Raw genomic sequence first — 113,545 nt, 5'->3', positions numbered from 1 at the left:
GATCTGCTCGCCGTTCGCCCCGATCAACTCCCACACTTGTGCGCCCTCATGCTCGCGCATCGACAGTGCCGGCAGTTTGGCCAGTTCCTCCGGCGTGGTCGGACGGCCCTGGGCTTTCAGCAACTTGGGACTGGCCACCAGCTTGGTACGCGCCTGGCCGAAACTGCGCATCACCAGGTTCGCATCGCTGTCCAGCTTGTTGCGCACCCGGATCGCCAGATCGTAGCCTTCACCGATCACGTCGACGCGGCGGTTGCTGGCCAGCAGCCGCACCTGCATCTTCGGGTATTGCGTGAGGAAATCCGGCAGCAAGTAAGCCAGCACCGTCTGCGCCAGCGATTCCGGACAGCTCAGGCGGACCACGCCGCGTGGTTCGGCGCGCAGCTCATCCACCGCATCCTGTGCCGCCTGCGCCTCCTCCAGCACGGCACGGCAGTGTGCATAGAATCGATCGCCGACCTCGGTCACCACGAATCGTCGCGTAGTCCGTTGCAGCAGGCGCACGCCGAGACGCTCCTCCAACTGCGCCACGCGCTTGCTCAGGCGCGATTTCGGCACGCCCAGCGCGCGTCCGGCTGCGGAAAAGCCGCCATGCTCGACCACGGCGGCAAAGAAATACAGATCGTTGAGATCCTGCAGGGCTCCGCTCAATACCGTCATGATTGTTTCCTTGAACGGACGATACGTCCGATAACTGCCATCTTATCGCTTTATTGTTCCAAATATATCCTGATCACATCGCCGATCCGTCGGCCCGACCAGGTATCTCACCATGAAACTGTTGCATATCGACTCCAGCGCCCTGGGTGCCCATTCCGTGTCGCGCCAGCTGACCGCCGACATCGTAGCCGAGCTGAAGCGCCAGGCTACCGGCATCCAGACCCAATACCACGACCTGACCGCCGAGCCGTTGCCGCACTGGTCGCCGGTGGCCGACGCCAGCGATCCCGCCGTGGCGATGGGCAACCGGATGCTGGAAGACTTTCTCGGCGCCGATATCGTGGTGATCGGTGCTCCGATGTACAACTTCGGCATCCCCAGCCAGCTCAAGGCGTGGATCGACCGCATCGCGGTCGCCGGCAAGACCTTCCGCTATGGCGCCAACGGCCCCGAGGGGCTGGTCGGCGGCAAGCGGGTGATCATCGCCTCCAGCCGCGGCGGCATGTATGCCAGCGGCCCGGCCGCCGCGATGGATTTCCAGGAGTCCTATCTGCGCACCGTATTTGGATTCATCGGGATCACCCACCTGGAATTCGTGCGCGCCGAGGGGCTCAACATGGGCGATGAGCCGAAAGCCCAGGCACTGCAGTCGGCCCGGAGCGCCATCGGCGCACTGGGTGCACCGGCCGCCAAGGTCGCCTGATTTTCGGCGCGCGAGCATCCGGTGTCGCAGACCTGACGCAGCGGCAAACTGAGTGCAACGCGCACGGTTGATCACGTCGCGCCTCCATTTACCCGGAAAGGCCAGCCACCGCGCTGGCCTTTCCGTTGGTGCGCACGGGTTTTCCTTATAGGCCATCAGTCATGTTGCGAAAACGCATCCTGGTTGTTGACAGCTCAAAACATGGTGTTATAGTTCACTACAACACCAGCCAACGAGCTCACTAAGGAGGCCCGTCATGAAAGCACAGAAACTGATCGCCAGCGCCGCCGCCGTCCTGTTCACCGCCGCCACCCTGAACATCCTGAATTACAACGTCGCCAGCCAGCCGGCGGCGAGCGCCGACATCAACGGCAGCAAGGTCACCAACCTGGCGCCGGTCAACGTCTATCCCAGCGCCGAAGAGCGTCGCGCCGCCACGCTGCTGACGGATGTCGAAGTTGCCGGCCTGGCCGTGATCCCAGCCATCGGCCGCCTGGGTGCAACCGCCGGCGGCGAGCAGTTCAGCCTGATCGGGTCGCAACTGGCCATGCCCTACTATTCGTTTGGCAACAAGTTTGGCCGTATCAGCAAGGAATAAAACATGACCATCACCTGGAACGACAGCGTCCCGATCTATCGCCAACTGCACCAGCGTGTGGTGGCCATGATCCTGGACGGCGCCTTGAACGAGGGCGACCCGCTGCCGTCGGTACGCCAGGTAGCAGCGGACTTTCAGATCAATCCGCTCACCGTGTCCAAGGCGTACCAGGAACTGGTCGACGAACAACTGGTTGAAAAAAGGAGGGGGTTAGGCATGTTCGTCATCGAGGGCGCCCGCGAGGCGCTGCTGAAATCCGAACGCGAGCGGTTCCTGCGCGAAGAGTGGCCGACGCTGTTTGCCCGGCTGCAGCGACTGGGTCTGGATCTCAAGACGCTGCTGCGCGAAGCGGGCACGGACCAGCGCGAAGGCGGCACCGACAAGGAGGAAAAGTCATGAGCGCGGTGATCACAGCCAACGGCCTGAGCAAGCGTTACAAGTCGTCGCTGGCACTGGACAAGGTCAGCTTCCAGATCGCCCCCGGGCGCATCGTCGGGCTGATCGGTCCGAATGGTGCCGGCAAGACCACCGCCCTGAAGGCGATCCTCGGCCTCACCGACTTCACCGGCGAGCTCAACGTGCTCGGCTTCGACCCGCGCAAGCAGCGCGACAGGCTGATGGGCGAAGTCTGCTTCATCGCCGATGTCGCCGTGCTGCCACGCTGGATCCGCGTGCGCGAAGCGGTCGATTTCGTCGCCAACGTGCATCCGCGCTTCGATCGCAAGAAATGCGAGGCCTTCCTGGCACGCACCAAGCTCACTCCCAACCAGCGCGTGCGACAGATGTCCAAGGGCATGATCGTGCAGTTGCACCTGGCACTGGTGATGGCGATCGACGCCAAGCTGCTGATCCTCGACGAGCCGACGCTGGGCCTGGACATCCTCTATCGCAAGCAGTTCTACCAGAACCTGCTGGAAGACTACTTCGACGAGAACAAGACCATCATCGTGACGACGCACCAGGTGGAGGAAGTCGAGCACATCCTGACCGACCTGATGTTCATCCGCGACGGCAAGATCGTGCTGGATGCCGACATGGACGCGGTCGGCGAGCGCTTCATCGAGGTGATGGTGAATGCCGACAAGGCCGACGCCGCCCGCCAGCTGAAACCGCTGGACGAGCGCCAGGTCTTCGGCAAGAGCATTTTTCTGTTTGACGGCGCGAACCGCGCGGTGCTGGAACAGCTGGGCGAAACCCGCCGGCCGTCCATCAGCGACCTGTTCGTCGCCACCATGAAGGGAACCTACGCATGAAAACCTTCTATTGGCTCGTGAAGCGCGAATTCTGGGAACACCGGGGCGGCTTCTTCTGGGCACCCGTCATCACCGGCGGTGTGTTCTTGCTGCTGAACATCATGGGCATCATCGCCGCCGAGGTGCTGGGTGCGCGCCATGGCATCAATTTCGGGGCCAGTGGCGGCCTGCACAGTGTCATGACCGACATGGACGCAGGCGACATGAGCAAGGTCGGGTTCGCCCTGGACCTCGCGATGTACTCGGCGATGGGACTGCTCGCCGTGGTACTCGGCTTCGTGGTGTTCTTCTATTGCCTCGGCGCGCTGTATGACGACCGCCGGGATCGCAGCATCCTGTTCTGGAAATCGCTGCCGATCTCCGACACCAACACCGTATTGTCCAAGATCATCAGCGCCACCGTGCTTGCTCCCGTCATCGCCGTGATCGTGGGCATCGTCGTCGGCATGCTGCAGTTGTTGATACTGGCGATAACACTGTCGTTCCACGGCGTGAATGTGTGGCAGCTGCTGCTGCTGGCCCATCCTTTCCGCATCATGTTCAACCTGATCGGCTATATCCCGCTGTACGTGCTGTGGGCCCTCCCCTCAGTGGGCTGGTTGCTGCTTTGCTCGGCCTGGGCCCGCAACAAGCCGTTCCTCTGGGCCGTGGCATTGCCGGTGGCCAGCGGCCTGGTGATCAGCTGGTTCGGCCTGATGGGTCTGTTCAACCTGCCGGCCACCTGGTTCTGGAAGAACGTCGTGCAACGCGGTTTGTTCAGCACGTTCCCCGGCACGGGCAGCCTGTTCGGCACGAGCGGTCAATCCATCGCCCACGACGTCGCCGGCAACCCGAACATGAACTTCATGGATCTGAGCAATACCTACCAGCTGTTGGCTTCGCCGAACCTGTGGATTGGCGTGGTGATCGGAGGCGGGCTGCTGGCCGGCGCCATCTGGTTCCGTCGCTGGCGCGACGACAGCTGACATACGACCGCATTCGAACAGGGAGAATATCGATGAAAAAGAACGCAATCGCCATCGGCATCCTTGCATCGGCGCTACTGCTGCCGCTGACCGCCTGCAGCCAATCAGGACAGCTCAACAACCCATCAGGTGCCGCCAGCGATACGGCGCAGGCGGCGAAGGAGGTCCAGGAGCAGACTTCCTCGTCGATGATCGCCGCCGAGGTCCGCAAGGGCATCGAGCAGGCCAAGCGGGAGCTGGTCACCAAGGACATCGACGTGGGCAGCGTGCACATCCACGGAAAGGACTGGCACGACAAGGACGACGACAGCAAACCGCCCAAGGCGGTCATCACTCCGCAAGGCGAGCTGGTGATCGCCGGCAAGCCGATGCAGGCTACGCCCGAGCAGCACACGATGCTGGTGGATTACCGCCAGCACATCATCGGCATCGCCGAAGCTGGCATGGACATCGGTGCCAGTGGTGCGGACATCGGCGTCGCCGCGGCCAAACAGGCGCTCTGGGGTGCGCTCAGCGGCAAGAGCGACAAGGAGATCGAAGCGAGCATCAAGCCGCAGACCGACAAGATCGAGGCCGCCGCCGCAAGATTGTGCCAACGGCTGCCCGGCCTGCTGTCCGCGCAGCAGAAACTGGCTGCGGCGATGCCCGAGTTCAGGCCTTACGCCACCATGCAGCAGAAGGACGTCGATGATTGCGGCAAGGACATGGCCGACAAGAACGGCGTTGCGGTGTCCTCCGATTGAGCCCTGAGCCCAAAGATCTCGCGGACGGCGCATCCCGTCCTGCGGAGCCTTGGTCTCAAACAGAAGTTTCAGGTCAACCGCAGTGCCGCCGCTGATGCGACGGCAGCTGCCGCCAACCTGCCCACGTTATCCCACTGGAGCATGTCCTGATGTCTTACCAACGCGTGATCGGGTTGCTTGCGATGACCGCTTTGATAGCTGGTTGCGGCAAAGAATCGGGCAATACCAATGTCCTCAGCTTTCGCAGCGGCAGCCTGGTCAACGGTGGCATCACCTTGCGCAATGATGAAGTCACCCTGCACGTCCAAAGCACACCGGATGCCGTCATCAATGCCGCAGGCGACCTGAGCATCGATCAGCGCTCGACTGCCGTCAACGCAGCCCAACGTGCACTGCTGCAGGATTACTACCGCAATGTGGTGGCGGTCAATGAAGACGGCATCGTCACCGGCAAGGCCGGCGCGGCGATTGCCGGCCAGGCGATCAAGAGCGTCGTCAAAGGCATTGCCAGCGGAAATACCGACAGCATCGACAAGGACATCAATGCCAAGTCACAGAAGGTGACGCAGGAAGCCCTGAAGATCTGCCAGGACCTGACCAACATCAAGACGACGCAAGACAGCCTTGCCGTGCAGCTCGCCGCATTCAAACCCTATGCCGGCATTATCAAAGCCGACAACCTCACCGATTGCACAAGCGGCTCCAAGAACTGATCGTTGGAGGAAGCAGTGAAACGGCAACGGGTGCCGCGGCACCCGTTGCCGTTTCTGCACTTGGCGATCTGTTATTCGCCGTGAATGCCACCCTTGGTCAGCGCCATGGGATCAAGCAGCCGCTTCAGTTCGTCCTTCGACAGACCGGTGGTTTCCAGCGCCACATCCATGATCGGCCGATGCTCCTTGTAGGCCTGCTTGGCCGTGGCGGCACCCTTCTCGTAGCCGATCACGGGATTCAGCGCGGTGACCAGGATCGGGTTCATCGCCAGCGCCTGATTGACCCGGGCGGTGTTGACCTTGAAGCCGGCGATGGATCGGTCGGCCAGCAGACGTGAGACATTGGCCAGTATCCCGATCGACTGCAGCAGGTTGTGCGCGACCAGCGGCAGCATCACGTTGAGCTGGAAATTGCCGGACTGGCCGGCGATGGTGATCGAGGCGTCGTTGCCGATCACCTGCGCAGCGACCATCGCGGTGGCCTCGGGAATCACCGGATTGACCTTGCCCGGCATGATCGACGAGCCCGGCTGCAGCGCCGGCAGCTCGATCTCGCCCAAGCCCGCCAACGGGCCCGAGTTCATCCAGCGCAGGTCGTTGGCGATCTTCATCAGCGCCACCGCCAGCGTCTTCAGCTGGCCGGACAGTTCCACCGCGGCGTCCTGCGAGGCCATGCCCTCGAAATAGTTTTCGGCCGACTCGAACTTCACGCCAGTGAGCTTTTTCAGCTGCACCGCCATCGCCGGACCGAACTTCGGGTCGGCATTGATGCCGGTGCCGACGGCGGTACCGCCTTGCGGCAAGCGGCGCATGCGCTTCAAGGCATCGTCGATGCGCTCAATCGCGGAGCCGATCTGCGCCGACCAGCCGGACAACTCCTGGCCGAAGGTGATCGGCATCGCGTCCATCAGATGCGTGCGGCCGGTCTTTGGTGTATTCCTCAACTCGCGGGCGCGCTTGTCGATGGTCTTCTGCAGATGCTTCAGCGCCGGCAGCAGCTGTTCGCTGGCGGCGAGCGTGGCGCTGAGGTGGATCGCGGTGGGGATCACGTCGTTCGAGCTCTGCCCGTAATTGACGTGGTCGTTCGGATGCACCTTGGCGCCACCCTTCACCGCCAGGTGCGCGATCACCTCGTTCGCGTTCATGTTGGTGCTGGTGCCCGAACCGGTCTGGAAGATGTCGATCGGGAACTGCGCGTCGTACTGGCCATCCGCCACCGCCAGCGCCGCCTTGCGGATCGCGGCGGCCTGGTTCTTCTTCAGATGGCCCATCGACAGGTTGACCTCGGCCGCCGCGGCCTTGATCAGCCCCAGCGCACGAATGAACGGGCGCGGCAGGTGCAGGCCGGAAATCGGGAAATTGTCGATCGCGCGCTGGGTCTGGGCGCCATACAGCGCGTCTGCGGGCACCTTCAGCTCGCCCATGCTGTCGTGTTCGATGCGAAAACCGCTCATGGCCGGATCCTGGCTGGGAAATACCGGCCGACTATAAGCCGCCGGGCATGAAGCCGCTGGCAATGTAAAATGGGCGTTTCCCCATACCGGAATGCCCGCGATGTCCACCCACGCCCTGACCGCCCTGTCGCCACTGGACGGCCGCTACGCCAGCAAGGTCGAAGCGCTGCGCCCGATCTTCAGCGAGTTCGGCCTGATGCACCGCCGCGTGCAGGTGGAGATCGAGTGGCTGCTGGCGCTGGCCGCCGATCCGCGCATCGTCGAACTGCCGGCGTTCGACGCCGGGCAGATCGACACGCTGAAGGCGATCGCCAGCCGCTTCAGCGTGGAAGACGGCGCCCGGATCAAGGCGATCGAGGCGACCACCAACCACGACGTGAAAGCGGTCGAGTACTTCATCAAGGAACGCATCGGCGCCGATGCCGGCCTGGCGCAGGCCAAGGAATTCGTGCACTTCGCCTGCACCAGCGAGGACATCAACAACCTGTCCTACGCCCTGATGCTGCGCGATGCGCGTGAGCAAGTGCTGCTGCCGATGTTCGACTCGGTGATCGCCCAGCTGCGCGCGCTGGCGCATGCAAACGCCGCACTGCCGATGCTCTCGCGCACGCACGGCCAGACCGCCTCGCCCAGCACGCTTGGCAAGGAAATCGCCAACGTGGTGGCGCGTCTGGAGCGCCAGCGCAAGCAGCTCGCCGCCGTGGAGATCTCCGGCAAGATCAACGGCGCGGTCGGCAACTACAACGCGCATGCCATCACCTATCCGGAAGTCGACTGGCAGGGCTTCTCGCAGCGTTTCGTGGAAAGCCTCGGCCTCGGCTACAACGCCTACACCACCCAGATCGAGCCGCATGACGGCGTCGCCGAATACTGCGACGCGGTGCGCCGCGCCAACATCATCCTGATCGACCTGGCCCGCGACATCTGGGGCTATATCTCGCTCGGCTACTTCAAGCAGTCGTTGAAGGCCGGCGAAGTCGGCTCCTCGACCATGCCGCACAAGGTCAACCCGATCGACTTCGAGAATGCCGAAGGCAACTTCGGCCTGGCCAATGCCCTGCTCGGTCATTTCGCGGAAAAGCTGCCGATCAGCCGCTGGCAGCGCGACCTGACTGATTCCACCGTATTGCGTGCGCTGGGTACCGCGTTCGGCCACACCCTGGTGGCGCTGGAATCGCTGAAGAAGGGCCTCGGCAAGCTCAACGTCAATGCCGAGCGTCTTTCAGCCGACCTCGACGCCAGCTGGGAAGTGCTGGCCGAAGCCGTGCAGACCGTGATGCGCCGCTACGGCCTGCCAGAGCCGTACGAGCAGCTCAAGGCGCTGACCCGTGGCCAGGGCATCACCCGCGACTCGATGCGCACTTTCATCACCGGCCTTGAGCTGCCAGCCGAAGCAAAACAGCGCCTGCTTGAGCTGACGCCGGGCAGCTATATCGGACTCGCCGAGACGCTGGCGAAAGATATCTGAGTCACGCAGTAGAGGCCCGCAGCTGCGGGCCTCTACTGTCATTCGATCTCGTCCGAACCTTCGTTGACGCCTTCGAACAAAAAGGTCGACAGGTAGCGCTCGCCGGTATCCGGCAGCATCGCCAGCAGCACCGATCCTTGCGGTGCATCGGCCGCCACCTGCAGTGCCGCGGCCAGCGTGGCGCCGGACGATATCCCGACGAAGATGCCCTCCTGCTGCGCCAGCGCGCGTGATGTGTCGCGGGCCAGCACATCATCCACCGGCACAATGCTGTCGGCGATGCCGCGGTTGAGCACGGCCGGCACGAAGTCCGGCGTCCAGCCCTGGATCTTGTGCGGCTGCCATTCCTTGCCTGAGAGGAGTGCGGCACCCACCGGCTCGGAGGCGATGATCTTCACCTCCGGCCTGGCCACTTTCAGCACCTCGCCGACACCGGTGAGCGTGCCGCCGGTGCCCCAGCCGGTGACGAAGTAGTCCAGCCGCCTGCCGGCGAAATCGCGCAGGATCTCCGGCGCGGTAGTCTGGCGGTGGTACGCCGGGTTGGCGGGATTCTCGAACTGGCTGGCGAGGAACCAGCCATGCTTCGCGGCCAGTTCCGCCGCCTTCGCCACCATGCCGGTGCCACGCGCGGCGGCAGGCGTGAGCACCACTTTGCCACCATAGGCGCGGATCAGCTTGCGCCGCTCGATCGAGAAAGTCTCGGTCATCACCGCCACGAACGGGTAGCCACGCGCCGCGCATACGGCCGCCAGCGCCACGCCGGTATTGCCCGAGGTCGCCTCGACCACGGTCTGGCCGGGCCTGAGCGTGCCGCGCTGCTCGGCATCGAGGATGATCGCCAGCGCCAGGCGGTCCTTCACCGAGCCGGCCGGGTTGAACGCCTCCACCTTCACGTACAGCTCGACGTGCTTGGGCGCCAGCCGATGGAGTTTGACGATCGGGGTATTGCCGATGGTGTCGAGGATACTGTCGTAGATCATGGGTCACTCCATGGAAACCGGCAGGGAAACGGCGTCGGCGATGATGCGCCCACACAAGTAAAACTATCGTCAGCCAAGGTGGATCGCAGGCAGCAGACCGGCATGCTCTTGCAGTGGCTGGATGCTGCTGCGCCTACCCGTGGCGGCCACGCGAATATCGTGCACCGTCGCACCCAGCGGCGGCTGCCCGAACCATGCCAGGGATTGCGCCAGCGCTGCGACTTCGCCCAGGATCAGCAATGCCGGCGAGCCCACGGCGTGCGCAGACGCACGCTCGGCCAGATTCGCCAAGGTGCCGACAACCACCCGCTGTTCAGCGCGCGAGCCGTTTTCGATCAACGCAAACGGGGTCGTGGCCGCGCGACCGTGCTCGATCAACTGCGCCTGCAGCGATGCCAGTTCGCCCACACCCATGTATACCGCCAGTGTCTGCCGTTCCTGCGCCAGCGCGACCCAGTCCAGGGTGTCGAGCGAACTGCGGCAGTGCGCGGTGACAAAACGTACCGACTGGGCATGCTGGCGATGCGTCAACGGTATGCCTGAATAGGCTGCGCAAGCCACCGCGGCAGTGATGCCTGGCACCACTTCGTAGGGAATCTCGTGGCTGCGCAGGAACTCCAGCTCCTCGCCGCCACGGCCGAACACGAACGGATCGCCGCCCTTCAGCCGCACCACCCGCCGACCCGCGCGCGCATGCTCCAGCAACAAGTCATGGATGCCATCCTGGGTCGTGTGATGATTGCCCGCCTGCTTGCCGACCTCGATGCGCGCGGCATCGCGCCGCGCCAGCTCCAGCACCTCGGCACTGACCAGCCGGTCGTGCAGGATCACGTCCGCCTCGTTCAGCGCACGCAAGGCGCGCAAGGTCAGCAGACCGGGATCGCCGGGGCCGGCGCCGACCAGCACGACTGACCCTGGATGCACCGGCGAGGCCGATGCCAATGCCTGCTCCGCCGCCTGCAACGCCTCTTTTGGCTGTCCCCGACGCAGGAGTGCCGCGACCGGGCCGGCAAACAGGGCTTCGTAGAACTGCCTTCGAGCCGCCATGTCCGGCAGCCGGGCCCGAATGCGCCCACGCAGCTGGGCAGCCAACTTCGCTAGCGCGCCCAGCGAAGAGTCCAGCAGCGCCTCCAGCCGCTCGCGCAGCAACCGCGCCAGCATGGGCGCCTCGCCGCCACTGGAGATCGCGATCATCAGCGGTGCACGATCCACCACCGCCGGCACGTGGAAACTCGATAACACCGCATCGTCGACCACGTTGACGAAGACACGCCGCAACCCGGCCAGTGTGGCCACCAGCGCATTCGTCTCACGATCGGAAGTGGCCGCCACTACCAGCCATAGCCTTTCGAGCCAGCCTTCCTGGAAGGCATCCGCGCGATGCGCGATGCGACCTTCGCTGACCCAGCGTCGCAACTGCGGCGTCAGCGCTGGCGCATTCACCGTCACCTGCGCCTGCGCGCCAAGCAACGCGGCAACCTTGCGTTCGGCTACCGCACCACCGCCCACGACCAGCACGGCGCGATGCGACAGATCGGCGAACAGCGGGTAGAGCTTCATGATGCGGTGAACCTGCCTGGCGTGCATGGATGCGGGGCCACGCTACGGAGACCGCACCGCCCCTGCAAATGATTTGTGCCAATGCTCATATGCCGTCGCGTTATGGCGTAGTCGGCTAACAAATTGTTGACATATTGTTTAAATGGCCGTATAGACGTCCAACCATGAAAGGAAAAATCAATCATCCAGCACGTATTCACAGCGGCCCTGGCGTCACTGCCATTGCCATGCCATGCACGATGCCAGCTCGCCTCATGCGATGTATCCGTACTCTGCTCGCGCCTCGATCCATCGACCACGATCGCCTACGGAAACACCGCCATGACGCTTACCCAGCTGCGCTATCTCATTGCCATCGCCGACTCCGGCCTCAACATCACGCTCGCTGCCGAACGCGTGCATGCCACCCAGCCCGGGCTGAGCAAGCAGCTGAGGCAGCTTGAGGACGAACTCGGCTTCCAGCTGTTCCTGCGCAAGGGCAAGAGCCTCGACTCGGTAACACCGGCCGGCGCCCAGGTGCTGGAACGCGCGCGCACAATCCTCGCCGAGGCCGGCAATATCCGTTCGATCGCCGCGAACCTGCGCAACGAGGCGCACGGCGAACTGCGCATCGCCACCACCCACACCCAGGCACGCTTTGCCCTGCCCACCGCGATCGGCGCACTCAATGCCGACTATCCACAGGTCAGCGTGCACCTGCAGCCGGTGCGCGATGCCGAGGTGCTGGCGCAACTGGAAGCTGGCCGGGTCGACCTTGCCGTGGTCAGCAGCACTGGAACGCCCCCGGCGAACGGCGTCGCCTTGCCGGCCTACCACTGGCAGCGGGTCATCGTGGTGCCGCGAAACCATGCGCTGACCACGCACAGGCAGCCGGTTTCGCTGGAGCAATTGGCGCAGCTGCCGCTGATCAGCTACGACTCTTCGCAGAAGGCGGAGTCATCGCTGCGCCGCGCATTCGATGCCGTCGACCTGTCGCCACAGATCGCGATGACCGCCAGTGACGCCGACCTGATCAAGACCTATGTACGTGCCGGACTGGGCGTCGGCGTGCTGGCCGAAATGGCGATGCTGCCCGCGGATACCGACTTGCAGGTGTTGCCCGCCGATCACCTGTTTCCTTCATGCACGACCTGGATCGTGCTGCGCCGCGAACGTGTGCTGCGCGCCTATGTGCTGGAGTTCATCAGCCTGTTCGCGCCGCATCTGCACCGCCGCGAAGTGGCACGCGCACTGGCCGCCGATGCGGCGGGCGACTGGCCAGCCGTACCGCATTGGCGGGAACGCTCGCAGGCAGCGCTGACCGATGCCGCCTGATCTGTTGGAGCCTGCCCGGGGTCAACCCGGGCCGTGCAACCCGCATTCACGCTTCAGCCCGAAGAAACGGGTGTCCTCCGCCTCCATGCCGGGTTCCCAGCGACGGGTGGTATGGGTATCGCCGATCGAGACATAGCCCTGCTCCCATAACGGGTGATAAGGCAAGGCGTGACGCTGCAGATACATGCCCACGTCGCGGTCGTTCCAGTCGGCGATCGGATGGAATTTCCAACGGTCACGATTCCACTCGACAAAGGGAATGTCCTGCCGGCTCCTCGACTGGCTGCGCCGCAGCCCGGCAAACCAGCTCTGCACGCCAAGGTCCGTCAGGGCACGCTGCATCGGCTCCACCTTGCGGATGCTGTTGTAGCGCTCGATGCCCTCGATGCCCTGCTCCCACAACCGCCCATAACGGGCCTCGGCCCAGGCCCGCCCGATCACCGGCCGGTAGACCTTAAGATTCAATTGAAGGCGCTCAGCCAGCGTATCGACGAATTGATAGGTTTCGGCAAACAGGTAGCCGGTATCGATCAGGATCACCGGTATGTCCGGCTGCTGGCGCGTCAGCAGATGCAGCGAGACTGCGGCCTGCGCACCGAAGCTCGACGACAGCGCGTGCCTGCCAGGGGTGTGTTGCAGCGCCCATGCCACGCGTTGCTCGGCCGTCTGGCCAGCCAGCCAGTCGTTCAACCTGGCCAAGGCGTGCGGATCGCGCGGGTTGCGCGGTAATTCGATCGCGCTCATGCGTTGACCTTGAGCGGAATCAGCCGCGGCTGACCAAGGACTGCGGCACGCAGCAGGAAATCGCCGAAGTGTTCTCCCGCTGCGCGCTCACCGGCAAAGCGGGCAAACAGCTGATCGAGGACTTCGAGCAGGGCCGCCTCGTCGACATTTTCCCGATACAGCCGATTCAGCCGCTGGCCACGGAAATCCGCGCCAAGGCGCAGGTCGTAACGACCAGGAGCGCGTCCGACCAGGGCGACCTCGCCCAGGTACGGGCGTGAGCAGCCATTCGGGCAGCCGGACAGGCGCAGCAGGATCGGCTCCTCGATCAGCCCATGGCGACCCAGCAATGACTCCAGCTTCGGCAACAGCAGCGGCAGATAGCGCTCGCTTTCGGCCATCGCCAGCCCGCAAGTGGGCAACGCCACGCAGGCGACCGCGTGCTGCCGGATGGCGCTGTGCTTGCGGTAGCCGTCCATGCCGTGACGGGCGACCAGTGCGTCGATGGCCGCACGATCCGCCGCCGCCACGTTGGCGATGATCAGGTTCTGGTTGCAGGTCAGGCGGATGTCGCCCGTATGTATCGCAGCCAGCTCGCGCATGCCGCTTAGCCAGGTGTGCGCCGCCGTATCCAGCAGACGGCCAGACTCGACCTGCAGGGTCAGATGCCAGCGGCCGGCATGGCCTTCGATCCAGCCGTAACGATCGCCGTTGTGGTCGAAACGAAACACGCGCTCCGGCTGCAGCGCAAAACCGAGGCGCCGTTCCAGCTCGCCCTTGAATGCAGCCAGCCCATGCCGGTCGATGGTGTATTTCAGGCGTGCATGCTTGCGTTCCTCGCGATCGCCCCAGTCGCGCTGCACTGCGATCACGGTCTCGGCGAATGCCAACAATTGCTCCGGCGGCACGAAGCCGATCACATCGGCCAGCCGCGGATAGGTCGACGGGTCGCCATGGCTGGCGCCCATGCCGCCGCCGATCGCCACGTTGAAGCCGACCAGCCGGCCATCCTCGACGATCGCGATCAGGCCCAGGTCCTGGGCGAACACGTCGATGTCGTTGAGCGGCGGGATCGCCAACCCGATCTTGAACTTGCGCGGCAGGTAGGTCGGGCCATACAGGGGCTCGACTTCTTCTTCGCCGACCAGTTTTTCGCCGTCGAGCCAGAGCTCGTGATAGGCGCGGGTCTTCGGCTTGAGATGCTCGGACAGGCGCACCGCCCACGCATACGCCTCCTCGTGCGCCTGCGATTCGACCGGATTGGCATTGCACACCACGTTGCGGTTGACGTCGCCGCAGGCGGCGATGGTGCTGGCCATGGCCGCATCGATCGCCGCGATGGTCGGCTTCAGGTCGCGCTTGATGATGCCGTGCCACTGGAAGGTCTGCCGCGTGGTGATGCGCAGGCCGCTGCTGGCATAGTCCGCGGCGATCTTGTCGAACGCCAGCCATTGCGCCGTCGTCATCACCCCGCCGGGCAGGCGCGCGCGCACCATGAAGGCATACGCCGGCTCCAGCTTCTGGCGCCGACGTTCGTCGCGGATGTCGCGGTCATCCTGCTGGTAGCTGCCATGGAACTTGAGCAGCTTGTTGTCGTCCTCGCTGATCGCACCGGTGACCGGGTCGGCCAGCCCTTCGGCGATGCTGCCGCGCAGGAAGCGGCTTGCCTGCTTGATTGTTTCGAGGTGGGAAGACATGGACTGGCTCGTATCAGTAGACATCGCGGGCGTAACGGCCCTGTTGCAGCAACTCGGCAAGCCAGGCTCTGGCCTCCTCGGCGGACAGGCCACCGTGTATGGCGACCACGTCCTGCAGCGCCGTGTGCACATCTTTCGCCATGTGCGCGGAGTCCCCGCAGACGTACACATAGGCACCTTCGCGCAGCCATGCGTACAACTCGCGGCCGTTTTCGCGGATGCGCTGCTGGACATAGGTTTTCGCAGCGGAATCGCGGGAAAACGCCAGATCCAGGCGCTGCAATGCTCCGCTGCGCAGCGCCTCCTGCCATTCCACCTGGTAGAGGAAATCCTGCGTGAAATGGCGGTTGCCGAAGAACAGCCAGTTGCGGCCACTGGCTGCCGTCGCCTGGCGCTCCTGCACGAAGGCGCGGAATGGCGCGATGCCGGTGCCGGGGCCGATCATGATCACGTCGCGGCTGCTGTCGGCAGGCAGCCGGAAGCGCTCGTTCGACTCGACGAATAGCGGTACCCGCGCGTCATCTCCCGCGCCCGCGAGGAAAGCCGAAGCGGCCCCATAGTGGGCGCTCCCATGTGCCGCGTACTCCACCACGCCAACCGTCAGATGAACTTCGTCGTGACCGACCAGTTTGGCGCTGGAGGCGATCGAATACAGCCGCGGCGTCAGCGGACGCAGTGTGGCCACCAGCTGTGCGGCATCCCAGTTCGCCGGAAATTCGCGCAACAAGTCGATCGGCTGATGGCTTTCCAGCAAGGCCGCGAAGGCAGTCTGCTGCCCTGGCTCAAGCACGCGCTGCAGGCCGGCATGCCGGGTCGCGGCGGCTTGCGCCGCCACCAGCGGCCGGGTCAAGCGGGTAAGTTCACGTTCATGGCTGAGCCAGCGCGCCAGCGGCAGGCGGCGTCCCTCGTGCTCGATTTCGCGCAAGCCATCGAGCTTCAACGCCGATAGCCACTGCTCGACCAGCACCGGTGAGTTCTGCGGCCACACGCCGATGGCATCGCCGGGTTCGTAGCGCAGGCCGGAACCTTCGAGCGACAGCTCGATGTGCCGCACCTCGCGCTCACTGTCGCGCGACACGATGCGCTGGTTTTCCAGGACCGCGGCCGGAAACGGGTTGTCGCGAGCATGCAGCAACGGCGCACTGACCGCATGCAGCGGGCTGGCATGCCGCGCCGGTGCGAGCGGCACACTCAAGGCCTCGCGCGCGGCCTCCAGCACGCCCGCCGACCACTCGGCGGCGGCCGAATCAAAATCCACGTCGGCCTCGCCGAGCACGGCGAAGCGACTGGCGCCAAGCTCGACCAGGCGCGCATCCAGCTCACGGCTGACCGCGCAGAACTTCGGATAGCTCGAATCGCCCAGCCCCAGCACGGCGAACTTCAGCTGCGGCAGCCTGGGCGCACGCTTGCCGGAGACGAACTCGATGAAGCCGATCGCATCGTCCGGCGGATCGCCATCGCCCTGGCTGCTGATCACCACGACCAGGTGGCGCTCCTGCGCCAGCTCCCGCGACGGATAGGCGCCGGCACGCAACAGGCGCACCGTCAACCCTGCCGCTTCGGCCCGGCTCGCCAACTGCTCGGCCACACGCCGCGAATTGCCGGTCTGGCTGCCGTAGACGATGCTCAGGCGCTCGCCGGCCCGAGCGACCGATGCCACGAGCGGCTCGGCGACCACGGCCCGTCCCGCATGCACCGGGGACCCGGCTGCCAGGGCGGCGCTGTATGCTGCAACCCAGTAAAGCTCCGCTGTCGACAGGCCGCCCGTCAGGCTGACGAGCTGGGCAAGCTTTCCCGCATCAAGCGCCGGGACCGGCAACGACGATTTGAGTGCGACGCTCACATGCATTCCTTTTGGACGTCTTTACGTCTTTATGTCCATATTATTAACTATCGACAATTACCGGAAAGCATATGTTGACATGTCGTTATGCCCGTCACTCATTTCTATGCACTGCGCGGCAGGGCTGATACTCTCTCGCGACGCCCCGAAGACCCGCCCGCCTTGATCGAACTGCTCACCTTCATTGCCGTCGGCGCCTTCGCCCAGCTGATCGACGGCGCCCTCGGCATGGCCTACGGCGTAACCTCGGCCGGATTGCTGATGGGCCTGGGCATGCCGCCGGTCGCCGCCAGCGCCAGCGTGCACTACGCGGAGACCTTTACCTGCGGCGCCTCCGGCATCAGCCACCTGATGGCCGGCAATGTGCGGCGACCGCTGTTTCTTGCGCTGGTGATACCGGGTGTACTGGGCTCGCTGCTCGGCGTACTGGTCGCCGTCAATGTGCCGCCGCAATGGATGCGCATCGCGTTGACACCGTATCTCCTCGGCATGGGCCTGTTCCTGCTGTTTCGCCGCAGCCACCAGCCTGGGCAGCGTACGGATGTACCGCGCGGTACGGCGCCCATGGGGCTCGCCGCCGGCTTTGTCGACGCGATCGGCGGTGGCGGCTGGAGCGCGCTGACCGTGACCATCCTGCTTGCGCGCGGCCTGCCGCCGCGCGTGGTGATCGGCAGCGTGCACCTGGCCAAATGCGTGGTGAGCATCGCCGCCAGCATGAGCTTCCTGCTCACCATCGGCACCAGCCATGGGCTGGCCGTCATCGGCCTGATCGTCGGCGGCGTGCTCGCCGCTCCGTTCGGCGCGTTGTTCATCCGCCGCATCCCGCCTCGCGCAGCCACCCTGCTGGCCGGCCTCGCCGTACTCGCGCTGGGCATCAACAACGCGGTACGCATGTTCGGCTGAGGCCGATCCAAACCCGACGGCCGCCACTACAATGCGCGGATGAACCTCGCCCACCCACTCCCGATTGAAGTCCGCGGCAGCGCCGCGCATCCGCTGGGCATGAGCCCGGCCCGATTCCTGCGCGACTACTGGCAGAAACGGCCCCTGCTGATCCGTCGCGCATTCGCCGATTTCCAGCCGCCATTGCAGCCGGACGACCTGGCGGGCCTGGCCTGCGAGGATGGCGCGCTGGCCAGGCTGATCATCCACGACGAGAAGCGCGACCGCTGGCACGTCAACCCGGGCCCGCTGAACGAAGCCGACTTCGCCAGCACACCCGACAGCAACTGGACCCTGCTGGTGCAGGATGTCGACAAGTGGGATGCGGACGTCGCGAGCCTGCTGGATCACTTCGGCTTCCTGCCGAGCTGGCGCGTCGACGACATCATGGTCTCCTACGCCGAACCCGGCGGTGGCGTCGGTGCGCACGTCGACCAGTACGACGTATTCCTGCTGCAGGGGCTTGGCCAGCGCCACTGGGCGATCAGCGACGATCCGATGGCGCCGAAGGAGTTCCGCCACGACGTGGAGCTGAAGCAGCTCGCCCACTTCGAGCCAACCCACGAATGGCTGCTGGAGCCGGGCGACATGCTGTACCTGCCGCCGGGCGTGCCGCACGACGGCGTGGCCTTCGGCGGTCCGTGCATGACGTTCTCGATCGGCATGCGTGCACCCTCGCAGGCGGAACTGACCGGCGACCTCGCCGACCACATCGCCGAGCACCTGCCGGAAGAATTGCGCTACGCCGACCCGGACCTGAAACCGGCCAAGGCCACCGGCGAGATCGACCGCGCCGCGATCGAACGCCTGAAGACGGCGCTGCCGTTTGCTGCCGTACTGCATGACGACATGCTGCGCGACTGGTTCGGCCGCTTCATCACGCGCTACCGCAACGCACAGACGCCGGCGCCGCTCGACAAGCCCCTGAGCGAGGATGCGCTGGCCAGACAACTCGCCGCCGGTGCAAAGTTGCTGCGCCACCCGTGGTCGCGACTGGCCTGGAGCCAGGGCAAGTCCGGTTGCACGCTGTTTGCCAGCGGCCACGCCTACCCGGCCACGCCGGCACTGGCACAGCAGCTGTGCGAGCAGCGCGCGCTCAGCCTCACTGGCAAACAAGGCGCTGCCGAACGCGGCTTGCTGCTGGCACTGGTCAATGACGGTCATCTCCTGCCGAGAAAATCGCGCCGCCGATGAAGCTGCAGAACTTCCACGTCGAAATCGCCGAATGGTCGCGCGAGGAACAGCGCGCGGCCTTGCTCGACTTGCGCCACACAGTATTCGTGCAGGAACAAGGCGTACCCGAGGCACGCGAGCGGGACGGCCTCGATGTGGACTGCTGGCACGTACTGGCCCGTGACGAAAGTGGCCAGCCGATCGGCTGTGGCCGGCTCACGCCGGCGCACAAGATCGGCCGCATGGCCGTGCTGCAGGCCTGGCGCGGCCAAGGCGTCGGCGTGGCCTTGCTGCGCGAACTGATTGGACGCGCCCGTGCCCAGGGCTGGCCGGATGTGGCGCTGGATGCCCAGGTCAGCGCACTCGGCTTCTACGAGCGCGAAGGCTTCGTTGCCTATGGCGATGAATTCGAGGACGCCGGGCTGCAGCACCGGAGCATGCGCCTGTCCCTGCCAGCCGGCAGCCTCGATATCACACCGGCGCGCGACATAGGCGCATTGCCTGCCGCCACACGCAGCGAAACCGCCGCCGCGCGATTACGGTTGCTTGGCGAGGCACGACATCGACTGGCCATCTACCTGCCGCAGCTCGGCAACGACAGCTACGCCAGCACGGAAGAGCTGGCCGAACTGCGGCGCATCGCGATCTCCGGCCGCAGCGCGCAGATCCGCATCCTGCTGCACGACCCCGAGGCCGCCCTGCGCAACGATCACCGGATGATCGCGCTGGCGCAGCGCCTGCCCAGCATGATCCAGATCCGCATGCCGGTGGAGGAAGCCGACCTGGCCTACGCCTCGGCGTACCTGCTCAACGACATCGGCGGCTATCTGTTTCTGCCCGAGGCGGGTCGTGCCCAGGGCCGCGCAGCCCTTCACGACCGCGCCACCCAGGCCGCGCTGCAACAGCACTTCGATGAAGTATGGGAACGTGCCGAGCGCGCAGGCATGTTGCAGGCGCTGGATATCTAGCAACCGCCTTTCGCGACTGAACCCCAGCTGGCCGCCAGCCATGTATCCCGGGTCGGCAGCCGCGGCGACAAAGCGCATGAAACCGGAGCCTGCGATGCATCACGGCGGCCTGGCACCTGTCCACAGCTCATTTCCTGCCGCTTTCGGGGTGTCGCGCCGCAGCAAGCCAAGGCTATAATTGACCGGATTCTCCCCAGTCGTCCGTGTGAGCGGTTGGTCGGGCTTGAAAACCGACATAACATCGCGACTTCCCAGCTCACACGGATGGCTGCAAGCATCCCTTCCCTGCCGGTGGTGACGTGAGTACAAACCTGATCCGCGAGTTCTTCGAGTCCTCCCAACTCGCTGGCGGCAACGCCGATTACGTCGAATCGCTTTATGACGCCTGGCTGGCGGACACCTCCTCGGTGTCTGCCGATTGGGCCAAGTACTTTGAGACCTTCAAGGGCCGCGAGTCGGGAGATGTCTCCCACACCGCGGCCATTGCACGTATCGAGGCCGCCCAGAAGCAGCGCCATCTCAACGGCGCAGCCGCCCCGATGAGCGACGAGCACGCGCGCAAGCAGGCCGGCGTGCTGCGCCTGCTCACCGCCTACCGTTCGCGCGGCCACCTGGCCGCCAACCTCGATCCGCTCGGCCTCACCGAGAAGATGCCGGCGCCGGATCTCGGCCTGGCCTTTCACGGGCTGACCGATGCCGACCTGAACACCGAATTCGATACCGGCAACTATGCCGGCAACGGCCAGCGCCTGAAGCTGGGCGACCTGCTGAGCCGTTTGCAGAAGACCTACGCCAGCACGATCGGCGCCGAGTTCATGCACATCAGCAACCATGAGCAGCGCCACTGGATCTACAGCCGGCTTGAACAGGCTGCCGGCAAGAGCACGCTGGACAAGGCCGGCAAGCAGCGCGTGCTGGACGGCCTGACCGCGGCCGAAGGCCTGGAGCGCTACCTGCATACCAAGTACGTCGGTCAGAAGCGCTTCTCGCTGGAAGGTGGCGACAGCCTGATCCCGATGATCGACGACGTCGTGCGCGCCGCCGGCGACAACGGCATCAAGGAGCTGGTGATCGGCATGGCCCATCGCGGCCGCCTCAACGTGCTGGTCAACATCCTCGGCAAGCCGCCGAAGACCCTGTTCGACGAATTCGAGGGCCGCTTCGAGCATCCCGACGACCCGGCGCATTCGGGCGACGTGAAGTACCACATGGGCTTCTCCGCCGACGTCAAGACGCCCAAGGGCGGCGTGCACGTGGCGCTGGCGTTCAACCCGTCGCACCTGGAAATCGTCAACCCGGTGGTGACCGGTTCGGTGCATGCGCGCCAGACCCGCCGCCGCGACACCTTGCACACGCAGTCGATGGCCGTGGTGATCCACGGCGATGCCGCGCTGGCCGGCCAGGGCGTGAACATGGAACTGTTCAACATGTCGCAGGCCCGCGGCTTCAAGATCGGCGGCAGCCTGCACATCGTGGTGAACAACCAGGTCGGCTTCACCACCTCGAATCCGCAGGACGCGCGCTCCACCATGTACTGCACCGACCTGGCCAAGATGGTCAACGCGCCGGTGTTCCATGTGAACGGCGACGACCCGGAAGCGGTGATCGCGGTCACCCGCCTCGCCTACGATTTCCGCAAGCAGTTCCGCAAGGACGTGGTGATCGACCTGGTCTGCTACCGCCGCCACGGCCACAACGAGGCCGACGAGCCGGCCGCCACCCAGCCGGTGATGTACCAGATCATCCGTGCCCGCCCGACCACGCGCGACCTCTACCAGCAGCAGCTGGTGAAGGATGGCGTGCTGGCCGAGGGCGACGCCCAGAAGCAGTTCGAGGCGTATCGCGACCGCCTGGAAACCGGCGACACGATGACCGAGCTGGATCCCGCGCCGGCACGCGACATCCATATCGACTGGGCCCGCTACAACGGCAAGCTGTCGACCAAGGTCGACACCGGCGTGCCGAAGCAGAAGCTGGTCGAGCTGGCCAACACGATTCTCGACCTGCCGAAGGATCTGGTGCTGCAGGCGCGCGTGGCGAAGATCTACGACGACCGCCGCAAGATGGCCGCCGGCGAGCTGCCCGGCGACTGGGGCTTCGCCGAGAACCTGGCCTACGCCACCTTGATCGATCAGCAGCACAACCTGCGCCTGGTCGGCCAGGATTCCGGCCGCGGCACGTTCTTCCACCGTCATGCCGTGCTGCACGACCAGAAGGACGGCCACACTTATATGCCGCTGGCGATGGTGCGCGAAGGCGCCGACGTCGAAGTGATCGATTCCCTGCTCAGCGAGGAAGCGGTCATGGCGTTCGAGTACGGCCACGCCACCACCGATCCCGATACGCTGCACATCTGGGAAGCCCAGTTCGGCGATTTCGCCAACGGCGCCCAGGTGGTGATCGACCAGTTCATCAGCTCCGGCGAATCGAAGTGGAACCGCCTGTGCGGTCTGGCGCTGTTCCTGCCGCACGGCTACGAAGGCCAGGGCCCGGAGCATTCCTCCGCGCGTCTGGAGCGCTTCCTGCAGCTGTGCGCGTTCGACAACATGCAGGTCTGCGTGCCGACCACGCCGGCGCAGGATTTCCACATGATCCGCCGGCAGATGCTGCGCCCGGTGCGCAAGCCGCTGATCGTGATGACGCCGAAATCGCTGCTGCGCCACAAGCTGGCCGTATCCACGCTGGACGAGCTGGCCAACGGCAGCTTCCAGCTGGTGATCGGCGAGCATCGCGAATTGCCGGCGAAGAAGGTCAAGCGCGTCGTGCTGTGCTCGGGCAAGGTCTATTACGACCTGCTGGAGGAGTCCGACAAGCGCGGCCTGACCGACGTCGCCATCGTGCGCGTCGAGCAGCTCTATCCGTTCCCGCGTGCCGAGGTCACCGCCGAACTGGACAAGTATCCTTCCGCCAGGGAAGTGATCTGGTGCCAGGAAGAGCCGATGAACCAGGGCGCCTGGTTCCAGATCCGTCATCACCTGCAGGCCTGCATCGGCAGCAAGCACAGCCTTACCTACGCGGGGCGCGCGCGCTCGCCGGCACCGGCTGCCGGTCATCTCAACACCCATGTTGCCGAACAGGCAGCTCTCGTCGAGCAGGCGCTGGTCGCGCCGGTCGGCACCGACCACGCGGCAGAATAAAGAAACCAAGGATCATTTATGTCCATTGAAGTCAAAGTCCCCGTTCTGCCCGAATCCGTTTCCGATGCCACCATCGCCACCTGGCACAAGAAGGCCGGTGATGCGGTGAAGCGCGACGAGAACCTGGTGGATCTCGAAACCGACAAGGTGGTCCTGGAAGTTCCGGCGCCGGTCGACGGCGTGCTGAAGGAAATCCGCCAGCAGGTCGGGGACACGGTGAACAGCCAGCAGGTCATCGCGATCATCGAGGAAGGCGCGGTTGCCGCTGCTCCGGCTCCGGCTCCGGCTCCGGCGGAGGCATCGAAAGCCGCCGCGGCTGCGCCGGCCGCTGCCGCACCGAACCTCGCGGCCAAGGGTGCCGAGGACCTGTCCCCGGCCGGCCTGCGCGTGGCCACCGAACAGCATATCGACCCGTCCAAGGTCGCCGGCACCGGCCGCGACGGCCGCGTGACCAAGGAAGACCTGGTCAACTACGGCAAGGGTGCACCGGCCGCCGCGACACCGGCCGCCGCACCGACGCCGGGCTCGCGCCCGGAAGAGCGCGTGCCGATGACCCGTATGCGCGCGAAGATCGCCGAGCGCCTGATGCAGTCGAAGAACTCGATCGCCATGCTGACCTCGTTCAACGAGGTGAACCTGGCCGAGGTGGTGAAGATGCGCAAGACGCTGGGCGAGTCGTTCGAGAAGTCGAACGGCGTCAAGCTCGGCTTCATGAGCTTCTTCGTCAAGGCCACCGCCGAGGCGCTGAAGCGTCACCCGATCGTCAACGCGTCGGTCGACGGCAACGACATCATCTATCACGGCTACCAGGACATCTCGATCGCGGTGTCCACCGAGAAGGGCCTGGTCACCCCGGTGCTGCGCGACGTGCAGGACATGAGCTTCGCCGACATCGAGAAGGGCATCATGGCGTACGCCAAGAAGGCCCGCGACGGCAAGCTCGGCCTGGACGACCTGCAGGGCGGCACCTTCACGATCACCAACGGCGGCACCTTCGGCTCGCTGCTGTCCACGCCGATCGTCAATCCGCCGCAGAGCGCGATCCTCGGCATGCACACGATCAAGGAGCGCGCGATCGTCGAGAACGGCCAGGTCATCGCCGCACCGATGATGTACATCGCGATCTCCTACGACCACCGCATCATCGACGGCAAGGACGCGGTGCTGTTCCTGGTCGACATCAAGAACCAGCTCGAAAATCCGCAACGGATGTTGCTGGGTCTCTAATGACGCGGGAACGGGGAACAGGGAACGGGGAACGGCAAACGCCGCCCCTGCTCCCTGTTCCCCGTTCCCTGCTCCCGCTTTCAAGGACACCAAAACCATGAGCGACAAATTCGACGTCATCGTCATCGGCGCCGGCCCGGCCGGTTATGTGGCCGCGATCCGCGCCGCACAGCTGGGCCTGAAGACCGCCTGCGTGGATGCCTTCGCCGGCAAGGACGGCAAGCAGGCACTCGGCGGCACCTGCCTCAACGTGGGCTGCATCCCGTCCAAGGCGCTGCTCGACTCCTCGCGCCAGTTCCACAACCTCACGCACAACTTCGGCGTGCACGGTATCACGGCCGACAACGCGAAGATCGACGTGCCGACCTTCATCGGCCGCAAGGACAAGATCGTCAAGCAGTTCACCGGCGGCGTGGCGCAGCTGTTCAAGGCGAACAAGATCACGCCGTACTTCGGCACCGGCAAGCTGCTCAAAGGGAACAACGTCGAGATCACGGGCGCAGATGGCAGCAAGCAGACGATCAGCGCGACCAACGTGATCCTCGCCTCCGGCTCGGTGCCGATCGAGCTGCCGTTCGCGAAGTTCGACAACAAGATGATCCTCGACAACGCCGGCGCGCTGGACCTCGCCGAAGTGCCGAAGCGCCTGGGCGTGATCGGCGCCGGCGTGATCGGCCTGGAGCTGGGCAGCGTGTGGAAGCGTCTCGGCGCCGACGTCACCATCCTCGAAGCGCTGCCGGATTTCCTCTCCGTCGCCGACGCCGACGTGGCCAAGATCGCTGCCCGCGAGTTCGCCAAGCAGGGGCTGACCATCAAGCTTGGCGCCAAGCTGACCAAGGCCGAGATCAAGAAGAATGAAGTCGCCCTCACCTACGAGGACAAGGACGGCGCGCACGAGCTCGTGGTCGACAAGCTGCTGGTCGCCGTGGGCCGCCGCGCCTACACCGCCGGCCTGCTGGCCGACGACACCGGCGTGAAGCTGGACGAGCGCGGCCGCATCGTGGTCGACGAGCACAACCACACCGGCGTCGATGGCGTGTGGGCGATCGGTGATGCCGTGCGCGGCCCGATGCTGGCGCACAAGGGTTCCGAGGAAGGCGTGGCGGTGGCCGAATGGATCGCCGGCAAGGCCGGCCACGTCAACTTCGACACGATTCCGTGGGTGATCTACACCGAACCGGAGATCGCCTGGGCCGGCAAGACCGAGAAGGAATTGAAGGACGCCGGCATCCCGTACAAGGTCGGCAGCTTCCCGTTCGCCGCGATCGGCCGCGCCGTCGCGATGAACGAGGCCGTCGGCCAGGTGAAGATGCTCGCCCATGCCGAAACCGATCGCATTCTCGGCGTGCACATGGTCGGTCCGGGCGTCTCCGAGCTGATCGCCGAGTGCGTGGTGGCGATGGAGTTCAAGGGCTCGTCCGAGGATCTGGCGCGCATCGTCCACGCGCATCCGACGCTGTCCGAGGCCGTGCACGAAGCGGCGCTGTCGGTCGACAAGCGCGCGATCCACAAGGGCAACTGAGCCACCGCGTCAAACGTACATCGGCCCGCTCGTGGCGACATGGGCGGGCCGTTACTTTTCAGAAGTGAGTGAAGAGGAGTGAGAAGTGAGAGAAGACCAGAGCAAAACCTCGCTTCGGCCTCTTCGCCCCGTCACCACTTAGCACCTCGGCCACTCAATCCGCCTCGCACCGCCCTCTCTCACTTCTCACTCCTCTGCGCTCACTCCTCGCCTTATGCCACAACCCACCTCACTCTGCGTCTACTGCGGCTCCAGCCCAGGCAATCATCCCGGCTACACCGAACAAGCCCGCGCGTTCGGCGCCGAAATGGCCCGGCGCGGCATCGCCCTGGTCTACGGTGGCGGCAAGGTCGGCCTGATGGGCACGGTGGCCGACGCCGTGCTGGCTGGCGGTGGCAAGGTGATCGGCGTGATCCCGCGCCAGCTGGTGGAGCTCGAAGTGGCGCACCCAGGCCTGAGCGAGCTGCAGGTGGTCGAAACCATGCATCAGCGCAAGACGCGCATGTACGAGCTGTCGGACGCGTTCGTGGCCCTGCCTGGCGGTTTCGGCACCATGGACGAGATGTTCGAGATGCTGACCTGGGCGCAACTGGGGCTGCATCGCTACCCATGCGCGTTCCTCGATGTGCGCGGCTATTACGGCGGCCTGCGCACGATGATGGATCACATGGTCGGCGAAGGCTTCGTACGCGCCGGACAGCGCGACAGCGTCTGGTTCGGCGACTCGATGGCCGCACTGTTCGACTGGATGGACAGCTACGACGGTGGCGGCGCGTCGCGCGTGATCGGTCCGTCCAGCATCAAGGCCTGAAACCGGAGATCCCAGATGAGCACGTTCCGCGCCTTTCGCATCCACAACGATGGCGCCGGCTACCGCGCCGGCATCGAGAGCATGCCGGCCGATGCGCTGTCGCCGGGCGAGGTGCTGGTCAAGGCCATGTATTCGTCGGTGAACTACAAGGACGCACTGGCCGGCACCGGCAAGGGCAAGATCCTTCGCCAGTTCCCACTCAACGGCGGCATCGACGTCGCCGGCCATGTGGTCGCCTCCACCGCCCCTTCCTTCAAGGAAGGCGACGCCGTGTTGTGCACCGGCAGCGGCCTGTCCGAAACACGCGACGGCGGCTATGGCGAATACGCGCGGCTCGACGCGCGCTGGACGATCCCGCTGCCATCGGGTCTGAGCCTGCGCGAGAGCATGATCCTCGGCACCGCCGGCTTCACCGCCGCACTGGCGCTGCTGCGCATGCAGGACAACCGGCAGACACCAGCCCTCGGCCCGATTGCCGTGACCGGCGCCAGCGGCGGTGTCGGCCAGCTGGCGATCGATATCTTCAGCCGCGCCGGTTACGACGTGCATGCGATCAGCGGCAAGGCCGCTCACTTCGACTTCCTGCGCAGTCTCGGCGCCAGCGCATGCACCGACCGCCACGGACTCGCCTTCAGCGGCAAGCCGATGGATTCGGTGCGTTTCGGCGGTGCGCTGGACAACGTCGGCGGCGCGATGCTGGCTGGCCTGCTGCCGCTGGTCGCGCCCTGCGGCAACGTGGCGATCTGCGGCAACGCAGGTGGCATCGCCTTTGACAGCACGGTGATGCCGTTCATCATCCGCGGCGTGTCCCTGCTCGGCATCGCCTCGGCCGGCACCACCCGCGACATCCGCGACGAGGTCTGGCAGCATCTGGCCAGCGACTGGAAACCGCAACACCTGGAGCGCATCGCCACGCGCGAAATCGGCCTCGATGAACTGCCCGAGGTGTTTGCGCAGATGCTCGCTGGCGCCTCGTTCGGCCGCACCCTGGTACGCATCGGCAGCACGGTTTGACGAAACCATGCTTGGAAGTCGCTTCGCCACGGCTTAGAATCAACGAAACTCGCTGGGGACCACCACCTTATGGCACGTATCCTGATCGTCGACGATTCACCGTCCCAGTTGCTGGGCATCAAGCGGATCGTCGAAAAACTCGGGCATGAGACTCTTTCCGCCGAAGACGGTGCTGCAGGCGTGGAAGTCGCCAAGCAGGAAAAGCCCGACTTGATCCTGATGGACGTGGTGATGCCCAATCTCAACGGATTCCAGGCCACCCGCACGATCAGCAAGAATGCCGATACCGCGCATATCCCGATCATCCTGGTCACCACCAAGGATCAGGAAACCGATCGGGTCTGGGGCATGCGCCAGGGCGCCAAGGCCTATGTGACCAAACCGATCAAGGAAGAGGAGCTGGTCAAGGCGCTGAACGAGTTTCTGCCGCACTGATCTGATCCGACGAGTCCTGTGGCCCATGAAAAACGGCGCCTTTCGGCGCCGTTTTTCATGGGCGAGCCGCGACGGCTCAACGGCGCGGGTCGTAATCCTTGAACTGCTGCTGCAACGCCTCGTAGGCCGCACGTTGGCCGTCGTTGTCCGCCGGCGGCGTCCGGATCGACAACTCCACCAGTTGGTCACCCGGATGCGCTCCCGGCATGCCACGACCCTTCAGGCGCAGCTTGCGCCCCGACTGCGAGCCTGCCGGGATGCGCAGATCGACGGCACCCGCCAGGGTCGGCACCGGCACCGTGGTACCGAGCGCCGCCTCCCACGGCGTGATCGGCAGCACGTGCACCACGTTGCGACCGTCCAGCCGGAAGCGCGCATCGTCGTGAATGCCCACTTCCAGGAGCAGGTCGCCATTCGGCCCACCCGCCATGCCCGGCTGGCCCTGCCCGGAAAGGCGGATCACCTGCCCGGGATGGATACCGGCCGGAATCTTCACTTCCAGCACGCGCTCGCCACCGGCAGGGTCATGCATGGCCAATCGCGTGCGACCGCCATCGAATGCGGTCTGCAGATCAATCCGTACCGACGCCTGCACGTCCTGGCCGCGGCGCGGGCGCGGCTGGCCACGCTGGCCTCCGGCGCCCCCCCGGCCGAACAGGCTTTCGAAGAAATCGCTGAAATCGCCGTCGCCACCATCGCCGAAACCCTGGCCTTGTCCCTGCCAGCCCGGCGGCGGCCGGAATTGCTCGCCGCCGCGATAGCCGCCGGCGCGCAGCTGATCGTAGGAGCGCCGCTTCTCGGCGTCCTTGAGCACTTCGTTGGCCTCGTTGACCGACTTGAATTTCTCCTCGGCGCCGGCTTCCTTGTTCTTGTCCGGATGGTACTTGCGCGCCAGCTTGCGATACGCCGCCTTGATCTCGGCCTCGCTGGCATCGGGCTTCACGCCCAGAATCTCGTAATAGTCTTTGAATTCCACGCAAGCTCCTGATCACCGTTGCCGCACAGCACAAAGCCGCGACCCGCCGTGAATCATTATCCATGGCGGATCGGACTTTGATACAGCGCTGTGCTTATCCGGCGGTATTGATCGTAATGCGTCGCGGGGTGGTCTCCGGTTTCTTGGGGATCGAGATCTCGAGCACTCCGTGCCTGCCATGCGCGCTGATTCCGTCGGCATCTGCGCTTTCCGGCAGCGCGAAGCGACGATGGAATGTTCCGTACACCCGCTCCTGCCGAGTCAACTTGCCGCCATTTTCCCGGCTGTCGATCTTGCGCTCGCCCTTGATGGTGAGAATGCTCTTGTCCATGCTCACCTCGATCGCGGCCGGATCGACGCCTGGCACATCGGCGAGGATCATGAAACGCTTGTCCTCTTCCCGAATATCAACCCGCGGCGCCCATTGGCTGGTTTCCACGGTGGACTGGTCATTGTCATCGGTGTTGAAAAGACGTCCCAATGCCCGACGGAAATCCTCGGAGGGTCCCAGATCATGACCCCAGATGGATTGACGACTTGAATTCATATCACTGCCTCCTCGGTGGTTTCGCGGCACCATTGCCGGCTGCACCGGAAAATAGGTGCGGCTGTGGCGGTTTCAAGGCGACAGCCCACCACCAGGGGATTTAGCATGGCCAAGCCCCCTATCCCGAGACGAGCATGAAGATCCAGCCTGGCGACACGATTCCAGACACCACCATCCGGGTCGTCGACGGCGAGGCAACGCCCAAGCAAACCGGGGAACTGTTCGCCGGACGGAAAGTCCTGCTGTTCGGGGTACCTGGCGCGTTCACCCCGACCTGCTCCAACAAGCACCTGCCCGGCTACATCAGTCGTTACACCGAATTCCAGCAACGCGGCATCAGCGTGATGTGCCTCGCCGTCAACGACGCCTACGTGATGCGGGCCTGGGCCACCTCACAACAGGTTCCCGCCGGCCTGCTGATGCTGGCCGACGGCAACGCCAGCTTCACCCGCGCACTGGGACTCGAACTGGATGGCACGCCCTTCGGCATGGGTCTGCGCACGCGCCGCTTTGCGCTGTACGCGGAAGATGGCGTAGTGCGCCTGTTGCATGTCGAGGCGCCGGGTGAGCTGCGAGTTTCCAGTGCGGAAGCGATGTTGTCAGCGATCGGAGGATTGAGCCAGGTGCGCGAGTAGGTTGACCGCGCGTACGACCCGATTGTTTGCGTCTGCCTTCGACCGCAAAACAGACATTAGTGAAGCACACTCACACAGCCTGAAAGAAAAACCCCGGCGGCACCGGGGTTTTTCTTTCAGGACAGCATCAGGCTCACTCTTCCGTAGCGATCGCTTCAATCTCACCAGGGCTTCCACCCTCGGTCGGTGCCGGAACATCGACAACCACGCCTTCCTCGCCGTTGTCCTCATCCGCATCCAGCCGCATCACGCTGACAAGTTTTTCATCAGCCGGCAGCTTGATCAGGGTGACGCCTTGGGTGTTGCGGCCGAGCTGCGAGACTTCCGCCACGCGGGTACGCACCAGCGTGCCCTGGTTGGAGATCAGCATCAGCTCGTGCGCCTCGGTGACCTGCACGGCGCCGACCAGCGCGCCATTGCGTTCGGAGCACTGGATGCCGATCACGCCCTGGGTGCCACGGCCCTTCTTGGTGAACTCGACCAATTGGGTGCGCTTGCCGTAGCCGCGTTCGGTGGCGGTGAGGATGTCGCCCTCGGCCGCCACGATCAGCGAAACGACCTGCGCGCCTTCGGCCAGCCGCATGCCGCGTACGCCGGTGGCGGTACGGCCCATCGAACGCACGGTATTCTCGTCGAAGCGGTTGACCTTGCCGTTCGAGGCGAACAGCAGGATGTCGCTGTTGCCGTCGGTGAGTTCGACATTGACCAGTGCATCGCCCTCGTCCAGCTTGATCGCGATCTTGCCCTTCTGCAGCTGGAACGCGAACTCGGTCAACGGGGTTTTCTTGACCGTGCCGAACCTGGTCGCGAAGAACACGAAACGATCCTCGGTGTACTCACGCACCGGCAGCACGGCCTGCACCTTCTCGCCAGCGCCCAGCGGCAGCAGGTTGATGATCGGTTTGCCGCGCGCACCGGGGCCGGCGTCCGGCATCTGGTAGACCTTCAGCCAGTAGACGCGGCCGGTGCTGGTGAAGGTGAGCAGCGTGTCGTGCGTGTTGACCACCCACAGCTGCTCGACGAAATCCTCGTCCTTCAGTGCCGAGGCCGAACGGCCCTTGCCGCCACGCTTCTGCGCACGATAGGTGCTGGCCGGCTGACGCTTGATGTAGCCGGTGTGCGACAGCGTGACCACCACGTCTTCCGGCGCGATCAGGTCGAGGACGTTGAGGTCTTCCTGCGAATGCTGGATCTCGGTGCGACGGGCATCGCCGAACTCGGCCTTGACCGCTTCCAGTTCGCCACGGATCACCTCGAGCAGACGCTCCGGATTTTCCAGGATCTCGATCAGGCCGCGGATGGTTTCCAGGATCTGCCGGTATTCGTCGGACAGCTTTTCCTGCTCCAGCCCGGTCAGGCGATGCAGGCGCATCGCCAGGATTTCCAGTGCCTGCGCTTCGGACAGCTGGTAGCCGTCATCCTTCAGGCCATCGCGCGGGTCCATTTCTTCCGGCCGCGACGCATGGGCGCCGGTGGCCGAGAGCAGCGCGCGCACCATGCCTGCTTCCCAGTGCCGCGCGACCATGCGCTCGCGCGCTTCGGCCGGCGAGGCCGAGGTCTTGATCAGCTCGATCATCTCGTCGATGTTGGCCAGCGCGACGGTCAGGCCTTCGAGGATGTGCGCGCGGGCACGCGCCTTGCGCAGTTCGAAGATCGTGCGACGGGTGACCACTTCGCGACGGTGGCGGATGAATGCCTCGAGGATGTCCTTGAGGTTCATCAGCTTTGGCTGGCCGTCGAGCAGGGCCACCATGTTGATGCCGAACGTGACCTGCAGCTGGGTCTGCTGGAACAGGTTGTTCAGCACCACGTCGCCCATCGCGTCCTTGCGGATCTCGATGACGACGCGCATGCCGTCCTTGTCGGATTCGTCGCGCAGCTCGCTGATGCCTTCGAGCTTCTTTTCCTTGACCAGCTCGGCGATCTTCTCGATCAGCCGCGCCTTGTTCACCTGGTACGGCAGCTCGTGGACGATGATTGTCTCGCGGCCGTTCGGCTCGGTCTCGATCTCCGCCTTCGCACGCACCAGGATGCGGCCGCGACCGGTGCGGTACGCCTCGATGATGCCGGAGGAGCCGTTGATGATGCCGTAGGTCGGGAAATCCGGCCCCGGAATGTAGTGCATCAGGTCGTCGATCGAGAGCGTCGGCTCGTCGATCAGCGCCATCGTCGCCGCGATCACCTCGTTGAGGTTGTGCGGCGGGATATTGGTGGCCATGCCGACCGCGATGCCGGCCGAGCCGTTCACCAGCAGGTTCGGCACGCGCGCCGGCAGCACCAGCGGCTCGTGTTCGCTCTCGTCGTAGTTCGGGCCGAAGTCGACGGTTTCCTTGTCGATGTCGGCCAACAGCTCATGCGTGAGCCGCGACATGCGCACCTCGGTGTATCGCATCGCGGCGGCGTTGTCGCCGTCGACCGAACCGAAGTTGCCCTGGCCGTCGACCAGCAGATAGCGCAGCGAAAACGGCTGCGCCATGCGCACGATCGCGTCGTAGACCGATGCATCGCCGTGCGGGTGGTACTTACCGATCACGTCACCGACCACGCGGGCGGATTTCTTGTACGGCTTGTTCCAGGCGTTGCCCAGTTCATTCATCGCGAACAACACGCGGCGGTGTACCGGTTTCAGGCCGTCGCGTACGTCCGGGAGGGCGCGTCCCACGATCACGCTCATGGCGTAATCGAGATAGCTCTGGCGCATTTCGTCTTCGATGTTGACGCGAATGATTTCTTTGGCGAGTTCTGCCATGAATCTTCTTTCCTGATGACGTAGAAGGGCGCTGGCACCGCGCCTCAAGCGCATGCGCAAGCGACCCGAAATCAACCTGAGGAGTGTAGCACGAATGTCATCAAAACGACAGGATTTAGTCGTTATGAATCAGCAACTTACGATGATGTCTTGGTGGCCTTGAAAAGCACTCCGCGCGCTGTCGAAAAATTGACCAGCGCAGCCACTGCCGAACCCGCTGCTGCCGCCACGGCGGGCCAGCGATGCAGCATGGGAAAGTTCATCAGCAACAGGACGTAAATCCCGTAATTGATCACCGCACCGAAGCTCATCAGCCCCACCCAGTGCAACCATTCGGCGTGTGCGGCGCGGTTGCTGCGACGGGCAGCGAAGGTATGGCGACGGTTCCACCACCAGGTGAACGTGGCCGCCAGCAGGAACGACAGCACCCGGGCCAGATAGGGATTCCAGTCCTCGATGCCTACCAGCAGCTGCACGATCCCGGCATCGACCACCAGGCCGCCGACACCACCTATCGCAAACAGCGTGATTTCGCGCGACAGCCTCATCAGCCGAACATCGCCTGCATCGCGATGCTGTTCGGCCGCTCGATCACGCCGCGCTCGGTCACGATGGCGTCGATCAGCTCGGCCGGCACCACGTCGAACACCGGGTTCCAGGCCTGCGCACCATCGATCACGGTACGCGTGCCGCTGGTGCTGAGCAGCTCGGCAGGATCGCGCAGCTCGATCTCGATTTCCTCACCGCTGCCGGTGCGCATGTCGACCGTGGACGACGGTGCCACCACCATGAACTTCACGCCGTGGTATTTCGCCGCAATCGCCAGCTGATAGGTACCGATCTTGTTGGCGGTATCGCCGTTGGCGGCGATCCGGTCCGCACCAACGATCACCCATTGCACGGCACCGGATTTCATCAGGTGCGCTGCCGCGGAATCGGCAATAAGCTGCGCCGGAATGCCATCGCGCACCAGCTCCCACATGGTCAGGCGTGCGCCCTGCTGCCACGGCCGGGTTTCGCCGGCATAGACCCGGCTGATCCGCCCCGTCGCCACGCCGGCACGGATCACGCCCAGCGCGGTACCGAAGCCGGCGGTGGCCAGCGAGCCGGTATTGCAGTGGGTCAGCACGCCCGAGCCGAAGGTGATCAGCGAGGCGCCCAGTTCACCCATATGCCGGTTCGCTGCCAGATCCTCGTCCTGGATCGCCTGCGCCTCGCGCACCAGTGCCCCGGCATCGGCGCCGGCAGCAATGCGCCTCTTCATGCGGTCCAGCGCCCACATCAGGTTCACCGCGGTGGGCCGTGCCGCGCGCAGCATCGCCAGCACGTCATCCAGCGCAGCATGCTGCTGCGCGGACATCGCCACACCCCAGGCGGCCGCAATGCCGATCGCCGGGGCACCGCGCACGGCCAGATCCCGGATCGCCTGCGTCACTTCGGCAGCGTCACGGCAATCGATCCATATCTCCTCATGCGGCAATCGGCGCTGGTCCAGCAGGCGCAGATAATCGTCGCGCCATTGCACGGCACGGATGCGGTCGTATCGGTCGTAATCCATCGGAATGATCTTTTGCTCGAACAGGAACGGTGCCAGCGGATGGCCCGAAGCCCTCGTGCATCAGGGCGCTTCGGGCATCACCAGCCACATGATCAGATACAGCAGGATGCCGGATCCGCCCATTAGTGTAAGGATGATCCAGCCGACGCGCACCAGGGTCGGATCCCAGCCGAAATATTCGGCGATGCCGCCGCACACGCCGGCAAGCGAGCGGTAGCGGCGAGAACGATACAAACGCTTTTCCATGAATCACAATCCTTGGTTGATGGCATCAATCGCGCGCCCGCAGCCACTGGTGGATCGCCGGCGGCACTTCGCGCTGCGCGCGGCCGGATACGTAGATGCCGATGTGGCCGCCCTTGAACGCAAGCTGGGTATAGTCGGTGGTGCCGACATGCTTGCCCATCGCACGCGAGGCATCGGGTGGCACCAGGTGGTCCTGTTCGGCGAAGATGTTCAGCACCGGCTGCGTGACCATGCCCAGGTCCACCGGCTTGCCACCGATTTCCAAGGTGCCCTTGACCAGCTTGTTGCCCTGGTAGAAGTCCTTTATGAACTGACGGAACGCCTCACCGGCCTGATCCGGTGAATCGAAGATCCAGCGTTCCATCCGCAGGAAATTTTCCAATTCGGCCGGATTGTCGAGGATGTCGACCATGCCGATGTATTTCTGCTGGTTCAGGCGCACCGGCTTCAGCGTGAGGTAGACGTAGTTCATCAGCCCGGCGGGGATATTGCCCATGGTGTCGACGAACAGGTCCACGTCCATGCTGCGGCACCAGTGCGACAGCATGTTGTCCGACGTATGGAAATCCACCGGCGTGACCATGGTGATCAGGTTCTTCACCTTGTCCGCATGCAGCGCGGTGTAGCACAGCGAAAACGCGCCGCCCTGGCAGATGCCGAGCAGGTTGATCGCATCGAGATCGTGACGTTGCCGCACCGCATCGACGCAACGGTCGAGATAACCGTTGATGTAATCGTCCAGGGTCAGCCAGCGATCGGCGCCGTCGGGATAGCCCCAATCGATCAGGTAGACGTCCTCGCCCTGCTCCAGCAGGTTGCGCACCATCGAGCGGTCGGCCTGCAGGTCGGTCATCCATACCGTATTGACCAGCGCGTAGACGATCAGCAACGGCGTCTTCGCGGTCGGCCTGCTGTGACCTTCGAAATGCCATACCTTCAGCTTGTCCTCGCTGTAAACCAGCTTGCGCGGAGTATTCGCGTATTCGGGCTCGCGCATGCTGCGCAGGTTACCCATCCCGGCCGCAAGCTTGCGCTGGAACGTGGCGATGTCGCCCAGGGCCTTGCTCGGATCGATGCGCAATGGCGTATGCATGACGAAGTCTCCTTACTTGCGCTTGGACGGGCTGTTGCGGGGCTTGGAAGCGATCGCGCTCTTGCGCGGCGCCGCAGCTGGAACCTTGTTGGCGACCTTTGCTGCCGCCGATGCGCGTGTCTTTGCAGGAGCGACCGGCTTGGCAGTGCGCGCAGCCGCGGCTGGCGCAGCACTGGCGAGCTGACGCTTGAGCGCCGCCAGTTCGCGGCGCATGGCCATGATCTCGTCGGCATGATCTTCCGGCGCAGGCGTCCGGCTCGCACGAAACTCGCGACGCAATGCCTGCAGCCTCTCACCGAGACTGGACACTTCGCTTCGCGTCGGCACGCCAAGCTGCTGGCACATCTGCTCGGTCTGTTGCTGTTGCAGCTGACGCACGTGCATCTGCGTGTTGACCATCTCGCCATAGGCTTCGCGGAATTCGTCCGAGAGCGCGATCTCGGCGTAAGCCTCCTCCGCCGCATCCACCCAAAGGTCGTACAACGCCTTCAGCGAATCGATCTGACGCCCCGGCTCGGCATGTTGAGCCAGCTTGCCCTGCAACCGCTCCATGCCTTGCGTGTTGGCGCGTTGGATCAGCGCCTGATAACGCGCCGATGCCTGCAGCGAAGCCAGCACGGCGGCACTCATCGCCTGCTGCTGCATTTGCTGTTCGCGGTTCAGTCCGAATGCCGGCGTCGGGCCTTGCGTGCCGGGCAGATCGCCGAAGCCACTGCGCTGCGCCGCCTGCATCCAGGACTGCCACTGCCGTGCAAAACCCTCCGCACCGGTACTGTCGATGCCGCTGAACGCCTGGGTAAACGGCTGGCTGGCACCGCCGAACAGCTGTTGCATTTGTTGGCGCCAATCAGTCGGCTGCGCCGCGGCACCGCCGGCGGCTGCACCTTGCATCCAGTCGAAATATCCCTTCAGGCCGGCCAGGGTGCGTTCCAGCGTGTCGTTGCCGGAAGCTGGCGTTGTTGGCGGCGTGAAAAACGGATTGCCGGCGGGCTGAGCTTGCTGCTGTTGCAACTGGCGTGTCCAGGCATCCCACGATTGTTGTGCCAGCGCCTGGTAGTCCCTGATGAAATCGTTTGTCGGGTCAGCCATCGGTGCATCCTCGTACAAGGTTCCCTGCATCCTAGCAAAAGCCTGTTGCACAAAATCATCGTTCTCGAAACGCACAAGGCCCGGCATGGGCCGGGCCTTGCGTATTCACACTACCGCTTGACTCAGGCGTTGGCGCTTTCGTCTTCCAGCACGGCCTTCATCGACAGGCGGATGCGGCCCTGCTTGTCCACTTCCAGCACCTTGACCTTGACGATGTCGCCTTCCTTGAGCTTGTCGGAAACCTTCTCGACGCGCTCGCTGGAGATCTGCGACACGTGCACCAGACCATCCTTGCCCGGCATGATCGTGACGAACGCCCCGAAGTCCATCAGCTTGGCGACCTTGCCCTCGTAGATGCGGCCCGGCTCGACGTCGGAGACGATCTGCTCGATGCGCTTGCGCGCCGCTTCACCGGCTTCGCGATTGACCGAGCCGACGACGATGGTGCCGTCGTCGCTGATGTCGATCGTGGTGCCGGTCTCTTCGGTGATCGAACGGATCGTGGCGCCACCCTTGCCGATCACTTCGCGGATCTTGTCCGGGTGGATCTTGATGGTGATCAGACGCGGGGCGTACTCGCTCATCTCCGCACGAGCGGTGGTGATGACCTTGGCCATCTCGCCGAGGATGTGCAGGCGACCGCGCTTGGCCTGGGCCAGCGCCACCTTCATGATCTCTTCGGTGATGCCGTCGATCTTGATGTCCATCTGCAGCGCGGAGATGCCATCGGCGCTACCGGCCACCTTGAAGTCCATGTCGCCGAGGTGATCCTCGTCGCCCAGGATGTCGGACAGCACGACGAAGTCGTCGCCTTCCTTGACCAGGCCCATCGCGATACCGGCCACCGGCGCCTTCAACGGCACGCCCGCGTCCATCATCGCCAGCGAGGAACCGCACACCGAAGCCATCGACGAGGAACCGTTGGACTCGGTGATTTCCGAGACCACGCGCACCACGTACGGGAATTCCTCGATCGTCGGCTTGACGGCCTGCACGCCGCGCTTGGCAAGGCGGCCGTGGCCGATCTCGCGACGCTTCGGCGCACCGAAACGGCCGGCCTCACCCACCGAGAACGGCGGGAAGTTGTAATGGAACAGGAACGGATCCTTAGACTCGCCTTCCGGCGCGTCGATGATCTGCGCGTCGCGCGTGGTGCCCAGCGTGGCCACGACCAGCGCCTGCGTCTCGCCGCGGGTGAACAGCGCCGAACCGTGCGTGCGCGGCAGCACGCCGACACGCACGGTGATCGCACGCACGTCGTCGAGCTGACGGCCGTCGATGCGCACCTTGGTCTTCAGCACGCTGTCGCGCATGGTGTGGTATTCAAGCTCGCCGAATTCCTTCGACAGCTCGCCGGCTGCCCAGCCATTGGCTTCGGCCTGCGCCTTGAGCTCGCCCAGCACGTCGGCCTTGATCGCGGCGATCGCATCGCGGCGCTGCAGCTTGTCGCGCACCTGGAAGGCTTCTTCCAGCTTGCTGCCGACCGCGCCCTTGAGGGCCGCGACCAGCGACTCGTTGCGGGCCGGTGCCTGCCAGTCCCATGAAGGCTTGGCCGCTTCGGCAGCCAGTTCGGCGATCGCACGGATCGCGACCTGCATCTGCTGGTGACCGAACATCACCGCGCCGAGCATCACGTCCTCGGACAGCAGCTTGGCTTCGGACTCCACCATCAGCACCGCACCGGCAGTACCGGCGACGACCAGGTCCAGCTCGGAAGTCTTCAGTTCGGTGGCCGACGGGTTCAGCAGGTACTGGCCATTCGCATAGCCGACGCGTGCAGCGCCGATCGGGCCCTTGAACGGGATGCCGGCCAGCGACAGCGCGGCGGAGGCGCCGAGCAGCGCGACGATGTCGCCGTCAACCTCGGGGTTGAGCGAGACGACCTGCGCGATGACCTGCACTTCGTTCTTGAAGTCTTCCGGGAACAGCGGACGCACCGGACGATCGATCAGACGCGAGGTCAGCGTCTCCTTCTCGGTCGGACGGCCCTCGCGCTTGAAGAAACCGCCCGGGATGCGGCCGGCGGAGTAGAACTTTTCCACGTAGTCGACGGTGAGCGGGAAGAAATCCTGCCCTTCCTTCTGCTTGGTGGCCGCCACGGCGGTGACCAGCACCACGGTGCCGCCCATGCTGGCCATCACCGCGCCGGACGCCTGGCGGGCAATTTCGCCCGTCTCCAGCGTGACTTCGTGACTACCGTACTGGAATGACTTGGTTACTTTTGCCACGTTGTTCTACTCCTCGTCCGGTGGATTAACGGCGCAGGCCGAGGCGTTCGATCAGGGTCTGGTAGCGCGCAAGATCGCGATCCTTCAGATAGCTGAGCAGGCGCTTGCGCTGGTTGACCAGCTTCAGCAGGCCACGGCGGGAATGGTGATCCTGCTTGTGCTCCTTGAAGTGGCCGGTGAGATGGTCGATGCGGGCGGACAGCAGGGCCACCTGGACTTCGGTCGAACCGGTGTCGTTCGGCACGCGGCCGAAATCAGCAATGATCTTGCCGGTCTGTTCTGCGGTAAGGGACATGGGTATACGTTTCCTTGGAAAGGCGATGCGAAGCTTGTGCTTGCATCATCGCGATGACGCAAGCACAAGCTTCGCCTAGATGAATGAAAGCGTTGAAATAACCTGTCTATTCTACTGATGGGAGCGGTGTTACAACAAGTGCGCAGCGGCGTATCGGCGCAATTTCTTCAGTCCGGCGGCAGGTTGAAGCCGCGCAGGATGCGCGCACGACCTTCGTCGTCCAGTTCCAGCAGCGCCAGCAGCGCGCCATCGCTGGCATAGGCCGCAAAGCGCCCGGTTGGGGGCGCCGTCGGCAACACGATCTGCTGGCCACGCGAGATCGCCATGCTTTGCACTTCATCGAGCTGCAAAGCCGGCAAATCGGACAATCCGGCCGATACCGGCAGAAGCTGCGCCAGCAACGCCTGGTCGCTCTGCTCCGAGGCCTGCTGCAACTCTTCCAGCGTCACCATGCGCGGCTCGCGGAACGGCTCCACCCACAGCCGGCGCAACGCGGTCAAATGGGCGCCACAGCCCAGATCCTCGCCCAGATCCACGGCCAGCGAGCGCACATAGGTGCCGGAACCGCATTCCACCAGCAGGGTCAGGGTGTCGCCTGCACGCGCCAACAGTTCGAGCCGGTGGACCTCCACTTCGCGCGGCGGCACGTCGACGGTCTCGCCACGACGCGCCTTCGCGTACAGCCGCTCGCCATCCTGCTTGAGCGCCGAATACATCGGCGGCACCTGCTGGATGCGGCCGCGCAGCTTGGCCAGCGCAGCCTCGACGGCCGCATCGTCCAACGGCGGCACCGGGCGCTGCTGCAGCATTTCGCCTTCGCAATCGGCCGTATCGGTGGTGATGCCAAGCCGGCACTCGGCCACATACGCCTTGCGTGCGCCGAGCAGGCTGCCGGCCAGCTTGGTCGCCTCACCGAAGCACAGCGGCAACAGGCCGGTGGCCAGCGGATCGAGCGCGCCGGTATGGCCGCCCTTGGCTGCGCGCAACAAACGGCGCACGCATTGCAGCGCCTGGTTGGAGCTCAGGCCCAGCGGTTTGTCGAGCAGGACGATGCCGTGCAGGTCACGGTGCTGGATACGCGGCAGGCGACTCATCGGTTCAACAATACCCAATGCTTCCGGTTCAATCCTGCTTGTCGCCGCTGGGCGGCGCCAGGTCACGCGCCTGTTCACGCAGCAGCGATTCAATGCGTTCGCCCTTGTCGACCGAATCGTCGTACTTGAATTTCAGCTCCGGCACCCGGCGCATGCGCATGCCGCTATGCGCCAGCGAATGACGGATCTCGTGGCTCATGGCGTTGAGCGCCTTCACGGTCGGCAAGCCCTGTTCAGGCATCAGGGCAGTGACCCACACCGTGGCCCAGTCCAGGTCGCGGGTAATCTCCACGTCCGACACGCTGACCGACGGCAGTCCGTGATCGCGCACGGCCGCATGCACCAGCAGGCCCAGTTCACGGCGCAGCTCGGCACCGATGCGATCGGTGCGTTTGAAATCACGGGATGGCATGAGTATCTCCAAATCAGATCGAGGCCAGTCACCGCATCACGGCGACTGGCCTCGTCCTCTCGCCCTTGCGGGGAAAGGCCATAGTTCAATTACAAGGTACGCGCGACTTCCGTGCGCTCGAAGCACTCGATCTGATCGCCCGGCTTCACGTCGTTGTACTGCTTGACCGCGATGCCGCACTCCATGCCGTTGCGCACTTCGTCGACCAGATCCTTGAAACGGCGCAGCGATTCCAGCTCGCCCTCGAAGATCACCACGTTGTCGCGCAGCACGCGGATCGGCTTGCTGCGCTTGACCGAGCCTTCGGTGACCATGCAACCGGCCACGGCGCCGAACTTGGAGCTGCGGAACACGTCGCGGACCTCGGCGGTGCCGATGATGTCCTCGCGCACTTCCATGCCGAGCAGGCCGGTCGCCGCCTGGGTCACCTGGTCGATCACGTCGTAGATGATCGAGAAGTAGCGCACGTCCAGGCCGGCCGTCTCGATCACCTTGCGCGCCGACGCGTCGGCGCGCACGTTGAAGCCGATGACCAGCGCCTTCGAAGCCGCCGCCAGGGTGGCGTCGGATTCGTTGATGCCGCCCACGCCGGACGAGACCACGTTGACCCTGACCCGGTCGTTGCCGATCTGGGTCAGCGACTCGCGCAGTGCCTCGACCGAACCCTGCACATCGCCCTTGACCAGGATGTTGAGCGTCTGTTGCTCCACGCCCTGGCCCATCTTGGCGATGATGTCCTCGAGCCGGTTGCTCTTGCTGACCATGCGCGTTTCGCGGCGCTTGAGCTCGCGCTCCTGCGCCACTTCGCGGGCGAGGCGCTCGTCCTCGACGCAGACGAAGTCGTCGCCGGTTTCCGGCACGCCGGACAGACCCAGCACCTGCACCGGAATCGACGGACCGGCTTCCAGCACCTGCTGGCCGGTTTCGTCGATCAGCGCGCGCATGCGGCCGTATTCGATGCCGCAGACGACGAAGTCGCCCTTGCGCAGCGTGCCCTGCTGCACCAGCACCGTCGCGACCGGACCGCGGCCACGATCCAGACGGGACTCGATCACCACACCGGAGGCGCGGCCATCGGCCACGGCCTTGAGTTCCATCATCTCGGCCTGCACCGAGATCGCATCGAGCAGATCCTCGACGCCTGCACCGGTCTTTGCCGACACCGGCACGAACTGCACGTCGCCACCCCAGTCTTCCGGCACCACTTCGTATTGCACCAGGCCCTGCTTGACGTTGTCGGGGTTGGCGCCGTCCTTGTCCATCTTGTTGACCGCGACGATCAGCGGCACCTTGGCGGCGCGCGCATGCTTCACCGCTTCCACCGTCTGCGGCATCACGCCGTCATCGGCAGCGACGACCAGGATCACGATGTCGGTCGACTGCGCGCCACGGGCACGCATCGAGGTGAACGCGGCGTGGCCCGGGGTATCCAGGAACGTGATCACGCCCTTGGACGTTTCCACATGGTACGCGCCGATATGCTGGGTGATGCCACCGGCTTCGCCGGCAGCCACCTTGGTGCGACGGATGTAGTCGAGCAGCGAGGTCTTGCCGTGATCGACATGGCCCATGATGGTCACCACCGGCGGGCGCGTGGTCTTCTCGCCTTCCAGTTCGACGTTCTGGGTATGTGCCGCCAGCGCTTCCTCGGCGTTGTTCTGGTTGTCGGCCACCGGTGTATGGCCAAGCTCCTCGACCACCAGCACGGCGGTATCGTGGTCGATGGTCTGGTTGATGGTCGCCATCACGCCCATCTTGAACAGCGCCTTGACCACCTCGGAGCCCTTGACCGCCATCTTCTGCGCCAGCTCGGCGACGATGTTGGCGTCACCGACGACAACTTCGCGCACTACCGGTGCGGTCGGGCGCGAGAAACCGTGCGGACCGGACGGTGCATTGTTGCTGCCGCGCGACAGTTCGCGGACATTGCCGCGACCGGGTTTGCCACGCTTGTTGCTGGAGGAACGGCGTGCACGGTCTGCGTCGCTCAGGTGCATCTGGCCGCCAGCGAAACGCTTGCTGCCATCGCGCTCTTCCTTGCTGCCGACCTCATCGCGTTCGCGGCCGTGCTTGAGCTTGCCGCGAGCATCGCTGGCCGGCGCCGGCGCGGCCGCGTTGCCGGCCATACCCGGACGAACTGCCGGCTTCGCTGCTGCCACGGGCGCTGCGGGTGCCGGCGCTGGCACCACCACCGGCTTGACCAGTTTTTCGCGTTTGCGCGGCTCATGGATGCGCGGCAGGATCATGCCCAGCTCGCGCTGGTCCATGCGCTGCACGGCCGTTGGTTCGTCCTCGAACTTGTCCGCAGGGGCGGCCGCTTCAGCCACTGGAGCCGGCTCCGGCGTGACCGCAACCACGTCGGCCTCGTCGGCAACCTTGGCCTCGGCCTGGCGCCGCTCCTGTTCTTGCTGCTCGTCCAGGGCGCGCTGCTGCGCCTCTTCCTGGCGGCGCTGCTCGGCCTCGATGCGCTCGCGTTCTTCCTGCTCACGCTGCTGCTGCGATTCCTGCAACTTGCGCACGGCATCCTCGCGCTCGCCGTCGACACCGGCTTCCTCGGCGATCACGCTGCGCTTGACGTAGGTCCGCTTGGCGCGCACTTCGACGTTGACCGTCTTGGCGGCACCGGCTGCGCCGCGACCGCCCGGGGTGGCCACTTTCAGTTCGCCGACCGTGCGGCGCTTGAGCGTGATCTGGCGCGGCGCGCTGTCCTCGGCTTCGGCGGCGGCTTCGTTCTTGCCGTGTGTGCGGCGCAGGAACCCGAGCAGCTTCACCTTTTCGGTGCTGCTGATGACCTGCTCCTGATCGGAGAATTTCATGCCCGCCTCACCAAGCTGCGACAGCAGCTTGTCGACCGGCATGCCCAGTACCTGGGCTAGTTGTTTGATCGTGACGTCCGACATCGTGTTCTCTGCTCCGCCATTCCCGCGCTTGGGCCCTGTTCGGCCCTTATCGTCTGTGCGGCCCTACCGGCACCGCCATCTCCGTCCATGGTGAAAGGCTTCGCAAAGCCTTTCTCGGCACACCCATCCAGGGTGTTGCCGTCCGCGGTTAGCCGCCTTTCTCCAGCCGCTCGATCATCGGTGCGCGCGCGGCCATGATCAGTGCCGCAGCGCGCTCTTCGTCCATGCCTTCGATATCAATCAGGTCATCTACCGCCAGATCGGCCAGATCATCGACCGTACTCACTTCGCGGGCAGCCAGCGCATAGGCCGTCGACTCGTCCATGCCAGGCAGCGCAAGCAGTTCGGCGGAAGGCTGATGTTCGTCTACGCCCTCCTCCGCCGCCAGTGCCTCGGTCAGCAGGGCGTCGCGTGCGCGGGCGCGCAGTTCCTCGACGATATCCTCGTCGAAACCTTCCACGGCCAGCAGTTCGGCGCTGGGCACGTAGGCGATTTCCTCGATGCTGGAGAAACCTTCCTGCACCAGGATGACGGCAATCTCCTGATCCACTTCGAGCTTGTCCATGAACAGCTGGCGCGCGGCCTCCTGTTCGGATTCGCTCTTGGCGGTGACCTGATCCTGGGTCATCACGTTGAGCTGCCAGCCGGTGAGCTTGCTGGCCAGACGCACGTTCTGGCCACCGCGACCGATCGCCTGGGACAGCTTGTCCTCGGCCACCGCGATGTCCATCGAGTGCTTTTCCTCGTCCATGATGATGGACTGCACTTCGGCCGGCGCCATCGCATTGATGACGAACTGCGCCTGGTTCTCGTGCCACAGGATGATGTCGACGCGCTCGCCGTTGAGGTCGTTGGAGACCGCCTGCACGCGCGAGCCGCGCATGCCGATGCAGGCGCCGATCGGATCGGTACGGCTGTCATGCGCCAGCACGGCGATCTTGGCGCGGTCGCCCGGATCGCGGGCACAGCCCTTGATCTCGACCAGGCCCTGGCCGACTTCCGGCACTTCCAGCTTGAACAGCTCGATCATGAATTCCGGCGCCGCACGCGACACGAACAGCTGCGGACCACGCGCTTCGGACTTCACTTCGTAAAGGTAGCCGCGCACGCGGTCGCCGACGCGGGCCGATTCGCGCGGAATCGTCTTGTCGCGCGGAATGAACGCCTCGGCGTTGCTGCCCAGGTCGAGGTAGATGTTGCCGCGCTCGACGCGCTTGACGATGCCGGTCACCAGTTCGCCGACGCGGTCGGCAAAGGCATCGACCACCTGCTGTCGCTCGGCCTCGCGCACGCGCTGCACGATCACCTGCTTGGCGGCCTGCGCGGCAATGCGGCCGAATTCGGCATTCTCGACCTGCTGCTCGATGTACTCGCCCACTTCGGCGTCGGCGCGCTCGTCCAGCGCATCCATCAGGCGCAGCTGATAGGACGGCGATTCCATCTCGCCATCGTCGGCAATGATTTCCCAGCGGCGGAAGGTCTCATAATCACCGGTATCGTGATTGATCGCCACGCGGATATCCGGCTCCTCCTCCGGGTAGCGCTTCTTCGCGGCCGAGGCCAGCGCGGCCTCCATCGCCTCGAAAATCACATCCAGCGGCACACCCTTTTCATTGGCAACCGCCTCGACGACCAGCAAAAGCTCTTTGCTCATTGCAGCAACTCCATAGGCGCCCAGCGGCGTCCAACTCGTTAGCTTTTGCGCTCATCCCTGAGCGCGGGGATCAAAAAGCGGCCATCCATGGCCGCACTATTCATTTTTCAATCAGCCTGCTTCTTGCCAGGCGTCTTGCCACCGGGCTTGGGTTGCGGCGCATAACCCAGCGCCACCCAGTCCGGCACCACCCGCGCACTTTCCACCAGCGCGTGTTCGAATTCGAATGTCTTGCCTTCGGCTTCCAGCGTAATCTGCCCGCCTTCCACCGACACCAGCTTGCCACGCAGGCGACGACGACCTTCCAGCGGCGCCTTCAGCAACAGTTTCACTTCCTGCCCGCTGACTCGCGCAAACTGCTCCGCGGTGAACAACGGCCGATCAATTCCGGGCGAGGAAACTTCCAGCACGTAATGGCCCGGAATCGGATCCTCCACATCGAGCAGGGCGGACAGCTCGCGGCTGGCGCTCTCGCAGTCCTCGATACCGACCTCGCGACGCTCGCCCTCGCCTGCACCGCCCTTGTCGAGCAGGTCCAGGTAAACGCGCAGCGTACTCTGTCCATGCGACGGGGTGAACTCCACGCCTAGGCATTCCAGGCCCAGATCGGCCAGTACCTCGGTGAAGCGTTGTGCCAGTGCCTGTGTATCCATGGATTCGCCTTCCCAGCTCACTCTTTCAGAACAGCAGAAACAAAAAATGGGCTCCAACGGCCCATTTCCTTATCTCGCCGATGTCCCTCCCTGCTCAGCTCCTTCCGGCACCCGACCTGCATATGATCCGGCGCGACGCATCCATGCGCCCAACAAAAAAGCCTCACGAGGAGGCTTTCTTGCATCAAGAAAGATCTGGTAGCGGGGGTAGGATTCGAACCTACGACCTTCGGGTTATGAGCCCGACGAGCTGCCAGACTGCTCCACCCCGCATCAGAGTCCGAAGAGTTTATCGGGATGGCCAGCTTCTTGCAAGCCTCAACTCAACAAATCTATCGCATTGCCAACATGCAGTGAACCATCGTGTCATGACACGACGGTGTCCGCGCCTGCGCCAATCAAAGGCCGAACGCTGACCGGCACCAGCCCAGCAACGGCCCCCAGTAGAGGCCCAGTACCAACAAGGACAGCGCGTTCAACGACAACACCACGCGCAGGGACGCGTCCGGCTTGGCCTGCAGCTCGCTGCCTTCAGCCGGCTTGTCGAAGTACATCACCTTGATCACGTGCAGGTAGTAGTACAGGCCGATGATGGCGAACACGATGCCGACGATCGCCAGCCACAGCATGTTCGCGTGGATTGCCGCTTCCAGCACCAGGACCTTGGCCCAGAAACCGAACAGCGGCGGCACACCGGCCAGCGAAAACATCGCCAGCAGCATCAGGAACGCCATCCACGGCGACTTCTGGTTCAGCCCCTTCAGGTCGGCAATTTCCTCGCACTCGAAACCCGCGCGGGTCAGCGCCAGCATCACGCCGAAGGCAGCCGCGCCCATCAACGCATAAGAGATCGCATAGAACATCGCCGCGGCATAACCTTCCGGCCCGGCAGCCGCCAGACCCAGCAGCAGGTAGCCCATGTGCGAGATCGTCGAATAGGCCAGCATGCGCTTGAGATTGGTCTGCACGATCGCAACCAGGTTGCCGATCGCCAGTGACGCCACCGCCAGCACGGCCAGCATCAGCTGCCAGTGCTGCGACAGGTCGCCCATGCCGGAACTGAGCAGCCGGTACGCCATGCCGAACGCGGCAAGCTTCGAGCCCGAGGCAATTAAGGTGGTGACCGGCGTCGGTGCGCCCTGGTAAACGTCAGGGATCCACATGTGGAACGGCGCGGCACCGAGCTTGAAGCCAATGCCGACGATCATGAAGATCAGTCCGAACAGCAGCAGCTTAGGTGTCGTGGTGTACGTCGCCACGTTGTGAAGCTGGGCCAGGTCCAGGCTCGGCGTGCCGCCCATGCCGGAAGCGCCGTAGACCATCGACATGCCATACAGCAGCATGCCCGAGGCCAGCGCGCCCAGCACGAAGTACTTGATCGCCGCCTCGGACGGCAGCCGCGCATCGCGATTCAGCGCCACCAGCGCATACGACGACAGCGACAGCAACTCCAGTCCCAGGTACACGGTGACCAGGTTGCCGGCCGACACCAGCAGCATGATGCCGATCACCGCGAAGATCATCAGCGTGTAGAACTCGCCGATCAGCAGCTTGCGATCGATCAGGTATGGCCGCGCGTAGACCATCACCAGCACGGTGGTCAGCAACGCAAAGATCTTGAGGATATCCGCCACCCGGTCGCGCACGAACATGTCGCCGAAAGCCGTTACCGTCTGCTCCGACTGGCCGGCAATCAGCATGTAGATGGCGACCAGCAGCACGACGATCGAAATCCAGTGCAGCATGGGCCGCTGCTCGGGTTTCATGAAGGCGTCCAACAGCAACAGCAAGCACGCCGCCGCCACCAGATAGAACTCTGGAGCCATGATCAGGATGTCAATAAAAGTCGGCATGTTCGGTCCCGATCAAATCTTGTGAATGGCAATCTGGTGCACCAGCTGCGACACCGAACTGTCCATCAGATGGACCAGCGGCTGCGGCCAGATGCCCAGCGCCAGTACGGCGGCTGCGAAGGCCACCAGCACAAACGTTTCGCGGCCGTTGATTTCCTTCATCTCGGCCACGTGCGGATTGGTGATGTCGCCCCACAGCACACGCTTGACCAGCCATAGCGTGTAGGCCGCGCCGATGATCAGGGTGAACGCCGCAAAGAGCGCGATCCACGGATTCGCCGCAAAGCTGGCCAGGATCACCATGAACTCGCCGACGAAACCGCTGGTGCCCGGCAGGCCGCAGTTCGCCATCGCGAACAGCACGTAGAAGAAGCCGAACCACGGCATCACGTTGATGACGCCGCCGTAATCCTTGATCGAGCGCGTGTGCATGCGGTCGTACAGCACGCCGATGCAGGTGAACATCGCGCCTGAGACGAAGCCGTGCGAAATCATCTGCACCATCGCGCCCTGCATGCCCAGCTGCGCCATGTCGATGTTGGCCGAGCCACGCACCAGCATGAACGCAATGAAGATGCCCAGGGTGACGAAGCCCATGTGGGCCACCGATGAATACGCCACCAGCTTCTTCATGTCCTCCTGCACCAGCGCCACGTAGCCGATGTAGACCACCGCGATCAGGCTAAGCGCGATCACCACCCAGGCGAAGTGCTCGGAGGCGTCCGGCACGATCGGCAGCGAGAAGCGCAGGAAGCCGTATCCGCCGATCTTCAGCATCACCGCCGCCAGCACCACCGAGCCGCCGGTCGGCGCCTCCACGTGGGCGTCCGGCAACCATGTATGCACCGGCACCATCGGCACCTTGATCGCGAACGCGATCAGGAACGCGAAGAAGATCCAGCTCTGCTCCTTCATCGTCAGCGGCAATGCCGCCAGCGTGGCGAGGTCGAAGGTATGCGCCTTCTGGTACAGGTACAACAGCGCGATCAGCATGAAGACCGAGCCGAAGAACGTGTAGATGAAGAACTTCAGCGTCGCGTATACCCGTCGCGGACCACCCCAGATGCCGATCAGGATGAACATCGGGATCAGGATCGCCTCGAACAGCGCATAGAACAGCAGCGCGTCGGTGGCGCAGAACACGCCGATCAGCAGGCCTTCGAGGATCAGCATCGCGGCCATGTACTGGTGCGGCTTGTCCTGGATCACTTCCCAGGCACCGGCGATCACCAGGATGCCGACGAAGGTGGTCATCAGGATCAGCGCCACCGAGATGCCGTCGACCGCCAGCCCGTAATGGACGCCCCACGAGGCGATCCACAGATAGCTTTCGGTCAGCTGCATGCCGCCGGTATCGGGGTTGTACTGCACCAGCAGGAACAGGCTGACCGCGAAGGTCAGCACGGCCACCAGCAGCGACAACCAGCGCGCCAGATTGGGCCGGGCGGAGCCGGCAAGCAGTACCGGGATGGCGCCGGCGACGGGGAGCCAGATCAGCAGGCTGAGCAAGTGATTGAACATGTGTGCTTGCTTCCCTTATTGCCCGACCAGGCCGGAACCGATCGGCCCAGAACCAAAGAACCAGTACCCACCCAGCAGCAGGATCAGGCCAAGAATCATCGCGAAGGCGTAGTGATAGAGATAACCCGACTGCAGACGGCGTGTCATGGCAGCGATCCGGTGAACGAGGCTCACCGAGCCGTTGACCATGGTGTCGTCGATCACTGCCGTGTCACCTGCCTTCCAGAACAGGCGGCCAAGCTTGAGGCCGCCGCGCGCGAAGACCGCGAAGTAGACGTCGTCGACCCAGTACTTGCGGTCGAGCACGGTCCACAACGGCTTCAACGCCGACTTGATCTTGCCGGCCATGGCCGGGTTGAACAGGTAGATGTAGGTCTGGATCACGAAAGCGAGCAGCACCAGTCCGAACGGACCGACCGGGTTGAACCCGTGCAGCGCCATCGATACCGCGCCATGGAATTCGCCTGCGAGCTCGCCAAGCACATTGTTGGCTTCATCGACGTGGATCGCCTGACCAAACCAACCTCCGAACAGCATCGGCCCGACCGTGAAGAAACCGACCAGCAGCGACGGGATCGCCAGCAGCACCAGCGGCAGCGTCACCACCCACGGCGATTCCTTCGGCGCATGCTCCAGCACGCCCGGCTCGTGGTGGCCATGGTCGTCATGATGATCTTCATGCGCATCGTGATGCGCATGACCATGGTGCGCGACCACGGTGAAGCGCTCCTTGCCATGGAACGTCAGGTACATCTGGCGGAAGGTGTAAAGCGACGTCACCAGCGCACCGGCCATCACGCAGAAATAAGCGTAGCCCGAACCCCAGCGATGCGATTCGCCGACCGCCTCGATGATCGCGTCCTTCGAATAGAAGCCCGAGAAGAACGGCACGCCGCAGAGCGCCAGCGAACCGATCCACATGGTGATCCAGGTGATCGGCATGTACTTGCGCAGACCGCCCATGTAACGCATGTCCTGCTCGTGGTGCATCGCGATGATCACCGAGCCGGCGCCGAGGAACAGCAGCGCCTTGAAGAACGCATGGGTCATCAGGTGGTACACCGCGCCGCTGTAGGCCGATACGCCGAGCGCCACCGTCATGTAGCCGAGCTGCGACAGCGTGGAATACGCCACCACGCGCTTGATGTCGTTCTGCACGATGCCAATCAGGCCGGTGAACAGCGCCGTGGTGGCGCCGATCACCATCACGAAGCTGAGCGCGCTCTGCGACAGCTCGAACAGCGGCGACATGCGCGCCACCATAAAGATGCCGGCGGTCACCATCGTGGCCGCATGGATCAGCGCGGAGATCGGGGTCGGGCCTTCCATCGAGTCGGGCAGCCACACGTGCAGCGGCACCTGCGCCGACTTGCCCATCGCACCGATGAACAGGCAGATGCAGATCACCGTCGCGGCATCCCACTGCGTGCCCGCGGTGATCTGCAGGGTCTTGCCGACCAGCGACGGCGCCGAGCCGAACACCGTGGCGTAATCCAGCGTGCCGAGGAAATACAGCACCGCCGCGATGCCGAGCAGGAAGCCGAAATCGCCCACGCGGTTGACCAGGAACGCCTTCAGGTTCGCGAAGATCGCGGTCGGCCGCTTGTACCAGAAGCCGATCAGCAGGTACGACACCAGGCCCACCGCTTCCCAGCCGAAGAACAGCTGCATGAAGTTGTTGCTCATGACCAGCATGAACATCGAGAAGGTGAACAGCGAGATGTAGCTGAAGAAGCGCTTGTAGCCGTCGTCGTCGGCCATGTAGCCGATGGTGTACACGTGCACCAGCAGCGACACGAAGCTCACCACCACCAGCATCATCGCGGTCAGGCGGTCGACCAGGAAGCCGACGCTGGCGTTGAAGTGGCCGATCTGGAACCAGGTGTAGATGTTCTGGTTGTACGTCTCGGCGCCGCCCAGGGTGAGCTGGTACAGCACGTAGAACGACAATGCGCAGGAGATCGCTACGCCGAGGATGGTGACCGTATGCGATCCGGCGCGGCCGAGGAACTTGCCCAGGAAGCCGGCCAGCACGCAACCGACCAGCGGCGCCAGCGCGATCGTCAGCAGAATGGATGTCGAAAGACCCATGTGATCAGCCCTTCATGCTGTCGATGTCGGCGATATTGATCGTGCTGCGGTTGCGGAACAGCAGCACCAGGATCGCCAGGCCGATGGCAGCTTCTGCCGCGGCCACGGTGAGGATGAAGAACACGAACACCTGCCCTGACACGTCGCCGAGGAAGCGCGAGAACGCCACGAAGTTCATGTTCACCGCAAGCAGCATCAGCTCGATCGACATCAGCAGCACGATCACGTTCTTGCGGTTGATGAACAGGCCGGCGACGGCGATGCAGAACAGCACCGCGCCGAGCACGATGTAGTGCGAGAGCGTGATCATGACTTGGACTCCTGCGGCGGGGCCGGCGTTTCGTCGACGGGACGCTCGGCCGCCATCTTCACGATGCGGACGCGGTCACGCGGGTTGACCTTGACCTGCTGGCTGGCCGACTCGTAACGCGCATCGCCGCGCTGGCGCAGGGTCAGCGCCACCGCCGCCACCACGCCCACGGTGAGGATCAGTGCGGCGACCTCGAACGGCAGCAGGTATTGCGTGTACAACGCACGACCAAGCCATGCCGTATTGGAGGTTCCCGCCACGGCGGCCGGGTCCGCGCCCATGACCTGCAGGTGCATCGCGCGCACGCCGATCAGGCCGAGCATCTCCGCCAGCATCGCCGCTGCCACGATCAGGCCGACCGGCAGGAACTTCACGAAGCCCTCGCGCAACTTCTCCTGGTCGAGGTCAAGCATCATCACCACGAACAGGAACAGCACCATCACCGCGCCGACATAGACCACGATCAGCGCCAGCGCCAGGAACTCGGCATCCAGCAGCATCCACAGGCAGGCGGCACTGAAGAACGTCAGCACCAGCGCCAGCACCGCATGCACGGTGTTCTTCAGCGTGATCACCGACAACGCGGCGGCCACGGTGACGAAGCCGAAGGCGTAGAAACAGATGAGTTGCAACAGTTGGGGATTCATCGTTGGCCTCAGCGGTACGCCGCGTCTTGCGCACGGTCGGCGGCAATCTGCTGCTCGAAGCGGTCGCCGATGGCCAGCAGCTGCTGCTTGGTCACCACGTTCTCGCCGCGATGCTCGAAGTGATACTCGTGGATGCTGGTCTCGACGATCGAATCGACCGGGCAGCTCTCTTCGCAGAAGCCGCAGAAGATGCACTTGAACAGGTCGATGTCGTAGCGCGTGGTACGGCGCTGGCCGTCGCTCTCGCGCGGTGCCGAGTCGATCGTGATCGCCAGCGCCGGGCACACCGCCTCGCACAGCTTGCACGCGATGCAGCGTTCCTCGCCGTTCGCATAGCGGCGCAGCGCATGCAGGCCGCGGAAGCGGTTCGACTTCGGGATGTGCTCCATCGGATAGCGCACGGTGTACTTCGGCTTGAACATGTAACGCAGGGTCAGGCCCATGCCCTGGAACAGCTCGACCAGCAGCAGGCTCTTGAAATAATGGGTAATGCGGGACATGGCTTTCTTCAGACCCCCGTGCCGATGCTGACCAGGCCGTAGTACTTCATGCAGCCGGCCACGAGAACCCACACGATGGCGATGGGGATGAACACCTTCCAGCCCAGCCGCATGATCTGGTCATAGCGGTAGCGCGGAAAGGTGGCGCGGAACCACAGGAACAGGAAGGCGAACAGGAACGCCTTGATGAACAGCCAGATGAAGCCGCCCTGGCCGATGAAGCCCCACGTATCGGGGAATGGCGACAGCCAGCCGCCCATGAACAGGATCGCGGCCAGGAAGCTGACCAGGATCATGTTGGCGTATTCGGCCAGGAAGAAGATCGCGAAGGCCGAACCGGAGTACTCCACGTGGAAACCGGCGACGATTTCCGACTCGCCCTCGGCCACGTCGAACGGCGCGCGGTTGGTCTCGGCCACGCCGGAGATGAAATAGATCACGAACACCGGCAGCAGCGGCAGCCAGAACCAGCCGAACAGGCCCTTGTGGCCCGCCTGTGCGTTGACGATGTCGGTGAGGTTCAACGAACCGGCCAGCACCAGCACGCAGACCAGGCACAGACCCATCGCCAGTTCATACGAGATCACCTGCGCGGCCGAACGCATCGCACCGAGCAGTGCGTAGCGCGAGTTGGAGGCCCAGCCGGCCAGGATGATGCCGTACACGCCCATCGAGGTCATCGCCAGCAGGTACAGCACGCCGGCATTCGCGTTGGACAGCACCATCTTGCTGCTGAACGGCACCACCGCCCATGCCGCCAGCGCCGGGATCAGCGCCAGCAACGGCGCCAGGTAATACAGCGCCCGGTTCGCCTTGGTCGGCAGGATCACTTCCTTGATCAGCAGCTTGACCACGTCGGCGAACGCCTGCAGCAGGCCGAACGGACCGATCTTGTTCGGCCCCATGCGCACGTGCATCCAGCCGATGACCTTGCGCTCCCAGTACACGAACATCGCCACCGCGATGATCAGCGGCAACACGATGGCCACGATGTACAGCACCGGGATCAGGAGCTGATGGATAAGTTGATCAGCCATGATGCTTATGCCTTGCTCAAGGTGATGGCCGCGCCATACGGCGGCAGCGTGGCGGTGAGATCCTGGGCAGCCTCGATCCATGCCGCGCCATCCGGTACGGCCACATCGACGACCAGCGGCAACTGCACGTCGCCGATGCGCACCTGCGCACCATCGGCCAGACCGAGCCGCTGTGCCTCAGCCGCATTCAGGCGCACCGCCGGGGCGCGATTGAGCGGATGTGCATTCAACGCGGTGGCACGACGCAACACCGCATCGCCACGATAGATCGGCCAGGTGGCGAGACGGGTCAGGCCGGCGGCGACTGCACGTGCGGCCAGACCGCTGCGCGGCACCACGGCACGTTCGTTGATGCCATCACGCAGGCCGGCCAGGTCGTCGAACTCGAAACCGGCCAACTTCAGCACACCACCCAGCGCACGCAACACCTTCCAGCCCGGACGGGCCTGACCGGGTGCCGTGGCACCGGCGCTGACGCCCTGCGCCAGACCATCGACATTGACCAGGGTCGCGTCGATTTCCGGCAGCAGCGCGATCGGCAGGATCACGTCGGCCACTTCGCGCAACACGGCGCTGGCGTAGGCGCTGAACGCCACCACCTGCTCCGCACTGCGCAATGCCTTCAGGGCTGCCGCGCCATCGGCGAAATCGTGCGGCGGCTCGACGCCATACAGCACGTAGCTCTTGCGCGGCTGCGCCAGCATCGCCTGCGCGTCGAGTCCGCCATTACCCGGCAGCACGCCGAGTTTGGCCAGACCGATGGCATTCGCACCGACCGGCAGTTCGTTGTAGCCGGCGCCGGTAGCGTCGGCGATGAAGCGGGCCAGCGCACGCAGCCACGAAGCCTGCGGGTGGGTGACCGCGGCTTCGCCGAGAATCACTACCGCACTGCCCGACTTCAGCGCAGCGATGGCATCGCTGTCGCCCTGATCGCCAGTCGCGGCGTCGATCGCATCGACCAGCGGCGCCGGTGCCGTCGCGCCGGCGGCCACGGCCGCCTTGGCCAGCGCCAATAGCGCATCGACCAACACCTGTGGCGCGACGATCGACTCACCGGCCACGCTGTAATTGAAATCGAAGCTGGCCGGGTTGACCGTGTAGACCTTGGCGCCCTTCTTCACCGCCTGATGCAGGCGATGGTTGAGCAGCGGCATTTCGTGACGCAGATCGGAGCCGACCAGCAACGCAGCCTTGACCTGCGCGACGTCGTTAACCGGCAACGCGAAACTGCTGGCCACGGCATTGTCGGCAAAGTCGAGCTGACGCAGACGGTGATCGACGTGTGCGCTGCCCAGACCACGAGCCAGACGCATCAGCAGATCGCCCTCCTCGTTCGAGCTGGCCGGATGCACCAGGATGCCCAGCTCGCTGCCAGGCGCCTTCTTCAGCGCCTCACCGGCAAACTGCAGCGCATCTTCCCAGGTGGTCGTCTGCCACTGGCCATTGCGCTTCACTTCCGGTGCATGGAGTCGGTCGGCTGCGTACAGGCCCTGGTGACTGTAGCGGTCGCGATCGGACAGCCAGCATTCGTTGATCGTCTCGTTGTCGCGCGGGACCGTGCGCAGCACGTCGCCGCGGCGCGTATGCAGCCACAGGTTGGAGCCGAGCGCGTCGTGATAGGCGATCGACGGCTTGGCGATCAGCTCCCAGGCACGCGCCTGGAACTGGAACGGTTTGTTGGTCAGCGCGCCGACCGGGCAGACGTCGACGATATTGCCCGACAGCTCCGTCTCGAGCGTCTTGCCGATATAGGTGCCGATCTGCAGGTTCTCGCCGCGGCTCATTCCGCCCAGTTCGTAGGTGCCGGCAATCTCGCTGGTGAAGCGCACGCAGCGCGTGCACTGGATGCAGCGGGTCATCTCGGTGGCGACCAGCGGCCCGAGGTTCTCGTCGGCGATGGTGCGCTTGCGCTCGGTGTAGCGCGACACGCTGCGGCCGTAGCCGAGCGCCACGTCCTGCAGCTCGCACTCGCCGCCCTGATCGCAGATCGGGCAGTCGAGCGGATGGTTGATCAGCAGGAACTCCATCACGTCTTTCTGGAACTTCAGCGCCTTGTCCGAGCGCGTCGTCACCTTCATGCCTTCCGCTACTGGAGTAGCACACGCCGGCTGCGGCTTGGGCATCAGCTTGCCGCCCATCTCCACGTCGACCAGGCACATGCGGCAGTTCGCGGCGATCGGCAGCTTGCGGTGATAGCAGAAACGCGGGATCGCGACGCCGATCGCGTCGGCCGCCTCGATGATCATCGCGCCCTTGCGGATCTGCGTGGGCTTGCCGTCGACCTCGATGTTGATCAGGTCGGGCGCGGTGTTATTGCTGGGCTGCGCACTCATGCGGCAACTCCCTGGTTGGCTTCGGCCAGCTGGTCATCAACCATCGAGCGCCCGTGCTGCACGAAATATTCGAATTCATTCCAGAAACGCGCGAGGAAACCCTGCACCGGCCACGCCGCGGCTTCGCCGAATGCGCAGATGGTGTGGCCCTCGATCTGCCCGGCAATCGCCTTCAGGCGATGCAGGTCGTCCTGGGTGCCCTTGCCTTCCACGATGCGCGTCAGCACGCGATACATCCAGCCGGTGCCTTCGCGGCACGGCGTGCACTGACCACAGGACTCGGCCATGTAGAAGCGCGAGATGCGATGGCAGACCTTGACCATGCAAGTGGTGTCGTCCATCACGATCACGGCGCCGGAACCAAGACCCGAACCCGCCTTCTGCAGGCAGTCGTAGTCCATCGTGCTCTCGAGCATGATGTCGGCCGGCAGCACCTTCATCGAGGAACCACCGGGAATCACTGCCTTCAGCTTGTGGCCGTTGCGCACGCCGCCGGCCATTTCCAGCAAGTCCTTGAACGACGTGCCGAGACGGATCTCGAAGTTGCCCGGGTTATTGACATGACCGGACACCGAGAAGATCTTCGGGCCGCCATTGTTCGGCTTACCCAAGTTGAGGAACCAGTCGGCGCCGTTGCGCAGGATCGCCGGTACCGAGGCATAGGTCTCGGTGTTGTTGATCGTCGTCGGCTTGCCGTACAGGCCGAAGTTGGCCGGGAACGGCGGCTTGAAGCGCGGCTGGCCCTTCTTGCCTTCCAGCGACTCCATCAACGCGGTTTCCTCACCGCAGATGTAAGCACCCGCGCCGAGCGCGTTGTGGATGTCCACGTCCAACCCGGTGCCCTGGATGTTCTTGCCGAGCAAGCCGGCGGCGTAAGCCTCCTTCAGTGCCGCTTCGAGATGCTCGAACGGCTCGTGATGGAATTCGCCACGCAGGTAGTTGTAGGCCACGGTCGAACCGGTGCAGTAGCACGCGATCGCCAGACCTTCGATCACCGCATGCGGGTTGTAGCGCAGGATGTCGCGATCCTTCGCCGTGCCCGGCTCGGATTCGTCCGAGTTGCACAGGATGTACTTCTGCATCGTGCCCTTCGGCATGAACGACCACTTCAGCCCGGTCGGGAAACCCGCGCCGCCGCGACCGCGCAGGCTGCTTTTCTTGATTTCCTCGATCAGCGCGGCTGGGTCGGGCTTCTCGGCGAGGATCTTCTTCCACGCCTTGTAGCCATCGACCTGCAGATAGCTGTCCATCGACCACGGCGTGTCGAAATGCAGCGTCGTGTAGACGACCTGGTGTTCCTGCGGGGCGGGTCCGACGGCCATTATTTCAACCCATCCAGAATTTCGTCGAGCTTCTCGGTGGTGAGACGCTCGTGGTAATGCCCATTCACCGTCATCGCCGGCGCGTACACGCAAGCGGCGATGCATTCCTCTTCCTGCTTCAGATAGATGCGGCCGTCCGGCGTGCTCTCGCCGGTCTTGATGCCGAGCTTCTTCTCGCAGTGACGCACCAGCCCTTCGGCGCCGTTGAGCCAGCACGAGATGTTGGTGCAGATCGCCACGTTGTTGCGGCCGACCGGCTTGGTCTCCAGCATCGAGTAGAAGCTGGAAACCTCATACGCCCACACCGCCGGCAGGTCGAGGTACTTGGCGACCGCAGTGATCAGTTCGTCGGTGAGGAAGCCCTGGTTCTGCTCCTGCGCGGCAAACAAAGCCTGGATCAGCGCCGAGCGCTTGCGATCCGGCGGGAACTTGGCCACCCACTCGTCGATGTGATGGCGGGTATGGTCGGTGAGTACGACGAGCGGATCGACGTTCCTGACCTGCTCGAAATGTCCGGTGGCTTTCATGCGTTTCTCCGTCGTGCCGGCTCAGCGATCCACTTCGCCGAACACGAGGTCATAGGTACCGATCATGGCCACCACGTCGGCGAGCATGTGGCCGCGCACGATGGTGTCCATGGATGACAGGTGGGCAAAACCCGGTGCGCGCAGGTGCACGCGGAACGGCTTGTTGGCGCCATCGGAAACCAGATAGCAGCCGAACTCGCCCTTCGGCGCCTCGACCGCGGCATAGGTCTCGCCGGCCGGCACGCAATAGCCCTCGGTGAACAGTTTGAAGTGATGGATCATGGCTTCCATGTCCTCCTTCATCTCGACCCGCGACGGGGGCGCAACCTTGAAGTTCTCGACCATCACCGGGCCGGGATTCGCCTTCAGCCACTTCACGCACTGCTGGATGATCCGGTTCGACTGGCGCATCTCTTCGACGCGGCACAGGTAACGGTCGTAGCAGTCGCCGCCGACGCCGACCGGGATGTCGAAATCCATCTCGGCATACTTCGCGTACGGCTGCTTCTTGCGCAGGTCCCAGGCGACGCCCGAACCGCGCAGCATCACGCCGGTCATGCCCCACTGCTGGGCCAGCTCCGGGCTGATCACGCCGATACCGACGGTGCGCTGCTTCCAGATGCGGTTGTTCGTCAGCAGGTCTTCGTACTCGTCCACCTTCGACGGGAAGTCGCTGGTGAACGCCTCGAGATAATCCAGCATCGAACCTTCGCGCCAGCTGTTCAGGCGCTTGAGGTCGTTGCCCTTGTGCCACGGCGACTCGCGGTACTGCGACATCTGCGCCGGCAGGTCGCGGTAGACACCACCGGGACGGTAATACGTCGCGTGCATGCGCGCGCCCGACACCGCCTCGTACACGTCCATCAGTTCCTCGCGTTCGCGGAACGCATAGAGGAACACCGCCATCGCACCGAGATCGAGTGCGTTCGAGCCGATCCACATCAGGTGGTTCAGGATGCGGGTGATCTCGTCGAACATGGTGCGGATGTACTGCGCACGTTCCGGCGCCTCGATCCCCAGCAGGTTCTCGATCGCCTTCACATAGGCGTGCTCGTTGCACATCATCGAGACGTAGTCGAGCCGGTCCATGTAACCGATCGACTGGTTGAACGGCTTGGACTCGGCCAGCTTCTCGGTGCCACGATGCAGCAGACCCACGTGCGGATCGGCGCGTACGATGGTCTCGCCGTCCATCTCCATGATCAGGCGCAGCACGCCGTGCGCGGCCGGATGCTGGGGACCGAAGTTCATCGTGTAGTTGCGGATTTCCTGCATGCTCAATTCTCCCGCCAGTGGTCGGCGGCTTCGGCCTTGGCCTGCATCAGGTCGGCGTCGTTGCGGATGGTGCGCGGCACCAGCACGCGCGGCTGGATCGACACCGGCTCGTAGATCACCCGCTTCTGCTCGGCGTCGTAACGCACCTCGACATTGCCGATCAGCGGGAAATCCTTGCGGAACGGATGGCCGACGAAACCGTAGTCGGTCAGGATGCGGCGCAGGTCCGGGTGGCCATCGTAGAGGATGCCGTACAGGTCGAACGCCTCGCGCTCGAACCAGTTCACGCCCGGCCATACCGAGGTCAGCGACGGCACCACCGGCATGCTGTCGTCCGCGCAGAACACGCGCAGGCGCAGGCGGCGGTTGTGTTCGATCGACAGCAGGTGGACCACCGAGGCAAAGCGGCGCGGCTCGTTGTCGCCGCGCGGACGCTGGGCCCAGTCGAAGCGACCCATCGCCTGGCCTTCCACGCCACGCGAGAAGCCGGTCCATGAGATATCGGTCGTATCCCACTCGGTCTGGCCGTAACCGAGGTAGTCGACGCCGCACAGGTCGATCAGCTCGCTGAAGCGGAAGCCCGGTTCGTCGCGCAGCGCGGTGGCCACCGCGATCAGGTCGGCAGCGGCCAGCTCGGCGGTGATTTCGTTGCGCTGGGTGCTGACGGTCAGCGTGTCGCCGAATCGCGCAGCGAGGCGTTCGGCCAGCGAGGTCGCAGGTGTGTCGGACATATCAGGGCCTCACGAACGCGCGATGGTGCTGGTGCGGCGGATCTTCTTCTGCAACTGCAGGATGCCGTGGATCAATGCTTCGGCCGTGGGCGGGCAGCCCGGCACATAGATGTCCACCGGCACGATGCGATCGCAGCCGCGCACCACCGAGTAGGAATAGTGGTAATAACCGCCGCCGTTCGCGCAGCTGCCCATCGAGATCACCCATTTCGGCTCGGGCATCTGGTCGTAGACCTTGCGCAGCGCCGGGGCCATCTTGTTGACCAGGGTGCCGGCCACGATCATCACGTCGGACTGGCGCGGGCTGGGACGGAAGATCACGCCGTAGCGGTCCAGATCCAGTCGCGCCGCGCCGGCATGCATCATCTCGACCGCGCAGCAGGCCAAACCGAACGTCATCGGCCACATCGAGCCGGTGCGCGCCCAGTTCATCAGCGCATCGACACTGGTGGTGGCAAAGCCGCGCTGCACCACCGGGTTGTCGCCGGCCGGCCGCAGGATATCGTCGACAAGGTTCAACGGCTGCGGGTTATGCATCACCTTGTCGATGGAGGAGATCACTCCCATTCCAGTGCTCCCTTCTTCCACACGTAGGCAAAACCGATCACCAGCAGCAGCAGGAACAACGCCATCTCGATCAGCGCGACGATGCCGATCTGCTGGAACACCACCGCCCACGGAAACAGGAAGGCGATTTCCAGATCGAAAATGATGAACAGGATGGCGAGCAGGTAATAGCGCACGTCGAAGCGCATGCGTGCGTCCTCGAATGCCTCGAAGCCGCACTCGTAGGGCGCAAGTTTTTCCGCCTCGGGACGGCGCGGGCCAGCCAGCAGGCCGACGGCCAGCAGCACCAGGCCGAGGCCGGTGGCAACGCCGATGAACAACAGAACGGGCCAATATTCGGCAAGCACGATGCAACTTACCTCCGCGCCAACAGGCGCATCAGTGACCGTGGAGCTTGATCCAGCGACTCACGGTCCGGCGACTTCGGTTCGGCAAGGCCGTGAGGCCATGGGCTGCTCAGCCACGCATGCAGGCATGAAGCCGCAGACGTCCGATGTTCCGCGAGATGAGTTCGCGAATCTCGCCATTGTATCAGCGCGCATGGGTACAACGACAAGCCTTGACGGCCGATGCCATGCGGATTATCGCCACGGATTGCGATGATGACGCGATAGCGTCCTTACATGGTGTGAGTGGGACGCTCGGAGTTCAGCGTGCCGGCAAGAATATTCTCGATGCGGCTGCGTGCGGCCTCGGCATCGCTCGACTCGTTGAAGTGGATGCCGATGCCTGCGGTGCGGTTGCCCTGTGCGCCCAGCGGACTGATCCAGACCACCTTGCCAACCACCGACAGCCGCTCGGTCTCCTCGGCCAGGGTCACCAGTAGCACCACCTCGTCGCCCAGTGAATAGGCCTGCGCGGTCGGCGCGAACAGGCCACCATGCTTGAGGAACGGCATGTACGCGTTGTACAGCGACGCCGCATCCTTGATTTTCAGTGAAATGATGCCCTGACGGGCAGCCATGGGTTTCATGCTGGACTCCTGCCAGGCGATCCTGCCGCCCGGTCGATGACACTGATCTTAGACGCTGCGACCGGCCGGCACCACCGCGGCGACACAGCCACGACATTACCCATTATCGGATTGACTGGACAGCAGCGACTGCCGCTCGTTCACGAGTCGACCCCACGAAGCCGGTGGCACCCAGCCGGCAACCCAGGCCGGCACTGCGTCGGCCCTCATCGGCCGTGAAATCGAAAAACCCTGCAGCTGGTGGCAACCCAGCGAGGCGAGCAGATCACCCTGCTCCGCCGTCTCGACCCCTTCGGCGATCACCGTCTTGGCCAACATGCGCGCGGTGGTGATGACGCCGGCCGCAATCGCCATGTTGCGCTCGTCGCTGAGGATGTTGCGCACGAAGCTCTGGTCCAGCTTGATGTGCTCGATATCCAGTTTCTGGATATGGCTGAGCGACGCGCTGCCCGTGCCGAAATCGTCGAGGCCGACGCGGATGCCGCGACGCCGGCATTCCTCGATCACGGTTTTCGCGTGGGAATGATCCATCGATGGGCCGGTCTCGGTCACCTCGATGCCGAAACCCACATCCATCACGTCAGGATACGTGTCGAGCACGGCATCGATGTCGCTGAAGAACGCCGGATGCAGCAAATGGCGCGTACTGATGTTGATCGACACCGGAATCGAGATGCCCTCACGCATCCAGGCCTGACAGCGCCGCAATGCCTCGTCCAGCACGTAGCGACCGATCGGCCTGGCCAGCTGAGGGTCGTCCAGCACATGCATGAAGTTGGCAGGTTCGATCAACCCCTGTTCGTTGTCGTTCAAGCGCAACAGGGCTTCCATCCCAGCCACGCCGTGCAACCCCGGCAAGCCATCGATGAACACGATCGGCTGAAACAGCAACACCAGGCGCGATTGCTGCAGCGCCTGCGCGATCCGTTCGCGCATCGCCTGCAGGCGTAGTTGCTCCAGCTCCATCACGGGCTCGTACAGCGAGCCCCGGTCCTTGCCTTCCTCCTTCGCCGCATACATCGCCAGATCGGCGTGCCGCACCAGTCCTTCGGCATCGGACCCATCCAGCGGAAACAAGGTCCAGCCGATGCTGGCCGACAGATACAGCTGTTCGCCCATGACGTTGAATGGAGCACGCAATGCCTGCAGGATGCAGCGGCTGATCACATCGAGCTGTTCCCGGCTGTCGAGGCCGGAGATCACCAGCGCAAACTCGTCGCCACCGAAGCGGGCCAGCACATCGGCCTCGCGCAGCATGCCCAGGATCCGCGCCGCAGCCTCCGCCAGCACACGATCCCCGCCGCCATGCCCGATCGTGTCATTTACGCTCTTGAAGCGGTCCAGATCGAGCACGCCGACCGCGAGCTGGGACTGCTCTCTGCCGGCCCGTGCCCGCGCCTGCTCCAGCAGCTCGAACAGCAGGCGCCGGTTCGGCAGGCCGGTGACCACATCGTAAAAGGCCAACTGCTCGACCCTGGCCTCGTGCATCTTCTGTTCGGTGATGTCGCGTTGCTGCCACAACCGCCCCTGCGGTACGCCATCAATCCTGATCGGCACGAAGTCGCGCAGGAAAATGCGCCCGCCCCGCATCGAGATTTCCTCGGCCTCGACCGGCTCGCCACGGGCCAGGATCTGCTGGATCCTGGCCCACTCTCGTTCGGGATCCTCATACGCCTGCCTGAGGCGGTCATAGATCGTGGCCGTCGACTGGTTTTCCAGCTCGGCCGGTGTTTCGGGCAGGCCGAACAGGGTGCAGAAAGCCTCATTGGCAAACTTCACCCGATTGTCTTCGGAAATCACCAGAATGCCGGTGTACTGGTTCGACAGGATGGTACGGAAATGCAACAGGTTGAGCCGCAGGTTTTTCTCGGCCTCGACCCGGGCCGTGCGTGCACGCTGCATCTGGATACCCAGACCTAGCTCGACGGTCATTTCCGAGAAGACCTGAACCTCCACGGCATTGAAGGCATCCGCCCCGACCGCGCCAATCACGAACACACCGATGATTGCCCCATCCACCCGCAGCGGCAGTGCCAGCATCGCATGCAGGGCTGCCATGCCCGCTCCCGACGGCCAGTCCATGCGATCCGACGACAGCCGGTGGCGGATATGGGCCTGCCCCGTCGCGATGGCCACCACGGCCGCGTCGTCAACATGCTCGGGGGCACTCAGATCGAGCTGGACATCGGTGCCGATATCGGCATCCAGACCGTCGTGGGCAGCCAACTGCAGAGTGGCGCTGGAGCCCTTCTGCAACAGGCCGATCCACGCCGCCTGATAACCACCGATACGCCTCGCCACACGGCATGCATCGACCAGCAGCACCTGCTCGTCCACGCTGTGCGTGGCCAGCTTGATCATCTCGCTGAGCAATCTCAACGCGCAGCGCTGGCGAGCCTCATCCTGCACCGATTGCAGCAACCGCGTTCGCTGCGCATCCGCCTCCAGCCCCAGCCCGATGCTTGCCGCGACCTGCTGCAGCAACTCGATCATCTGCGGGGAAAAGAAGCTGGCGTGCGATGACCGTATCACCAGCCCGGCACAGACTTCACCAAATTTCAGCACCGGCACGGCAACAACGGATGTGACGCCATGCCGCACGTAAGCCGGGCGGAACATCTCCAGGCCCGGGGTATGCCGGATATCGGCTTCCAGTTGCGGTGCGCCCTGCCAGAACGCCGGTCGCGCCACGGAGAACGACATGCTTTCGGGATAGATATCCGCCATGCCAGAAGCCACCCGTGCCGGCGCTATGCGCCGGAACCGGCCGCTGCCGCGATCCAGCTCGCCCACCATCGCAAAGCGTGCGCCGATCCGGCGTTCAAGGACCTCGATGACGGCCTCGTAAAGCACCGACGGTGCCAGCGAACGGACCAGCAACTGGCCAATTTCGGACAGCGCCGCGTAAAAGCTCTCGCTGGTCGCGACGACCGTTTCCGTATCGACCTGCATCGAGTTCTGATCCGGATTGTGCATTCACGTGACCAGTCAATGGATGGAATCGCCGCTAGTGTCTAGACCTGATGCATGAGCCATCGGCTGAAACGATCGCCGACAAGGGAGCATAGCCTGACACCCGGGCTGGCACGCAGTCATGCCGTGATGATTCGCCATCATTGTCATTGCCCCCCGGCTCCCCTTGTCACCAAGCTAGCCCTGTCAACCGACCTATGCAAGGGCGGCACTATGACAGTGGCAGGTCGCCTGGCAGCTCGCACCAGCCCCAATGGTCGAAAATCCATGGCGATGGCAGGGTGGTGGCCAATCTGGCGAACCATGGCCGCCCTGCCATTCCGCCCGTCGGCGACAACTGATAACCACCATCTGCAAGGTCACGCAGGGGAGCCTTGTGCCAGCTCCAGCTCTGTGCGCCCGCCGAACTGACCAGGCTCAAACGCAACCACGGCCGCAATAATACGGGTGGCTGCCAGGGCAGCACGACAGACGACACGGCCCGCACCGCGAAGTAACGTTCGGCTCGCATGGCGAGCCGACGCATGCGCCGGCCGCTCAAAGCCATCTGGCTGGCATGCTCGGCCAGCGCCGCCTGCTTTTTCACCACCTGCCGGCGCGAACCTTCCAACTCGATGAAACCGGCATGTCCGGCTTGACCATGCACCAGATAGGTCAACAGCTGCGGGGCAGCCGACCGGCTCGCCAACGCCAGCCGCACCAGCACATGTGCCGCACCATGATCAGGGTGCCCGTCGGCGATCGATGGCAATGCGATCAGGTTGGGCCCGAACCGGTCGATCGCCGCGGCCAGCAGCGATACCGCCATGCTTTCAGGCTGCAACAGGCAGGCATTGAGTCCCATGTCCGGCCAACCCATGCATTCCAATGCCGACGCAGGCAGATCAAGCTTTTGCATTGCATGCCGCATTTCCTCCCGGCGGCGATCTCCCCAGCGCCGCCTGTCCGCGTCGCGGATCCACACCCGCTGCTCCAGCCAGCGTTGTGGCCACGGATTGTTGTCGCCCGCAGTCAACAGCAGGATTCGAACTTTGCCGCCAGCCGCCCGTACCTGCTGGATCAGCAGGCCGGTGGCGATGGTCTCGTCATCCGGATGGGGGGCCACCACCAACAATCGGGTCTGCGTGGAAAACACCGGCAGACCGGGCGCCGCCGCAGGCCGTATGCTGGCGGCAGTGCCCGTCAACGCCACTGCGCCAGCAGCTCCAGCAGCAGCAGGTCCCCACGCAACGGGCCACGCAGGCCCTCACGAGTGCGATTGAGGGCGTCATACCAGTGTCCCAGCGCCTCGACGTCCATCGCGCTGGCCAACGGTCCAACGCGACCGGCCGCGCGGGCCTTGATTTCATCAGCCGTGGCCTGGGCGGCAAACCACAATCGCTGCGCCGGCTCGCTGTCCAGCCAGCGCCTGATCACTTCCGTCGCCTGTCCGCGACCGGCCGCCAGCGCGGCCAGATCCTTGCGCACTTCCAGCCGTCGTTCCAGCGCGCCTTGTTGTGCCCATAGGGCTGCCTGACCGGGATTGCCGCTGGCTGCGGTGAGCGCTGCCGCCGCATCCCGCACGCCTTCGGCCTGCAACCACGCCAGGGCGTCGGCGGCGGCCGGCAACTGAAACTCGATCCGCTGACAGCGGCTGCGGATGGTTTGCGGCATCCGCCACGGCGCATCGGCCAGCAGGACCAGCATGGTCTGTTCGGATGGCTCCTCCAGCGTCTTCAGCAAGGCGTTGGCAGCCGCGGTATTCATCGCGTCGGCCGGGTCGATCATGGCCACCTGCCAACCGCCGAACTGGCTGCGCATGGCCAGCCGCGCCGACAGCTCGCGGATCTGTTCGACCACGATCTCGCTGCGCTGCACGCCATCCTTGCGCAGGCCGAAACTCAGAGCGACCAGATCCGGGTGCGAGCCAGCCGCCAGCAGCAGGCAGCTGCGGCAACCGCCGCAGGCCTCGCCTTCGATCGGCCGCTCGCACAGCAAACCCTGCACGAAGCGTTGCGCGAACGCGCGCTTGCCGAGACCTGCCGGACCGCAAAGCAACAGCGCATGCGGCAGCGCGTCGCGCTGGCGGCGCGCCTGCAGTCGCAGCCAGTGCTCCGCATGCCAGGGCATGCTGTTCATGCGGCCGCCTCGAACAGATGAGCCATCGCAGCGACCGCCACCTGCAGTACATCAGACGGTGACTGGCTGGCATCGATCATGCGGAAACGATCCGGTTCGGCAGCCGCACGAAGGCGGTACGTGGCGCGCACGCGTTCGAAGAAGCTGTCCGCTTCGATCTCGATGCGATCGGCATCGCCGCGACCGGCCGCGCGGGCGCGACCGGTCGCCACCGGCAGATCGAGCAACAACGTCAGGTCCGGCCTGATGCCGGCACAGGCCCAATGCTCAAGCTCGGCAATGCGCGACTCCGGCTGACCGCGGCCGCCGCCCTGATAGGCGTAACTGGCATCGGCAAACCGGTCGCACAGCACCCATCGCCCTGCGCTCAACGCGGGCTCGATCACTTCGCGCACCAGTTGCGCGCGCGAGGCAAACATCAGCAGCAATTCGGTCTCGGCGGCCAGCTCGTGTTGTGCCGGATCGAGCACGATGGCGCGCACGGCTTCACCGACCCGGGTGCCACCCGGCTCACGCGTCTGCACCAGGGCGATGCCGTGCTGTTCGATGCATGCGCGCAACCCGGCCAGCAAGGTGCTCTTGCCGGCACCCTCGCCGCCTTCGAGGCTGACGAATTTTCCGCGCGCGGCGTCGATGGATGATGCGCTCATTGGCAATGCTTCCGCTGGTAACAGTCGACGTTGCGATTGTGTTCCTCCAGCGTGCTGGAAAACGCATGGGCGCCGTCGCCGCGTGCGACGAAGTAGAGCTCGCTGCCCGGCGCCGGGTGCAGGGCCGCCAGCAGCGCCGGCTTGCCGGGTAGCGCGATCGGCGTGGGCGGCAGGCCAGGCCGGGTATAGGTGTTGTACGGCGTGTCGGTGCTGAGGTCGCTCTTGTGGATGTTGCCGGTGTAGTTCGCACCCATGCCGTAGATCACGCTGGGGTCGGTCTGCAGCAGCATGTGACTCTCCAGGCGCCGCACGAACACACCGGCGATCCGCGCCCGCTCATCGGCACGACCGGTTTCCTTTTCCACGATCGAGGCCAGGATCAGCGCGTCGTACGGCGTGGCCAAAGGCAAATCCTTGTCGCGCCCGGGCCACAGCGCATCCAGCGTCTTGACCATGTCCATATGCGCGCGTTTCAGGATGTCCAGATCACTGTCGCCTTTCACATAGGCATAGGTCTCCGGCAGGAAGCGCCCTTCCGGCGCCTCGCCGGGCGCGCCGATCTTCTGCATGATCGCTGCATCGTCCAGGCTGGCACTGTCGTGATCGAGCTTGTCAGCCTTGGCCAGCGCCTGGCGCAGATCGGCGAAGGTCCAGCCGTCGACGATGGTGAACAGACGCTGCAATACCTTGCCGGACGCCATGTTGGCGAGCAGCTGGCGCGGCGTGGTGCCAACGGCCAGCGCGTACTCGCCGGCGTGCAGTTTGCCGGCCACGCGCATCTGCTCGGCCAGCAGTCGCCAGTACAGCTGGTTCGCCGTGCTCAGCTGGCGCTGGTTCAGTTCGCCGACGATGTTCCTGAAGCTGGTGCCGCGACCGATGTCGATGCTGTCGCCCCGCGTGGTCACCTGCAACGGCGTGTTGCTGAAACGGTTGAAGTCGTTCCAGCCATACAGCAGCGCACCGGCGATCGCCAGCAGCACGAGCAGCATCCATGGCCATGCGCGTCCGCGCATCGGTTGGTGACTCATCCGTCCTGCTCCATCGAAAAACCGAGATTGTGCCAGTGCCGTTGCAGCTGGCGCGTGAGTGCGCCCGGTGCATACGAGCGCTCACCCAGTGAATGTACCGGCAGGATGCCGCGCACGCCCGAACTGAGAAATATCTCGCTCGCGCCAAGCAAGGCATCCAGCATCAGTTCACCGACCTGCGCCTGCGGGCACGCCGCCAGCACTTCGGCGCGAGCCACGCCAGCCACGCCGCAGCGGTCCAGCGCCGGTGTCAACAGCACGCCGTCGACCACCGCAAACAGGTTGGCCATGGTCGCCGAAATCACGCGGCCATGGCTATCGCGGAGCACGCCCTCGGCGATCGCCGAATCGTCCCATTCGGCGCGCGCCAGCACCTGTTCCAGCCGGTTCAGATGTTTCATGCCGGCCAGCAGCGGCTGCTCGGCCAGACGGAGATCGCAGACACGCATGCGCACACCGTGCACATACGCCGAATCCGCGACCTGCGGCGGTGCGAAGGCTGCCACCACACGCGTCGGTTGCGGCGCCATCGGCAACGCGTAACCACGTTCGCCGACACCACGGGTCACGGTGACGCGTACCACCGCTTGCGGCAGGCCACGGGTGACTGCCAATGCCTCTCGCCACAGTTCCACCGGATCAGGCGCCGGTATCCGCAGGCGTTCGCAGCTTTCGCCCAGCCGTTGCATGTGGCGGGACCACAGCGGCGCCACGGCGTCGACGAAACGGATGCTCTCGAACAGGCCATCCCCATAGCTCAGACCCCGATCCAGTGCATGCACCCGGTCGGCTGCTGCGCCGTTGATCAACATCCGCGCCATCATCAGCCTGGCACTCCCAACGCACGCAGCAGGCCACGGGCCTTGGCGCGGGTTTCATCCAGCTCCAGCGCAGCCACCGAATCGGCAACGATGCCGGCTCCGGCACGCAAGCAGACTTCATCGCCGGCCAGGGTCAGGGTGCGGATCAGGATGTTCAAGTCGAGGTCACCGTTGCGATCGAGATAGCCCAGCGCACCCGTATAGGCACCACGCGGCGCATCTTCCAGGGCGGCGATGATTTCCATGCAGCGCACCTTGGGACAGCCGGTGATGGTGCCACCGGGAAACGTGGCGGCGATCAGTTCACCGGGCGTCACTTCGGCACGCAGATGGCCCCTTACATTGGAGACAATGTGGTGAACGTGGGCGTAACTCTCCACCGCCATCAGCTCGTCGACCTCGACCGTACCGGGTATGCAGACGCGACCGAGGTCGTTGCGCTCCAGGTCGATCAGCATCACATGTTCGGCACGCTCCTTCGGGTGCGCGCTCAATTCGCGGATGCGTGCCAGCTCGTCATCGCCGGGCAGCCTGGGCCGCGTGCCGGCGATCGGCCGGGTCTGCGCCACGCCACGGCGCACCTCGACCAGCCGCTCCGGCGAGGAACTCACCACGGCCCACCCTGGCTGCTGCAACAAGCCGGCAAACGGCGCCGGGTTGGCCTGGCGCAGCACGTCATGCAACGCTGCTGGCGTAGGCGCCCGCGCATAACGCGCGCGCCACGCCCGCGACAGGTTTACCTGGAAAATATCGCCGGCGTACAAGTGCTCGTGGATGCGGGTCACGCCGTCGAGGAAGCGCTGCGGCGCATCCTCACCCCAGGCGACGAGCTCCGGCAGTGATGGGATCGGCGGTGCGGCAGCGAGATCCGACTCCAGCGCATCGAGCAGTTCCTCATGACCGGCCTCGGCCAGCAGGATCGTGCAGTCGCGCGCGTGATCGACGATCAGCGCCGCCGGGCAGCGCATGGCCAGTGCCACCGGCAATGCCGACGGCGGCCGCAGCTTCAGCCTCGGCTCGATCTCGCCAGCCAGTTCGTATGCGAGCAGCAGGACCCAGCCGCCATGGAATGGCAGCTCGTCGTCATCTGGCGGCAATCGCTCGGCTTGCCAGGCTGCGTCCAGTGCATCGAGGAAGCGCCCTGCACGTGCGTTGCCCGCGCCATCACAAAGCCGACCGTCCGCATGCAGCGTGAGCCGGTCGCCCGGAAACGCGAACAGGATGTCGTAACGCGACTGCGCGGTCCCGCGCACCGCGCTTTCCAGCAGGCACGGATAGCGCTGCGGAAACGAAGCGGCCGGCGCGAGCAAATCGCGCCGGCCGGCCAGGGTGCGCCGATGGCAGGTCACGCCTGATCGATCAGTCAAACGCGACGGAATGCCAGCGTGCCGTTGGTGCCGCCAAAACCGAACGAGTTGGAGATCGCCACGTCCAGCTTCGCTTCGCGCGCCGTGTGCGGCACGAAGTCCAGATCGCAGCCTTCGCTAGCCTCATCCAGGTTGATCGTCGGCGGCAGCACCTGGTCGCGCAACGCCAGGATGGTGAAGATCGCCTCGACCCCGCCGGCGGCACCGAGCAGATGGCCGGTGGTCGACTTGGTCGAGCTCATCGCCAGCTTGTAGGCGTGATCGCCGAACACCTTCTTCGCCGCCATCACCTCACCCAGGTCGCCGAGCGGCGTGGAGGTGCCATGCGCGTTGATGTACTGCACGTCGGACGGAGCAAGTTGGGCATCGTTCAACGCGCTCTGCATGCAGCGCGCCGCACCTTCGCCACCCTCGCTCGGTGCGGTCATGTGGAAGGCATCGCCGCTCATGCCGAAGCCCGCCAGTTCGGCGTAGATCCGGGCGCCGCGCGCCTTGGCGTGTTCGTACTCTTCCAGCATCAGCACACCGGCGCCATCGGACAACACGAACCCGTCGCGGTCCTTGTCCCACGGACGGCTGGCCCGGGTCGGATCGTCGTTGCGGGTGGACATCGCCTTGGCCGAGCAGAAGCCGGCCATCGCGGTGCCGGTGGTGGCGAACTCGGCGCCGCCGGCGATCATCGCGTCGGCGTCGCCGTACTGGATCATCCGCGCGGCCAGGCCGATGTTGTGGGTCGCCGTGGTGCAGGCCGTGACGCAGGCGATATTCGGCCCCTTCAGGCCGAACATGATCGACAGCTGGCCCGAGACCATGTTGATGATCGAGCTGGGCACGTAGAACGGCGAGACCCGGCGCGGGCCTTTGGCGGCCAGTTCGAGCGTGGTCGCTTCGATCGTGTACAGGCCGCCGATGCCGGCACCGACGGCCACGCCGATGCGAGGTGCGTTCGCCTCGGTCACTTCCAGCCCGGAATCACGCAAGGCCTGGGTACCCGCCGCCACGCCATAGTGGATGAACGGATCCATCTTCTTGACGTCCTTCAGCGGCATCCACTGCGACGGCTCGAAACCGCTGACCTGGCCAGCGATGCGCGTGGAATAAGCGGAAGTGTCGAAATGGGTGACCGGGCCGATCCCGCTGACGCCTTTGAGGACACGCTCCCAGGCGCTGGCGAGTTCGTTGCCGACCGGCGAGATGATGCCCATGCCGGTCACTACCACACGTCGCTTGCTCATGCTGATCTTCCTTCGTGATTCCGTAAACCCGCCGCGGGCAGATGCCTCGCAGCACGGATCGTAGATACGTCACCGGCCTCGGCCGGGACGCATCCTGTCCACCATACGGGGTCGGACGTTACAAAATGCAGAAACGAAAACTGCGCCAAGAAGGCGCAGCATTCGGTATCGCTGTGTAACCGGCTGGCTCGCGGAGTGCAGACCAGTCAGGCGCACAGCGATCAAGTGGCGTACCGATCAATCCTTGGAGTGGGCCTTGATGTAATCGACGGCCTGCTGCACGGTGGTGATCTTCTCGGCGTCTTCGTCGGGAATCTCGGTCTCGAACTCTTCCTCGAGCGCCATCACCAGTTCCACCGTGTCCAGCGAATCTGCGCCCAGATCGTCCACGAACGAAGCGTTCGCCGTGACTTCATCTTCCTTCACGCCCAACTGCTCGATGACGATTTTCTTGACGCGCTCTTCGATGGTGCTCATGTTGCCCATACCTCTCAAGGAGTAAATGTTTGTCTGTGCCGGCGTAGTGCCCGCAAAAGGCCGGCGGCATTGTAGTGGCTAAACCGCCAGGCCGCCACGATCCACCGGTGATGCCATGACGCGCCCCGAATGGACCGACGCGAAAACGCAATTGTCGCCTAAAACGAGCCCGCTGGCGACAACTGCCTGCGCATGCCTTACGGCATGTACATGCCGCCGTTGACGTGCAGGGTCTCGCCGGTGATGTAGGCCGCCGCCGGCGAGGCCAGGAAACCCACCGCCTTGGCGATGTCAGCCACCTCACCGAGCCGGCCCAGCGCGATCTGGCCGAGCAGCGCCTGTTTCGATTCTTCGGGCAAGGCGCGGGTCATGTCGGTATCAATGAAGCCCGGTGCCACCACGTTGACCGTGATGCCGCGCGTGCCGATTTCGCGCGCCAGCGACTTGGAGAACGCGATGATGCCGGCCTTCGCCGCCGCGTAGTTCGCCTGGCCCGGATTGCCGGTAAGCCCGATCACCGAGGCGATCGAGATGATGCGGCCCTTGCGCGCCTTCATCATGCCGCGCATGACCGCCTTGGAGGTGCGGTAGACCGAGCTGAGGTTGGTGTCGAGGATGACGTTCCAGTCCTCTTCGCGCATGCGCATCAGCAGCTGGTCGCGGGTGATGCCGGCGTTGTTGACCAGGATCGACACCGCACCGAATTCCTTGGCAATGCTGTCGACCAGTGCGTCGACCGCGGCGCTGTCGGTGACGTTCAGCACCCGGCCGTGGCCACCATGCGCCGCCAGCCGCGCACCAATCGCGGCAGCGCCGCTTTCGCTGGTCGCCGTGCCGATCACCGTGGCGCCCATCGCAGCCAGTTCGTCGGCAATGGCCGCACCGATGCCGCGGCTTGCGCCGGTAACGAGGGCAATGTCACCTTGCAGTGGGTTGCTCATCTGTCGGTTCCTTGGGAAATCAGGATGGCTGAGACCTGCAGGCCCGGCCAAGGGAGGTCATTTACGCCCATTCGGCGCGGGCGGCATCCATTTCGGCCGGCGCACCGATCGCGCGAGCCTCGATCGTCTTGTCGATGCGCTTGATCAGGCCGCTCAGTACCTTGCCAGGACCACATTCGGCAATACGCGTGGCACCACCAGCAGCCAGTGCCTGCACGCATTCAGTCCAGCGCACCGGCAGGTACAGCTGGCGCTGCAGCGCGCCGCGAATTTCATCAAGGGTGCCATAGCTGCGCGCTTCGGCGTTCTGCACCACCGGGACCGTTGGCAGCTGCCAGTTGATCGAGCCCATGCGCTCACCGAGCTTGTCGGCAGCCTCGCGCATCAAGGCGCAATGCGAGGGTACCGAGACAGCGAGCTTGATCGCCTTCTTCACGCCCAGCTCGGCCAGCCGCGCCAGCGCACGATCCACCGCCTCGGCATGGCCGGCAATCACCAGCTGGCCGGGCGAATTGAAGTTCGCCGGCGACACCACCTGCCCCTGCGCCACCTCGTCGCACACTGCAGCAATCTGCGCGTCATCGCCACCAAGGATCGCCGCCATCGCGCCAACGCCGGCCGGCACGGCCGCCTGCATCAAACGACCGCGCTCGGCCACCAGCGCCGCCGCATCATGCAGCGACAAAGCGCCGGCACAAACCAAGGCGCTGTACTCGCCCAGACTGTGACCGGCCAACTGCGCCGGTTGCACGCCACCCAGCTTCTGCCATACCCGCCACACGGCCACACTGGCGGCAAGCAGCGCCGGCTGGGTGTTTTCGGTGCGGTTGAGCTGGTCTTCCGGCCCCTGTGAGCTCAAGTTCCACAGATCGAGCCCGGCGCCTTGCGAGGCCTCTGCAAACGTCGCCTGCACTTCGGCATGCGCAGCAGCCAGTTCGACCAGCATGCCAACCGACTGCGAACCCTGACCTGGGAAAACGAAAGCGAGCGAAGCGGAAGTTGAACTCATGGATGCGCAGATCCCGTCGGCGAAAACCGCCATGGTGCCAGCATCGCCGCCCATACGCAGCTGTATTTGGTCGTGCCGGCCGAAAGACACGATGCCGCCATGGGCGGCATCGTCGGGAAACTTGAACCACGGCGACTCAGTAGCGCAGCAACGCCGAAGCCCAGGTGAAGCCACCGCCGAACGCTTCCAGCAACAGGTTCTGGCCACGCTGCACCTTGCCCGAACGTACCGCGTAATCGAGCGCCAGCGGCACCGAACCGGACGAGGTATTGGCGTGCTTGTCGACCGTCACGATGACGCGCTCCATCGACATCTTCAGTCGCTTGGCGGTCGCCTCGATGATGCGCAGGTTCGCCTGATGCGGGATCAGCCAATCGATGTCCGACTCCACCATGTTGGCGGCCTGCAGGGTTTCGTCGACCAGCGAGTCGAGCGTCTTCACCGCGACCTTGAACACTTCGCGGCCGGACATCTTGATGCGCACACCGTGGTTGGGCTCGTCCTTGAAACCGACCGAGACGCCCACCGGGTTGTACAGGAGATGCTTGAAGCCGCCGTCGGCATGCAGGCAGGTGGCATAGATGCCCGGCTCGCTGGAAGCCTCCAGCACGACGGCACCCGCGCCATCACCGAACAGCACGCAACTTTCGCGCTCGGTCCAGTCGACCATCCGGGTCAATGTCTCGGCCCCGATCACCAGCACCTTCTTGGACTGCCCGCTCTTGATGAACTTGTCGGCGATACCCAGCGCGTAGACGAAGCCCGAACAGGCGGCATTGACGTCGAACGCGGCGCAGCCGTTCGCACCGAGTCGGTGCTGTACCAGGCAGGCGGTGGACGGAAAGATGATGTCCGGCGTGGTGGTGCCGAGCACGATCAGGTCGAGTTCGGACGCCTTGATGCCGGCCGCTTCCAGCGCGCGCTGCGCGGCAAGGAAGGCCAGGTCGCCGGTGGTCTCGCCATCGGCGGCGATATGGCGTTGACGAATGCCAGTGCGGGTATGGATCCACTCGTCACTGGTGTCGACGATCTTTTCCAGATCGGCATTGGTAACCACGCGCTCGGGTAAGGCGCTGCCGGTGGCGATGATGCGGGAGTAGATCTGGGACATTCAGCTATCCATCAATGGAAACAGAGGATTGAACGCCTTGGCGGCGCCTGCACGACACCGCAACGTTACGTTCCGGCGGACATAAACGCAAAACGGCGCGTCGCCGCGCCGTTCCGCATGATCGCATCGTGGAATCCCGAGGGATCCCGCGAACCGATCAATCCTCGACCGACACCGCACCCTTGGTTTCGATCACTTTCTTGCCGCGGTAGTAGCCATCCTTGGTGACGTGATGGCGCAGATGCACTTCGCCACTGGTCGGATCGGTGGACAGCTGCACGGTCTTCAGCGCGTCGTGCGAACGACGCATGCCGCGGGTGGACGGGGTACGGCGGCTCTTGGCAACTGCCATGGTAGTTCTCCAACTGAAACTTGATGATCTGTTTCGACAAAACCAGGATCGAGATGATCCGGGTCGGTGGTTACTTCTTCAGTTCGCGCAACACCGCGAACGGATTCTCGGAGCGCCCCTCGCCGGTGGAATCGTTTTCCGGCTCGTGACCTGTCACTTCGTCGGGCAAGCTGCTGTCCGGATTGATCGGGATCAGCGGCAGCGCCAACAGCAATTCGTCCTCGATGACATCGGCCGGCTTCAACCGGCCATCCTCGGCCACCAACAGCGGTTCGCAGTCAGGCGGCAAGCCAGCCTCATCGCGCTCCAGCTTGATCAGGCCAAGCCGCGTGCTCACCACCACGGGCAGTACAAACGGTTCCAGCGTACGTTGGCAGACCAGCGTGAGCGAAGCCTGCGCGCGAACATCGAGATAATCCGTACCCAGGCTGTCGCGCCCGAAATCCAGCTCGAATCGCACCACCCCGTCGGTGCCCGCCAGTGCATCGCACAGGCGGGACATGGTCGCGATGGGTAGCGTTCCCTCAAACGAACGCCGCGCCGAGACCATGCGCCAAGCGTCCACGGACTCTGGCAGTGTCACGGACATAATCGCGAAATATTAGGTATGAAGCCGCCTCAAGTCAACTGGCAAGGCTATCCAAACCCATGAAACGGCTGCTACGTGGCTTATTTTGCCTGATCTGGCCCCAATGCGGCAGACTGAATCCCTTCGTCGCCTGAACTGCCATTCGTGAATGACTATCTGACCCCCGGCGTCGCCGTACTGCTGTTGCTGCTGGTCGCCGGCGTGAGCTGGACCCTCTTCATGCGCCGGCGCCAGGCACGGCGCAGCCGCAGCCTGCAGACCCTGCTCGATCTGGCCGACCGACTCGAAACAGACCTCAAGACTTGCCGTTCCGGCCTGCAGCAGGCGCATGCCGTGATGTCGCTCAATCCCGACCTGCCAGCCGCCAGCGAACAGGAGGCCAGGCATGCCATCGATGGAGGGTTGCGCGCCTTGCTGCAGCAGCGGCTGTGGATCCGTGATCAATCGGCGCAAGCCAGCCAGCAGGAGCTGAACGAGGCTGCCGACTCCATGCGCAGCACACGCGACCGCCTGCAACCCCTGCTGCAGGCGCTTACCCAGGCGCAGCGTGACCTGAACAGCGCCATGCGTGAACACATCCGGCGCGAATCCGACACATGACACTACCGACACGGACAGCGCCCCGGCTGGTGCTGGGCTCCACCTCGCGTTATCGCGCCGAGTTGTTGCGCCGACTGACACCCGATTTCGAGCAGTGCGCACCCGGCACCGACGAATCCGCGTTGCCTGGCGAGCCTCCGGCAGCGCGCGCACTTCGCCTGGCGATCGCCAAGGCCGAAGCGGCGGCACATGGGCTGCGCGACGCACTGGTGATCGGCTCCGACCAGGTAGCCGAACTCGACGGGCTCACCCTCGACAAACCCGGCACGGCCGAACACGCCCGTGCCCAGCTCGGCGCAAGCTCGGGCCGCGAGGTGCACTTTCACACCGCGCTGTGCCTGCTCGATACCCGTGACGGCCGCCGGCATACCTACGTCGATCACACCCGCGTGCGCTTCCGCGTCCTGAACGCGGCGGAAATCGAACGCTATGTCGAACGCGAGCAGCCGCTCGACTGTGCAGGCAGCTTCAAGTGCGAAGGTCTGGGCATCAGCCTGTTCGCGGCTATCGACAATCATGACCCGAGTGCGCTGATCGGGCTGCCGTTGATCGCACTGTCGCGACTGCTGCGCGAGACCGGCATCGAACTGCCATAGGATCGGCTGTGCCGGACAATCGCTACACTGCCTACCTGCCCCCACAACCCGCCCAGCGCCGAAGGGATCATGTCAGCCATCACCACGCTTCGCGATGAAGGACTGCAGCAACGCCTGGACGCCGCCATGGCCCAGGTCAACCAGGTATTGCTGGGCAAGCCACGCCAGGTGAAGCTGGCTTTCACCGGCCTGATTGCCGGTGGCCATCTGCTGCTGGAAGACGTACCCGGAGTGGGCAAGACCACCCTCGCGCACGCGCTGGCGGCCACCTTCGCGCTCGACTTCCAGCGCGTGCAGTTCACCAGCGACCTGCTGCCGTCGGACATCATCGGCGTCAGCGTCTATGAACGCGAAACCGGCCAGTTCCGCTTCCATCCCGGCCCGATCTTCACCGGCCTGTTGCTGGCCGACGAGATCAATCGCGCCAGCCCGAAGACGCAGAGCGCGCTGCTGGAGGCGATGGCCGAACATCAGGTCACCGTGGATGGCCAGACCCACCTGCTGGCGCAACCGTTCTTCGTCGTCGCCACGCAGAATCCGCTCGACCTCAACGGCACCTTCCCGCTGCCCGACTCGCAGCTCGACCGCTTCATGCTGCGGCTGTCGCTGGATTACCCCGATGCCGCCGCCGAGCGCGCCCTGCTTACCGGCAGCGATCGCCGCGACCTGCTCGCTCAGCTGACCCCGCAGCTCGACGGCGCCGCCCTGCTCGCGCTGCACCGGCAGGCACAGGCCATCACCGCCAGCACCGCCCTGCTCGACTATCTGCAGGCCCTGCTCGCCGCCAGCCGCCGGCATGCCGAGATCCGCGTGGGCCTGTCACCGCGCGCCGGGCTGGCCTTGCTGAGTGCGGCACGTGCATGGGCGCTGCTCAGCGGTCGTACGCACGTGCTGCCGGAAGACATCCAGGCGCTGTTCGTGCCGCTGGCCGCCCATCGCCTGCTGCCGGCGCGCGGGGCCGGTGGCGACACGCTGGCGCGGCAGCTGCTGGCCGAGGTGGCGGTGGATTGATGCGCGGGATCCTGCAGCACGTACAGACCTGGGCCGAACGCCGGTTGCCTGCGCTTACCCGCTACCGACGGCCCGAGAGCCTGCCGATCGAGTTGCACCGGCGACGCATATATATCGTGCCGACCGGCTTCGGCCTGGGCTTTTCGGTGTTGTTGCTGGTGATGATGGTCGGCGCGTTGAACTACACCAACAATGCCGCGCTGCTGCTCACTTGCCTGCTCGGTGCGGCCAGTGCAGCCAGCATGCTGGTGGCGTTTCGCAGCCTCGACGGGCTGCGTCTTGCCCATGTACGCGCAGGCCATGCCATTGCAGGCGAACCGATCGAACTCACGCTGGCACTGGAGTCGCGGCGCTGTCGCCATGCGATCCGCGTCGACCTGGGTCACGACTCCACCGCCTTTGCGATCGATGCGACCGGCGTCACCCTGGTGGTGCTGCACTTGCCAACCCTGCGACGCGGCTGGCAGCCTTTGCCGCGCTTGCGTCTGTGGAGCAGTTGGCCGCTGGGCTTGTTTCGCGCATGGAGCTGGCTGCACCCGGAGCAATCGGTCCTGGTATGGCCGCGCCCGGAAATCGCCGGACCGCCGCCACACGCTGCCGCGGACGACGCTCGCCACATGCGCCTGCACCTGGGTGACGAGCTGGCCGCGCTGCGCGACTATCGCGCAGGCGACCCGCAGCGGCACATCGCATGGAAGGCCAGCGCCCGCCACATCAACCTGCTGGTGAAGGACTTCGAACAACCGCAAAACCGTCCGAACTGGCAACTGGACTGGCGCCAGCTGCCTGGGCTGGACGAGGAGGCCCGCATCGCCCGCCTCGCCCGCTGGCTGGGCGAGGCACAGGCCCAGCGGCGCAATTACAGCCTGTGGCTGCCGGACAAGCAGATCGCCAGCGGCAGTGGCCCGCTGCATTACGCCCACTGCATGAGCGCCCTGGCGCAACTGCCATGATCGCGCTGCCATCGCGCAAGGCGCGCGTCGAATCACCGATCGATACCCGCGCGTTCGATCTGCTGGGCCTGACCATGGCTCTCGTGCTCGGCCTGCACGCAGCACATCTGCCGTGGTGGCTCGGCATTGCGCTGGCACTGACCCTGGGCTGGCGCTGGTGGCAACGTCGCCGGCACATCGGCCGCGTGCCGCGCTGGCTCAAGCTGCCCCTGCTGGTGCTGCTTACGCTCGCGGTCATTGCCCACTACGGAAATATTTTCGGACGCGAGCCGGGAACGGCATTGGCTATCGGCCTGCTGGTCCTGAAACTGCTGGAGACCGAATCCGCACGCGATGTCCGCGTCGGTGTCAGTTTCGCCTGCTTTGCCCTGATGGCCGCGCTGCTTTTCGACCAGGGACTCATCGTCACCGTCACCGTGGCGCTTGGTTTGCTGCCGGCACTGGCAACTCTGCGTGCCCTGGAGCCCGCACAGGCGCAGGTCACGCTGCAGCGCTCCCTGCTGCCCGGCCTCGGCCTGCTGGCCGCCGCACTACCGCTGGCCCTGCTCGGGTTCCTGCTGGTGCCACGCCTGAGCTCGCCGCTATGGGGCGCGCCGTCACCGCGCGATGCGCGTACGGGACTGAGCGACAACATGTCGCCAGGCGACTTTACCGACCTGCTGATCGACGACCACCCGGCAATGCGGGTGAGTTTCGAGGGGGCGCCTCCGCCACCGGACCAGCGCTATTTCCGCGCCTATGTCATGTGGGACTACGACGGCTCACGCTGGAAGTACGTCGACATCGTCAACCGCGAACCGGTGGAGCTGCAGGCATCCCGCACTGTCGGGTATCAGGTCAGCATGGAGCCGACGCATCAATACGTGCTGCCGATGCTGGACGTGCCGCTGGATGCTCCTGCCAATGCGGGACTTCGCCAGGACCGTGTCGTCATGGCCGACAAGCCAGTCAACGACCTGCTCGCCTATGCGGGACGGTCGGCCATCCAATACCGCCTGCAACCGGAGCTGGGCATCGGGATGCGCCAGCGTGGACTATCCCTGCCCGCCGGTTTCAACCCGCGCACCCTCGCGCTAGGGCAATCGTGGCGTCAGCGCCATGGCACCGACGATGCCGCGATCGTGCAGGCCGCGCTTGCACTCTTCCACAATGGCGGTTTCCGCTACACGTTGTCCCCGGCACCGCTGGGTCGCGATGCGATGGACGATTTTCTGTTCGATACCCGTGAAGGCTTCTGCGAGCAGTACTCGTCGGCATTCACCGTGCTGATGCGCGCAGCCGGCATCCCTTCGCGGGTCGTCACCGGCTACCAGGGCGGTTACTGGAACACGTTGGGCAAGTACCTGCTGGTACGTTATTCCGATGCCCATGCCTGGAGCGAAGTGTGGCTGAGTGGTCGTGGCTGGGTGCGCGTCGACCCGACGGGAGCGGTGCGACCGCAACGCGTCAGCCTCGGCGCAGCGGCAGCGGCAGACGGCCAACTGCCTTGGTACGAGAACGGCTGGCTGCAATCGCTGCGCAATCGCTGGGACATCGTCAACCGCTGGTGGGGGCAAGGCGTTATCGGTTTCGATGCACTGCGCCAGCGCGGCCTGCTGACCCCGTTCGGCATTCGCGATGCCGATACGGCGACGCTGGGCGTGCTGCTCGCGATCAGCTGCGTGCTGTTCATTGCGGTCGGCCTGGGTTGGGCATTGTTGCGGCGGCAGGTACGCGACCCCTTGCGTACCGCGCTGCGCGAGCTTGAGCACAAGCTGGCACGCATGGGTATCGTGCGCCGGCCCAGTGAAGGCCCGCAGCATTACCTGAGCCGCGCAGCCCGCGCGCTACCTGGCCAGCGTGATGAACTTGCGTTATTGATGAAGTGTTATCTGGAACTGCGTTATGCCCATGACGAACCGCCGCCTGAATCGTTGCATGACTTTCAGCGTGCGGTGCGGGATTTTCGGACCGCTCGCATGGTCAAATGAAAGCCGACGCGATGGCGCATGCCACCGCCCATGATGGAGAAACTGCCATGTCCCTGTACCGCCCCCTCAGTCTCGTCGCCGCCATCGCCCTGCTGGGTGGATGCGCGACGGTTCCCCAACCACTGCAAGGCAATTACACCGATATCTCCACTGCCAGCGCCCAGCAGGGCGGTGGCGGCGCCCGCGTACGCTGGGGTGGCGAGATCATCAAGACCGAACCGGGCCAGCAGGAGACCTGCTTCTACCTGCTGTCGCGCCCGCTGGACAGCGAGGCGCGCCCGGCAGCGGGCAACGCGGGTGACAACCAGGGGCGCTTCGTTGCCTGCCATGCAGGCTTCTACGACCCGGAAGTGTTTACCCGCGGGCGTGAGTTGACGATCACCGGCACCCTGCACGGGACGGTGTCGCAGAAGGTGGGCGATTTTGACTATGCCTATCCGCGTGTCGAGGCCGACGTGGTCTATCTGTGGCCGAAGCGTCCGCGCTATGCCGCCTATCCGCCGGGTTACTACGACCCGTTCTGGGGACCTGGTTTCGGCCCGTACTGGGGCCCGTGGGGCGGTTATCCCTACTACGGTGGCCCGCGCGTGATCGTGGTGCGACCGCCACCGCCGCCGGCCAAGTAATCACCGACAAGAACGCCGGCATCGAGCCGGCGTTCTTTTATTTTATATGTGCGCGTACATGCGCATTGCAGCGATTGCGCTCAGCCTGGCGGCCAATGCAGGCGACGGCCGGCAAGCAGGTGCACATGCAGATGGAAGACCGTCTGCCCGCCGTCCTCGTTGCAGTTGATCACCGTGCGATAACCCTGCTCGGCGAAACCTTCCTGCTTGGCGTAATCGGCGGCGGCCAGCAATAGCTTGCCCAGCAATTCGGCTTCACTCGCGACGGCGTCATTGAGCGTGGCCAGCGCCCGCTTGGGAATGAACAGCACGTGCACCGGTGCCTGCGGATTCAGATCGCGAAAGGCCAGCACCTCGTCGTTCTCGTAGACGATGTCAGCCGGTATCTCGCGGCGGATGATCTTGCTGAATATGGTGTCGCCCATGCCCGCTTGCTCCGTATGAGTCAGTCCAGCAACTGCCGCCCGCCGAACGCATGCGCCAGCGTGCTGCGGTCGACGTATTCCAGCTCGCCGCCCAGCGGCACGCCGTGCGCCAGCCGGGTCGGCCGCACGCCGCCGGCACGCGCCAGCTGCGCAAGGTAATGCGCGGTGGCTTCGCCCTCCACCGTGGGATTGGTGGCAATGATCAACTCCTCGATCTCGCCCTCGCCCAGTCGCTGGGTGAGCTGCGCCAGCCCCAGCTCCTCCGGCCCGAGGCCGTCCAGTGGCGACAAACGTCCCATCAGCACGAAGTACTGCCCGCGATAACCGGTGGCCTGCTCGATCGCCGCCAGGTCGGTCGGCGATTCCACCACGCACAGCACCTGCCGGTCGCGACTGCCGCTGGCGCAGAGTGCGCACAGCGGCTCCTCGCTGAAGTTGCGGCACTGCTTGCAATGGCCGATGCGCTGCATCGCCTGCTCCAGCACGGCAGCCAGCTTCAGTCCACGCTCGCGCTCGCGCTCCAGCAGATGGAAAGCCATCCGCTGCGCACTCTTGCCGCCCACGCCGGGCAGGCAGCGCAGCGCTTCGATCAAGTCAGCGAGAAGGGGGGAACCGGATGACATGGATGATTCGAGTAGTGAGTGAAGAGGGGTGAGAAGTGAGAGAAAGGCGGGAAGCGGTCAGCTGATGCTCTGTCACTTCTCACCCCTCTTCACTCACCCCTGTTTTCAGAACGGCATCTTGAAGCCAGCCGGCAGATTCATCCCGGCGGTGACGCCGCCGAGCTTGTTCTTGCTGACCTCGGCCACCTTGTTCACGGCATCGTTGATTGCGGCAGCGACCAGGTCCTCGGCCATTTCCGGATCGTCGGCGAACGTCTGCCGGTCGATCTGCACACGGCGTACCTCATGCGCGCCGGTCATCACCACGCTGACCAGGCCACCACCGGCGCTGCCGGTGACTTCCAGCTTGGCGATCTCTTCCTGCGCACGCTTCATGTCTTCCTGCATGCGCTGGGCCTGCTGCATCAGCTGACCGATCTGTCCTCTCATCTCACTGCTCCGGCTTCAACTTTCAGGATTCAACTATCAAGGGGTTTGATGGATTGCGGCACCACGCGTGCGCCGAATTCGCGCTTCAGCGACTGCACCAGCGGATCGCCTTCGATGGCCTGCTCGGCAGCTGCCTGAGCCGCATCGCGTGCCTGCGCCGCGCGTGCTGCCGGCGTCTGCACCCCCGCTTCCGGGGTGTTGCTGACAAAACGCAGCCGGATGCGCTCGCCAAGGACCTGGCCGATGCGCTCTTCCATCTGGCTGACCATCGGCTCCACCGCGAGATTCATGTGCGCCGGCTGCAGCGCGAGTACCAGGGTCTGGCCATCGCGTTCACGCAACACGGCATTCTGCGCCAGCAAGCCGAACGGACCACGCAAGCCGGCCTGCTCGATCAAGGCATCCCAATTCGGCAGGCCGTTGGCATCACGCGCCACCGGAGCCGGCGTCGCCGTCACTGCAGGCACTGGCGCCGGTCGCGTTGCCGATTCCGCGCGCGGCGGTGGCGGGTAATCCTGCTGGCGCTCGGCCACCGCGGCGGGACGCGACGGTGGCGACGTATTTGATCGTGCGGGCACTGCCGGCGACACCAGGTTTTCTGCGGCAGCCGGTCTTTCGGTGCGCACCGCCGGTGAACCATCGCCAGGCCGGAACGCGAGCATGCGCAGCATCGCCATCTCGAAGCCGGTGCGTGCATCCGGCGCCAGCACCAGATCACGCCGACCGGAGGTGGCAATCTGGTAATACAGCTGCACGTCTTCCGGCGTCATCCGCTCGGCCAGTGTGACCAATGCAGCGTCATCACCGCCTTCTTCGGGCCGGTAATCGGGAATCAGCTGGATCAGCTGCAACTGGTGCAGCACGCCGGCCAGATCGTCCAGCACGCCGCCGAAATCCGGCGAATACGAGGCAATCTGGGTGCACTCGGCCAGCAGCCGCTCGCCATCACCCGCGGACAGCGCATCGAGCACACCCAGCACCTGCCCGCGCGCGACGCTGCCAAGCATGGTGCGCACGTCGTCGACATGCAGCGCACCGCCGCCGTAGGCAATCGCCTGGTCAAGTAGCGACAGGCCGTCGCGCAAGGAGCCGTCGGCAGCACGCGCGAGTTCGCCGATGGCGCCGTCTTCGTAGGCAATGTTTTCCGCAGCGAGGATATGCCGCATCTGGCCGGAGATCTGCTCCGGCAGCAAGCGCTTCAGGTTGAACTTCAGGCAGCGCGACAACACCGTCACCGGCAGCTTCTGCGGGTCGGTGGTGGCGAGCAGGAACTTCACGTGCGGCGGCGGTTCTTCCAGTGTCTTCAGCAACGCGTTGAACGCGTTCTTCGACAGCATGTGCACCTCGTCGACCAGGTACACCTTGAAGCGACCACGCGACGGCGCGTACTGCGCGTTCTCGATCACCTCGCGCACATCGTCCACGCCGGTATTGCTGGCCGCGTCGATCTCCAAGAGGTCGACAAAGCGCCCCTCGTCCACCGCCGTGCACACCGCGCACTCGCCACAGGGATCGGCCGACTGCCCGCGCTCGCAGTTCAGCGACTTGGCGAAGATCCGCGCGATCGTGGTCTTGCCGACACCGCGGGTGCCGGTGAACAGGTAGGCGTGATGCATGCGTCCGGTCTCGAGCGCATTGGTGAGCGCGCGCACCACATGTTCCTGCCCGACCAGCTCGGCGAACTTGCGCGGGCGCCACTTGCGAGCGAGTACCTGATAAGACATGCCTGACTACCTTGGGGCGAACAGTGATTGTGCCAAGTCGGGCGGGGTAAGTCAGTAAAGGAGAACGGGGAATCAGTCACCCCGAAAAGGCGGCGGCCCCGCCAGCCACACCCCGGCACCCGAATCATTCGCTACCGTTGCTTCCTTCCGGACCTGGCGGAGTTTGCGAACTATCGTCGCGGGGGGACCGACGGGGCCACCATAGACGTGGGCTGCTGAGCCCTGGAACTCACATGAAACTAGAAGTTGGCGGAGAGAGCGGGATTCGAACCCGCGATACGTTTTACCGTATACACACTTTCCAGGCGTGCTCCTTCAACCACTCGGACACCTCTCCGCAGGAAACCCTCTTGGTCGGGCATCCGGCCCGGCAAAGAAGCGGAAGGATAACGTCAGCCCCGGTTACAGGCAAGCAGATGCGTCTGGATTCAGCCCGCATCGGCCCGCGGTGCGGACGGTTCACCCACGGCTACCCGGTCACCCATGGCCGCGACGCGGTAGCCGAGTGCAGCCAGTGCGGTGCCATCGGCCACACTGCCGTAGTGGTACAGCAGCAGCCGCGAGCGCATCGCTTCGCCCGGATATTCACGCTCGATATCGTCGATGCCGGTATGCGACGGATTGCCGACCAGGCTGCAATCGTGCGCGATCACTTCATTGCCGCCGGCATAACGCGCCAAAGCTTCGGGGATCGGCCGGGTATCGCCGGTATAGACGAAGCTGCCGTCCAGCGCGAGTCCATACGACGTGCCCGGCACGTGATGCCGGGTGGCGAACACGTCGAACCACAGTCCGTCCAGCCAGAAGCCGCGCGTGCACGGCACCAGGCGGAACGCCTCCCAGAAGTTGACGCCACCCTCGGCAAGGGCACCGGGGTAATCCGCCACGCGCGCCTGCAGCCAGGGAATCAACCCGGCATGGGCAAACAACCGGGTGGTGCCGCGCAGGTGCGGATCGAACCACAACCGGAAGAACAACCGCTCCAACCCGGCCACGTGATCCATGTGGGTATGCGTGATGTATAGCGCCGGCGGCAAGGCGTCGTAGGCGGCCATGTACCGATCCAGCGTGTCCGGGCCGCAGTCGATCAGCAGCTGCGGCACGCCGGCGCGCTCCAGCACCACGGCCGAGGAGCCGAGTTCCACCGCGTGCGCGGCGCCCACGCCGAGAAAATGCAGATGCCAGTTCATGGAGTCAGCGTACGCCCGTATCGGCCAAGTAGCGGTTGCCAGATGTCTTTCTCGAAGACTGCCTCACCGTGACCGGCAGCCCCCAGCTTGAGCAGCGAACGACGCAGGCGCTGCAGGTTGGCCTGCCGCCAGGCAGTCGCCGGCTTGCGCAAGCGGCCACGATCGAAGTCGATCAGGTAAAGCCCGTCCGGCGTCACCAGCACATTGTGCGCATTCAGATCGGCATGCCAGATACCGGCACGATGAAAGCGCGCCACGAGTGCCCCGACCTTTTCCGCCAGCTCGCCATCAAGTTGCCCTGCCGCCAGACATTCGGCCAGGGTCTGCGCATCGGCGATGCGGCGGGTGATCAGGTCGGCGCTGTAAAACAGGCCGTGCCGGACATAGCGCGCGGCCACGGCCACCGGTCCGGGCAGGCCGAGCCTGGCGATCTCGCCGAGCAGGCGGAACTCCGCAAACGGACGCGTGCGCTTACTCCCCGTCCACAGATAGCGATCGCCCATCCATGCGGCGACCATGCCGCCGCGCCGATAATGCCGCAATACGCATTCGCCGGCCTGAGTCGCAATGACCGCCACGCCGCCACGCCCGCCGGCCTGCGTGCGCAGGGCGCCCTGTCGGCGCCAGTAATCCGGTACAAACCAGTCCGGCCCGACTTGTGGCGATACGGCGGCGTCAAACAGAATCGCGCCGGCAGCACTTTTGTATATCCGTTCCTGCATCATCATGCCCAGTGATTGCCCCGATTCTAACCCAGGCCCATGACCTCGAACCCGATGACTGCCGCTGCCTCGATCTGCCTGCTGCGCACCTCCGCCATCGGCGACGTCACCCATGTGGTGCCGCTGGTGCGCACCCTGCAACAGGCGTGGCCGGAAACCGCACTGACATGGGTCGTTGGCAAGCTGGAACGCAAGCTGGTCGGTGACCTGCCCGGCGTGGAGTTCGTCACGTTCGACAAGGCGGCCGGCTGGAACGGCATGCGCGCCGTACGTGACGCATTGCGCGAACGACGCTTCGATGCGCTGCTGCAGATGCAGGTGGCGATGCGCTCGAACCTGCTGAGCCTTGGCATCAAGGCCGTTCGCCGCATCGGCTATGACCGTGCACGCGCAAGGGACCTGCATGGACTGGTCATCAACCAACGCATACCTGCGCGCAGCGGCGAACATGTGCTCGATGCGATCGGCAGCTTCTGCGAGCCGCTTGGGTTGCGGCAGACGGCGGTGCGCTGGGACATCCCGATTCCCGACGAGGCGCATGCCTGGGCCGTCGAACAACTACCCGGCGATACACCCACCCTGCTGGTCAGCCCCAGTTCCAGCCATGCGTTGCGCAACTGGCGACCGGAGCGCTACGCCGCCGTGATGGATCACGCCGCCGCACGCGGTTGGCGCGTGGTAATGGTCGGCGGCCCTTCCAGCGGTGAGCGCACGATGGCCGACGCAGTGCTGGCCGCCTGCCAGCGCGCGCCACTGGACCTCACCGGCAAGGACACGCTGAAGAAACTGCTGGCCCTGCTCGATCGCGCGCAATTGCTGCTGACACCCGACTCCGGGCCGATGCACATGGCCAACGCGGTCGGCACCAAGGTGCTGGGCCTGCACGCCGCGAGCAATCCGGACCGATCCGGCCCCTACTCCGACCGCCGCTGGTGCGTGAACAAGTACGACGAGGCCGCGCGCAAGTATCTGGGCAAGCCAGCCAGCGACATTCCGTGGGGCAGCAAGATCGAGAAACCCGGCGTGATGGACCTGATTGGCGTCGACGAGGTGATCGAGCGCTATGAAGCCGCAGCGAAGAGCGAGGAGTGAGCGGAGAGCAGTGGGGGACGATAGAAAGACTCGCAATCCGTGGCTCTTCTCTCGTTTCTCACTCCTCTTTCCTCAGTTCTGCTGCCGGTAATCCTGGTAGGACTATCGAATACGTTGCCGAGCATAGCTTTCGAAGGCAATTTACGTTTTAGCTACCCATAGAGCTACCCAATTGTGTCACGCGGACCGAAACTCGCTCGGATCGAGACCGCGCCGTTCATCGCATTCCATCGCAATTTGCGACATCCAGTCGGCATTGTTCCGCACTGTTAGCAATGAGCCGCGGCTAAAACCGCTGAACTATTCGGACTTGGAAACCTTCGTGAATTTAAACATATAGTCCGGTCGATCATCGTTCGCCCGCGCGTTGTCGGCTGGTGTTTCGATATTGCTGTTAGTGCGCAGGCATCCAGGACCGTCTATTTTCTGGAAGTCGCCATCAAAAACGACAACATCGCCCGCTTGCAGTGTCGAAAGGCTTTTTATGAGCGGCGTTCCGGGCTTAGCAAGGAGACTTGCGTCGTTGTCTCCCCGGTCGGTCATCCAGCTCGATAGCGTGACGTAGTCGGTGCCGAGCATGGACGAAATACTCACGGCAGCAGTACCGCGCGCAGTAAGAACCAATCGGAGATATGCGCTCTTGGAGTCGTCGTCTGCAAGCCCAAGTTGGTAGACGGTTCCTACCCAATGAGCCACATGAGGGGTGTTGGCGAACTTGCAAATCTCCGCATCAAATTGCTTATTGACCGCATCAACTTTCTGATCAGACGCAATCGGATTGGATTCATTGGCGAGCTTCCACTCGCGGCGAAACAAAGGTGTGAGCGCAACTAGCTGTTGTTCTTTTTCAGGCAAGGCTGGACTCCGCGTGGTGGCAGGCGCCTCAATGGGCGGCGAAGCCGTTGCATCATCCGATCCAACATCATTCTCGGGTGCCCCACCATTGCACGCGGTGAGAGCCGCAACCAGCATGAGTAGCCCTATCGTCTTTATGAACTTCACAAGCTCTCCATTTTCGTCACTCCGCGAATATCAATATGGAAGTTGGCATTCTACGCTTGGGGTCGCGCGCTACACGCACGTACCGTTCCCGTCCTTATGGCGACATTGAGGTTAGGTGCAAGCGATTGCCCACGCCCGCATAGGGACCGAATGTCATTGTTAACGACTTGCTCTCAATGCCGGATCGGCAGGTTTGCCGCACACTTGAGCTTGCCAGCCACCGTGCGCGGGCCGGTAGAGCACCCGCCGTGCCACTTGCATCGTTTCTTGCCCGGCACACTCAGCGCTTGGCAGGGTTGGCCGTCGTGCCGCCGACGCGCATCGCACACCACGCGGTTGTCGTGCTTCATCTGACCTTGGCGCTGTCGCTCCATCGCAACCTGTTTTGCAGAGTCATTCATGCGCGCGCGCCTACGCGATGGCATCGGTAATTCCGGAAGTGCTCACGGTCTCGCCCTTCCCGCCGTTTCTAAATCGTCCTATTTTATTCCGGAAGGCCGTCCGCACCAGCTCGTCAATGACACTCGACTGGTCGCCGCCGACGCGGCCATGCGTGCGTTCGCGGATCAGTGCCAGCACATCCTCGGAGGGGTAGTAGTCGATTCTTGGATGCATGCCGCGACGATGGCGCTGCTGCTCCAGCTTGCGGGCCTTACGCCATGCCTGCCAGTCGACACGGTCACTGGCGCTCAATACAGGCCGTCCGGGTTGCCATGTCATGCGGCTGGCTCCCTTTTAGGGGCTGTAGTTATTCCGGAATCACGGACAGGCAAGGTGGCCAGCAACTCCATCTTGTTCGCGCGCAGGGCATCCACCAGTTGCGGCGGTATCGCTCCCTTCGGTGCTTCAACGTGAAGGTTGTCGCCGTCGCGGGTGAGCACACCGCCAGCAGCCCACACCAGCAGCAAGGTTTGCAGCGGGTTCGGGTTCATATCGTCGTGACCTCCTTGTCACTGGATCGCGAGGGCACCGTGCAAACCTCGCGGGCATCTGCCACAACTGCCAATCTGCCATCGTCGACCGGTTCGGCTGGCAGTTGTGGCACTTGTGGCAGTTCCCCACGGGGCTTGCACGATAGGGTCAGGTACTGGTTGTCCGCCTTCTTGTCGTGCTCGACGTGGATGCCGACACTGCGTAGAGATGGCCCCAGCCGACGGAGGATCGTCTGCAAGCCCTTCGGTGAGTGCGGCCAACCGGGCACGTTCCGGTCAGCTTCGGCTTCCTGATTCAACCGTGATAACAGCTCGCGGGCCGTACCCTTCCATCGGCCTTGTCGCTCGGCAAAGCTGCGGATGGTGCAGGCCACGGTGGACGATCCCAGCCCCAGCGCCACGGCATCGGCCTGATTGCTCCGGTACGCGGTAATGAACTGTTCGCTGGTGAAGCCAAGTGCAGGCACGCCGGCAGCGGCCCACTTCGCGAAGTCAGCCATACGGGGCAACGGGCCAATGTTGACGGTATCCACCTCGCTCAGTGCCAACGCCAAGCCGTCCAGCAGGGCCGCCATAATCTTCGGCGCGTCCACCTTGAACTGTGCCGCCAGATCGGCCTCGGTGGCGCGTGTGGTGAGCGGAGGCAGGGTCAGGTGGATGCATCGCTCGGCCAGATCGGGACGTGACGCCAGATCGTCAATGCCGTTCAAGATGACGGGGCGCTGGATGTTGTGCGCCGATTCTTCTATGTCGGTGTAGAGCTTGCGTCCGGCCAGTGCTCCGCCGGTGGCAAGGCGGCACAGAGCATCGGACAGTTGTGGCGTTGCTCCGCTCAGATTGTCCAATGCCAGCACCCACGAATTGAGCGCGGCCACCAGCAAGTCACGGTCATCGCGCGGAGGTGGTCGCAATGGCACGCCGGACGGATCGGTGAGCGACTTCATGGTGCGGCTGGAATTGGACTTGCCAGTGCCCTGTTCCCCGAGTAGCAGCAGGATCGGGAACGGGCCATGCGGGCGCATTGCTGCCAGTGCCCAGCCAGCCACCAGCACACGGTCAGCCCGTTCCACGTTGACGTACTTCCAGATCAGATTGAAGTCAGCGCTACTGGCTACAGGCAAGGCAGCCGCTTTCGTGGTGCGCCGGAAGTTTGCGCTGTGCTGGTGCGCTATCCGCCATCCGTAAGAGTCAACCTGGATCACGGCCCAGTTGCTGCCGCCGGTGTCGATCACGATGCCGTCACCGCTGGCACCGACGCGCAGGTGGACGGGTTCCTCCGGGCCTGCATAACGCGCGGTCGCGGTGAGCGTGGCAACGGCATCAGTAATCGCGTTGCGGTTCGCTCCCGCGCCGGTTAGCAGGTAGTAGGCCCGGCCCAGTAGGTCGCGGTACTCGCTGCCAGCAATACGGAAGACCTCGGCATGATCGGCGACCGCTACCCGTGCAAACGCTCCGCTGTCTGGATCGTGAAACAAGTGGTGCTGCTGGCCTATCTCGGTGAGCACCGTGGCTTGCGCCTTGCGCTGGCCGTTGCAATCGAACAGGGCGATGCGGCCGGCGGCCGGCTGCAATGCTTCCTCCCGGGCTGCCATATCGTCGGGGCCGCCGCTGAAGGTTTCAGTTTCCATGAAGCACCTCCGCCGCGTCGAAAATCCGAAGGGCGCACAGGCGAACGCGCGTCAGGTCAGCATCATTCAAGGGCCGGTTGTCGCCGAGCTGATTGGATGCAGCCAAGACCACGTTGGCCTCAGTCACCAGCACATTCAATGCCGCGTGCCAGCGCGGGATCAATGCCGCCTGTCGGAGCTGGCTCCGTTCCGATGGCGTCATGCTGCGCAGGTCTTTCCGGATGAACAGGTCGGCGACGGTCAGGCCCACGGCGGCTAGTACCGCATACGTGTCGTGGCAACTGAAACAAGTCACCAGCAGCGTGCCGTTATCGCCCTCGGCAATGGCCAGCTTTTGTCCCTTGCCGCCACAGTGCGGGCAACGTGCGCGCCAGCCTTTGCAGGTCTTGATGACACCTTCAAGACGTGACAACAGCAGTGAAGACGGACTCTGGTTCGCAATGGCAGTCATGACTGCGCCGCCTTATTCAGAAGATCGGCGACCCTATCCAGCAAGTCGGCAGCTTCGACTACTTCCCATGCAGGAGCGTCCGTGGCGTCGGCGTAGTCGCGCAGGTGGTTGCGGCTATCGTCGGTGGCTCCGATGGCCAGAGTTATCAGGTTCATGCCACACCCCGCGACGCGGCGATGCGCTCGGCAATCCACTGCTGCACTTCGGACTCGACCCATGCCACGCTGCGACCGCACAGCGGGACAGGTTTTGGAAACGTGCCGTCGCGGATGCCATCGTAGATGGAGCTACGCGCATGACCGCTCTGGCGCATGACTTCGGGCAGGCGGATCAGCCGGACGGGTTTGATTTCAACCGTGCCGGACTTCGGCGCGGCCTGACTGCGGAATGGTTCTTGGGTGGTGTGCATGGACGTCTCCGAACCCGTGCGGAATTGCTGGGTTCGGAAATGCATTTTCCACACAGAAAACGCGCTGTCGAAAACCTTTTCGCTGGAAAAGGTTTTCAATCGTCTTTTGGCTTAAACATCCCCAAGCTCGCTATATACAGCGCATCTTTGCGCATCGGCGCTATAGCGCGGCGTACTGCTTCTTCGCTCACACCGAGCTTGTCGGCAATCTGGCCGATAGCTTCGGAAGGCTCGACTCCGCTATTCACCAAATGGCCATAACGCATCGCCTCAACACCCGCATCAAACTTCGGCTTGTTTCCACGCGAACGTGGGGGTGGCTTCATGCCTTTCACATACTGCCGTATCCCAATGGCGATGGTTTCTCGATCGAAAGCGCCCAGCGCTTCACCACGCTCAAGACGCGCGGCCAGTTCCAGCCAGCCTTCGCATAATTTCTCAAACTGTGCCAGCAGCAACTCATGGGGTACGTCGAACGTGACGCCCGGCGGCGTTCCTTTGCGCATGTCACTTCATCCGCTTGATTGGCACAATGTCAGCACCTTTGCGCAACACGTCCAGATAGTCGCCCCACTGCGAGAACGCATCGGCTACTTGCTCAGGCTGCACAATGTCATAGACACCGGGCAAGCCCGGCAGGCTATGGTTCAAGGCACGTTCGCACACTTCCACCCGGATATTCAGCGCACGCATGCCGCTGCGCACGGTGCTGCGCAGATCGTGAAAGACGATGGCCGGGAAGTTCGGCAGCGTAGCTGCGTAATCCTTGAGCCGATCCAGCGCGCGTTCGTGATCCATGCTGCGGCCCTGTCCGCCAGCCAGTGCGGGGAATACCCATCGCGAGCCGGCGGACAAGCTCCGCAACTGCTCGAAAACTGTAATCGTCGAAGGATGCAGCCGGATCACGAACGCCGGATCGGCCATGCGTTTGCGAGTTTTGATTTTCTCGCGTGGTATGCGCCACTCGTCGGCATGGACGTCCAACCATTCCGCACTCAGGGCTTCACCGATGCGCACGCCGGTGCGTAGCAGCAGCTCGGCCAGCGCGGCGTCGACAGGTGCGAGCGCGGACAGCCCCAGCATGAAGGCGCGTATCTGCTCAGCTTTCAACGCGACGCGCTGGCGCTTGGCAGGTTGGGCGACAATGCTCGGCATGTTCACTGCACGAAACGGGTTCGCCACGACGATGCGACGTGCGCGGGCATGCTTGAACAGGGCAATGCCCGCCTTGCGCGCGTTCGCACCAGCCCAATAGCTGCGCTCGGCGGCACGCTCGACCGTGGCTTGCGCATCATCCGGAGTCACGTCGCGGGCGACACGCGATCCCAGTGCCGGCAGTATGTCCGTGCGCATGTAATTCAGCAGGCCAAAGGCCGTACTGGCAGCCAGACCCGGTGCAACACGGGTTTCAAAGTCGCGGAGCAATTCGCGCACCGTCCATGCCAGCGCATCGGCTGTCTTGCGGCGCTGTTTCTCAACGGCCACGTCCACGCCGGACTCGACTTGCACACGCGCCTTCGCTGCCGCCTTGCGTGCATCTACCAGCTTCAGGTCGGGATACCTGCCCAGCGTGAGTTCACGGCGACGTCCACCGATGCGGTAGCGCAGCGCCCATGCGGCGGTGCCAGCAGCGGACAGGGTGAAGGTCAGCCCATCTCCATCGGATACCGCGACAGGGGTGCCAGCGGCAGCCAGACGGCGCAGCTGCGGATCGGTGAGCAACTTGGTCTGACGCTTCGGCATGGCGGCATTTCGTTGGGTAGCTAGAGCGAAAGCTACCCGTCTAGCTACCCATTTTGCAAGCGTCCGAGCGATTCCGCGTTAAGCCGACAAAATACAGAACAACGTATTTTCAATCACTTAGGAATCATCTACGGACGCCAGCGGACGCGCTCGGCCCTCTAGCGGTAATCCTGGTAGGACTTTTCCTCGACCAGCTGCGAACCGAGCTTGAGGTTGATCTCGCGCTTGAACGCCGCGCGCTCGTCGTTGCGGAAATAGACCGCACGCGCCAGCTCGATGAACTCCTGGTCGAATGCCTGGGCGCGCTCCTTCAGGCGGATCCTGTCCTCGATGTCCCACAGCAGTTCGTTCACTGCCAGCAGGCGCGCGCGCTCGTCGCCGATGTCCGTGTGCGAGGCAGGATCGTTGGCCCAGGTCGCATTGAGCAGGTCCAGTTCGTTGCGCACGTTGGCGAGCTTGGCATCGTCGGCAATCCGCCGCGACTTGATCTCGAGGATGGTGATCTTGTCGATCAGCTCGCCGTAGGACACCGGGGTTTGGATCAGGCTCATGGATTTGCTTCCATTAAAAATGATGGTTCATGCCGCGGAACGAAATGCGCCCTGCTGCACCAGCGTGCACACGGTACGCACCTCGCCATCCATCGCACGATCGCGATGCATGAAGCCGATGTGCCGGCGCAGGATCGCATGCGCATCGCGCACGCTGGCACCGGCGTGGAAATCCCCGGCATGGGCCAGCGCAGCGGCGAGCTGCTGCACTTCGGCGACGAATTGAGCGTAGTGCGGCTGATCCTCGCGTGGCGCGTTGGAAATCTTGGCGGCCAGCGCCTGCCAGCCGCCACGGCTGGCCAGCCGGCGTGCGGCATTCAGCATCGCCTGACGGTAGTCCAACGCCTGCGCTGCGGTGTACAGCTCCAAGGCGAGTACATGACCAAGATCCTCGGTCATCTCCAGCACGTGGCGCGCTTCGTTGGCGCCCATCGACACGTGATCCTCGGCGTTCGCGCTGGTCGGCACCGAGTACACGCTGGCCGGATGCGCGCGGGTGGCCAGGTCGTTGACCAGCGCCGCCGCGGTGTACTGCACGATCATGAAGCCTGAATCGGTGCCGTCTTCGTTGCCGGTGAGAAAGGCCGGCAGGCCATCGTTGGTGGCCGAATCGACCAGCTTGTTTAGCCGGCGCTCGGAGATCGATGCCAGCACCGGGATCGCCGCCTTCACGTAACTCATCGCCAGCGCCAGCGGCATGCCGTGGAAGTGGCCGGCCGAGATCACCTGCTCCTCGATGAACTGCGCGTCCTCGTTGTCCGGGAAGATCAGCGGATTGTCGGTGACCGAGTTCAGTTCGATGTCGAACACGCGGCAAGCCTGCGCCCAGGCATCGCGCACCGCGCCATGTACCTGCGGCATGCAGCGCAGGCTGTAGGCATCCTGCGGCTGATGCTTCTTGCCGCCCTTGAACGGCAGGAAGCGGCTGTAGAACGCCTCGCGGCCATGCCGCTGGTTGGCCGGCACCCAGTCCCAGCCGATGTCGAAGCTGAGCGCCTGATCGTCCGGTTCGCTCCACGCCTCGGCACTCCACGCCTTGAAGCGCGGCACCAGGTGATACGGAATGTCGACCAGGGTCGAACCGGCCAGCAGGTCGCGCACATGCGCGGCCGTTTCGACCTGACCAGGATGCGGACGCAGCGCATGCACTTCGGGGCGCAGTGCGCCGCTGCGACCGGCGAACGCATCCAGCGTCATCGACGCGGCCAGGTCGGCGGTGTCCAGCAGTTGCTCCAGCGTATCCAGCGCGAGCACGCCCGTCGCCAGCATCTGTGCGGTGCCGTTGTTCAGCGCCAAGCCTTCCTTGAACGACAGGCGGATCGGCGCGAGGCCAGCGCGCTCCAGCGCTTCCGCGCCCGGGACGCGCTCGCCTCGATAGAACGCTTCGCCGCCACCGAGCAGCACGATCGCCAGATGCGACAACGGCGCGAGGTCGCCACTGGCGCCGACCGAGCCCTTCTCCGGCACCACCGGCACCACACCGGCGTTGAGCATCGCGGTCAACGCTTCGAGCGTGCTCACGCGGATGCCGGAATGCCCGCGCATCAGCGTATTGATGCGGATCAGCAGCATCGCCCGCACCACGTCCTCGCCGAACGGCTTGCCCACGCACACCGCGTGGGTGGTGATCAGGTTGTGCTGCAGCTCTTCCAGCAGCGTGCCTTCGGGCTTGTGCGGCCCATCTTTGATCAGAGCGGCTCCCGGCAATTCGTCGCGCAACCGATGCGCACCGAGCAGCTTGTCCGCGTTGCTGCCGAAACCGGTGGTGACGCCATAGGTCGGCTCGCCGCAGCTGACTTTCTCGGCGAGGAAATCGGCCGCGCGCTGCACGCGCTTGAGCCCGGCCGGGTCCAGTGAAACCTTGTTGCCGTTGCGTGCCACCGCCACCAGCTGGGCGCGGGTGAGGCTGTTGCCGTCGAGAACGATGGTGTCGGATTTGCTCACTGCTGCCTCACTGAAGAATTACGTCGTGGAGTCCCTGATCACCGAGCCGCATGTTTTCAGCCCATCGCCGCTGCCTGTTCCAGCTCCACCCGCAGCGTCTTGATCAACTCGCTGCGCGCGACCTCGAACTGATCTTCGCGGCGCAAATCCTTGACCGTCACCACACCCTTGGCGATCTCCTCTTCGCCCAGCACGATCACGAAACGGATGCCGGCGCGGTCGGCGTACTTGAACTGCTTGCCCAGCTTGCCGCCCTCCAGCACCACTTCGGTGGCGATGCCGGCGCCGCGCAGCTCGCCGGCCAGCGCGAGATAGGCCGGCAGCTGTGCCGCGTCCATCTGGGTCACCAGCACATCGACCGTGCTGGTCGCGGTATTGATCAGGCCGGCATCGCGCAGCTGCCAGTACAGGCGGGTGAGGCCGATCGAGATGCCGACGCCGGGCAGCTGCGACTTGGTGTACTGGCTGGCCAGGTTCTCGTAGCGGCCACCGGAGCAGATCGAGCCGATCTGCGGATGATCGTTCAAGGTCGTCTCGTAGACCGTGCCGGTGTAATAGTCGAGGCCACGCGCAATCGACAGGTTCAGCGCGTAGTGCGTTTCCGGCACGCCGAACGCATGGATCAGGCCAAGCACTTCCTTCAGCTCGTGGCGGCCCTGCTCCATCGCCTCCGGGCCGGCGCCCAGCGCATCGAGCTTGTCGCACGCATCCTGCAGCGAGGTCGAGCGCACCTGCACGAAGGCGAGGATCTTCTGCGCCACCTCGGCACTCAGGCCGAACGTCTCGCCGGTCAGCGTGTCGCGCACGTAATCGGCGCCGCGCTTGTCCAGCTTGTCCACTTCGCGCAGCACCAGCATCTGCTGCTCGCCGTCGACGATGCCGAGGCTCTCGAAATAGCCGCGCATCAGCTTGCGGTTGTTGAGCTGGATGGTGAACGCGCCGATGTTCAGTTCGCGGAACACGCTGTAGATCACCGCCGGAATCTCGGCGTCGTAACGCACCGACAGCGCATCCTTGCCGATCACGTCGATGTCGCACTGGTAGAACTCGCGGAAACGACCGCGCTGGGCACGCTCGCCGCGATACACCTTCTGCATCTGGTAGCGGCGGAACGGGAAGCTCAGGTCGCGCTCGTGTTCGGCCACATAGCGCGCCAGCGGCACGGTGAGGTCGAAGCGCAGCGCCAGCTCGGGCATGCCTTCGTCGTCCCTGGCGGCGCTCAGTGCGCCGGTCGACTGCACGAAATACACCTGCCGCTCGGTCTCGCCGCCGGTCTTGGTCAGCAGCACGTCGGAATATTCGATCACCGGCGTCTCGATCGGCAGGAAGCCGAAGCGCTCGTAATTGCGGCGGATCACGTCGAGCATGCGCTGGAACGCGATCTGGTCGAGCGGCAGCAGCTCGAGCACGCCGGGCATGGTGCGGGCCGGGGTAAGCGCCATGGAATCCTCTACTGACAATGGGGAACATTCCGTCTGACCGCTGACCGCGCGACGGCAGCCGTCAAGATTAGCAGAACGCCATGCGCCTCCCGCAGGCGGCGCGACAACAAAATGCATCGAACCAGTTGCCAAGCCCCCGCCCGACGATTAAGATACGCGGCTTCCCACGGGGTGTAGCTCAGCCTGGTAGAGCGCTACGTTCGGGACGTAGAAGTCGCAGGTTCGAATCCTGTCTCCCCGACCAAAATTCGATGAAGAAGCCGGCCTTGCGCCGGTTTTTTTGTGCCTGCAGATGCCCCTTACAGGGCTGCGCGGCTTTCCAATGCCAGCGCCGTGAGCCGGTCAAGCTCCTCTTCGACAAAGCCTGCCTCGCGTCGGGCCGTCAGGTTGAACGGGCCACGCAGGCTGACGCCCATGTAGTCGCGCAGCAATTCGAAGAACGTGTCGACCGGATCGACGCCGTCACGCCCGCAGCAGTGGTGATACCAGCGGGTGCCGGCGGCGACATGAGCGACCTCCTCACGCAGGATCACTTCGAGAATCGCCACCGTGGCGGTATCGCCAAGATGGCGCAGGCGCTCGATCATGCCAGGCGTGACATCCAGCCCGCGCGCCTCCAGCACGCGCGGCACCAGCGCCATGCGTGCGGTGTCGTTGTCGGCGGTTTTCTCGGCCATCGCCCACAGGCCGTCGTGCGCGTCGAAGTCGCCGTAGGCATGCCCCAGTTCGGCCAGCCGCCCGGACAGCATCGCGAAGTGGCGTGCCTCGTCGTTGGCGCAGCTGGCCCAGTCGCGGTAGTACGCCTCCGGCTTGCCGCGGTAGCGGTAGACCGCGTCCCACGCCAGGTTGATCGCATTGAATTCGATATGCGCCACCGCGTGCACCAGGGCAGCACGCCCCTCGGCGCTGCCGAGTCCGCGCTGCGGCACCTGGCGCGCATTGACCAGTTGCGGTTTCGCAGGGCGACCCGGTGCGCCGATCGGTTCAGGCGATGGCGAGGCCGGATCGGCACGCAGCTCGCCTGCGAGAAGCGCCTGCCAGGCTTCGTGGGTCAGGCGCAGTTTTTCGGCCGGATCGGTGGCGTCGAGGCAGCGCTTGGCGGCAGCGTGGAGATCGGTCATGGCGTTTCTGCAGGAGCCCACCTTGTGGGCGATGCTTTGCGGTCTGAAGCATCGCCCACAGGGCGGGCCCCTACTCGGGGCGCTCGCGATTACACACTACGACGGGCAGCCTTGGCATCGTCCGAGCGCAGCATCTGGATCTGCTCCAGATAGCGCTGGTCGAGGCCGGTGACGTATTCGCCGGAGAAGCACGAGGTGTCGAACTGCTTCAATTCCTCGTTGCCGTCCTGCACGGCCCAGATCAGGTCCTTGAGATCCTGGTAGATCAGCCAGTCGGCGCCGAGCATCGTCTCCACTTCCTGCTCGGTATGGCCGGCGGCGACCAGCTCCGAGGCCGACGGCATGTCGATGCCATAGACGTTCGGGTAGCGCACCGGCGGCGCGGCCGAGGCGAAATAGACATTCTTCGCACCGGCATCGCGAGCCATCTGGATGATCTGCTTCGAAGTGGTGCCACGCACGATCGAGTCGTCCACCAACAGCACGTTCTTCTTGCGGAACTCCAGCTCGACCGGATTGAGCTTGCGGCGCACCGACTTCACCCGCTCGCCCTGCCCCGGCATGATGAAGGTGCGGCCGATGTAGCGGTTCTTGACGAAGCCCTCGCGGAACGGCACGCCGAGCGCCTCGGCCAGCGCGCTGGCCGCGGTACGCGCGGTGTCGGGAATCGGGATCACCGCGTCGATGCCATGGTCGGGCCGCTCGCGCAGGATCTTCTCGGCCAGCTTCTCGCCCATGCGCAGGCGCGCCTTGTACACCGACACGTCCTCCATCATCGAGTCGGGCCGCGCCAGATAGACGTATTCGAAGATGCACGGTGTATGTGCCACGCCCTCGGCGCAGCGGCGGCTGTGCAGTTGACCCTGGTCGGTGATGATCACCGCCTCGCCCGGCATGATGTCGCGGATGCGCTTGAAGCCGAGCACGTCGAACGCGACCGACTCCGAGGCCACCGCATATTCGCGGCCTTCCGCGGTGACCCGCTCGCCCAGCACCAGCGGGCGGATGCCATGCGGATCGCGGAACGCGACCAGGCCGTAGCCGAGTACCAGCGCCACGCAGGCGTAGCCGCCGCTGGCGCGCGCGTGCACGCCGGCCACGGCCTTGAAGATATGGTCAGGCGTCAGCTCCATCCGGTCCTGGATCTGCAGTTCGTGCGCCAGCACGTTGAGCAGCACTTCGGAATCGGACTCGGTGTTGATGTGGCGGCGGTCGTCCTCGAACATCTCGCGGCGCAAAACGTCGGTGTTCACCAGGTTGCCGTTGTGCGCGAACGCGATGCCGTAAGGCGAGTTGACGTAGAACGGCTGAGCTTCGGCCGAGCCTTCGGAACCGGCGGTGGGATAACGGCAGTGGCCGATGCCGATGCGCCCGCGCAGGCCACTCATCGCCGCCTGGCCGAACACGTCGCGCACCAGCCCGTTGCCCTTGTGCAGGCGTAGTCGCGAACCGTCCACCGTGGCGATGCCGGCGGCGTCCTGACCGCGGTGCTGCAGCACCGTCAGTCCGTCATAAAGCGCCGATGCCACTTCGGTGGTACCGACAATGCCGATGATTCCGCACATGGTGTGTTGCCTGCTTCAGGAAGTCGCGTTCAAGGATTCTTGGGGTGGCCGGCTGCGCTGGCGGCAGCCGCCGGTGCAAGCGTGTTCGTCGCCGCCGGAGCCGGCATCGCACCGGATATGGGGTTCGACAGCGCGGCTGGCAAGCTGGGCAGGTGATCGAGTACGGCCGACGGGTGCAGATGCCCGGCCACGCTGGGTGGCACCCGTTGCTCCAGCCACGCTGCCACACGCTGGAACTGCGGCAACAGGACCGATTGCTGCCACCACGGGTCGCGCGTGAATGCGGTGAAGCCGACCAGGAACACCAGCAGGCTCACCAGCAGCACGCCACGCGCAAAGCCGAACAGCATGCCGAGCAGGCGATCGGTTCCGGACAAGCCGGTGGTTTCGATCAGCTTGTGGATCACGAAACGCAGCAGCGCGCCGAGTATCAGCACGGCCACGAAACAGAGGCCGTAGCCGACGATGATCCGCGCCGACGGCAGCTCGATGATGTGGTCGAAATGCGCCGCCACCGCCGGGCCGAATGTCCAGGCCACCCAGAACGCCGCGATCCAGATCGCCAGCGCCAGCACCTCGGACACCAGGCCACGCCACAATCCGATCAGGACCGACAAGGCAAGCACGCCGATGATGATGTAATCGGTCCAGTTCATCCGCTCACCTGCCCGACCCGTGTGCTGTTGCGTGCATGCTCAGGGCACCGGGACGACGTTGCCATCGGTGCCCAGCTTGGCCTTGATCTGCTCGCGCAGGCGCAATGCATCGGCGCGTTGCGTCTGCGGGCCGGCGCGCACGCGCCACAGCTGCTTGCCGCCGGCCTGCACGGTATCCACGAAGCCATCGAAACCGTTCGCACGCAATTTGTCGCGCAATGCATTCGCGTCGGCCTGGTTGCTCATCGCGGCCAGTTGCACCGCCCAGCCCCCTGCCCTCGATGTCGCGGGCGACACCGGGTTTGCTGCGGCAGCGTCTTCATGGCTGGCGTCCTGCTCCAGCCGTGCCGGCACGCCGGGAATCGACTGGATGACTTTCAACCGTGCCGCCTCGGCGGCAGCGCGCGTATCGAACGGTCCGGCCATCACCAGGGTGCGTGGCTGGCCGGCCTGGGTGATGGGGTGGCTGCTTACCGGATAACCCAGCGCGCGCACGCGGCGCTCCAGGCTCGCGACGCTGGCTGCGCTGGCATACGCACTGAGGTTCAAGCGGTAATTGCCGCGTCCGAGCACCGCAGGAGTTTCCGGGGCAGCCGCCGGCGGCTGGGCAGCCGCGGCTACCGGCTGCGGCCGGCTTGCCGGCACACTCGCCGCCTGCCTGGTCTGCATCGGAATGACCGGCTGGCTCGGCGAGGCACCGCTACCCGTGGTCACCGTCGTCGGCGTCGGCGCCTTGCCGGCAGCGGGATCGGTTTCCACGTCACGCGGACGGGTGGAGCCGATGTTCACCGTCGCCAGCCGGTCGCCCGCAGCCGGCGCCACCGAAGTGGCTGCCGACGCAATTGCGGGTGCGGCGCCCGAAGGAGCCACTGCACTCGATGTGGCTGCCGGCGCATTCGGGTTCAGGCTCATGGTCTTGGTTTGCAGGTCGCGATCCGGTGCCGGCGGAATCGCCAGGCTCACCGACTGGTCGCCACCGGCGGCCGGCGGCTTGCCGGAAAAGAACATCGGCACAAACAGAACCGCCAAGCCAATCAGGACGGCAGCACCCAGCAGGCGTGTATTCAAGACTTCACTCCGAGGCGGCAAACATGGCGCGTAACGAGGTGATTATACCTGTCTGCGCCAGGCGCCATGGCTGACCACTCGCGCGACCGGGTTTCTGCGTTCAGGCGGCCGCTTCCGCAAGCACAGCACTGGCCACGAAAAAGGAGCCGAATGCCAGGATGAGTTCGCCAGGCTGCGCTGCTGCATGCGCAGCTGCCAAGGCGCTGGCCACGTCGCCATGGCTATCGAATGCCGCCTGCGGCAAGGTTTGCCGGAGCGTCCCGGCCAGCGCCGTCACAGCCAGGCCGCGTGGCGTGACGTGATCCAGCCCGGCGAGATGCCAGCAAGCGATGCGCGTACCCAGCGCGCCGATCACGCCGGACACGTCCTTGTCCGCCAGCGCACCGTATACCGCGTGCACGCGAACAGCCGGCCGCGCATCCAGCCACTCGGCCAGCGCACGCGCCGCCTGCGGATTGTGACCCACGTCCACGACCAGCACTGGGTCGCCGCCAAGCGACTGCAAGCGCGCCGGCACCCGTACTTCATGCAAGCCGGCGCTGACTGCGGCAAAGACATCCTTGGGCGCAAACGACGCGTCGCCGGCCCATAGCGCATGCAACGCGGCAATCGCCGCCGCGGCGTTGGCGAACTGCACCGGCGCAGCCAGCGCTGGATCGGGCAGCTCCATCGCGCTGCCATCGCGATGGAGCCAGCGCCAGCCGTCGGTATGACGCTCGACCAGAAAATCGAGGCCGGCACGCTCGACCCGTGCCTTACGTGCGGCCAACGCATCCAGCAAGCCGGCTGGCGGATCGAGCTCGCCGACAATGACCGGCCGCCCGGCGCGGGCAATGCCGGCCTTCTCGCGACCGATGCTGTCGCGATCCGGCCCGAGCCAATCCATGTGGTCCAGATCCACCGTGGTGATGATCGCGACGTCTGCGTCGACGATGTTCACCGCGTCCAGCCGACCGCCCAGGCCCACTTCCAGCACCGCCACATCGAGGTCGGCGCGGGCGAACAGATCCAGCGCGGCCAGCGTACCGAACTCGAAATAGGTCAGCGGCGTGCCGCCACGCGCCGCCTCGATCCGTTCGAACGAGGCGATCAGGCTGGCGTCGTCGACATTCGCGGCGTCGATGCGCACCCGTTCGTTGTAATCCCGCAGATGTGGCGAGGTGAAGCTGCCCACGCGCAGGGCTGCCGCCTTCAGCATGGCCTCGAGCATGGCCACGGTGGAACCCTTGCCATTGGTGCCGCCGACCGTGATCACGCGTCGTGCCGGCGCGGGCGCATCCATCCGTTGCCATACCTCATGCACGCGATCGAGTCCCAGCTCGATGCCGTGCACGTTGGTGTGTTCCTGATAAGCCAGCCATTCGGCGAGAGTTCGGGTCATGCAGTGACTTTGTGCCTGGGGGTGGATCGGCACCCAGCGCTACCGGCGCATCGCATGGATGTACATGCGCAAAGTCTAAAGCATCACATCAACCGAACGGATGGATGCCGCTGTAATGCAGCGCCATGTACATGCCGAACACCGTCCAGAACATTTTCTTGAGCGCCTTGCCGGCCAGCAGGGCTACCAGCAAACCAAGCAGCAGCGGCATATGCTTTTCCAGGGTGCTGCGGGTGTCGTTGATGACGTTCATGGTGATCTCCCGTACCAGGCCCGATGCAGGCCGGTGTCGATGACGAAGAAGGATGGAAAGATGGCGACGCTGTCGAGACGCTCAGACCGGCAGTGCAATGCTGGCGTGGCAAAGCGCGAACACCACCATCGCCGTTGCCGCCAGCGCGACCAACAGTGCGAGGCACTTGTCCAGGACCGGGTACTTGATGAAGGCCTTCATGTCGGTTCTCCGCGCACCGTCGTGGTGCGGGAGAAATGATCGGCAGATCGCCCGGCTGGCGACAGGCGCAGTCGTCAGCGATCGCTGGTGACAGTCGTCACAGCCGTACCTGCCGCAGCCGCAGCGCGTTGCTCACCACCGAAACCGACGACAGGCTCATCGCCAGCGCGGCGATCATCGGCGACAGCGTGATGCCGAGCCACGGGTATAGCGCACCGGCCGCCAGCGGCACGCCGACGGCGTTGTAGACGAAGGCGAAGAACAGGTTCTGCCGGATGTTGCGCACGGTCGCCTGCGACAACACACGCGCCCGCACGATCGCGCCAAGCTCGCCCTTCACCAGCGTCACCTGCGCACTCTCCATCGCCACGTCGGTGCCGTGGCCCATCGCGATGCCGATGTCGGCCGAGGCCAGCGCCGGCGCGTCGTTGATGCCGTCGCCGGCCATCGCAACACGGTGGCCGGCGGCCTTGAGCCGATTCACCACCGCAGCCTTGCCGGCCGGCGACACGTCGGCATGCACCTCGTCAATGCCCAGCTCGCGTGCCACCGCCTGCGCGGTTGTGGCGCTGTCACCCGTCAGCATCACGATGTGCAGGCCAGCCTTGCGCAGCGACTCCAGCGCTGCCGGCGTATCCGGCTTGATCCGGTCGGCCACCGCCAACACGGCGGCGAGTGCTCCGCCGACGGCAAGGAACATCACCGTCGCACCCCGTTCGCGCCATGCCTCGGCGCGGGCAGTCGCGTCGTCGCCGATGGCGACATGCAACTCGTCCATCAGCTTCGCATTGCCCAGCGCCACTTCGCCGCCATCCACGGTCGCGTGAACACCGCGGCCGCTCAGCGAACGGAAAGCCGTCGCCACCGGCACGGCCACACCCTCAGCTGCCGCTGCCGTGACGATTGCCCGCGCCAGTGGATGTTCGCTCGGCCGCTCCAGCGCAGCGGCCCATGCCAGCAAGCGCTCGCGCGGCAGGTCGCCAAGGCTGACCAGCTCGGTCAATGCCGGCTTGCCGATCGTCAGCGTGCCGGTCTTGTCCAAAACCAGCGTATCGATCTCGCGCATGGCCTCGATCGCGCTGGCATCCCTGAACAACACGCCGTTCTGCGCGCCGCGGCCACTGGCTACCAGGATCGAGATCGGCGTGGCCAGGCCCAGTGCGCACGGACAAGCGATGATCAGCACCGACACCGCCGCGATCAGCGCATGCGCGAACCGCGGCTCCGGCCCCAGCGCCGCCCATAGCGCAAACGCCAGCAGTGCGATCGCCGCCACCGCCGGCACGAACCACGCCGCCACCCGATCGGCCACGCGTTGCAACGGTGCCCTGCTGCGCTGCGCCTGCGCCACCAGCGCGACGATCTGCGCCAGCATCGTCGCATCACCGACCTTCTGCGCGCGCATGGTCAGCGCGCCATCCTGATTCACCGTGCCGCCAGTGAGCACATCGCCTTTCGCCTTGGCCGCCGGCATCGGCTCGCCGGTGAGCATCGACTCATCGATATGGCTCTCGCCATCGAGCACCACGCCATCCACCGGCACCTTCTCGCCGGGACGCACGCGCAGCACGTCGCCAGCGTGCACGTCGTCCAGCGGCACCTCGGCCTCGTTGCCGTCGGTGGCAATCCGCCATGCGATCTTCGGCGCCAGGCCAAGCAGCGCCTTCAGCGCCGCGCCAGTACGGCGGCGCGCACGCAGTTCCAGGAAATCGCCCAGCGTCACCAGGGTCACGATGACGGCTGCCGATTCAAAGTAAACCGAGACGTTGCCGTGCATGTCGCGGAAGCCGGAGGGAAAGATATCCGGCAACAGGAATGCCAGCGCGCTGTACAGCCACGCCACGCCGGCGCCCAACGCGATCAGCGTGTACATGTTCGGATGCCACGGCCGCAGCGAACGCCAGCCACGCACAAAGAACGGTGCACCACCCCACAACACCACGACGGTCGCCAACAGCGCCACGACCCAGCCAGCCATGCGCTCCCATGGCATGGGCAGATGCCAGCCAAGCAGGTGCGGCCCCATCGCCAGCACAAACACGGGCAACGTCAACGTCAGCAGCGTCCAGAAGCGCCGCGTCATCGTTGACAGTTCACCGCCATCGTCCGGGTCCAGGCTTGGCATCATCGGTTCCAGCGCCATGCCGCACTTCGGGCAAGCGCCGGGGCCGACCTGCTGCACTTCCGGATGCATCGGGCAGGTATGGAGCGCACCTGGCCGCACCGCTGGTGCAGCCGCACGCTGTTCAAGACAGGCGTCCGGATCGTCCACAAACCTCTCGCGACAGCGCGCGGCGCAGAAGTGATACGTGTGGCCGGCATGTTCCGCACGATGCTTCGCAGTGCGCGGATCGACGGTCATGCCGCAAACCGGATCCTTCGTGGCATGCGCATGATCGGAGGACGCCGCAGGCTTCGCCGCGCAGCAAGCTGGCGCCGTCGCCTTGAAACCAGGCGCGTGCAGATACATCGCCGGCGAGGCGTCGAACCTCGTCTTGCAACCCGCGCAGCAGAAATGAAACACCTGCCCATCATGCGTGGATTGATGTTTCGACCCGACCGAATCCACCCGCATGCCGCAGACAGGATCGGTCGCCATTGCACTCGCGGACTGGTCGGCGCCCTGGCAGCAGGACGCATGCTCGTCCATCACGGCACCGCCTCATCGAGCAGCGCGCACAGGATCGGGCATTCCTCCGGCTTGCCATGGCCCGGGCAGGACTCGACCAGCTGCGCCAGCCCATCGCGCACGCGCTGCAACTCGACGATGCGCTGCTCGATCGCGGCCAGCCGCTGCTGTGCCCGCTGCTTCACCGCCTTCACGCCACGCTGCCGATCCGCCGACAAGGCCAGCAACTCGCGGATCTCCTCCAGCGTGAAGCCGAGGTCCTTGGCGCGCCGGATAAAGCGCAGCTGCGCAATCGTGCCCTCGCCGTAACTGCGATAGCCCGAGGCACGACGCACGGGCTCGGGCAGCAGGCCCTCGCGTTCGTAATACCGGATCGTGTCGATCGCCACGCCGACGCGCTTGGCGACGGCACCGATGGTCAGGGAGGAAGTTTGAGCAGTCATGGCACATAGTCTAGACCTTTGATCAAGGTCTAGAGTCAAGTCACGAGGCCATCACGACGAACGAAGTCGAAGCAGCTGCCTTTTTGCGGTCAACATGCCAGCTTGGTCGACGCGTCTGCCGGCAATGCGGGTACGACCCGCCTGTGCCGAATCAGGCATTGAAACTTGGAGCAACACGGTTGCCGGCCCATCCTGGCTGGCGAACTCGATCCAGGCGCCGTCTGCAGCCCTTATCGCCTGTCGTGCGCTGCATGCCGCCTGGCGAGCGTCGTCGCGACATCGCCCAATGACAAGCCGCGCGCACGCAATACCACGGTGAGGTGAAAGATCAGGTCAGCCGCTTCACCCAGCAACTCGGCGTCGTCCTGCGCCACGGCGGCCAAGGCGGTCTCGACACCTTCTTCGCCCACCTTTTGCGCCATGCGCCGAATGCCACCTTCAAACAACTGGGTGGTGTAGCTTCCCTGCGGGCGCTCGTCATGGCGTCGCGACACCAGCGCATCGAGTTCGGCCAGGAAACCGAGTGGCGGCTGCACGGCTTCGCCGAAGCAGCTGGACGTGCCCAGATGGCAGGTCGGCCCGTGCGGCTCGGCCTGCACCAGCAAGGTGTCGGCATCGCAGTCGATGCGGATACCTTTCAGCACCAGGAAGTGGCCGGAGCTTTCGCCCTTGGTCCACAGGCGTTGTTTGCTGCGGCTGTAGAACGTGACCTTGCCGCCGGTCTGGGTTTGCGCCAGCGCCTCGGCATTCATGTAGCCGAGCATCAGCACTTCGCCGCTCAGCCAGTGCTGCACGATCGCCGGCAGCAGGCCGCCGCCCTTGGCCCAGTCGAGGCGGCTGAAGTCGGTGGCTGAAGTGTTGGTCATACGCGTGGCCGCAGGGAAGGAGTGAGGAGTGGGTAAGAGCGCCGCGGACTGCGGCCATTGATCTGGGGTCAGCTTTTCTCTCACTTCTCACTCCTCGCTTCTTTACTCACTTCTCTGACCGCCACGCCCTGCCCGCGCAGATAGTGCTTGAGTTCGGGGATCGCGATGGCACCGGAGTGAAACACGCTGGCGGCCAGTGCGCCGTCCACGTCGGCCTCGACGAAGGCATCGCGGAAATGCTCCGGCGCGCCGGCACCGCCGGAGGCAATCAGCGGCACCCGGCAGATCGCGCGGACCATCGACAGCTGCTCCAGATCGTAGCCCTGGCGCACACCGTCGCTACCCATGCAGTTGAGCACGATCTCGCCGGCACCGCGCTGCTGCGCCTCGATCATCCAGTCCGAAGTCATACGCGGCAGCGCCTGCGTTTTCGTGGGGTCGCCGGTGTATTGGCGTACGCGCCAAGCACCATCCGCATCGCGCAGCGAGTCGATGCCGACCACCACGCACTGCACGCCGAATGCAGCCGCCAGTTCGTCGATCAGTGCTGGGCGTTCCAGCGCCGGCGAGTTGACCGAAATCTTGTCGGCGCCGGCATGCAGCACCGCGCGCGCCTCGTCCACCGAACGAATGCCGCCGGCGACGCAGAACGGAATGTCGATCACCCGTGCCACCCGCTCGACCCAGCCGCGATCTACGCCGCGTCCTTCCGGGCTGGCGGTGATGTCGTAGAACACCAGTTCGTCGGCACCCTCGTCGCGATAACGCAAGGCGAGGTCGACGATCTCACCCATCACCACGTGATCGCGGAAACGCACGCCCTTGACCACCTTGCCGTCGCGCACGTCCAGGCAGGGAATGATGCGGCGACTCAACATGCCAGCGCCTCCTGCACGGTGAAGCGCCCTTCCAGCAAGGCACGCCCAAGGATCACGCCCTGTGCACCGGCCTCGCGTGCCGCACGGATATCGTCCAGCGAACGCACGCCGCCGGAAGCCTGCACCGCCAGCTGCGGCACGCGATGGGCGAGATGGCGATACAGCTCCAGATTGAAACCGGCCAGCATGCCGTCGCGGTCGATGTCGGTGCACAGCAGATGGCGTGCGCCACGCGCGGCATACCACGGTGCGAGCTCGTCCAGCGTGCGCGCCTCGACTTCGGTCCAGCCGGCACTGGGCAAGGCCCAGCGGCCGTCGACAAGGCGTGTGTCGAGCGCGATGGTCAGCCGCTCGGCGCCGTATTTGGCCAGCCAGCCGGCGACCAGCCCGGGCTCGCGGATCGCCACGCTGCCCAGCACCACGCGACGCACGCCGGCCTCGAACAGACGCTGGAGATCGGCCTCCCCGCGCACGCCACCACCGGCCTGAATCTGCATGCCGTCGACGGCGATGGCCTGGATGACAGCCAGGTTGTCGAGGCTGCCGGAACGGGCGCCGTCCAGATCGACCAGATGTAGCCAGCGTGCACCCGCAGCGGCATAGCGCTGCGCCAGCTCGCGCGGATCGCTTGCATAGGTAGTCTGCTGCGCGTAGTCGCCCTGTTTAAGGCGTACCACCTGGCCGGCGCGCAGGTCGATCGCCGGGATCACTTCGAATGTCATAACGAGAGAAAATTCTGCAGGAGCTTCGCGCCAACCGCGGCGGAGCGCTCAGGGTGGAATTGCATGCCGTGGAAGTTGTCGCGGGCGATCACCGCCGAGAACGTTTCGCCGTAGTCGCTGGTGGCAAGACTCCAGTCGCCCACCGGCACCGCATAGCTGTGCACGAAGTAGGCCTGATCGTCGCCGCCCAGTCCGGCCAGCAACGGGTGCGGCTGTTTCGCGCGCAGTTGATTCCAGCCCATGTGCGGCACGCGCAGGCCGGGAGCTTCGACGAAACGGCGCACCGACGCCGGTATCAGCCCGAGGCAGGTGGTATCGCCCTCCTCCGAATCCGCGCACAACAGCTGCATGCCCAGGCAAACGCCGAGCACCGGCTGGGTCAGCGTACGCATCAGTTCGATCAATCCAAGCTCGCGCAGCCGCGCCATGCCGGGACCGGCCGCACCGACGCCGGGCAGGATCACCTTGTCGGCAGAGCGGATCGCCGCGGCGTCCGCCGTCAGCGCGGCATCCACGCCGAGCCGCTGCAGCGCATAGCGTACCGAGCCGATATTGGTGCCGCCCGCATCGACGAGGACCACGCTCATTACAAGGCGCCCTTGGTGCTGGGCAACTCACTGCCTTCGCGGCGAATTGCCTGGCGCAATGTGCGCGCGACCACCTTGAAGCAGGCTTCGACCATGTGATGCGCATTGTCGCCCTGCACGGCCAGGTGCAGGTTCGCGCCCAGCGTCTCGCACAGCGAGCGGAAGAAGTGCGGCACCAGTTCGGTCGGCACCTCGCCCACGCGTTCGCGCGGGAAGCGGCCATCGAACACGAAGTACGGCCGCCCGGACAGATCCAGCGCCGCGCTGGCCTGCGACTCGTCCATCGGCAAGGTGAAGCCGTAACGACCGATGCCGCGCTTGTCGCCCAGCGCCTGCTTCAATGCCTGCCCCAGCGCCAGCGCGCAGTCCTCGATGGTGTGGTGCTCGTCGATGTGGGTGTCGCCGTCGCAACTCAGCTCCAGCGCGAAGCCGCCGTGCTTGCCGATCTGTTCCAGCATGTGGTCGAAGAAACCCAGCCCGGTATGCGCCTTCGGCTCGGCCAGCTTGTCCAGGTCCACGCTGACCGTGATGCGGGTTTCCTTGGTATTGCGCACCACCGTCGCCGTGCGCGGCGCATCCAGCAGCTGGTGTGCAAGCTCGTCCCAGCTCACGCCGAGCGGGCCCACGCGCAGGCCGCGCACGCCGAGGTTCGCGGCGAACTGCAGATCCGTCTCGCGATCGCCGACCATCGCCGAGGCCGCCCGGCTCCAGCCGTCGTCGGCGAGGTAATGGCGCAGCATGCCGATGCCCGGCTTGCGGGTGTCCTTGCCCTCATGCGGGAAACTGCGGTCGATCAGCACTTCACGGAAACGCACTCCCTGCGAGGCGAGGATGCGCATCAGCAGCTCGTGCGGCCCGGCGAAGTGCGGCTCGGGGAAACTGTCGGTACCGAGGCCATCCTGGTTCGTCACCATCACCAGCTCGTAACCAGCGGCGACGAAGCGCTGCAGCGCGGCGATCACGCCCGGCAACAGCGCCAGCTTGTCGTAGCTGTCGATCTGTTCGTCAGCCGGCTCCTCGATCAGGCAACCGTCACGATCGACGAAAAGAATCTTGCGGCTCATGCGTAGTCACCCGAAGCCGGTTTGCCGACAAAACCACGGCCACCGATGGCCGCCTGTTTCAACTCGTTCAGGACACGATCGTTTTCATCGGGTGTACCGATGGTGATGCGCAGCGCGTCGCCAAGATTCGGATAGCGGCGTACATCGCGTACCACGATGCCCGCGGCAAGCAGCTTCTGATACATCGCGCCAGCGTCCTCGAAACGCACGGCCAGGAAATTCGCCTGCGACGGCAGCACCTCGCGCACGCCGGGCAGTTGGCGCAACGCTTCATGCATCCGCCCCCGCTGATTGCGCACGATGGCGACATGATTGCGCGCATTCACCTGGCCCCAGCCGGACAACGCGATCAGCGCAGCTTCCACGCACGGCAAGGGCAGCGGATACGGCGGCATGATCCGCTTGAGCAGCGCGATCACCTCGGCGTTCGCCAGCAACGTACCGATGCGCGCGCCAGCCAAGGCCCAGGCCTTCGACAAGGTACGCAGTACGGCAAGATTGTCGTAGCGGTCGATCAGGTCGGCCACGCTGGTGTCGCCAGCATCCGTGAACTCCACGTAGGCTTCGTCCACCACCAGCAACGCGCGACCGGCCAGCGCCTGCGCAAGCCGTTCGACACTCGCCCGCGGCACCAGTTGGCCGGTGGGATTGTTCGGGGTGCAGATGAAGACCAGTTTCACCGCCGGCGTCATCGCAGCGAGTATCGCGTCCACGTCCAGGGTGAAATCGGCCTGCAGCGCCACCTCGATCACGCCGGCATTCTGGATCCGTGCACATACCGCGTACATGCCGAAGGTCGGCGGCTGGATCAGGATCGCGTCTTCGCCGGCACGACAGAACGCACGCACCAGCAGATCGATCGCCTCGTCGCTGCCACGGCCCACCAGCAATTGTTCGCGGCGCACGCCGTAGAGCGCGGCCAGCGCGTCGACCAAGGCTGCTGGCTGCGGCTCGGGATAGCGGTTGCAACCGAGGCCATCGTCGCCCACCGGCGCCCATGCGGATTCATTCGCGTTGAGGAATACCTGACCACCGCTGGCCTCCATGCGGGCGGAGGAATACGGCTGCATGGCGCGGATTTCCGGCCGTGCCAGATCGAGCACGCTCATGGCCGCGCCTCCAGTGCTGCCAGGCGCAGGGTCACGGCGCGACGATGTGCTTCCAGTTGCTCGGCCGCCGCCAGCGTCGCCGTGCACGGGCCGATATTGCGCAAGCCTTCTTCACTCACTTCCTGCACCGTGATCTGCTTCTGGTAGCTCGCCACCGATATGCCGCTGTAGCTGCGCGCATAACCGTAGGTCGGCAGCACATGATTGCTGCCGCTGCAGTAATCGCCTACCGATTCAGGCGTCCATGCACCGAGGAAGATCGAGCCGGCGCTGTCGATGCCATCCAGCAAGGCGCGGGGCTCGGCCACCTGCAGGATCAGGTGCTCGGGCGCGTAGCGGTTGCTCACCGCGACCGCCTGCGCCAGCGAATCGACGGCGATCGAACGACTCTGCGCCAGCGCCTTCTCCGCGATGTCGCCACGCGGCAGTTCGGCACGTTGCCGCTCGACCTCGATCGCCACCTGGTCCAGCAGCGCCGTGGAAGGACTCAGCAGGATCACCTGCGAATCCGGGCCATGTTCGGCCTGTGACAGCAGATCGGCGGCGACG

General features: G+C 64.6%; 110 protein-coding genes, 3 tRNA genes and 1 other RNA gene (2 of these 114 only partly in view). 27 read left to right on the top strand and 87 right to left on the bottom strand.

Going from position 1 to position 113,545, the window contains the following annotated elements; genetic code table 11:
• Window positions 1–660: the 5' portion of a LysR substrate-binding domain-containing protein gene (locus B0E46_RS10165; RefSeq protein WP_077555664.1), read on the bottom strand. It extends 315 nt beyond the left edge of the window; the window shows 660 of its 975 coding nt (coding positions 1–660); the start codon lies at window positions 658–660; the stop codon falls past the left edge of the window.
• A 112-nt stretch (window positions 661–772) separates the two neighbouring features.
• Between B0E46_RS10165 and B0E46_RS10160 the strand changes: the two genes are divergently transcribed.
• From B0E46_RS10160 to B0E46_RS10130, 7 genes are all read left to right on the top strand, one after another.
• Window positions 773–1,363, top strand: a complete 591-nt coding sequence (locus B0E46_RS10160) for an FMN-dependent NADH-azoreductase (protein ID WP_077555663.1) — start codon at window positions 773–775, stop codon at window positions 1,361–1,363.
• Window positions 1,364–1,619: 256 nt separating this feature from the next.
• A complete protein-coding gene (locus tag B0E46_RS10155) occupies window positions 1,620–1,961 on the top strand; it encodes a hypothetical protein (protein WP_077555662.1) in 342 nt (113 codons plus the stop codon).
• Window positions 1,962–1,964: 3 nt separating this feature from the next.
• Window positions 1,965–2,360, top strand: a complete 396-nt coding sequence (locus B0E46_RS10150; protein ID WP_077555661.1) for a GntR family transcriptional regulator — start codon at window positions 1,965–1,967, stop codon at window positions 2,358–2,360.
• Entirely contained in the window at window positions 2,357–3,214 is an 858-nt protein-coding gene (locus B0E46_RS10145; RefSeq protein WP_077555660.1) for an ABC transporter ATP-binding protein, read from the top strand. The genes B0E46_RS10150 and B0E46_RS10145 overlap by 4 nt, the downstream gene beginning before the upstream one ends.
• Window positions 3,211–4,179 (top strand): ABC-2 transporter permease, encoded by a 969-nt coding sequence (locus B0E46_RS10140; RefSeq protein WP_077555659.1) that lies wholly within the window; start codon window positions 3,211–3,213, stop codon window positions 4,177–4,179. The genes B0E46_RS10145 and B0E46_RS10140 overlap by 4 nt, the downstream gene beginning before the upstream one ends.
• A gap of 32 nt (window positions 4,180–4,211) precedes the next feature.
• Complete coding sequence (locus B0E46_RS10135; protein WP_077555658.1) at window positions 4,212–4,922, top strand: hypothetical protein; 711 nt, start codon at window positions 4,212–4,214, stop codon at window positions 4,920–4,922.
• A gap of 173 nt (window positions 4,923–5,095) precedes the next feature.
• Window positions 5,096–5,635, top strand: a complete 540-nt coding sequence (locus B0E46_RS10130) for a DUF2884 family protein (protein WP_168171180.1) — start codon at window positions 5,096–5,098, stop codon at window positions 5,633–5,635.
• Window positions 5,636–5,706: 71 nt separating this feature from the next.
• Here the strand turns inward: B0E46_RS10130 and B0E46_RS10125 are convergent, their stop codons facing one another.
• The gene (locus B0E46_RS10125) at window positions 5,707–7,089 is read right to left on the bottom strand and encodes a class II fumarate hydratase (RefSeq protein ID WP_077555656.1); all 1,383 of its coding nucleotides are present in this window, start codon (window positions 7,087–7,089) and stop codon (window positions 5,707–5,709) included.
• A gap of 100 nt (window positions 7,090–7,189) precedes the next feature.
• Between B0E46_RS10125 and purB the strand changes: the two genes are divergently transcribed.
• Window positions 7,190–8,557: an adenylosuccinate lyase gene (gene purB / locus B0E46_RS10120; protein WP_077555655.1), complete on the top strand. Its 1,368-nt coding sequence runs from the start codon at window positions 7,190–7,192 to the stop codon at window positions 8,555–8,557.
• 38 nt (window positions 8,558–8,595) lie between these two features.
• Here the strand turns inward: purB and cysK are convergent, their stop codons facing one another.
• Both cysK and cysG read right to left on the bottom strand, forming a co-directional pair.
• Window positions 8,596–9,537 (bottom strand): cysteine synthase A, encoded by a 942-nt coding sequence (gene cysK / locus B0E46_RS10115; protein ID WP_077555654.1) that lies wholly within the window; start codon window positions 9,535–9,537, stop codon window positions 8,596–8,598.
• A 69-nt stretch (window positions 9,538–9,606) separates the two neighbouring features.
• On the bottom strand, window positions 9,607–11,097 hold the full coding sequence (gene cysG / locus B0E46_RS10110) for a siroheme synthase CysG (protein ID WP_077555653.1): 1,491 nt from the start codon (window positions 11,095–11,097) through the stop codon (window positions 9,607–9,609).
• Window positions 11,098–11,418: 321 nt separating this feature from the next.
• Here cysG and B0E46_RS10105 point away from each other — a divergent pair, with 321 nt between their 5' ends.
• The gene (locus tag B0E46_RS10105) at window positions 11,419–12,411 is read left to right on the top strand and encodes a LysR substrate-binding domain-containing protein (protein ID WP_077555652.1); all 993 of its coding nucleotides are present in this window, start codon (window positions 11,419–11,421) and stop codon (window positions 12,409–12,411) included.
• A 21-nt stretch (window positions 12,412–12,432) separates the two neighbouring features.
• Here B0E46_RS10105 and B0E46_RS10100 read toward each other — a convergent pair whose 3' ends face one another.
• The 3 genes from B0E46_RS10100 to B0E46_RS10090 are packed head-to-tail and all read right to left on the bottom strand — an operon-like array spanning window position 12,433 to window position 16,602.
• Window positions 12,433–13,155 (bottom strand): phosphoadenylyl-sulfate reductase, encoded by a 723-nt coding sequence (locus tag B0E46_RS10100; RefSeq protein ID WP_077555651.1) that lies wholly within the window; start codon window positions 13,153–13,155, stop codon window positions 12,433–12,435.
• Entirely contained in the window at window positions 13,152–14,831 is a 1,680-nt protein-coding gene (gene cysI, locus B0E46_RS10095; RefSeq protein WP_254425115.1) for an assimilatory sulfite reductase (NADPH) hemoprotein subunit, read from the bottom strand. The genes B0E46_RS10100 and cysI overlap by 4 nt, the downstream gene beginning before the upstream one ends.
• A gap of 13 nt (window positions 14,832–14,844) precedes the next feature.
• Complete coding sequence (locus B0E46_RS10090) at window positions 14,845–16,602, bottom strand: assimilatory sulfite reductase (NADPH) flavoprotein subunit (RefSeq protein ID WP_254425122.1); 1,758 nt, start codon at window positions 16,600–16,602, stop codon at window positions 14,845–14,847.
• 234 nt (window positions 16,603–16,836) lie between these two features.
• Here B0E46_RS10090 and B0E46_RS10085 point away from each other — a divergent pair, with 234 nt between their 5' ends.
• From B0E46_RS10085 to B0E46_RS10045, 9 genes are all read left to right on the top strand, one after another.
• Window positions 16,837–17,577: a sulfite exporter TauE/SafE family protein gene (locus tag B0E46_RS10085; RefSeq protein WP_254425114.1), complete on the top strand. Its 741-nt coding sequence runs from the start codon at window positions 16,837–16,839 to the stop codon at window positions 17,575–17,577.
• 99 nt (window positions 17,578–17,676) lie between these two features.
• Complete coding sequence (locus tag B0E46_RS10080; protein ID WP_254425113.1) at window positions 17,677–18,810, top strand: cupin domain-containing protein; 1,134 nt, start codon at window positions 17,677–17,679, stop codon at window positions 18,808–18,810.
• On the top strand, window positions 18,807–19,757 hold the full coding sequence (locus B0E46_RS10075; RefSeq protein WP_077555646.1) for a GNAT family N-acetyltransferase: 951 nt from the start codon (window positions 18,807–18,809) through the stop codon (window positions 19,755–19,757). Before B0E46_RS10080 ends, B0E46_RS10075 begins: the two co-directional genes overlap by 4 nt.
• 299 nt (window positions 19,758–20,056) lie before the next feature.
• The gene (locus tag B0E46_RS10070; RefSeq protein ID WP_077555645.1) at window positions 20,057–22,894 is read left to right on the top strand and encodes a 2-oxoglutarate dehydrogenase E1 component; all 2,838 of its coding nucleotides are present in this window, start codon (window positions 20,057–20,059) and stop codon (window positions 22,892–22,894) included.
• An 18-nt stretch (window positions 22,895–22,912) separates the two neighbouring features.
• Window positions 22,913–24,121: a 2-oxoglutarate dehydrogenase complex dihydrolipoyllysine-residue succinyltransferase gene (odhB, locus tag B0E46_RS10065; protein WP_077555644.1), complete on the top strand. Its 1,209-nt coding sequence runs from the start codon at window positions 22,913–22,915 to the stop codon at window positions 24,119–24,121.
• A 97-nt stretch (window positions 24,122–24,218) separates the two neighbouring features.
• Window positions 24,219–25,643: a dihydrolipoyl dehydrogenase gene (lpdA, locus tag B0E46_RS10060; protein WP_077555643.1), complete on the top strand. Its 1,425-nt coding sequence runs from the start codon at window positions 24,219–24,221 to the stop codon at window positions 25,641–25,643.
• Window positions 25,644–25,857: 214 nt separating this feature from the next.
• Complete coding sequence (locus B0E46_RS10055; protein ID WP_077555642.1) at window positions 25,858–26,454, top strand: TIGR00730 family Rossman fold protein; 597 nt, start codon at window positions 25,858–25,860, stop codon at window positions 26,452–26,454.
• Window positions 26,455–26,469: 15 nt separating this feature from the next.
• Window positions 26,470–27,468: a YhdH/YhfP family quinone oxidoreductase gene (locus B0E46_RS10050; RefSeq protein WP_077555641.1), complete on the top strand. Its 999-nt coding sequence runs from the start codon at window positions 26,470–26,472 to the stop codon at window positions 27,466–27,468.
• Between the two features lie 69 nt (window positions 27,469–27,537).
• Complete coding sequence (locus B0E46_RS10045) at window positions 27,538–27,903, top strand: response regulator (RefSeq protein ID WP_077443791.1); 366 nt, start codon at window positions 27,538–27,540, stop codon at window positions 27,901–27,903.
• Window positions 27,904–27,979: 76 nt separating this feature from the next.
• On the opposite strand, the gene B0E46_RS10040 is transcribed toward B0E46_RS10045, so the two are convergent.
• Complete coding sequence (locus B0E46_RS10040; RefSeq protein ID WP_077555640.1) at window positions 27,980–28,879, bottom strand: DnaJ C-terminal domain-containing protein; 900 nt, start codon at window positions 28,877–28,879, stop codon at window positions 27,980–27,982.
• A 94-nt stretch (window positions 28,880–28,973) separates the two neighbouring features.
• A complete protein-coding gene (locus tag B0E46_RS10035; RefSeq protein ID WP_077555639.1) occupies window positions 28,974–29,426 on the bottom strand; it encodes an Hsp20/alpha crystallin family protein in 453 nt (150 codons plus the stop codon).
• A 134-nt stretch (window positions 29,427–29,560) separates the two neighbouring features.
• Here B0E46_RS10035 and B0E46_RS10030 point away from each other — a divergent pair, with 134 nt between their 5' ends.
• Window positions 29,561–30,061, top strand: a complete 501-nt coding sequence (locus B0E46_RS10030; protein WP_077555638.1) for a peroxiredoxin — start codon at window positions 29,561–29,563, stop codon at window positions 30,059–30,061.
• A gap of 133 nt (window positions 30,062–30,194) precedes the next feature.
• Here the strand turns inward: B0E46_RS10030 and gyrA are convergent, their stop codons facing one another.
• From gyrA to B0E46_RS09815, 43 genes are all read right to left on the bottom strand, one after another.
• A complete protein-coding gene (gyrA, locus tag B0E46_RS10025) occupies window positions 30,195–32,810 on the bottom strand; it encodes a DNA gyrase subunit A (protein ID WP_077555637.1) in 2,616 nt (871 codons plus the stop codon).
• A 137-nt stretch (window positions 32,811–32,947) separates the two neighbouring features.
• Window positions 32,948–33,358, bottom strand: coding sequence for a GtrA family protein (locus B0E46_RS10020; RefSeq protein WP_077555636.1), 411 nt, complete (start codon window positions 33,356–33,358; stop codon window positions 32,948–32,950).
• The gene (mtnA, locus tag B0E46_RS10015; RefSeq protein ID WP_077555635.1) at window positions 33,358–34,368 is read right to left on the bottom strand and encodes an S-methyl-5-thioribose-1-phosphate isomerase; all 1,011 of its coding nucleotides are present in this window, start codon (window positions 34,366–34,368) and stop codon (window positions 33,358–33,360) included. The genes B0E46_RS10020 and mtnA overlap by 1 nt, the downstream gene beginning before the upstream one ends.
• A gap of 60 nt (window positions 34,369–34,428) precedes the next feature.
• The gene (locus B0E46_RS10010; RefSeq protein WP_077555634.1) at window positions 34,429–34,614 is read right to left on the bottom strand and encodes a PspC domain-containing protein; all 186 of its coding nucleotides are present in this window, start codon (window positions 34,612–34,614) and stop codon (window positions 34,429–34,431) included.
• A 25-nt stretch (window positions 34,615–34,639) separates the two neighbouring features.
• On the bottom strand, window positions 34,640–35,707 hold the full coding sequence (gene phaC, locus B0E46_RS10005; protein ID WP_077555633.1) for a class III poly(R)-hydroxyalkanoic acid synthase subunit PhaC: 1,068 nt from the start codon (window positions 35,705–35,707) through the stop codon (window positions 34,640–34,642).
• A 12-nt stretch (window positions 35,708–35,719) separates the two neighbouring features.
• A complete protein-coding gene (locus tag B0E46_RS10000) occupies window positions 35,720–36,796 on the bottom strand; it encodes a poly(R)-hydroxyalkanoic acid synthase subunit PhaE (protein ID WP_077555812.1) in 1,077 nt (358 codons plus the stop codon).
• A 122-nt stretch (window positions 36,797–36,918) separates the two neighbouring features.
• Window positions 36,919–39,024 (bottom strand): polyribonucleotide nucleotidyltransferase, encoded by a 2,106-nt coding sequence (pnp, locus tag B0E46_RS09995; RefSeq protein ID WP_077555632.1) that lies wholly within the window; start codon window positions 39,022–39,024, stop codon window positions 36,919–36,921.
• A gap of 25 nt (window positions 39,025–39,049) precedes the next feature.
• Window positions 39,050–39,319 carry a 30S ribosomal protein S15 gene (gene rpsO, locus B0E46_RS09990; RefSeq protein ID WP_007513234.1) on the bottom strand — a complete coding sequence of 90 codons (270 nt, stop codon included), beginning with the start codon at window positions 39,317–39,319 and terminating at the stop codon, window positions 39,050–39,052.
• A gap of 167 nt (window positions 39,320–39,486) precedes the next feature.
• Window positions 39,487–40,413, bottom strand: coding sequence for a tRNA pseudouridine(55) synthase TruB (truB, locus tag B0E46_RS09985; RefSeq protein ID WP_077555631.1), 927 nt, complete (start codon window positions 40,411–40,413; stop codon window positions 39,487–39,489).
• A 28-nt stretch (window positions 40,414–40,441) separates the two neighbouring features.
• Window positions 40,442–40,825: a 30S ribosome-binding factor RbfA gene (gene rbfA, locus B0E46_RS09980; RefSeq protein WP_077555630.1), complete on the bottom strand. Its 384-nt coding sequence runs from the start codon at window positions 40,823–40,825 to the stop codon at window positions 40,442–40,444.
• Window positions 40,826–40,914: 89 nt separating this feature from the next.
• On the bottom strand, window positions 40,915–43,725 hold the full coding sequence (gene infB, locus B0E46_RS09975; RefSeq protein ID WP_077555629.1) for a translation initiation factor IF-2: 2,811 nt from the start codon (window positions 43,723–43,725) through the stop codon (window positions 40,915–40,917).
• A 148-nt stretch (window positions 43,726–43,873) separates the two neighbouring features.
• Window positions 43,874–45,379: a transcription termination factor NusA gene (gene nusA / locus B0E46_RS09970; protein WP_077555628.1), complete on the bottom strand. Its 1,506-nt coding sequence runs from the start codon at window positions 45,377–45,379 to the stop codon at window positions 43,874–43,876.
• 107 nt (window positions 45,380–45,486) lie between these two features.
• Window positions 45,487–46,032 (bottom strand): ribosome maturation factor RimP, encoded by a 546-nt coding sequence (gene rimP / locus B0E46_RS09965; protein ID WP_077555811.1) that lies wholly within the window; start codon window positions 46,030–46,032, stop codon window positions 45,487–45,489.
• A 196-nt stretch (window positions 46,033–46,228) separates the two neighbouring features.
• Window positions 46,229–46,305 (bottom strand) — tRNA-Met (locus B0E46_RS09960).
• Window positions 46,306–46,430: 125 nt separating this feature from the next.
• A complete protein-coding gene (nuoN, locus tag B0E46_RS09955) occupies window positions 46,431–47,885 on the bottom strand; it encodes an NADH-quinone oxidoreductase subunit NuoN (protein ID WP_077555627.1) in 1,455 nt (484 codons plus the stop codon).
• A gap of 12 nt (window positions 47,886–47,897) precedes the next feature.
• Complete coding sequence (locus B0E46_RS09950; RefSeq protein WP_077555626.1) at window positions 47,898–49,406, bottom strand: NADH-quinone oxidoreductase subunit M; 1,509 nt, start codon at window positions 49,404–49,406, stop codon at window positions 47,898–47,900.
• A 15-nt stretch (window positions 49,407–49,421) separates the two neighbouring features.
• Window positions 49,422–51,497, bottom strand: coding sequence for an NADH-quinone oxidoreductase subunit L (gene nuoL / locus B0E46_RS09945; protein WP_077555625.1), 2,076 nt, complete (start codon window positions 51,495–51,497; stop codon window positions 49,422–49,424).
• 4 nt (window positions 51,498–51,501) lie between these two features.
• A complete protein-coding gene (nuoK, locus tag B0E46_RS09940; RefSeq protein ID WP_072760924.1) occupies window positions 51,502–51,807 on the bottom strand; it encodes an NADH-quinone oxidoreductase subunit NuoK in 306 nt (101 codons plus the stop codon).
• Window positions 51,804–52,454 carry an NADH-quinone oxidoreductase subunit J gene (locus tag B0E46_RS09935; protein ID WP_077555624.1) on the bottom strand — a complete coding sequence of 217 codons (651 nt, stop codon included), beginning with the start codon at window positions 52,452–52,454 and terminating at the stop codon, window positions 51,804–51,806. The genes nuoK and B0E46_RS09935 overlap by 4 nt, the downstream gene beginning before the upstream one ends.
• A gap of 8 nt (window positions 52,455–52,462) precedes the next feature.
• Entirely contained in the window at window positions 52,463–52,954 is a 492-nt protein-coding gene (gene nuoI, locus B0E46_RS09930; protein ID WP_077443807.1) for an NADH-quinone oxidoreductase subunit NuoI, read from the bottom strand.
• 8 nt (window positions 52,955–52,962) lie between these two features.
• On the bottom strand, window positions 52,963–53,991 hold the full coding sequence (nuoH, locus tag B0E46_RS09925) for an NADH-quinone oxidoreductase subunit NuoH (RefSeq protein WP_077555623.1): 1,029 nt from the start codon (window positions 53,989–53,991) through the stop codon (window positions 52,963–52,965).
• A gap of 5 nt (window positions 53,992–53,996) precedes the next feature.
• Window positions 53,997–56,324 carry an NADH-quinone oxidoreductase subunit NuoG gene (nuoG, locus tag B0E46_RS09920; RefSeq protein WP_077555622.1) on the bottom strand — a complete coding sequence of 776 codons (2,328 nt, stop codon included), beginning with the start codon at window positions 56,322–56,324 and terminating at the stop codon, window positions 53,997–53,999.
• Window positions 56,321–57,646 (bottom strand): NADH-quinone oxidoreductase subunit NuoF, encoded by a 1,326-nt coding sequence (gene nuoF, locus B0E46_RS09915; RefSeq protein WP_077555621.1) that lies wholly within the window; start codon window positions 57,644–57,646, stop codon window positions 56,321–56,323. The genes nuoG and nuoF overlap by 4 nt, the downstream gene beginning before the upstream one ends.
• Entirely contained in the window at window positions 57,646–58,173 is a 528-nt protein-coding gene (gene nuoE / locus B0E46_RS09910) for an NADH-quinone oxidoreductase subunit NuoE (RefSeq protein WP_077441841.1), read from the bottom strand. Before nuoE ends, nuoF begins: the two co-directional genes overlap by 1 nt.
• A 21-nt stretch (window positions 58,174–58,194) precedes the next feature.
• Window positions 58,195–59,448: an NADH-quinone oxidoreductase subunit D gene (locus B0E46_RS09905; RefSeq protein ID WP_077555620.1), complete on the bottom strand. Its 1,254-nt coding sequence runs from the start codon at window positions 59,446–59,448 to the stop codon at window positions 58,195–58,197.
• Window positions 59,449–59,450: 2 nt separating this feature from the next.
• The gene (locus tag B0E46_RS09900; protein WP_077555619.1) at window positions 59,451–60,179 is read right to left on the bottom strand and encodes an NADH-quinone oxidoreductase subunit C; all 729 of its coding nucleotides are present in this window, start codon (window positions 60,177–60,179) and stop codon (window positions 59,451–59,453) included.
• Window positions 60,180–60,188: 9 nt separating this feature from the next.
• On the bottom strand, window positions 60,189–60,746 hold the full coding sequence (locus B0E46_RS09895) for an NADH-quinone oxidoreductase subunit B (RefSeq protein ID WP_077555618.1): 558 nt from the start codon (window positions 60,744–60,746) through the stop codon (window positions 60,189–60,191).
• On the bottom strand, window positions 60,737–61,093 hold the full coding sequence (gene ndhC, locus B0E46_RS09890) for an NADH-quinone oxidoreductase subunit A (RefSeq protein ID WP_077555617.1): 357 nt from the start codon (window positions 61,091–61,093) through the stop codon (window positions 60,737–60,739). The genes B0E46_RS09895 and ndhC overlap by 10 nt, the downstream gene beginning before the upstream one ends.
• 272 nt (window positions 61,094–61,365) lie before the next feature.
• Entirely contained in the window at window positions 61,366–61,719 is a 354-nt protein-coding gene (locus tag B0E46_RS09885) for a PilZ domain-containing protein (RefSeq protein ID WP_077555616.1), read from the bottom strand.
• 96 nt (window positions 61,720–61,815) lie between these two features.
• Window positions 61,816–64,695, bottom strand: a complete 2,880-nt coding sequence (locus tag B0E46_RS09880) for an EAL domain-containing protein (RefSeq protein ID WP_254425112.1) — start codon at window positions 64,693–64,695, stop codon at window positions 61,816–61,818.
• Window positions 64,696–64,903: 208 nt separating this feature from the next.
• On the bottom strand, window positions 64,904–65,884 hold the full coding sequence (locus B0E46_RS09875; RefSeq protein WP_077555615.1) for a PIG-L family deacetylase: 981 nt from the start codon (window positions 65,882–65,884) through the stop codon (window positions 64,904–64,906).
• Window positions 65,875–66,810 carry a DNA polymerase III subunit delta' gene (gene holB, locus B0E46_RS09870; protein ID WP_077555614.1) on the bottom strand — a complete coding sequence of 312 codons (936 nt, stop codon included), beginning with the start codon at window positions 66,808–66,810 and terminating at the stop codon, window positions 65,875–65,877. The genes B0E46_RS09875 and holB overlap by 10 nt, the downstream gene beginning before the upstream one ends.
• A complete protein-coding gene (tmk, locus tag B0E46_RS09865; RefSeq protein ID WP_174567071.1) occupies window positions 66,807–67,460 on the bottom strand; it encodes a dTMP kinase in 654 nt (217 codons plus the stop codon). The genes holB and tmk overlap by 4 nt, the downstream gene beginning before the upstream one ends.
• Window positions 67,457–68,488 (bottom strand): endolytic transglycosylase MltG, encoded by a 1,032-nt coding sequence (gene mltG / locus B0E46_RS09860; RefSeq protein ID WP_077555613.1) that lies wholly within the window; start codon window positions 68,486–68,488, stop codon window positions 67,457–67,459. Before mltG ends, tmk begins: the two co-directional genes overlap by 4 nt.
• Entirely contained in the window at window positions 68,485–69,312 is an 828-nt protein-coding gene (pabC, locus tag B0E46_RS09855; RefSeq protein WP_077555612.1) for an aminodeoxychorismate lyase, read from the bottom strand. The genes mltG and pabC overlap by 4 nt, the downstream gene beginning before the upstream one ends.
• Window positions 69,312–70,658: an aminodeoxychorismate synthase component I gene (locus B0E46_RS09850; protein WP_077555611.1), complete on the bottom strand. Its 1,347-nt coding sequence runs from the start codon at window positions 70,656–70,658 to the stop codon at window positions 69,312–69,314. The genes pabC and B0E46_RS09850 overlap by 1 nt, the downstream gene beginning before the upstream one ends.
• Window positions 70,659–70,672: 14 nt before the next feature.
• On the bottom strand, window positions 70,673–71,911 hold the full coding sequence (fabF, locus tag B0E46_RS09845) for a beta-ketoacyl-ACP synthase II (RefSeq protein WP_077555610.1): 1,239 nt from the start codon (window positions 71,909–71,911) through the stop codon (window positions 70,673–70,675).
• A 237-nt stretch (window positions 71,912–72,148) separates the two neighbouring features.
• Window positions 72,149–72,388 (bottom strand): acyl carrier protein, encoded by a 240-nt coding sequence (gene acpP, locus B0E46_RS09840; RefSeq protein WP_007805185.1) that lies wholly within the window; start codon window positions 72,386–72,388, stop codon window positions 72,149–72,151.
• A gap of 197 nt (window positions 72,389–72,585) precedes the next feature.
• Complete coding sequence (gene fabG, locus B0E46_RS09835; RefSeq protein WP_077555609.1) at window positions 72,586–73,329, bottom strand: 3-oxoacyl-ACP reductase FabG; 744 nt, start codon at window positions 73,327–73,329, stop codon at window positions 72,586–72,588.
• Between the two features lie 61 nt (window positions 73,330–73,390).
• On the bottom strand, window positions 73,391–74,338 hold the full coding sequence (gene fabD, locus B0E46_RS09830; protein ID WP_077555808.1) for an ACP S-malonyltransferase: 948 nt from the start codon (window positions 74,336–74,338) through the stop codon (window positions 73,391–73,393).
• A 136-nt stretch (window positions 74,339–74,474) separates the two neighbouring features.
• Window positions 74,475–75,449, bottom strand: a complete 975-nt coding sequence (locus B0E46_RS09825) for a beta-ketoacyl-ACP synthase III (protein WP_077555608.1) — start codon at window positions 75,447–75,449, stop codon at window positions 74,475–74,477.
• Between the two features lie 157 nt (window positions 75,450–75,606).
• Window positions 75,607–75,801, bottom strand: coding sequence for a 50S ribosomal protein L32 (gene rpmF, locus B0E46_RS09820; RefSeq protein WP_077441856.1), 195 nt, complete (start codon window positions 75,799–75,801; stop codon window positions 75,607–75,609).
• Window positions 75,802–75,871: 70 nt separating this feature from the next.
• Window positions 75,872–76,351 (bottom strand): YceD family protein, encoded by a 480-nt coding sequence (locus B0E46_RS09815; RefSeq protein WP_077555607.1) that lies wholly within the window; start codon window positions 76,349–76,351, stop codon window positions 75,872–75,874.
• Window positions 76,352–76,534: 183 nt separating this feature from the next.
• Here B0E46_RS09815 and B0E46_RS09810 point away from each other — a divergent pair, with 183 nt between their 5' ends.
• From B0E46_RS09810 to B0E46_RS09785, 6 genes are all read left to right on the top strand, one after another.
• A complete protein-coding gene (locus B0E46_RS09810) occupies window positions 76,535–76,990 on the top strand; it encodes a hypothetical protein (RefSeq protein WP_077555606.1) in 456 nt (151 codons plus the stop codon).
• Window positions 76,987–77,586, top strand: a complete 600-nt coding sequence (locus tag B0E46_RS09805; RefSeq protein ID WP_077555605.1) for a Maf family nucleotide pyrophosphatase — start codon at window positions 76,987–76,989, stop codon at window positions 77,584–77,586. Before B0E46_RS09810 ends, B0E46_RS09805 begins: the two co-directional genes overlap by 4 nt.
• A gap of 69 nt (window positions 77,587–77,655) precedes the next feature.
• Complete coding sequence (locus tag B0E46_RS09800; protein WP_077555604.1) at window positions 77,656–78,597, top strand: MoxR family ATPase; 942 nt, start codon at window positions 77,656–77,658, stop codon at window positions 78,595–78,597.
• Complete coding sequence (locus B0E46_RS09795) at window positions 78,597–79,550, top strand: DUF58 domain-containing protein (RefSeq protein WP_077555603.1); 954 nt, start codon at window positions 78,597–78,599, stop codon at window positions 79,548–79,550. Before B0E46_RS09800 ends, B0E46_RS09795 begins: the two co-directional genes overlap by 1 nt.
• Window positions 79,547–81,520 carry a DUF3488 and transglutaminase-like domain-containing protein gene (locus tag B0E46_RS09790; protein ID WP_077555602.1) on the top strand — a complete coding sequence of 658 codons (1,974 nt, stop codon included), beginning with the start codon at window positions 79,547–79,549 and terminating at the stop codon, window positions 81,518–81,520. Before B0E46_RS09795 ends, B0E46_RS09790 begins: the two co-directional genes overlap by 4 nt.
• A 47-nt stretch (window positions 81,521–81,567) precedes the next feature.
• Entirely contained in the window at window positions 81,568–82,146 is a 579-nt protein-coding gene (locus B0E46_RS09785) for a Slp family lipoprotein (RefSeq protein WP_077555807.1), read from the top strand.
• Between the two features lie 80 nt (window positions 82,147–82,226).
• Here the strand turns inward: B0E46_RS09785 and B0E46_RS09780 are convergent, their stop codons facing one another.
• The 8 genes from B0E46_RS09780 to B0E46_RS09745 form a co-directional block, all read right to left on the bottom strand.
• Window positions 82,227–82,571 (bottom strand): histidine triad nucleotide-binding protein, encoded by a 345-nt coding sequence (locus B0E46_RS09780; protein ID WP_077555601.1) that lies wholly within the window; start codon window positions 82,569–82,571, stop codon window positions 82,227–82,229.
• A gap of 20 nt (window positions 82,572–82,591) precedes the next feature.
• Complete coding sequence (gene recR, locus B0E46_RS09775; protein ID WP_077555600.1) at window positions 82,592–83,194, bottom strand: recombination mediator RecR; 603 nt, start codon at window positions 83,192–83,194, stop codon at window positions 82,592–82,594.
• 105 nt (window positions 83,195–83,299) lie between these two features.
• Entirely contained in the window at window positions 83,300–83,623 is a 324-nt protein-coding gene (locus B0E46_RS09770) for a YbaB/EbfC family nucleoid-associated protein (protein WP_027485554.1), read from the bottom strand.
• A 29-nt stretch (window positions 83,624–83,652) separates the two neighbouring features.
• On the bottom strand, window positions 83,653–85,347 hold the full coding sequence (gene dnaX / locus B0E46_RS09765) for a DNA polymerase III subunit gamma/tau (RefSeq protein ID WP_077555599.1): 1,695 nt from the start codon (window positions 85,345–85,347) through the stop codon (window positions 83,653–83,655).
• Between the two features lie 96 nt (window positions 85,348–85,443).
• An RNA gene (gene ffs / locus B0E46_RS09760) (signal recognition particle sRNA small type) lies at window positions 85,444–85,540 on the bottom strand.
• Between the two features lie 54 nt (window positions 85,541–85,594).
• Window positions 85,595–85,684 (bottom strand) — tRNA-Ser (locus B0E46_RS09755).
• A 91-nt stretch (window positions 85,685–85,775) separates the two neighbouring features.
• Window positions 85,776–86,537, bottom strand: coding sequence for an MBL fold metallo-hydrolase (locus tag B0E46_RS09750; protein WP_077555598.1), 762 nt, complete (start codon window positions 86,535–86,537; stop codon window positions 85,776–85,778).
• Entirely contained in the window at window positions 86,534–87,265 is a 732-nt protein-coding gene (locus B0E46_RS09745; RefSeq protein ID WP_077555597.1) for a 3-deoxy-D-manno-octulosonic acid kinase, read from the bottom strand. The genes B0E46_RS09750 and B0E46_RS09745 overlap by 4 nt, the downstream gene beginning before the upstream one ends.
• Window positions 87,266–87,313: 48 nt before the next feature.
• On the opposite strand from B0E46_RS09745, the gene B0E46_RS09740 reads away from it, so the two are divergent.
• Window positions 87,314–88,351 carry a glycosyltransferase family 9 protein gene (locus tag B0E46_RS09740; RefSeq protein WP_077555806.1) on the top strand — a complete coding sequence of 346 codons (1,038 nt, stop codon included), beginning with the start codon at window positions 87,314–87,316 and terminating at the stop codon, window positions 88,349–88,351.
• A 300-nt stretch (window positions 88,352–88,651) separates the two neighbouring features.
• Here the strand turns inward: B0E46_RS09740 and B0E46_RS09735 are convergent, their stop codons facing one another.
• The 12 genes from B0E46_RS09735 to hisS form a co-directional block, all read right to left on the bottom strand.
• Window positions 88,652–89,353, bottom strand: coding sequence for a hypothetical protein (locus B0E46_RS09735; RefSeq protein WP_139350499.1), 702 nt, complete (start codon window positions 89,351–89,353; stop codon window positions 88,652–88,654).
• Window positions 89,354–89,764: 411 nt separating this feature from the next.
• Complete coding sequence (locus tag B0E46_RS09725; protein ID WP_139350497.1) at window positions 89,765–90,073, bottom strand: hypothetical protein; 309 nt, start codon at window positions 90,071–90,073, stop codon at window positions 89,765–89,767.
• A complete protein-coding gene (locus B0E46_RS09720; protein ID WP_077555593.1) occupies window positions 90,070–90,285 on the bottom strand; it encodes a hypothetical protein in 216 nt (71 codons plus the stop codon). The genes B0E46_RS09725 and B0E46_RS09720 overlap by 4 nt, the downstream gene beginning before the upstream one ends.
• The gene (locus tag B0E46_RS09715; protein ID WP_139350496.1) at window positions 90,282–91,913 is read right to left on the bottom strand and encodes a hypothetical protein; all 1,632 of its coding nucleotides are present in this window, start codon (window positions 91,911–91,913) and stop codon (window positions 90,282–90,284) included. Before B0E46_RS09715 ends, B0E46_RS09720 begins: the two co-directional genes overlap by 4 nt.
• A complete protein-coding gene (locus B0E46_RS09710; protein ID WP_139350495.1) occupies window positions 91,903–92,364 on the bottom strand; it encodes a hypothetical protein in 462 nt (153 codons plus the stop codon). The genes B0E46_RS09715 and B0E46_RS09710 overlap by 11 nt, the downstream gene beginning before the upstream one ends.
• A complete protein-coding gene (locus B0E46_RS17730) occupies window positions 92,361–92,519 on the bottom strand; it encodes a hypothetical protein (protein ID WP_168171179.1) in 159 nt (52 codons plus the stop codon). Before B0E46_RS17730 ends, B0E46_RS09710 begins: the two co-directional genes overlap by 4 nt.
• Window positions 92,516–92,872 carry an AlpA family transcriptional regulator gene (locus tag B0E46_RS09705; protein ID WP_254425111.1) on the bottom strand — a complete coding sequence of 119 codons (357 nt, stop codon included), beginning with the start codon at window positions 92,870–92,872 and terminating at the stop codon, window positions 92,516–92,518. The genes B0E46_RS17730 and B0E46_RS09705 overlap by 4 nt, the downstream gene beginning before the upstream one ends.
• Entirely contained in the window at window positions 92,869–93,279 is a 411-nt protein-coding gene (locus tag B0E46_RS09700) for a hypothetical protein (RefSeq protein ID WP_077555590.1), read from the bottom strand. Before B0E46_RS09700 ends, B0E46_RS09705 begins: the two co-directional genes overlap by 4 nt.
• A 1-nt stretch (window position 93,280) precedes the next feature.
• Window positions 93,281–94,516: an integrase arm-type DNA-binding domain-containing protein gene (locus B0E46_RS09695; protein ID WP_077555589.1), complete on the bottom strand. Its 1,236-nt coding sequence runs from the start codon at window positions 94,514–94,516 to the stop codon at window positions 93,281–93,283.
• Window positions 94,517–94,674: 158 nt separating this feature from the next.
• A complete protein-coding gene (locus B0E46_RS09690) occupies window positions 94,675–95,067 on the bottom strand; it encodes a DUF6165 family protein (RefSeq protein ID WP_077555588.1) in 393 nt (130 codons plus the stop codon).
• A 27-nt stretch (window positions 95,068–95,094) separates the two neighbouring features.
• A complete protein-coding gene (locus B0E46_RS09685) occupies window positions 95,095–97,011 on the bottom strand; it encodes an aromatic amino acid ammonia-lyase (protein WP_077555587.1) in 1,917 nt (638 codons plus the stop codon).
• A gap of 56 nt (window positions 97,012–97,067) precedes the next feature.
• Entirely contained in the window at window positions 97,068–98,453 is a 1,386-nt protein-coding gene (gene hisS / locus B0E46_RS09680) for a histidine--tRNA ligase (protein ID WP_077555586.1), read from the bottom strand.
• A 167-nt stretch (window positions 98,454–98,620) separates the two neighbouring features.
• Here hisS and B0E46_RS09675 point away from each other — a divergent pair.
• Window positions 98,621–98,697 (top strand) — tRNA-Pro (locus B0E46_RS09675).
• A gap of 55 nt (window positions 98,698–98,752) precedes the next feature.
• Here B0E46_RS09675 and B0E46_RS09670 read toward each other — a convergent pair.
• The 15 genes from B0E46_RS09670 to hisD form a co-directional block, all read right to left on the bottom strand.
• Entirely contained in the window at window positions 98,753–99,574 is an 822-nt protein-coding gene (locus tag B0E46_RS09670) for a ferritin-like domain-containing protein (RefSeq protein WP_077555585.1), read from the bottom strand.
• A gap of 89 nt (window positions 99,575–99,663) precedes the next feature.
• Window positions 99,664–101,139 (bottom strand): amidophosphoribosyltransferase, encoded by a 1,476-nt coding sequence (purF, locus tag B0E46_RS09665; RefSeq protein WP_077555584.1) that lies wholly within the window; start codon window positions 101,137–101,139, stop codon window positions 99,664–99,666.
• 29 nt (window positions 101,140–101,168) lie between these two features.
• The gene (locus B0E46_RS09660) at window positions 101,169–101,795 is read right to left on the bottom strand and encodes a CvpA family protein (protein WP_077555583.1); all 627 of its coding nucleotides are present in this window, start codon (window positions 101,793–101,795) and stop codon (window positions 101,169–101,171) included.
• 39 nt (window positions 101,796–101,834) lie between these two features.
• Complete coding sequence (locus B0E46_RS09655; RefSeq protein ID WP_077555582.1) at window positions 101,835–102,863, bottom strand: SPOR domain-containing protein; 1,029 nt, start codon at window positions 102,861–102,863, stop codon at window positions 101,835–101,837.
• Window positions 102,864–102,963: 100 nt separating this feature from the next.
• Window positions 102,964–104,244 carry a bifunctional tetrahydrofolate synthase/dihydrofolate synthase gene (folC, locus tag B0E46_RS09650; RefSeq protein WP_077555581.1) on the bottom strand — a complete coding sequence of 427 codons (1,281 nt, stop codon included), beginning with the start codon at window positions 104,242–104,244 and terminating at the stop codon, window positions 102,964–102,966.
• Between the two features lie 88 nt (window positions 104,245–104,332).
• Window positions 104,333–104,497 carry a hypothetical protein gene (locus B0E46_RS17725; protein WP_168171178.1) on the bottom strand — a complete coding sequence of 55 codons (165 nt, stop codon included), beginning with the start codon at window positions 104,495–104,497 and terminating at the stop codon, window positions 104,333–104,335.
• A 298-nt stretch (window positions 104,498–104,795) separates the two neighbouring features.
• A complete protein-coding gene (locus B0E46_RS09645) occupies window positions 104,796–107,348 on the bottom strand; it encodes a heavy metal translocating P-type ATPase (RefSeq protein ID WP_077555580.1) in 2,553 nt (850 codons plus the stop codon).
• Window positions 107,348–107,770, bottom strand: coding sequence for a MerR family transcriptional regulator (locus B0E46_RS09640; RefSeq protein ID WP_077555579.1), 423 nt, complete (start codon window positions 107,768–107,770; stop codon window positions 107,348–107,350). The genes B0E46_RS09645 and B0E46_RS09640 overlap by 1 nt, the downstream gene beginning before the upstream one ends.
• Window positions 107,771–108,000: 230 nt before the next feature.
• Window positions 108,001–108,636 (bottom strand): bifunctional phosphoribosyl-AMP cyclohydrolase/phosphoribosyl-ATP diphosphatase HisIE, encoded by a 636-nt coding sequence (gene hisIE, locus B0E46_RS09635; protein WP_077555578.1) that lies wholly within the window; start codon window positions 108,634–108,636, stop codon window positions 108,001–108,003.
• 80 nt (window positions 108,637–108,716) lie between these two features.
• Entirely contained in the window at window positions 108,717–109,514 is a 798-nt protein-coding gene (gene hisF / locus B0E46_RS09630) for an imidazole glycerol phosphate synthase subunit HisF (protein WP_077555577.1), read from the bottom strand.
• On the bottom strand, window positions 109,508–110,236 hold the full coding sequence (gene hisA / locus B0E46_RS09625) for a 1-(5-phosphoribosyl)-5-[(5-phosphoribosylamino)methylideneamino]imidazole-4-carboxamide isomerase (protein ID WP_077555576.1): 729 nt from the start codon (window positions 110,234–110,236) through the stop codon (window positions 109,508–109,510). The genes hisF and hisA overlap by 7 nt, the downstream gene beginning before the upstream one ends.
• Entirely contained in the window at window positions 110,233–110,823 is a 591-nt protein-coding gene (hisH, locus tag B0E46_RS09620; RefSeq protein WP_077555575.1) for an imidazole glycerol phosphate synthase subunit HisH, read from the bottom strand. Before hisH ends, hisA begins: the two co-directional genes overlap by 4 nt.
• Entirely contained in the window at window positions 110,823–111,887 is a 1,065-nt protein-coding gene (hisB, locus tag B0E46_RS09615) for a bifunctional histidinol-phosphatase/imidazoleglycerol-phosphate dehydratase HisB (protein ID WP_077555574.1), read from the bottom strand. The genes hisH and hisB overlap by 1 nt, the downstream gene beginning before the upstream one ends.
• Window positions 111,884–112,996: a histidinol-phosphate transaminase gene (gene hisC, locus B0E46_RS09610; RefSeq protein WP_077555573.1), complete on the bottom strand. Its 1,113-nt coding sequence runs from the start codon at window positions 112,994–112,996 to the stop codon at window positions 111,884–111,886. The genes hisB and hisC overlap by 4 nt, the downstream gene beginning before the upstream one ends.
• Window positions 112,993–113,545, bottom strand: the 3' portion of a protein-coding gene (gene hisD, locus B0E46_RS09605) for a histidinol dehydrogenase (protein WP_077555804.1). It continues 755 nt past the right edge of the window; the window shows 553 of its 1,308 coding nt (coding positions 756–1,308); its start codon lies off the right edge, out of view — the gene reads right to left on this strand; the stop codon is at window positions 112,993–112,995. Before hisD ends, hisC begins: the two co-directional genes overlap by 4 nt.

Source organism: Rhodanobacter sp. B04 (assembly GCF_002001125.1).
In the GTDB taxonomy this organism is placed as follows: Bacteria; Pseudomonadota; Gammaproteobacteria; order Xanthomonadales; family Rhodanobacteraceae; genus Rhodanobacter.
The sequence above is the reverse complement of the archived record's forward strand: the minus strand, read 5'-3'. Positions and strand labels throughout refer to the sequence as shown.

Excerpts from the sequence above, each read along its gene's own strand:
- B0E46_RS10160 (WP_077555663.1), top strand. The coding sequence starts at position 773 with ATGAAACTGTTGCATATCGACTCCAGCGCCCTGGGTGCCCATTCCGTG.
- B0E46_RS10155 (WP_077555662.1), top strand. The coding sequence starts at position 1,620 with ATGAAAGCACAGAAACTGATCGCCAGCGCCGCCGCCGTCCTGTTCACC.
- B0E46_RS10150 (WP_077555661.1), top strand. The coding sequence starts at position 1,965 with ATGACCATCACCTGGAACGACAGCGTCCCGATCTATCGCCAACTGCAC.
- B0E46_RS10145 (WP_077555660.1), top strand. The coding sequence starts at position 2,357 with ATGAGCGCGGTGATCACAGCCAACGGCCTGAGCAAGCGTTACAAGTCG.
- B0E46_RS10140 (WP_077555659.1), top strand. The coding sequence starts at position 3,211 with ATGAAAACCTTCTATTGGCTCGTGAAGCGCGAATTCTGGGAACACCGG.
- B0E46_RS10135 (WP_077555658.1), top strand. The coding sequence starts at position 4,212 with ATGAAAAAGAACGCAATCGCCATCGGCATCCTTGCATCGGCGCTACTG.
- B0E46_RS10125 (WP_077555656.1), bottom strand. The coding sequence starts at position 7,089 with ATGAGCGGTTTTCGCATCGAACACGACAGCATGGGCGAGCTGAAGGTG.
- purB (WP_077555655.1), top strand. The coding sequence starts at position 7,190 with ATGTCCACCCACGCCCTGACCGCCCTGTCGCCACTGGACGGCCGCTAC.
- cysK (WP_077555654.1), bottom strand. The coding sequence starts at position 9,537 with ATGATCTACGACAGTATCCTCGACACCATCGGCAATACCCCGATCGTC.
- cysG (WP_077555653.1), bottom strand. The coding sequence starts at position 11,097 with ATGAAGCTCTACCCGCTGTTCGCCGATCTGTCGCATCGCGCCGTGCTG.
- B0E46_RS10105 (WP_077555652.1), top strand. The coding sequence starts at position 11,419 with ATGACGCTTACCCAGCTGCGCTATCTCATTGCCATCGCCGACTCCGGC.
- B0E46_RS10100 (WP_077555651.1), bottom strand. The coding sequence starts at position 13,155 with ATGAGCGCGATCGAATTACCGCGCAACCCGCGCGATCCGCACGCCTTG.
- cysI (WP_254425115.1), bottom strand. The coding sequence starts at position 14,831 with ATGTCTTCCCACCTCGAAACAATCAAGCAGGCAAGCCGCTTCCTGCGC.
- B0E46_RS10080 (WP_254425113.1), top strand. The coding sequence starts at position 17,677 with ATGAGCCCGGCCCGATTCCTGCGCGACTACTGGCAGAAACGGCCCCTG.
- B0E46_RS10075 (WP_077555646.1), top strand. The coding sequence starts at position 18,807 with ATGAAGCTGCAGAACTTCCACGTCGAAATCGCCGAATGGTCGCGCGAG.
- odhB (WP_077555644.1), top strand. The coding sequence starts at position 22,913 with ATGTCCATTGAAGTCAAAGTCCCCGTTCTGCCCGAATCCGTTTCCGAT.
- lpdA (WP_077555643.1), top strand. The coding sequence starts at position 24,219 with ATGAGCGACAAATTCGACGTCATCGTCATCGGCGCCGGCCCGGCCGGT.
- B0E46_RS10055 (WP_077555642.1), top strand. The coding sequence starts at position 25,858 with ATGCCACAACCCACCTCACTCTGCGTCTACTGCGGCTCCAGCCCAGGC.
- B0E46_RS10050 (WP_077555641.1), top strand. The coding sequence starts at position 26,470 with ATGAGCACGTTCCGCGCCTTTCGCATCCACAACGATGGCGCCGGCTAC.
- B0E46_RS10045 (WP_077443791.1), top strand. The coding sequence starts at position 27,538 with ATGGCACGTATCCTGATCGTCGACGATTCACCGTCCCAGTTGCTGGGC.
- B0E46_RS10035 (WP_077555639.1), bottom strand. The coding sequence starts at position 29,426 with ATGAATTCAAGTCGTCAATCCATCTGGGGTCATGATCTGGGACCCTCC.
- B0E46_RS10030 (WP_077555638.1), top strand. The coding sequence starts at position 29,561 with ATGAAGATCCAGCCTGGCGACACGATTCCAGACACCACCATCCGGGTC.
- gyrA (WP_077555637.1), bottom strand. The coding sequence starts at position 32,810 with ATGGCAGAACTCGCCAAAGAAATCATTCGCGTCAACATCGAAGACGAA.
- B0E46_RS10020 (WP_077555636.1), bottom strand. The coding sequence starts at position 33,358 with ATGAGGCTGTCGCGCGAAATCACGCTGTTTGCGATAGGTGGTGTCGGC.
- mtnA (WP_077555635.1), bottom strand. The coding sequence starts at position 34,368 with ATGGATTACGACCGATACGACCGCATCCGTGCCGTGCAATGGCGCGAC.
- B0E46_RS10010 (WP_077555634.1), bottom strand. The coding sequence starts at position 34,614 with ATGGAAAAGCGTTTGTATCGTTCTCGCCGCTACCGCTCGCTTGCCGGC.
- phaC (WP_077555633.1), bottom strand. The coding sequence starts at position 35,707 with ATGCATACGCCATTGCGCATCGATCCGAGCAAGGCCCTGGGCGACATC.
- B0E46_RS10000 (WP_077555812.1), bottom strand. The coding sequence starts at position 36,796 with ATGGCTGACCCGACAAACGATTTCATCAGGGACTACCAGGCGCTGGCA.
- rpsO (WP_007513234.1), bottom strand. The coding sequence starts at position 39,319 with ATGTCCCTTACCGCAGAACAGACCGGCAAGATCATTGCTGATTTCGGC.
- truB (WP_077555631.1), bottom strand. The coding sequence starts at position 40,413 with ATGAGTCGCCTGCCGCGTATCCAGCACCGTGACCTGCACGGCATCGTC.
- rbfA (WP_077555630.1), bottom strand. The coding sequence starts at position 40,825 with ATGCCATCCCGTGATTTCAAACGCACCGATCGCATCGGTGCCGAGCTG.
- infB (WP_077555629.1), bottom strand. The coding sequence starts at position 43,725 with ATGTCGGACGTCACGATCAAACAACTAGCCCAGGTACTGGGCATGCCG.
- nusA (WP_077555628.1), bottom strand. The coding sequence starts at position 45,379 with ATGAGCAAAGAGCTTTTGCTGGTCGTCGAGGCGGTTGCCAATGAAAAG.
- rimP (WP_077555811.1), bottom strand. The coding sequence starts at position 46,032 with ATGGATACACAGGCACTGGCACAACGCTTCACCGAGGTACTGGCCGAT.
- nuoN (WP_077555627.1), bottom strand. The coding sequence starts at position 47,885 with ATGCCGACTTTTATTGACATCCTGATCATGGCTCCAGAGTTCTATCTG.
- B0E46_RS09950 (WP_077555626.1), bottom strand. The coding sequence starts at position 49,406 with ATGTTCAATCACTTGCTCAGCCTGCTGATCTGGCTCCCCGTCGCCGGC.
- nuoL (WP_077555625.1), bottom strand. The coding sequence starts at position 51,497 with ATGGGTCTTTCGACATCCATTCTGCTGACGATCGCGCTGGCGCCGCTG.
- nuoK (WP_072760924.1), bottom strand. The coding sequence starts at position 51,807 with ATGATCACGCTCTCGCACTACATCGTGCTCGGCGCGGTGCTGTTCTGC.
- B0E46_RS09935 (WP_077555624.1), bottom strand. The coding sequence starts at position 52,454 with ATGAATCCCCAACTGTTGCAACTCATCTGTTTCTACGCCTTCGGCTTC.
- nuoI (WP_077443807.1), bottom strand. The coding sequence starts at position 52,954 with ATGTCCCGCATTACCCATTATTTCAAGAGCCTGCTGCTGGTCGAGCTG.
- nuoH (WP_077555623.1), bottom strand. The coding sequence starts at position 53,991 with ATGGCTGATCAACTTATCCATCAGCTCCTGATCCCGGTGCTGTACATC.
- nuoG (WP_077555622.1), bottom strand. The coding sequence starts at position 56,324 with ATGAGTGCGCAGCCCAGCAATAACACCGCGCCCGACCTGATCAACATC.
- nuoF (WP_077555621.1), bottom strand. The coding sequence starts at position 57,646 with ATGGCCGTCGGACCCGCCCCGCAGGAACACCAGGTCGTCTACACGACG.
- nuoE (WP_077441841.1), bottom strand. The coding sequence starts at position 58,173 with ATGAAAGCCACCGGACATTTCGAGCAGGTCAGGAACGTCGATCCGCTC.
- B0E46_RS09905 (WP_077555620.1), bottom strand. The coding sequence starts at position 59,448 with ATGCAGGAAATCCGCAACTACACGATGAACTTCGGTCCCCAGCATCCG.
- B0E46_RS09900 (WP_077555619.1), bottom strand. The coding sequence starts at position 60,179 with ATGTCCGACACACCTGCGACCTCGCTGGCCGAACGCCTCGCTGCGCGA.
- B0E46_RS09895 (WP_077555618.1), bottom strand. The coding sequence starts at position 60,746 with ATGGGAGTGATCTCCTCCATCGACAAGGTGATGCATAACCCGCAGCCG.
- B0E46_RS09885 (WP_077555616.1), bottom strand. The coding sequence starts at position 61,719 with ATGAAACCCATGGCTGCCCGTCAGGGCATCATTTCACTGAAAATCAAG.
- B0E46_RS09880 (WP_254425112.1), bottom strand. The coding sequence starts at position 64,695 with ATGCACAATCCGGATCAGAACTCGATGCAGGTCGATACGGAAACGGTC.
- holB (WP_077555614.1), bottom strand. The coding sequence starts at position 66,810 with ATGAACAGCATGCCCTGGCATGCGGAGCACTGGCTGCGACTGCAGGCG.
- tmk (WP_174567071.1), bottom strand. The coding sequence starts at position 67,460 with ATGAGCGCATCATCCATCGACGCCGCGCGCGGAAAATTCGTCAGCCTC.
- mltG (WP_077555613.1), bottom strand. The coding sequence starts at position 68,488 with ATGAGTCACCAACCGATGCGCGGACGCGCATGGCCATGGATGCTGCTC.
- pabC (WP_077555612.1), bottom strand. The coding sequence starts at position 69,312 with ATGATGGCGCGGATGTTGATCAACGGCGCAGCAGCCGACCGGGTGCAT.
- fabF (WP_077555610.1), bottom strand. The coding sequence starts at position 71,911 with ATGAGCAAGCGACGTGTGGTAGTGACCGGCATGGGCATCATCTCGCCG.
- acpP (WP_007805185.1), bottom strand. The coding sequence starts at position 72,388 with ATGAGCACCATCGAAGAGCGCGTCAAGAAAATCGTCATCGAGCAGTTG.
- fabG (WP_077555609.1), bottom strand. The coding sequence starts at position 73,329 with ATGAGCAACCCACTGCAAGGTGACATTGCCCTCGTTACCGGCGCAAGC.
- fabD (WP_077555808.1), bottom strand. The coding sequence starts at position 74,338 with ATGAGTTCAACTTCCGCTTCGCTCGCTTTCGTTTTCCCAGGTCAGGGT.
- B0E46_RS09825 (WP_077555608.1), bottom strand. The coding sequence starts at position 75,449 with ATGTCCCAGATCTACTCCCGCATCATCGCCACCGGCAGCGCCTTACCC.
- rpmF (WP_077441856.1), bottom strand. The coding sequence starts at position 75,801 with ATGGCAGTTGCCAAGAGCCGCCGTACCCCGTCCACCCGCGGCATGCGT.
- B0E46_RS09815 (WP_077555607.1), bottom strand. The coding sequence starts at position 76,351 with ATGGTCTCGGCGCGGCGTTCGTTTGAGGGAACGCTACCCATCGCGACC.
- B0E46_RS09805 (WP_077555605.1), top strand. The coding sequence starts at position 76,987 with ATGACACTACCGACACGGACAGCGCCCCGGCTGGTGCTGGGCTCCACC.
- B0E46_RS09800 (WP_077555604.1), top strand. The coding sequence starts at position 77,656 with ATGTCAGCCATCACCACGCTTCGCGATGAAGGACTGCAGCAACGCCTG.
- B0E46_RS09795 (WP_077555603.1), top strand. The coding sequence starts at position 78,597 with ATGCGCGGGATCCTGCAGCACGTACAGACCTGGGCCGAACGCCGGTTG.
- B0E46_RS09790 (WP_077555602.1), top strand. The coding sequence starts at position 79,547 with ATGATCGCGCTGCCATCGCGCAAGGCGCGCGTCGAATCACCGATCGAT.
- B0E46_RS09785 (WP_077555807.1), top strand. The coding sequence starts at position 81,568 with ATGTCCCTGTACCGCCCCCTCAGTCTCGTCGCCGCCATCGCCCTGCTG.
- B0E46_RS09780 (WP_077555601.1), bottom strand. The coding sequence starts at position 82,571 with ATGGGCGACACCATATTCAGCAAGATCATCCGCCGCGAGATACCGGCT.
- recR (WP_077555600.1), bottom strand. The coding sequence starts at position 83,194 with ATGTCATCCGGTTCCCCCCTTCTCGCTGACTTGATCGAAGCGCTGCGC.
- B0E46_RS09770 (WP_027485554.1), bottom strand. The coding sequence starts at position 83,623 with ATGAGAGGACAGATCGGTCAGCTGATGCAGCAGGCCCAGCGCATGCAG.
- dnaX (WP_077555599.1), bottom strand. The coding sequence starts at position 85,347 with ATGTCTTATCAGGTACTCGCTCGCAAGTGGCGCCCGCGCAAGTTCGCC.
- B0E46_RS09750 (WP_077555598.1), bottom strand. The coding sequence starts at position 86,537 with ATGAACTGGCATCTGCATTTTCTCGGCGTGGGCGCCGCGCACGCGGTG.
- B0E46_RS09745 (WP_077555597.1), bottom strand. The coding sequence starts at position 87,265 with ATGATGATGCAGGAACGGATATACAAAAGTGCTGCCGGCGCGATTCTG.
- B0E46_RS09740 (WP_077555806.1), top strand. The coding sequence starts at position 87,314 with ATGACTGCCGCTGCCTCGATCTGCCTGCTGCGCACCTCCGCCATCGGC.
- B0E46_RS09725 (WP_139350497.1), bottom strand. The coding sequence starts at position 90,073 with ATGACATGGCAACCCGGACGGCCTGTATTGAGCGCCAGTGACCGTGTC.
- B0E46_RS09720 (WP_077555593.1), bottom strand. The coding sequence starts at position 90,285 with ATGAACCCGAACCCGCTGCAAACCTTGCTGCTGGTGTGGGCTGCTGGC.
- B0E46_RS09715 (WP_139350496.1), bottom strand. The coding sequence starts at position 91,913 with ATGGAAACTGAAACCTTCAGCGGCGGCCCCGACGATATGGCAGCCCGG.
- B0E46_RS09710 (WP_139350495.1), bottom strand. The coding sequence starts at position 92,364 with ATGACTGCCATTGCGAACCAGAGTCCGTCTTCACTGCTGTTGTCACGT.
- B0E46_RS17730 (WP_168171179.1), bottom strand. The coding sequence starts at position 92,519 with ATGAACCTGATAACTCTGGCCATCGGAGCCACCGACGATAGCCGCAAC.
- B0E46_RS09700 (WP_077555590.1), bottom strand. The coding sequence starts at position 93,279 with ATGCGCAAAGGAACGCCGCCGGGCGTCACGTTCGACGTACCCCATGAG.
- B0E46_RS09695 (WP_077555589.1), bottom strand. The coding sequence starts at position 94,516 with ATGCCGAAGCGTCAGACCAAGTTGCTCACCGATCCGCAGCTGCGCCGT.
- B0E46_RS09690 (WP_077555588.1), bottom strand. The coding sequence starts at position 95,067 with ATGAGCCTGATCCAAACCCCGGTGTCCTACGGCGAGCTGATCGACAAG.
- hisS (WP_077555586.1), bottom strand. The coding sequence starts at position 98,453 with ATGGCGCTTACCCCGGCCCGCACCATGCCCGGCGTGCTCGAGCTGCTG.
- B0E46_RS09670 (WP_077555585.1), bottom strand. The coding sequence starts at position 99,574 with ATGACCGATCTCCACGCTGCCGCCAAGCGCTGCCTCGACGCCACCGAT.
- purF (WP_077555584.1), bottom strand. The coding sequence starts at position 101,139 with ATGTGCGGAATCATCGGCATTGTCGGTACCACCGAAGTGGCATCGGCG.
- B0E46_RS09660 (WP_077555583.1), bottom strand. The coding sequence starts at position 101,795 with ATGAACTGGACCGATTACATCATCATCGGCGTGCTTGCCTTGTCGGTC.
- folC (WP_077555581.1), bottom strand. The coding sequence starts at position 104,244 with ATGACCCGAACTCTCGCCGAATGGCTGGCTTATCAGGAACACACCAAC.
- B0E46_RS17725 (WP_168171178.1), bottom strand. The coding sequence starts at position 104,497 with ATGAACGTCATCAACGACACCCGCAGCACCCTGGAAAAGCATATGCCG.
- B0E46_RS09645 (WP_077555580.1), bottom strand. The coding sequence starts at position 107,348 with ATGGACGAGCATGCGTCCTGCTGCCAGGGCGCCGACCAGTCCGCGAGT.
- B0E46_RS09640 (WP_077555579.1), bottom strand. The coding sequence starts at position 107,770 with ATGACTGCTCAAACTTCCTCCCTGACCATCGGTGCCGTCGCCAAGCGC.
- hisIE (WP_077555578.1), bottom strand. The coding sequence starts at position 108,636 with ATGACCAACACTTCAGCCACCGACTTCAGCCGCCTCGACTGGGCCAAG.
- hisF (WP_077555577.1), bottom strand. The coding sequence starts at position 109,514 with ATGTTGAGTCGCCGCATCATTCCCTGCCTGGACGTGCGCGACGGCAAG.
- hisA (WP_077555576.1), bottom strand. The coding sequence starts at position 110,236 with ATGACATTCGAAGTGATCCCGGCGATCGACCTGCGCGCCGGCCAGGTG.
- hisH (WP_077555575.1), bottom strand. The coding sequence starts at position 110,823 with ATGAGCGTGGTCCTCGTCGATGCGGGCGGCACCAATATCGGCTCGGTA.
- hisB (WP_077555574.1), bottom strand. The coding sequence starts at position 111,887 with ATGAGCCGCAAGATTCTTTTCGTCGATCGTGACGGTTGCCTGATCGAG.
- hisC (WP_077555573.1), bottom strand. The coding sequence starts at position 112,996 with ATGAGCGTGCTCGATCTGGCACGGCCGGAAATCCGCGCCATGCAGCCG.